The organism is Brevibacterium sp. BRM-1 (genome assembly GCF_026802075.1).
GTDB classification, from domain to species: Bacteria; Actinomycetota; Actinomycetes; order Actinomycetales; family Brevibacteriaceae; genus Brevibacterium; species Brevibacterium rongguiense.
Genome location: NZ_CP113788.1, coordinates 857,882 through 973,224, shown reverse-complemented (window position 1 = coordinate 973,224; position 115,343 = coordinate 857,882). Strand labels below are relative to the sequence as shown.

The 115,343-nt window shown below is 72.7% G+C and carries 91 protein-coding genes and 2 pseudogenes (2 of these 93 running past the window's edge); 54 read left to right on the top strand and 39 right to left on the bottom strand.

Annotated features, from left to right (window positions below):
• The 11 genes from ftsW to BRM1_RS04220 all read left to right on the top strand — a co-directional run.
• Nucleotides 1–104, top strand: the final stretch of a protein-coding gene (gene ftsW, locus BRM1_RS04270) for a putative lipid II flippase FtsW (protein ID WP_160953760.1). 1,189 nt of this gene lie to the left of the window's left edge; the window shows 104 of its 1,293 coding nt (coding positions 1,190–1,293); its start codon lies beyond the left edge, outside the window; the stop codon is at nt 102–104.
• A gap of 3 nt (nt 105–107) precedes the next feature.
• Nucleotides 108–1,295 carry an undecaprenyldiphospho-muramoylpentapeptide beta-N-acetylglucosaminyltransferase gene (gene murG / locus BRM1_RS04265; RefSeq protein ID WP_160953759.1) on the top strand — a complete coding sequence of 396 codons (1,188 nt, stop codon included), beginning with the start codon at nt 108–110 and terminating at the stop codon, nt 1,293–1,295.
• A 62-nt stretch (nt 1,296–1,357) separates the two neighbouring features.
• On the top strand, nt 1,358–2,692 hold the full coding sequence (gene murC / locus BRM1_RS04260; protein WP_160953765.1) for a UDP-N-acetylmuramate--L-alanine ligase: 1,335 nt from the start codon (nt 1,358–1,360) through the stop codon (nt 2,690–2,692).
• The gene (locus BRM1_RS04255) at nt 2,689–3,417 is read left to right on the top strand and encodes a cell division protein FtsQ/DivIB (protein WP_268528615.1); all 729 of its coding nucleotides are present in this window, start codon (nt 2,689–2,691) and stop codon (nt 3,415–3,417) included. The genes murC and BRM1_RS04255 overlap by 4 nt, the downstream gene beginning before the upstream one ends.
• Nucleotides 3,418–3,573: 156 nt before the next feature.
• Nucleotides 3,574–4,758, top strand: a complete 1,185-nt coding sequence (gene ftsZ, locus BRM1_RS04250) for a cell division protein FtsZ (protein ID WP_160953757.1) — start codon at nt 3,574–3,576, stop codon at nt 4,756–4,758.
• Nucleotides 4,759–4,765: 7 nt separating this feature from the next.
• A complete protein-coding gene (pgeF, locus tag BRM1_RS04245; protein ID WP_268528613.1) occupies nt 4,766–5,503 on the top strand; it encodes a peptidoglycan editing factor PgeF in 738 nt (245 codons plus the stop codon).
• Between the two features lie 121 nt (nt 5,504–5,624).
• Entirely contained in the window at nt 5,625–6,128 is a 504-nt protein-coding gene (locus BRM1_RS04240) for a cell division protein SepF (RefSeq protein ID WP_268528611.1), read from the top strand.
• A 94-nt stretch (nt 6,129–6,222) separates the two neighbouring features.
• Entirely contained in the window at nt 6,223–6,522 is a 300-nt protein-coding gene (locus BRM1_RS04235; protein ID WP_160953754.1) for a YggT family protein, read from the top strand.
• Nucleotides 6,523–6,640: 118 nt separating this feature from the next.
• Nucleotides 6,641–7,561 (top strand): DivIVA domain-containing protein, encoded by a 921-nt coding sequence (locus tag BRM1_RS04230; protein ID WP_268528608.1) that lies wholly within the window; start codon nt 6,641–6,643, stop codon nt 7,559–7,561.
• A gap of 148 nt (nt 7,562–7,709) precedes the next feature.
• Nucleotides 7,710–8,258, top strand: coding sequence for a signal peptidase II (locus tag BRM1_RS04225; protein ID WP_160953752.1), 549 nt, complete (start codon nt 7,710–7,712; stop codon nt 8,256–8,258).
• Complete coding sequence (locus BRM1_RS04220; protein WP_268528604.1) at nt 8,255–9,184, top strand: RluA family pseudouridine synthase; 930 nt, start codon at nt 8,255–8,257, stop codon at nt 9,182–9,184. The genes BRM1_RS04225 and BRM1_RS04220 overlap by 4 nt, the downstream gene beginning before the upstream one ends.
• A gap of 52 nt (nt 9,185–9,236) precedes the next feature.
• Here the strand turns inward: BRM1_RS04220 and BRM1_RS04215 are convergent, their stop codons facing one another.
• Nucleotides 9,237–9,938 (bottom strand): hypothetical protein, encoded by a 702-nt coding sequence (locus tag BRM1_RS04215; RefSeq protein WP_268528601.1) that lies wholly within the window; start codon nt 9,936–9,938, stop codon nt 9,237–9,239.
• Between the two features lie 215 nt (nt 9,939–10,153).
• Between BRM1_RS04215 and dnaE the strand changes: the two genes are divergently transcribed.
• From dnaE to nrdR, 3 genes are all read left to right on the top strand, one after another.
• The gene (gene dnaE / locus BRM1_RS04210) at nt 10,154–13,681 is read left to right on the top strand and encodes a DNA polymerase III subunit alpha (protein ID WP_268529698.1); all 3,528 of its coding nucleotides are present in this window, start codon (nt 10,154–10,156) and stop codon (nt 13,679–13,681) included.
• A 76-nt stretch (nt 13,682–13,757) separates the two neighbouring features.
• Nucleotides 13,758–15,077 (top strand): histidinol dehydrogenase, encoded by a 1,320-nt coding sequence (gene hisD, locus BRM1_RS04205; protein ID WP_442864342.1) that lies wholly within the window; start codon nt 13,758–13,760, stop codon nt 15,075–15,077.
• Between the two features lies 1 nt (nt 15,078).
• Nucleotides 15,079–15,582 (top strand): transcriptional regulator NrdR, encoded by a 504-nt coding sequence (gene nrdR / locus BRM1_RS04200; protein WP_160954159.1) that lies wholly within the window; start codon nt 15,079–15,081, stop codon nt 15,580–15,582.
• 509 nt (nt 15,583–16,091) lie between these two features.
• Here nrdR and BRM1_RS04195 read toward each other — a convergent pair.
• Together BRM1_RS04195 and BRM1_RS04190 are read right to left on the bottom strand one after the other, a co-directional pair.
• The gene (locus tag BRM1_RS04195) at nt 16,092–18,311 is read right to left on the bottom strand and encodes a HelD family protein (RefSeq protein ID WP_268528598.1); all 2,220 of its coding nucleotides are present in this window, start codon (nt 18,309–18,311) and stop codon (nt 16,092–16,094) included.
• A 218-nt stretch (nt 18,312–18,529) separates the two neighbouring features.
• Nucleotides 18,530–19,327: a spermidine synthase gene (locus tag BRM1_RS04190; protein ID WP_268528595.1), complete on the bottom strand. Its 798-nt coding sequence runs from the start codon at nt 19,325–19,327 to the stop codon at nt 18,530–18,532.
• A gap of 239 nt (nt 19,328–19,566) precedes the next feature.
• Between BRM1_RS04190 and BRM1_RS04185 the strand changes: the two genes are divergently transcribed.
• A complete protein-coding gene (locus BRM1_RS04185; protein ID WP_268528593.1) occupies nt 19,567–20,697 on the top strand; it encodes a DUF4192 family protein in 1,131 nt (376 codons plus the stop codon).
• 218 nt (nt 20,698–20,915) lie between these two features.
• The gene (locus tag BRM1_RS04180; protein WP_268528590.1) at nt 20,916–22,679 is read left to right on the top strand and encodes an RNA polymerase sigma factor; all 1,764 of its coding nucleotides are present in this window, start codon (nt 20,916–20,918) and stop codon (nt 22,677–22,679) included.
• A gap of 312 nt (nt 22,680–22,991) precedes the next feature.
• Here the strand turns inward: BRM1_RS04180 and BRM1_RS04175 are convergent.
• From BRM1_RS04175 to BRM1_RS04150, 6 genes and pseudogenes are all read right to left on the bottom strand, one after another.
• Nucleotides 22,992–23,708, bottom strand: a pseudogene (locus BRM1_RS04175) (class C sortase); the annotation flags it as partial.
• 136 nt (nt 23,709–23,844) lie between these two features.
• Nucleotides 23,845–24,588, bottom strand: a complete 744-nt coding sequence (locus tag BRM1_RS04170) for a SpaH/EbpB family LPXTG-anchored major pilin (RefSeq protein WP_268528588.1) — start codon at nt 24,586–24,588, stop codon at nt 23,845–23,847.
• A gap of 61 nt (nt 24,589–24,649) precedes the next feature.
• Nucleotides 24,650–25,237 (bottom strand): annotated as a pseudogene (locus tag BRM1_RS04165) (SpaH/EbpB family LPXTG-anchored major pilin); the annotation flags it as partial.
• A gap of 130 nt (nt 25,238–25,367) precedes the next feature.
• A complete protein-coding gene (locus BRM1_RS04160; protein WP_268528585.1) occupies nt 25,368–27,647 on the bottom strand; it encodes a SpaA isopeptide-forming pilin-related protein in 2,280 nt (759 codons plus the stop codon).
• A gap of 326 nt (nt 27,648–27,973) precedes the next feature.
• Nucleotides 27,974–28,723: a VOC family protein gene (locus tag BRM1_RS04155; RefSeq protein ID WP_160954187.1), complete on the bottom strand. Its 750-nt coding sequence runs from the start codon at nt 28,721–28,723 to the stop codon at nt 27,974–27,976.
• A gap of 287 nt (nt 28,724–29,010) precedes the next feature.
• Complete coding sequence (locus BRM1_RS04150) at nt 29,011–29,889, bottom strand: N-acetylmuramoyl-L-alanine amidase (protein WP_268528582.1); 879 nt, start codon at nt 29,887–29,889, stop codon at nt 29,011–29,013.
• Nucleotides 29,890–30,251: 362 nt separating this feature from the next.
• On the opposite strand from BRM1_RS04150, the gene BRM1_RS04145 reads away from it, so the two are divergent.
• A complete protein-coding gene (locus BRM1_RS04145; RefSeq protein ID WP_268528579.1) occupies nt 30,252–32,372 on the top strand; it encodes a DNA gyrase/topoisomerase IV subunit B in 2,121 nt (706 codons plus the stop codon).
• Between the two features lie 70 nt (nt 32,373–32,442).
• Here the strand turns inward: BRM1_RS04145 and BRM1_RS04140 are convergent, their stop codons facing one another.
• Nucleotides 32,443–33,255, bottom strand: a complete 813-nt coding sequence (locus BRM1_RS04140; RefSeq protein ID WP_160954190.1) for a M56 family metallopeptidase — start codon at nt 33,253–33,255, stop codon at nt 32,443–32,445.
• A gap of 21 nt (nt 33,256–33,276) precedes the next feature.
• Entirely contained in the window at nt 33,277–33,633 is a 357-nt protein-coding gene (locus BRM1_RS04135; RefSeq protein ID WP_160954191.1) for a BlaI/MecI/CopY family transcriptional regulator, read from the bottom strand.
• A gap of 274 nt (nt 33,634–33,907) precedes the next feature.
• Between BRM1_RS04135 and BRM1_RS04130 the strand changes: the two genes are divergently transcribed.
• From BRM1_RS04130 to cydC, 3 genes are read left to right on the top strand one after another with little or no spacing between them, the layout of a single operon-like run.
• Nucleotides 33,908–35,479 carry a cytochrome ubiquinol oxidase subunit I gene (locus BRM1_RS04130; RefSeq protein WP_160954192.1) on the top strand — a complete coding sequence of 524 codons (1,572 nt, stop codon included), beginning with the start codon at nt 33,908–33,910 and terminating at the stop codon, nt 35,477–35,479.
• A 10-nt stretch (nt 35,480–35,489) separates the two neighbouring features.
• The gene (gene cydB / locus BRM1_RS04125; protein ID WP_268528571.1) at nt 35,490–36,533 is read left to right on the top strand and encodes a cytochrome d ubiquinol oxidase subunit II; all 1,044 of its coding nucleotides are present in this window, start codon (nt 35,490–35,492) and stop codon (nt 36,531–36,533) included.
• Nucleotides 36,530–40,105, top strand: coding sequence for a thiol reductant ABC exporter subunit CydC (cydC, locus tag BRM1_RS04120; RefSeq protein ID WP_268528568.1), 3,576 nt, complete (start codon nt 36,530–36,532; stop codon nt 40,103–40,105). Before cydB ends, cydC begins: the two co-directional genes overlap by 4 nt.
• Nucleotides 40,106–40,183: 78 nt before the next feature.
• Here cydC and sepH read toward each other — a convergent pair whose 3' ends face one another.
• Nucleotides 40,184–41,521, bottom strand: coding sequence for a septation protein SepH (gene sepH / locus BRM1_RS04115; protein ID WP_268528565.1), 1,338 nt, complete (start codon nt 41,519–41,521; stop codon nt 40,184–40,186).
• Nucleotides 41,522–41,704: 183 nt separating this feature from the next.
• Here sepH and BRM1_RS04110 point away from each other — a divergent pair, with 183 nt between their 5' ends.
• Nucleotides 41,705–42,826 (top strand): ferrochelatase, encoded by a 1,122-nt coding sequence (locus BRM1_RS04110; RefSeq protein WP_268528562.1) that lies wholly within the window; start codon nt 41,705–41,707, stop codon nt 42,824–42,826.
• Between the two features lie 37 nt (nt 42,827–42,863).
• Here BRM1_RS04110 and BRM1_RS04105 read toward each other — a convergent pair whose 3' ends face one another.
• Entirely contained in the window at nt 42,864–43,103 is a 240-nt protein-coding gene (locus BRM1_RS04105) for a hypothetical protein (protein ID WP_268528559.1), read from the bottom strand.
• 235 nt (nt 43,104–43,338) lie between these two features.
• On the opposite strand from BRM1_RS04105, the gene BRM1_RS04100 reads away from it, so the two are divergent.
• Entirely contained in the window at nt 43,339–43,638 is a 300-nt protein-coding gene (locus BRM1_RS04100; protein ID WP_160954169.1) for a DUF4193 domain-containing protein, read from the top strand.
• Nucleotides 43,639–43,778: 140 nt separating this feature from the next.
• Here BRM1_RS04100 and BRM1_RS04095 read toward each other — a convergent pair whose 3' ends face one another.
• Nucleotides 43,779–44,237 carry a DUF3093 domain-containing protein gene (locus tag BRM1_RS04095; RefSeq protein WP_268528555.1) on the bottom strand — a complete coding sequence of 153 codons (459 nt, stop codon included), beginning with the start codon at nt 44,235–44,237 and terminating at the stop codon, nt 43,779–43,781.
• Between the two features lie 70 nt (nt 44,238–44,307).
• On the opposite strand from BRM1_RS04095, the gene dut reads away from it, so the two are divergent.
• The 3 genes from dut to BRM1_RS04080 all read left to right on the top strand — a co-directional run bounded on the left by dut (nt 44,308) and on the right by BRM1_RS04080 (nt 46,074).
• Nucleotides 44,308–44,766: a dUTP diphosphatase gene (gene dut, locus BRM1_RS04090; RefSeq protein ID WP_268528552.1), complete on the top strand. Its 459-nt coding sequence runs from the start codon at nt 44,308–44,310 to the stop codon at nt 44,764–44,766.
• Between the two features lie 81 nt (nt 44,767–44,847).
• On the top strand, nt 44,848–45,702 hold the full coding sequence (locus BRM1_RS04085; protein ID WP_268528549.1) for a DUF3710 domain-containing protein: 855 nt from the start codon (nt 44,848–44,850) through the stop codon (nt 45,700–45,702).
• Nucleotides 45,703–46,074, top strand: a complete 372-nt coding sequence (locus BRM1_RS04080) for an OB-fold nucleic acid binding domain-containing protein (protein ID WP_160954165.1) — start codon at nt 45,703–45,705, stop codon at nt 46,072–46,074.
• A 67-nt stretch (nt 46,075–46,141) separates the two neighbouring features.
• On the opposite strand, the gene BRM1_RS04075 is transcribed toward BRM1_RS04080, so the two are convergent.
• Nucleotides 46,142–46,948 (bottom strand): potassium channel family protein, encoded by an 807-nt coding sequence (locus BRM1_RS04075; RefSeq protein ID WP_268528546.1) that lies wholly within the window; start codon nt 46,946–46,948, stop codon nt 46,142–46,144.
• The gene (locus BRM1_RS04070; protein ID WP_160954163.1) at nt 46,945–47,613 is read right to left on the bottom strand and encodes a potassium channel family protein; all 669 of its coding nucleotides are present in this window, start codon (nt 47,611–47,613) and stop codon (nt 46,945–46,947) included. The genes BRM1_RS04075 and BRM1_RS04070 overlap by 4 nt, the downstream gene beginning before the upstream one ends.
• Before the next feature lie 41 nt (nt 47,614–47,654).
• On the opposite strand from BRM1_RS04070, the gene BRM1_RS04065 reads away from it, so the two are divergent.
• The 3 genes from BRM1_RS04065 (at nt 47,655) to acnA (ending at nt 54,046) form a co-directional block, all read left to right on the top strand.
• Nucleotides 47,655–49,670, top strand: a complete 2,016-nt coding sequence (locus BRM1_RS04065; protein ID WP_326958020.1) for an APC family permease — start codon at nt 47,655–47,657, stop codon at nt 49,668–49,670.
• Nucleotides 49,667–51,079 carry a class I SAM-dependent RNA methyltransferase gene (locus tag BRM1_RS04060; RefSeq protein WP_268528542.1) on the top strand — a complete coding sequence of 471 codons (1,413 nt, stop codon included), beginning with the start codon at nt 49,667–49,669 and terminating at the stop codon, nt 51,077–51,079. Before BRM1_RS04065 ends, BRM1_RS04060 begins: the two co-directional genes overlap by 4 nt.
• Nucleotides 51,080–51,364: 285 nt before the next feature.
• On the top strand, nt 51,365–54,046 hold the full coding sequence (acnA, locus tag BRM1_RS04055) for an aconitate hydratase AcnA (RefSeq protein ID WP_268528540.1): 2,682 nt from the start codon (nt 51,365–51,367) through the stop codon (nt 54,044–54,046).
• Between the two features lie 155 nt (nt 54,047–54,201).
• On the opposite strand, the gene BRM1_RS04050 is transcribed toward acnA, so the two are convergent.
• Together BRM1_RS04050 and BRM1_RS04045 are read right to left on the bottom strand one after the other, a co-directional pair.
• On the bottom strand, nt 54,202–55,074 hold the full coding sequence (locus tag BRM1_RS04050) for a GNAT family N-acetyltransferase (protein ID WP_160954146.1): 873 nt from the start codon (nt 55,072–55,074) through the stop codon (nt 54,202–54,204).
• Between the two features lie 107 nt (nt 55,075–55,181).
• Complete coding sequence (locus BRM1_RS04045) at nt 55,182–56,723, bottom strand: DUF5129 domain-containing protein (protein WP_268528538.1); 1,542 nt, start codon at nt 56,721–56,723, stop codon at nt 55,182–55,184.
• 251 nt (nt 56,724–56,974) lie between these two features.
• Between BRM1_RS04045 and dxs the strand changes: the two genes are divergently transcribed.
• Nucleotides 56,975–58,942 carry a 1-deoxy-D-xylulose-5-phosphate synthase gene (gene dxs / locus BRM1_RS04040; RefSeq protein ID WP_268528535.1) on the top strand — a complete coding sequence of 656 codons (1,968 nt, stop codon included), beginning with the start codon at nt 56,975–56,977 and terminating at the stop codon, nt 58,940–58,942.
• A 73-nt stretch (nt 58,943–59,015) separates the two neighbouring features.
• On the opposite strand, the gene BRM1_RS04035 is transcribed toward dxs, so the two are convergent.
• Together BRM1_RS04035 and BRM1_RS04030 are read right to left on the bottom strand one after the other, a co-directional pair.
• A complete protein-coding gene (locus BRM1_RS04035; protein WP_160954149.1) occupies nt 59,016–60,209 on the bottom strand; it encodes an HRDC domain-containing protein in 1,194 nt (397 codons plus the stop codon).
• Nucleotides 60,206–60,868 carry a DUF3000 domain-containing protein gene (locus BRM1_RS04030; RefSeq protein ID WP_268528532.1) on the bottom strand — a complete coding sequence of 221 codons (663 nt, stop codon included), beginning with the start codon at nt 60,866–60,868 and terminating at the stop codon, nt 60,206–60,208. Before BRM1_RS04030 ends, BRM1_RS04035 begins: the two co-directional genes overlap by 4 nt.
• A gap of 125 nt (nt 60,869–60,993) precedes the next feature.
• On the opposite strand from BRM1_RS04030, the gene BRM1_RS04025 reads away from it, so the two are divergent.
• The 4 genes from BRM1_RS04025 to hemQ all read left to right on the top strand — a co-directional run bounded on the left by BRM1_RS04025 (nt 60,994) and on the right by hemQ (nt 65,055).
• Nucleotides 60,994–61,491, top strand: coding sequence for a flavin reductase family protein (locus tag BRM1_RS04025; protein WP_268528529.1), 498 nt, complete (start codon nt 60,994–60,996; stop codon nt 61,489–61,491).
• 124 nt (nt 61,492–61,615) lie between these two features.
• Nucleotides 61,616–62,704, top strand: coding sequence for a uroporphyrinogen decarboxylase (hemE, locus tag BRM1_RS04020; RefSeq protein ID WP_235936532.1), 1,089 nt, complete (start codon nt 61,616–61,618; stop codon nt 62,702–62,704).
• 1 nt (nt 62,705) lies between these two features.
• Nucleotides 62,706–64,337: a protoporphyrinogen oxidase gene (gene hemG, locus BRM1_RS04015; RefSeq protein WP_268528525.1), complete on the top strand. Its 1,632-nt coding sequence runs from the start codon at nt 62,706–62,708 to the stop codon at nt 64,335–64,337.
• Nucleotides 64,338–64,344: 7 nt separating this feature from the next.
• A complete protein-coding gene (gene hemQ, locus BRM1_RS04010; RefSeq protein WP_268528521.1) occupies nt 64,345–65,055 on the top strand; it encodes a hydrogen peroxide-dependent heme synthase in 711 nt (236 codons plus the stop codon).
• On the opposite strand, the gene BRM1_RS04005 is transcribed toward hemQ, so the two are convergent.
• From BRM1_RS04005 to msrB, 4 genes are read right to left on the bottom strand one after another with little or no spacing between them, the layout of a single operon-like run.
• Complete coding sequence (locus BRM1_RS04005) at nt 65,036–65,929, bottom strand: DUF817 domain-containing protein (RefSeq protein WP_442864341.1); 894 nt, start codon at nt 65,927–65,929, stop codon at nt 65,036–65,038. The two genes, hemQ and BRM1_RS04005, sit on opposite strands and share 20 nt — an antisense overlap.
• Nucleotides 65,926–66,870, bottom strand: coding sequence for a TIGR01777 family oxidoreductase (locus tag BRM1_RS04000; RefSeq protein ID WP_268528519.1), 945 nt, complete (start codon nt 66,868–66,870; stop codon nt 65,926–65,928). The genes BRM1_RS04005 and BRM1_RS04000 overlap by 4 nt, the downstream gene beginning before the upstream one ends.
• Nucleotides 66,867–67,433, bottom strand: a complete 567-nt coding sequence (locus tag BRM1_RS03995; RefSeq protein ID WP_268528516.1) for a GNAT family N-acetyltransferase — start codon at nt 67,431–67,433, stop codon at nt 66,867–66,869. The genes BRM1_RS04000 and BRM1_RS03995 overlap by 4 nt, the downstream gene beginning before the upstream one ends.
• Before the next feature lie 38 nt (nt 67,434–67,471).
• Entirely contained in the window at nt 67,472–67,903 is a 432-nt protein-coding gene (msrB, locus tag BRM1_RS03990) for a peptide-methionine (R)-S-oxide reductase MsrB (RefSeq protein WP_268528513.1), read from the bottom strand.
• 200 nt (nt 67,904–68,103) lie between these two features.
• Here msrB and BRM1_RS03985 point away from each other — a divergent pair, with 200 nt between their 5' ends.
• Nucleotides 68,104–69,342, top strand: a complete 1,239-nt coding sequence (locus tag BRM1_RS03985; protein ID WP_268528511.1) for an alpha/beta hydrolase — start codon at nt 68,104–68,106, stop codon at nt 69,340–69,342.
• Nucleotides 69,343–69,453: 111 nt separating this feature from the next.
• On the opposite strand, the gene BRM1_RS03980 is transcribed toward BRM1_RS03985, so the two are convergent.
• Together BRM1_RS03980 and BRM1_RS03975 are read right to left on the bottom strand one after the other, a co-directional pair.
• Nucleotides 69,454–70,290 (bottom strand): dihydrofolate reductase family protein, encoded by an 837-nt coding sequence (locus BRM1_RS03980; protein ID WP_268528508.1) that lies wholly within the window; start codon nt 70,288–70,290, stop codon nt 69,454–69,456.
• Entirely contained in the window at nt 70,287–71,159 is an 873-nt protein-coding gene (locus BRM1_RS03975; protein WP_268528505.1) for a L,D-transpeptidase family protein, read from the bottom strand. Before BRM1_RS03975 ends, BRM1_RS03980 begins: the two co-directional genes overlap by 4 nt.
• A 72-nt stretch (nt 71,160–71,231) precedes the next feature.
• Between BRM1_RS03975 and BRM1_RS03970 the strand changes: the two genes are divergently transcribed.
• From BRM1_RS03970 to BRM1_RS03955, 4 genes are all read left to right on the top strand, one after another.
• Complete coding sequence (locus BRM1_RS03970) at nt 71,232–72,809, top strand: hypothetical protein (protein ID WP_268528497.1); 1,578 nt, start codon at nt 71,232–71,234, stop codon at nt 72,807–72,809.
• Nucleotides 72,810–73,263: 454 nt separating this feature from the next.
• The gene (gene leuA / locus BRM1_RS03965) at nt 73,264–75,027 is read left to right on the top strand and encodes a 2-isopropylmalate synthase (RefSeq protein WP_160953372.1); all 1,764 of its coding nucleotides are present in this window, start codon (nt 73,264–73,266) and stop codon (nt 75,025–75,027) included.
• Between the two features lie 195 nt (nt 75,028–75,222).
• Nucleotides 75,223–75,951, top strand: a complete 729-nt coding sequence (gene recO / locus BRM1_RS03960; protein WP_268528494.1) for a DNA repair protein RecO — start codon at nt 75,223–75,225, stop codon at nt 75,949–75,951.
• Nucleotides 75,952–76,034: 83 nt separating this feature from the next.
• The gene (locus tag BRM1_RS03955) at nt 76,035–76,823 is read left to right on the top strand and encodes an isoprenyl transferase (RefSeq protein WP_268528491.1); all 789 of its coding nucleotides are present in this window, start codon (nt 76,035–76,037) and stop codon (nt 76,821–76,823) included.
• Between the two features lie 87 nt (nt 76,824–76,910).
• Here BRM1_RS03955 and BRM1_RS03950 read toward each other — a convergent pair whose 3' ends face one another.
• Together BRM1_RS03950 and BRM1_RS03945 are read right to left on the bottom strand one after the other, a co-directional pair.
• Complete coding sequence (locus tag BRM1_RS03950) at nt 76,911–78,839, bottom strand: 2Fe-2S iron-sulfur cluster-binding protein (RefSeq protein ID WP_268528488.1); 1,929 nt, start codon at nt 78,837–78,839, stop codon at nt 76,911–76,913.
• A 73-nt stretch (nt 78,840–78,912) separates the two neighbouring features.
• Nucleotides 78,913–80,850, bottom strand: a complete 1,938-nt coding sequence (locus BRM1_RS03945; RefSeq protein WP_268528486.1) for a DEAD/DEAH box helicase — start codon at nt 80,848–80,850, stop codon at nt 78,913–78,915.
• Nucleotides 80,851–81,400: 550 nt separating this feature from the next.
• Here BRM1_RS03945 and BRM1_RS03940 point away from each other — a divergent pair.
• The 4 genes from BRM1_RS03940 (at nt 81,401) to BRM1_RS03925 (ending at nt 86,443) form a co-directional block, all read left to right on the top strand.
• Nucleotides 81,401–82,777, top strand: a complete 1,377-nt coding sequence (locus BRM1_RS03940) for a glycine--tRNA ligase (protein ID WP_268528480.1) — start codon at nt 81,401–81,403, stop codon at nt 82,775–82,777.
• Nucleotides 82,778–83,326: 549 nt separating this feature from the next.
• Entirely contained in the window at nt 83,327–84,922 is a 1,596-nt protein-coding gene (locus tag BRM1_RS03935) for an ATP-binding cassette domain-containing protein (RefSeq protein ID WP_268528477.1), read from the top strand.
• A gap of 100 nt (nt 84,923–85,022) precedes the next feature.
• Complete coding sequence (locus BRM1_RS03930) at nt 85,023–86,183, top strand: hypothetical protein (RefSeq protein WP_268528473.1); 1,161 nt, start codon at nt 85,023–85,025, stop codon at nt 86,181–86,183.
• Complete coding sequence (locus BRM1_RS03925; RefSeq protein WP_160953379.1) at nt 86,180–86,443, top strand: hypothetical protein; 264 nt, start codon at nt 86,180–86,182, stop codon at nt 86,441–86,443. Before BRM1_RS03930 ends, BRM1_RS03925 begins: the two co-directional genes overlap by 4 nt.
• A 72-nt stretch (nt 86,444–86,515) precedes the next feature.
• Here BRM1_RS03925 and BRM1_RS03920 read toward each other — a convergent pair whose 3' ends face one another.
• Nucleotides 86,516–88,183, bottom strand: coding sequence for a thiamine pyrophosphate-dependent enzyme (locus tag BRM1_RS03920; RefSeq protein ID WP_268528469.1), 1,668 nt, complete (start codon nt 88,181–88,183; stop codon nt 86,516–86,518).
• 214 nt (nt 88,184–88,397) lie between these two features.
• On the opposite strand from BRM1_RS03920, the gene BRM1_RS03915 reads away from it, so the two are divergent.
• The 4 genes from BRM1_RS03915 (at nt 88,398) to BRM1_RS03900 (ending at nt 91,694) form a co-directional block, all read left to right on the top strand.
• Nucleotides 88,398–89,162, top strand: a complete 765-nt coding sequence (locus tag BRM1_RS03915; RefSeq protein ID WP_268528466.1) for an amino acid ABC transporter ATP-binding protein — start codon at nt 88,398–88,400, stop codon at nt 89,160–89,162.
• An 81-nt stretch (nt 89,163–89,243) separates the two neighbouring features.
• A complete protein-coding gene (locus BRM1_RS03910; RefSeq protein WP_160953382.1) occupies nt 89,244–90,140 on the top strand; it encodes a glutamate ABC transporter substrate-binding protein in 897 nt (298 codons plus the stop codon).
• A gap of 85 nt (nt 90,141–90,225) precedes the next feature.
• Complete coding sequence (locus BRM1_RS03905; RefSeq protein WP_202410945.1) at nt 90,226–90,867, top strand: amino acid ABC transporter permease; 642 nt, start codon at nt 90,226–90,228, stop codon at nt 90,865–90,867.
• Nucleotides 90,864–91,694: an amino acid ABC transporter permease gene (locus tag BRM1_RS03900; RefSeq protein WP_268528455.1), complete on the top strand. Its 831-nt coding sequence runs from the start codon at nt 90,864–90,866 to the stop codon at nt 91,692–91,694. Before BRM1_RS03905 ends, BRM1_RS03900 begins: the two co-directional genes overlap by 4 nt.
• Nucleotides 91,695–91,731: 37 nt before the next feature.
• Here BRM1_RS03900 and BRM1_RS03895 read toward each other — a convergent pair whose 3' ends face one another.
• The 3 genes from BRM1_RS03895 to BRM1_RS03885 form a co-directional block, all read right to left on the bottom strand.
• A complete protein-coding gene (locus BRM1_RS03895) occupies nt 91,732–93,138 on the bottom strand; it encodes an L-lactate permease (protein WP_160953384.1) in 1,407 nt (468 codons plus the stop codon).
• 172 nt (nt 93,139–93,310) lie between these two features.
• Entirely contained in the window at nt 93,311–94,243 is a 933-nt protein-coding gene (locus BRM1_RS03890) for a hydroxyethylthiazole kinase (RefSeq protein WP_160953385.1), read from the bottom strand.
• Entirely contained in the window at nt 94,243–95,736 is a 1,494-nt protein-coding gene (locus BRM1_RS03885; protein WP_268528440.1) for an MFS transporter, read from the bottom strand. Before BRM1_RS03885 ends, BRM1_RS03890 begins: the two co-directional genes overlap by 1 nt.
• 139 nt (nt 95,737–95,875) lie before the next feature.
• Here BRM1_RS03885 and dusB point away from each other — a divergent pair, with 139 nt between their 5' ends.
• From dusB to dnaG, 3 genes are read left to right on the top strand one after another with little or no spacing between them, the layout of a single operon-like run.
• Complete coding sequence (gene dusB / locus BRM1_RS03880; RefSeq protein WP_442864340.1) at nt 95,876–97,108, top strand: tRNA dihydrouridine synthase DusB; 1,233 nt, start codon at nt 95,876–95,878, stop codon at nt 97,106–97,108.
• Nucleotides 97,092–98,531, top strand: coding sequence for a deoxyguanosinetriphosphate triphosphohydrolase (locus BRM1_RS03875; protein ID WP_268528438.1), 1,440 nt, complete (start codon nt 97,092–97,094; stop codon nt 98,529–98,531). Before dusB ends, BRM1_RS03875 begins: the two co-directional genes overlap by 17 nt.
• 13 nt (nt 98,532–98,544) lie before the next feature.
• Nucleotides 98,545–100,581, top strand: a complete 2,037-nt coding sequence (gene dnaG, locus BRM1_RS03870) for a DNA primase (RefSeq protein WP_268528435.1) — start codon at nt 98,545–98,547, stop codon at nt 100,579–100,581.
• A 64-nt stretch (nt 100,582–100,645) separates the two neighbouring features.
• Here the strand turns inward: dnaG and BRM1_RS03865 are convergent, their stop codons facing one another.
• Together BRM1_RS03865 and BRM1_RS03860 are read right to left on the bottom strand one after the other, a co-directional pair.
• Nucleotides 100,646–101,281 (bottom strand): response regulator, encoded by a 636-nt coding sequence (locus tag BRM1_RS03865; RefSeq protein WP_268528431.1) that lies wholly within the window; start codon nt 101,279–101,281, stop codon nt 100,646–100,648.
• Nucleotides 101,278–102,522 (bottom strand): sensor histidine kinase, encoded by a 1,245-nt coding sequence (locus tag BRM1_RS03860; RefSeq protein ID WP_268528428.1) that lies wholly within the window; start codon nt 102,520–102,522, stop codon nt 101,278–101,280. The genes BRM1_RS03865 and BRM1_RS03860 overlap by 4 nt, the downstream gene beginning before the upstream one ends.
• 194 nt (nt 102,523–102,716) lie before the next feature.
• On the opposite strand from BRM1_RS03860, the gene BRM1_RS03855 reads away from it, so the two are divergent.
• The 4 genes from BRM1_RS03855 to BRM1_RS03840 are packed head-to-tail and all read left to right on the top strand — an operon-like array spanning nt 102,717 to nt 106,897.
• Nucleotides 102,717–103,367, top strand: coding sequence for a TetR/AcrR family transcriptional regulator (locus BRM1_RS03855; protein ID WP_160954294.1), 651 nt, complete (start codon nt 102,717–102,719; stop codon nt 103,365–103,367).
• Nucleotides 103,364–105,316: an MDR family MFS transporter gene (locus BRM1_RS03850; RefSeq protein WP_268528422.1), complete on the top strand. Its 1,953-nt coding sequence runs from the start codon at nt 103,364–103,366 to the stop codon at nt 105,314–105,316. The genes BRM1_RS03855 and BRM1_RS03850 overlap by 4 nt, the downstream gene beginning before the upstream one ends.
• Nucleotides 105,246–106,229 (top strand): D-2-hydroxyacid dehydrogenase, encoded by a 984-nt coding sequence (locus BRM1_RS03845; RefSeq protein WP_268528419.1) that lies wholly within the window; start codon nt 105,246–105,248, stop codon nt 106,227–106,229. The genes BRM1_RS03850 and BRM1_RS03845 overlap by 71 nt, the downstream gene beginning before the upstream one ends.
• Entirely contained in the window at nt 106,226–106,897 is a 672-nt protein-coding gene (locus BRM1_RS03840) for a hypothetical protein (protein WP_268528417.1), read from the top strand. Before BRM1_RS03845 ends, BRM1_RS03840 begins: the two co-directional genes overlap by 4 nt.
• A gap of 103 nt (nt 106,898–107,000) precedes the next feature.
• On the opposite strand, the gene BRM1_RS03835 is transcribed toward BRM1_RS03840, so the two are convergent.
• From BRM1_RS03835 to BRM1_RS03815, 5 genes are all read right to left on the bottom strand, one after another.
• Nucleotides 107,001–108,431, bottom strand: a complete 1,431-nt coding sequence (locus BRM1_RS03835) for a glyceraldehyde-3-phosphate dehydrogenase (protein WP_268528414.1) — start codon at nt 108,429–108,431, stop codon at nt 107,001–107,003.
• 61 nt (nt 108,432–108,492) lie between these two features.
• A complete protein-coding gene (locus BRM1_RS03830) occupies nt 108,493–109,137 on the bottom strand; it encodes a DNA-3-methyladenine glycosylase (RefSeq protein WP_160953927.1) in 645 nt (214 codons plus the stop codon).
• The gene (locus BRM1_RS03825; protein ID WP_268528409.1) at nt 109,134–110,213 is read right to left on the bottom strand and encodes a YhjD/YihY/BrkB family envelope integrity protein; all 1,080 of its coding nucleotides are present in this window, start codon (nt 110,211–110,213) and stop codon (nt 109,134–109,136) included. Before BRM1_RS03825 ends, BRM1_RS03830 begins: the two co-directional genes overlap by 4 nt.
• Before the next feature lie 52 nt (nt 110,214–110,265).
• Nucleotides 110,266–111,264, bottom strand: coding sequence for a polyphosphate kinase 2 (gene ppk2 / locus BRM1_RS03820; protein WP_160953929.1), 999 nt, complete (start codon nt 111,262–111,264; stop codon nt 110,266–110,268).
• Between the two features lie 63 nt (nt 111,265–111,327).
• On the bottom strand, nt 111,328–113,202 hold the full coding sequence (locus BRM1_RS03815) for an AMP-dependent synthetase/ligase (RefSeq protein ID WP_268528403.1): 1,875 nt from the start codon (nt 113,200–113,202) through the stop codon (nt 111,328–111,330).
• A 226-nt stretch (nt 113,203–113,428) separates the two neighbouring features.
• On the opposite strand from BRM1_RS03815, the gene leuS reads away from it, so the two are divergent.
• On the top strand, nt 113,429–115,343 hold the 5' portion of the coding sequence (leuS, locus tag BRM1_RS03810) for a leucine--tRNA ligase (RefSeq protein ID WP_160953931.1). It continues 968 nt past the right edge of the window; the window shows 1,915 of its 2,883 coding nt (coding positions 1–1,915); it begins with the start codon at nt 113,429–113,431; the stop codon falls past the right edge of the window.

Below are 115,343 nucleotides of genomic sequence, written 5' to 3'. Positions count from 1 at the left end.
CCTTCGCCCGCGCCGAGCCCGGTGCCGCCGAGGCGCTGCGCCGGCGCGGCGCGAGCGTGCGCGCCTCGCTGTCGATCTTCGCCCGCCAACCGAGAGGGAACTGAACCGTGCTCACAGTGCTGCTGGCAGGAGGGGGCACGACGGGTCACATCTCGCCGCTGCTCGCCATCGCCGACGACCTGGCCTTCCAGGACCCCGAGGCCCGGCTCATCGTGCTCGGCACCGAGGACGGCCTCGAGTCGAGGCTCGTCCCCGCGGCGGGCTACGAGCTCGTCACCATCGACAAGGTGCCGGCACCGCGCCGCGTCGACGCGGCGGCGCTCGCGTTCCCGCGCCGGCTCATGGGCACGGTCACCGCCGTGCGCCGCCTGCTCAAGGAGCGGGCCGTCGACGTGGTCGTCGGCGTCGGCGGCTACGTCGCCTCGCCGGCCTACCTCGCGGCGCGCAGCCTGGGCATCCCCATCGTCATCCACGAGGCGAACGCGCGCCCCGGCCTGGCCAACCGCCTGGGCGCCCGCCTGAGCCGCCCCGAGCTCATCGGCTACACGTTCGCCAACACCCCGCTGCCCGGCACCCAGGTGGGCATGCCGATGCGCGCCGAGGTGGCCCACCGCGACCGCCGCGACCCCCGGGTGCGCGCCGCCGCCGCGAAGTCGCTGGGCCTCGACCCGGCCAAAACCACGCTCGTCGTCACAGGCGGCTCGCTCGGCGCGGCCGCGCTCAACCGGGCGCTGGCCGCCTCCGTGCCGGCGCTCGCGGACGCCGGGGTCCAGGTCCTCCACATCACGGGCGCGGGCAAGGCCGAGGAGGTCGTCGCGGCCGCGGCCGCGAGCCCCGACTACCACGTGGTCGAGTACGTCGACGGCATGGAGGACGCCTACACGGCAGCGGACCTCATCGTCTGCCGCGCCGGCGCCGGAACCGTTGCGGAGGTCACGACCATGCAGGTGCCCGCCGTCTACGTGCCGCTGCCGATCGGCAACGGCGAGCAGCGCCTCAACGCCGCCGATGCGGTGGCAGCCGGGGCCGCCCTGCTCGTCGACGACGCCGACTTCACCCCGGACTACGCCGCGCAGACCGTGCTGCCGCTGCTGCGCGATCCCGCGCGCCTGGCGGCGATGGCGCAGGCCGCCGCGGACATGGGGTTCCCGCGCAGCGCTGACCGGGCGATGGCCGCGCGCGTCTTCGCGGCGGCGGGCGCTGCGCACCCGGGGCGGGCGTATCCCGAGCGCATGCAGACCAAGGAGGAGCTCGCCGGTGCGGCCGGCGCGGACGGAAGCGGGGCGGACAGGTGAACGAGATCGTGCCGAGCGAGCGGCTGGGCCGCGTGCACTTCATCGGGATCGGCGGGGCGGGCATGTCGGGCATCGCCCGGGTCATGCTCATGCGCGGCATGGACGTCTCCGGCTCCGATGCGAAGGACTCGTCCGTCGTCACCGCGCTGCGGGCGCTCGGCGCCCAGGTGCGCATCGGCCACGACGCGCAGGCCGTCGCCGGCGCGGACACCGTCGTGGTCTCCTCGGCGATCCGCGAGACGAACCCGGAGCTCGCCGCGGCGCGGGCCGCGGGGCTGCGGATCCTCCACCGCTCGCAGGCGCTCGCGGCGCTCATGGTGGGCCGCCGCACCGTCGCGATCGCAGGCACCCACGGCAAGACGACGACGACGTCGATGACGACCGTGGCGCTGCAGGCGGCCGGGGCCGACCCCTCGTTCGTCATCGGCGGGGTGCTGACCGCAACCGGGACGAACGCCCACGACGGCACCGGCGACGTGTTCGTGGCGGAGGCCGACGAATCGGACGGCTCGTTCCTCCTCTACGAGCCCGCGATCGGCGTCATCACGAACGCCGAGGCCGACCACCTCGACCACTACGGCAGCTGGGGGGCCGTGCGCTCGGCCTTCGTCGAGTTCTGCGCGCACGTAGGCGAGCAGGGCGGCACCGTCATCGCCTGCTGTGACGACCCCGGTGCCGCCGGCATCGCCGACGCGGCCGCCGCGGCCGGCGTGCGGGTGCTGCGCTACGGCCTGTCGGAGGGTGCCGACGTGCGCATCGTCGGCCTCGCCCACGCGTCTGCGGGCTCGAGCTTCTCCGTCGAGGCCGGCGGGCGGACACTGGGGCCCATCGCGCTCCAGCAGCCCGGTGACTACAACGTGCGCAACGCCGCCGCTGCGCTGGCGGTCTGCCTCGAGCTGGACGCCGACCCCGCGCGCGCGATCTCCGGGCTCGAATCGTTCGGCGGCACCCGCCGCCGCTTCGACCTGCGCGGGATCGCCGGGGGAGTGCGCGTCTTCGACGACTACGCCCACCACCCCACCGAGCTCTCCGCCGTGCTCACCGCCGCGCGCGCGATCGTCGAGGACGGCAAGCAAGTCCACGTGGTCTTCCAGCCCCACCTGTTCAGCCGGACGAAGAACTTCCGGGCCGAATTCGGCGCCGCGCTGGGCATCGCCGACGACGTCGTCGTGCTCGATGTCTACCCCGCCCGCGAGGACCCGCTGCCGGGCGTCACCGGGCAGATCGTGGCCGACGAGGTCCCGCTGCCAGCTGACCGGGTGGCGTTCGTGCCCGCCTTCGCCGAGGCGGTGCCCTACCTCGCGCCGCGCCTGGCCCCCGGGGACATCGTCATCACCGCGGGCGCGGGGGACGTCACGATCCTGGGTCCGGAGCTCCTCGCCGCCCTCGCGTCGTGAGCCATGCGAGCAGCCTGAGCGACCGCGTCGCCGCGCGCCGGCGCCGGCGCCGCGGCCGCGCGCTCTGGGCGCTGCTGGTCATCGCGGTGGTTCTGGCCGCCGCCGCGGTCGCATGGTTCTCGCCCGCGCTCGCGCTGCAGAGCGTGAGCGTCGCCGGCGGCGGCCTCACCGATGCCGGGGCCGTGCGCGAGCGCGTGCTCGAGCGCTACCGCGGCACCCCGCTGCCGCAGATCCGGCTCGCCCCCCTGGGCCGCGAGCTCACGGCGGAGAACCCCAAGGCCAGCCGGATCGACGTGCGCTGGTCGGGCCCGCGGTCCCTGCGCGTGTCGATCGTCGACCGCGCCCCCGTCCTCGCCGTCGAAGTCGAGGGCGGCTGGCAGCGCTACGACGCCGACGGCCGGGCCATCGACACGGCGGCCAAGCGCCCGGAGGGGCTGCCGCAGCTGATTACCCGGGGCGCGCCGAGCGCCGCGACGGTCCGGGCGGCCGTGGACATGCTCGGCCAGCTGCCCGAGGACGCGCGGGCGGCGACGAAGCGCGCGCAGGCGGCCTCCGAGCGCGACCTGCGCATCGTCTACGATGCCGACGGCCGCGACGTCGAGATCCGCTTCGGCGATGCCGCGGACATCGCGAAGAAGTTCGAGGTCGCGCGGGTGCTGCTCGGCCGCAGGCCGGGCTTCATCGACGTCTCCGTGCCCGACGCCCCCACCACCGGCAGGCGCTGAGCGGGCCCGCCGTGCGGCGCAGCCGCGCGCGCCAGGGCCACTTGGGGGCCAATCGCGGGGACACACCGGGAAGATGGTTGCACAGCGTGCCCGCGCCCCATACCGTCGTGGCAAGGCTGTACTGCCGGACAACGATGCGTCGAAAGAGGAAGCGACTTGGCTGAATACCCCCAATCCGGAGCCGACATCAAGGTCGCCGGAACCGGCGGTGGCGGCGTCAACGCCGTCCAGCGCATGATCGAGGTCGGTCTGCGCGGCGTCGAGTTCATCGCGATCAACACCGACGCACAGGCGCTCCTCCTCTCCGAGGCGGACACGAAGCTCGAGATCGGCCGCGATCTCACCCGCGGGCTCGGCGCAGGAGCCGATCCCGAGATCGGGCGCAAGGCGGCCGAGGACTCCGAGGAGGCCATCAAGGAGGCGCTGTCCGGCGCCGACATGGTCTTCGTCACCGCCGGCGAGGGCGGCGGCACCGGCACCGGTGCGGCCCCCGTTGTGGCGCGCATCGCGCGCTCGGCCGGTGCGCTCACGATCGGCGTCGTGACCCGCCCGTTCACCTTCGAGGGCCGGCGCCGCTCGGCTCAGGCGGAAGCGGGCATCGCCGCACTGCGCGAAGAGGTCGACACCCTCATCGTCATCCCGAACGACCGCCTGCTGTCGATCTCCGACCGCAACGTCTCCGTGCTCGAGGCCTTCCAGTCCGCCGATGAGGTGCTGCGCTCCGGCGTGCAGGGCATCACGGACCTCATCTCCACCCCGGGCATGATCAACCTCGACTTCGCGGACGTGAAGTCGGTCATGCAGGACGCCGGCACCGCGCTCATGGGCATCGGCTCCGCCGTGGGCGAGGACCGCGCCGTGCAGGCCGCCGAGTCCGCGATCGCCTCGCCGCTGCTCGAGGCCAGCATCGAGGGCGCCCACGGCGTGCTGCTGAGCATCCAGGGCGGCCCGGACCTGGGCCTGTTCGAGGTCAACGAGGCCGCGCGCCTCGTCCAGGAGGCCGCGCACCCGGAGGCGAACATCATCTTCGGCACGGTCATCGACGAGAACCTCGGCGACGAGTGCCGCATCACCGTCATCGCGGCGGGCTTCGACGCCCCGCTGCCCGGCGAGCGCCTCGATTCGCCGGGCCGCCACGCCAAGCGCGACGACGAGCAGAGCGAGCAGGCAGCACCCGCCTCCGCCCCGCTGCGCGATGAGGAGCCCAAGGACGACCAGCCGCAGCGCGCCTCGGCGCCCGCGCAGGCGCCGATCCCGCAGACCCTGCCGGACGAGCGCCGCGAGACCGGCGGGCGCTCCTACGATGCCGACAACCTCGACATCCCGGACTTCCTCAAGTAAGACCGCCGTGCTGCACAGCCGCTTCGTCGCATCCGGTTCGCGTGGGTCCGCCCACATCGCGTTCACGGATCGGCGGGGCGGCTACAGTGCTTCCGGGCACTCCTCGCTCAACCTCGCCCGGCACGTGGGCGACGCGCCCGAGGCGGTCGCCGCCAACCGCGCCGCGCTGGCCTCCGTGCTGGGCCTGCAGGCCGAGCGGCTGAGCTTCACCGAGCAGGTCCACGGCACCGCAGTCCACCGCGCCGCGGCCGCCGCCGGGCCGGGCGTCCGCGCGGACGCCCAGGTCTCCACCGTCCCCGGGCTGGCGCTCGTCGTCATGGTCGCCGACTGCACGCCCGTGGTGCTCGCCGATCCTGATGCCGGCGTCGTCGCGGTCGCCCACGCCGGGCGCCGGGGCATGGCCGATGGCGTGGTGCCTGCGGTCCTCGCCGCGCTGGAGTCCGCCGGCGCGAGCGCGCCGGTGGCCTACATCGGCCCCTCGATCTGCTCGCGGTGCTACGAGGTGCCGGCCGCGCTGCGGGCCGAGGTCGCCGCCGCCGAGCCCGTCGCCGCGGCGGTCTCCCACTCGGGCACCCCGGCCCTCGACGTGGCCGCGGGCGTGGCCGAGCAGCTGGCCCGCGGGGGAGCGGCGATCGCGCACTGGGCACCCGAGTGCACGTTCGAGGACACCCAGCTCTTCTCCTACCGCCGCGATGGCCGAACCGGCCGCTTCGCCGGCATCGCCTGGCTCGACGCGGCGCGCTGAGGCCCGCGCCCGGCGGCCCAACTCCCGCCGCGACACGCCGCAGGACGTCGCCCGCGCGCGCTGGCGCCTGCGATAGCTTGGGTTGCGGGAACAGCCCTGCAGAGCAGCGAAGGATCACAGCATGTCCACACTCAAGAAGATCGGCAACTACTTCGGCTTCGGCGACGAGGAGGAGTACTACGACGAGCCCGCCCCGCGCCGCCGGGAGGTGCGCGAGGAGTACGAGGTCGAGGACTACGGGGTCGAAGATGACTACGCCGAGCCCGAGCCCGTCCGCGAGGCCGCGCCGGTGACCCCCATCCGCCAGTCCATGCGCCCGGTCGAAGCGGCCGCCCCGTCCGCCATGCAGCGCATCCAGACGATCCACCCGCGCAGCTACAACGACGCGAAGTCGATCGGCACCGCATTCCGCGACGGCATCCCCGTCATCATGAACCTCTCGGCCATGGACGAGGCCAACTCCAAGCGCCTCGTCGACTTCTCCGCCGGCCTGATCTTCGGCCTGCGCGGCTCGATCGAGAAGGTGACGAACAGCGTGTTCCTCCTGACCCCGGAGAACATCGAGGTCGCCTCCGAGGCCGAGCCCACCGCGGACCAGCACGCAAGCTTCTTCAACCAGAGCTGAGCGCAGGCCGCGCACCGGCCGCTCTGCAGAACCCCCAAGCTCGGCGGGCTACTCTTGTGAGTAGCCCGCCGTCTTCGTCGAAAGGCCCGCTCCGTTGAGCCTCATCTTCCTGATCCTGTTCTGGCTGCTCAGCCTCTACACCTACGTGCTCATCGCGCGCGTCATCGTGGACCTCATCCAGGTGTTCGCCCGCGACTGGCGCCCCACGGGCTTCCTGCTCGTGCTGTGCGAGGTGATCTACACGCTCACTGATCCGCCCGTCAAGCTCATGCGCCGCATCATCCCGCCGCTGCGGCTGGGCGGCATCGCGCTGGACCTGGGCTTCATCCTCGTGTTCATCGGCGTGCAGGTGCTCGCCAACCTCTGCCGCTACGCGGCGCTCATGCTCGCCTGAGGGCTCCCTGCCGCAGCGGCACCGGCGGCGGCGCGACAAACCGGCTGGTGGTGGGGTATGGTGACCTTGATCATCGCCCTGCGATCGACAGTATCTGCATCCGACAGAAGGTGGCCTCATGGCGCTCACGCCTGAAGACGTAGTGAACAAGCGGTTCCAGCACGTCAAGTTCCGCGACGGTTACGACCAGGACGAGGTCGACGACTTCCTCGATGAGGTCGTAGTCGAGCTCCGTCGCCTGTACCAGGAGAACGACGAGCTCCGCCAGAAGCTCTCCGCGGCCGAGCAGCGCGTCAGCGAGCTCTCCCAGAAGCTCTCCGCGGCCGAGCAGCGCGTCAGCGAGCTCTCCCGCGGCGAGGGCGCCCAGGGTGCCCAGTCGGGGTCCTTCGGCTCCGCCGCGTTCGACGACCCGCAGGCCACGCAGGCGATGCCCGCCGCCGTTCCCGGTGCGGAAGCACAGCAGGGCCAGCAGACGCAGGCTCCCGCCGCCGAGTCGCAGTCCTCGCCCCTCGTGGCCTCGCAGGCCCCGGCCGCCGAGGAGTCGGCGCCGGTCGCGTTCGAGCAGGAAGAGGTCGTCTCGGTCGAGGAGACCAGCGCTCCCGCCGCGCCCGAGCAGCAGGCCCCGAGCGCCGGCTCCGCCTCGCCGTTCGGCGGCGGCGCCGCCGCCGGCTTCGCCGCGGGCGCCGAGGGCGACCGCGATGCGCACGGCCTCATCTCGCTGGCCCAGCGCCTCCACGACGAGTACGTCGCCGAGGGCGAGCGCACTCGCGACAAGCTCATCTCCGAGGCCCGCGCCAAGGCGGCCGACATCGTCAACGACGCCGAGAAGAAGCGCGATGCGACGCTTTCCCAGCTCGAGTCGCAGAAGAGCGCGCTCGAGCGCGAGATCGAACGCCTGCAGAACTTCGAGCGCCAGTACCGCACGCGCCTCAAGAGCTACCTCACGGATCAGCTGCGCGACCTGGAGAACTCCGGTTCGCTGGCTCCCGAGACGCTCGGCAACGGCGGCGCCGGCACGAACGCCAAGCACTCGCTCTGAGCACCACCGCACCGCTGCGCGGCGGCCGCGGCCCCTTCCGGGGCCGCGGCCGTTCGCGCGTCCGGGGCCCGCACGGCGTGGTCGCGCTGTGCCGCGCCTACACTGGGGGAGCCCCATCCCCGCTTCGCCGCTGCCCGAGGAGGCCCCTGTGAGCCCGGCCCGCACCACCCGCTCCCGCGCGGTCCTCGTCCTCGCGGCCATCGCCGTCGTCGTCGTCGTGGCGGACCAGGCGTCGAAGGCCTGCGCCATCGCGCTGCTGGAGGGCCGCCCCCGGATCGCGGTCCTCGGCGACCTCGCGGGCTTCGCCTTCCTGCGCAACCCGGGTGCGGCCTTCGGCCTGGGAGCCGGCAGCACGTGGGTCTTCGGGCTCATCGCGCTGGCCGTCCTCGCCGTCATCCTCGTCGCCAGCCGCCGGCTGGCCTCGCCCGCGTGGGCGGTGGGCCTCGGGCTGCTGCTCGGCGGGCTGCTCGGCAACCTCGCCGACCGCGTGTTCCGCCGGCCCGGGTTCTTCCGCGGCGCGGTGGTCGACTTCATCGACCTGCACTTCTTCGTGTGCAACGTCGCGGACATCGCCATCACGGCGGCGGCCTGCACGATCGTGCTCGCCACCGTGCGCGGCGTGGGCCTCGACGGCCGCACGGAGGCCGAGCGCGCCGCTGCCGGCAGGGGCGCCGAGCGTCAGGAGGCGGCGCTGTGAGCGAGCGGTCGTTCTTCGTCCCCGAGGGGCTCGAGGGGGAGCGGGTGGACACCGCGCTGTCGCGGATGCTCGGGCTCTCGCGTTCGCAGGCGGCCCAGATCGCGGTGGACGGCGGGGTCGTCGTCGACGGCGCCGCGGCCGGCAAGTCCGACCGCGTGCGCGCCGGCGTGCGGATCGACGTGGCCATGCCCGAGCCCAAGGCACCCCTGTCCATCGTGGCCGAGCCCGTGCCCGGGATGCGCGTGATCTACGACGACGAGGCGTTCGTCGTCGTGGACAAGCCGGTGGGCGTGGCCGCCCACGCGGCGGCCGGCTGGAAGGGCCCCACCGTGATCGGCGGCCTCGCGGCGGCCGGCTACGGCATCGCCACCTCGGGTGCTGCCGAGCGCCAGGGGATCGTCCAGCGCCTCGATGTCGGCACCTCGGGCGTCATGGTCGTGGCGAAGGGCGAGCACGCCTATTCGGTCCTCAAGCGCGCCTTCAAGGACCGGACCGTCTCGAAGACCTACCACGCGCTCGTGCAGGGCCTGCCCGACCCGGTGGTCGGCACGATCGAGGCGCCGATCGGCCGCAACCCCAAGCGCGATGGGCTCTACGCCGTGCGCCGGGACGGCAAGCACGCGGTGACGCACTACGAGGTGCTCGAGGCCCACCGCGGCGCCAGCCTCCTCGAGGTGCACCTGGAGACCGGGCGGACCCACCAGATCCGCGTCCACATGTCCGCGACGAAGCACCCCTGCGTGGGCGACCTGTCCTACGGTGCGGACCCCACGCTCGCGCGGCGCCTGGGGCTGGAGCGGCAGTGGCTGCACGCCGTGAAGCTGGGCTTCGAGCACCCGGAGACGGGCGAGTGGGTCGAGTTCGAAAGCGACTACCCGGACGATCTCGCCACCGCGCTCGAGGGCATCCGCGCCGGGGAGGCGTAGGCCCGGGGCGCGGGGTGCCGCGCCCGCACGTGCGCGCGCGGCGATCCCACCGCTAGGCCGGTGCCTGAAGCTCCTCGTCGAGGTTCTGGTCCGCAGCCCGGTCCTGTTCGTGCAGCCAGATCGCGTGATCGAGGAATGTCAGATTCTCGGCCGGCGCATCCTGCTCCTGGACGGCAGTCAGCAGTGCCTTGCTCTGCTCACGGCTCACGCCCGGAAGGTCCTCGGCAGCCAGGGCCTCGTTGACGAAGCGATTGATCATGACGTCGGACTTCACGCCCGGGCGTCCCAGGAGCATGCCGAGGTAGTCGAAGGTCACCCAGCCCAGTCCGTTGACGGACGTGTAGGCCCGCTGAACTTCGTTCGGGTCGGCCTTTCGGAAGTCGTCGGCCGCATTGACGGCGGGCGAGAGACTCCTGAGATTCTCGGCTGCCTCGAGAACGGCGACGCTCTTGTACTTGCGTCCTCGGCCGACCTTCGTGTCGCCCATGATCTCGCGAATCCGCTCTTCCCCGATTGTGGTGAGCGCACCCAGATCGTTGCGCGCCTCAGGATGATCCGTACGGAAAGTGCGCAGACGGCCGGCCACGCCGCGTTTTGGATCCTTCGCGTTATAGGTCGCCTGAATCGAATAGACAGCCTCCACCAGGGCGGTGCCGAGTTCCTCGGGCCATCCGCCCGGCCAGGCGGAGAAATATTCATTCGGAATGGCGCGCAGGGCGGTGCGAATCGCGTCGATCTGTTGCTGCTCAGTCACGGGTGCTCCTTCAGAAGGGTGGGGGCAGGGCACCGCTTCGGGGTGCCTTCCGCTATCCTGCCACGGGCCCGCACGCCGTGACGGGGACCGCGGCGGTGTGGTGCGCCCGAGTCCGTGACCGGCGGTAGCCTGGGGTGAGCATTTTCTAGCAGTTTGGGGGCACATCCGTGGCAACGGGCGAATTCGCGCATCTCCACGTCCACACCGAGTACTCGATGCTCGACGGCGCCGCCCGGCTGGGCGACCTCATGGCCGCCGTCAAGGCCTCCGGGATGTCGTCCATCGCCACGACGGACCACGGATACCTGTTCGGGGCCTACGACTTCTGGAAGCAGGCCACGGACGCCGGGATCAAGCCCATCATCGGTGTCGAGGCCTACGTCACCCCCGGCACAGCGCGCGGTGACAAGACCCGCGTGAAGTGGCGCACGGACGAATCGCAGCGCGGCGACGACGTCTCCGGCGGCGGGGCGTACACGCACATGACGCTGCTGAGCCGGAACAACACCGGCATGCAGAACCTCTTCCGTGCCTCGTCGATTGCCTCGCTCGACTCCGTCTACGGCAAGTGGCCCCGCATCGACCGCGAGCTGCTCTCGCAGTACTCCGAGGGCATCATCGCCACGACCGGCTGCCCCTCGGGTGAGGTGCAGACCCGTCTGCGCCTGGGGCAGTACGAGGAGGCCAAGCGCGCCGCGGGGGAGTACAAGGAGCTCTTCGGGGCGGAGAACTACTTCTGCGAGATCATGGACCACGGGCTGTCCATCGAGAAGCGGGTGAGCCGGGACCTGCTGCGCCTGGCCAAGGAGCTCAGCCTCCCGCTCGTGGCGACGAACGACCTGCACTACACCCACGAATCCGATGCGAAGGCGCACGAGGCGCTGCTGGCCATCCAGTCGGGCTCCAAGCTCATCGAGCCCACCTACGATCAGGGCGGCTCGCGCTTCGCGTTCTCCGGCACCGGGTACTACCTGAAGTCGCCTGCGGAGATGCGCGCGCTGTTCAAGGAGATGCCGGAGGCGTGCGACAACACGCTCAGGATCGCGGAGATGTGCGAGGTCTCCTTCGACACCTCGGCCAACTACATGCCGAAGTTCCCCTGCCCGCCCGGCGAGGACGAGACCTCCTGGCTCATCAAGGAGGTCGACAAGGGGCTGCACTATCGCTACCCGGCCGGCATCCCGGACGAGGTGCGCAAGCAGGCCGACTACGAGCTCGACATCATCATCTCGATGGGCTTCCCCGGCTACTTCCTCGTCGTCGCCGACTTCATCAACTGGTCGAAGGACAACGGCATCCGCGTGGGGCCGGGCCGCGGCTCCGGCGCGGGCTCGATGGTCGCCTACGCCATGCGCATTACGGACCTCGACCCGCTCGAGCACGGCCTCATCTTCGAGCGCTTCCTCAACCCGGACCGCATCTCCATGCCCGACTTCGACGTCGACTTCGACGATCGCCGCCGCTCGGAGGTCATCGAGTACGTCACCCGGAAGTACGGCTCCGAGTACGTGTCCATGATCGTCACGTACAACACCATCAAGACCAAGCAGGCGCTCAAGGACTCCGCCCGCGTGCTCGGCAAGCCCTTCTCCATGGGGGAGAGGCTGACGAAGGCGCTGCCGCCGTCCGAGCAGGCCAAGGACATCCCGCTGAAGAACATCGAGCAGCCCGGCGCCAAGCGCTACAACGAGGCAGGCGAATTCCGCGAGCTGCTCGCCACGGATCCCGAGGCCCGCGAGGTCTTCGACACCGCGCTCGGCCTCGAAGGCCTCAAGCGCCAGTGGGGCGTCCACGCCGCGGGCGTCATCATGTCCTCGGCGCCCATCATCGACGTCATCCCGATCATGCGCCGCTTCCAGGACGGCCAGGTCATCACGCAGTTCGACTACCCCACTGCGGAGGGCCTGGGTCTCATCAAGATGGACTTCTTGGGCCTGCGCAACCTCACGATCATCTCCGACGCGGTGGAAAACGTGAAGCGCAACCAGGACGTCGATCTCGACCTCGAGCACCTCGAGCTCACGGACGAGGCGTCCTATGAGCTGCTGCGCAACGGCGAGACGCTGGGCGTGTTCCAGTTCGACAGCCCGGGCTACCGGCAGCTGTGCAAGATGATGAAGCCCACCCACTTCAACGACATCTCGGCCCTCGGCGCGCTCTACCGGCCCGGGCCCATGGGCGCCGACTCCCATACGAAGTACGCGCTGCGCAAGAACGGCGAACAGCCGATCACCCCCATCCACCCCGAGCTGGCCGAGCCGCTCGAGGAGATCCTGGCGGAGTCCTACGGGCTCATCATCTACCAGGAGCAGGTCATGGCGATCGCGCAGAAGGTGGCGGGCTACTCACTCGGCCAGGCCGACCTGCTGCGCCGGGCCATGGGCAAGAAGAAGAAGGAGATCCTCGACAAGGAGTTCGTCCCGTTCTCCGCCGGGATGAAGGAGCGCGGCTACTCGGATGCCGCGATCGAGGCGCTGTGGCTCGTCCTCGTGCCCTTCTCCGAGTACGCGTTCAACAAGGCGCACTCGGCCGCCTACGGCCTCGTCTCCTACTGGACCGCCTACCTCAAGTCCCACTACCCGGCCGAGTACATGGCCGCCCTGCTCACCTCGGTGGGCGACAACAAGGACCGCCTGGCCGTCTACCTCAACGAGTGCCGCCGGATGGGCATCACGGTGCTGCCCCCGGACGTCAACGAGTCCGAGCTCAACTTCACCCCCGTCGGCAGCGACATCCGCTTCGGCATGGGCGCGGTGCGCAACGTGGGCCACAACGTCGTCGACGGCATCGCCGCCGCCCGCGCGGACAAGGGGGCGTTCGCCTCGTTCTCCGACTTCCTCGACAAGGTCCCGAGCCAGGTGTGCAACAAGCGCACGATCGAATCGCTCATCAAATCCGGCGCCTTCGACTCACTCGGCCACACCCGCCGCTCGCTCGTCGAGATCCACGAGGAGGCGGTGGACGCGGTGATCGGCGTCAAGCGCCAGGAGGCGGCCGGCCAGTTCGACCTCTTCGCCGAGCTCGGCGGGGAGGACGACTCGGCGTCGAGCTTCGCCGTTCCCGTGCCCGACCGTCCCGAGTGGGACAAGAAGGAGAAGCTCGCCTTCGAGCGCGAGATGATCGGCCTCTACGTCTCCGACCACCCGCTCAACGGGCTCGAGAGCGTGCTGGCCAAGGAAGCAGAAATACCGATCGTGGCGCTCGTCGACCCGGAGTCCCCCCGGCCCGACGGGTCACAGGTGACGATCTGCGGGATGATCACCCAGGTCACCCGAAAGGTGTCGAAAACCAAGGGGCGGCCGTACGCGTCGGTGGTCGTCGAGGACCTCGAGGCCAGCGTCGAGGTGATGTTCTTCGGCGACGTGTACGACCCCGTCGCCTCCCTGCTGGCCACCGACGTCGTTGTGACGATCACCGGGCGGGTGCGCCTCTCCGATGACCGGCCCACCTCCGTCACGGCACAGGCGATGACGCTGCCGGACGTCTCCGATCCCACCGACCGCCCCCTCAACATCACGATGCCCATCGAGAAGTGCACCCCCCAGCTCGTCGATGAGCTGCGCCAGGTCCTCAAGGCGAACTCGGGCCAGACGGAGGTCCGGCTGAGCCTCACCCAGCCCGGCCGGCGCGTCCTCATGCGCCTCGACCAGACCGTGCGGGTCACGCCGGGCCCCAGCCTGTTCGGCGATCTCAAGGCACTCCTGGGCTCGCGCTGCCTGGGCGAGGCGGGCGCCCCGCGCTGACGCGCCCGCGCGGCGCGGGACTGGGCACCAGCCGACGCCCGGCCCGCGGCTGCGGGCCGGGCAATAGAATGAGCGGATGAGCAATTCGATGATCCGCGAGATCGATCTGCGCGGGGCCGAGCTGGGCCGCCGCGCGCTGCGCGCCAGACTGCCGCGCGCCGCCTCCGTGCGCACCGACGCCGAAGCCGCGGTCGCGCCGCTGCTCGACGACATCGCCGCGCGCGGCCGCCGGGCGGTCCTCGACGCCGGGGAGCGCTTCGACGGCGTGCGGCCGGACGCACTGCGCGTGCCGGCCGAGGCCGCGCGCGCAGCCCTCACAGCCCTCGACCCGGCCGTGCGCGCCGCCCTCGAGGAGACGATCGCGCGTGCCCGCGCGGTCGCCGCCGCGGACCGCCGCGAATCGGTCGTCACCGAATTCGCCCAGGGCGGGTCCGTGACGACGCGCTGGCTCCCGGTCGAGCGCGTGGGCCTCTACGTCCCCGGCGGCCTCGCCGTCTATCCCTCCACCGTCGTCATGAACGCGGTCCCCGCCCAGGAGGCGGGCGTGGGGTCGATCGCGCTGGCCTCGCCGCCGCGCGCCGACGGCCTGCCCCACCCCACGGTGCTCGCCACCGCGGAGCTCCTCGGCATCGACGAGGTCTGGGCGATCGGCGGCGCCCAGGCGATCGGCGCCTTCGCCTACGGCTTCTCCGACGGTGAGGAGCTCGACCCGGTGGACCTCATCACGGGCCCCGGCAACGCCTTCGTCGCCGCCGCGAAGTCGATTGTGCGCACCCAGGTGGGCATCGACGCGGTCGCCGGACCCACGGAGATCATCGTGCTCGCCGATGACACGGCCGATCCCGAGTACGTGGCCGCCGATCTCATCAGCCAGGCCGAGCACGACCCGAACGCGGCGGCGGTTCTCGTCACCGCCTCGGCGGACCTGGCCGAGCGCGTGCGCGAGGCGCTCGCGCGGCAGGTGCCGCAGCAGCGCCACGTCGAACGCATCGCTGCCGCCCTGAGCGGGGCGCAGTCCGCCCTCATCCTCGTCGACGATCTGGACGCGGGCATCGCCGTGCTCAACGCCTACGCGGGCGAGCACGTGGAACTCCAGGTCGAGCGCCCCGAGGCCGTCGTCGACCGGATCGTCAACGGCGGCTCCGTGTTCGTGGGCCCCCACTCGCCGGTGGCCCTGGGGGACTACTGCTCGGGCTCGAACCACGTGCTGCCCACGATGGGCACAGCCGCGTTCGCGTCCGCCCTGGGCGTGCAGTCGTTCCTGCGCGGCAGCCAGGTGATCGCCTACTCGCAAGAGGCCCTGGCGGCCGTCGCCGATCACATCGTCGCGCTGGCCGAGGCCGAGGACCTGCCCGCCCACGGCGGCGCGGTCGCCCTGCGCGGAGAGGAGCGCTGAGATGCACTGCCCCTTCTGCCGCCACGCCGACTCCCGCGTCGTGGACTCCCGCACCGCGGAGGACGGCTCCTCCATCCGCCGGCGGCGCCAGTGCCCCAACTGCATGCGCCGCTTCACGACGATCGAGGCGACGAGCCTGTCGGTCATCAAGCGCTCGGGGGTCACCGAGGAATTCTCCCGCCAGAAGGTCATCAGCGGGGTGCGCAAGGCGTGCCAGGGCCGGCCGGTGGGGGAGGACGACCTCGCGAAGCTCGCCCAGCGGGTCGAGGAGCTCATCCGAGCCCGCGGCATCGCCGAGGTCGACGCCGACGAAGTGGGCCTCGCGATCCTCGAGCCGCTGCGCGAGCTCGACCAGGTCGCCTACCTGCGATTCGCCAGCGTCTACCAGGGCTTCGACTCGCTCGAGGACTTCGAGGCCGCGATCGGCTCGCTGCGCGCCGAGCGCGATGCCGCCATCGCCGCCGCCGAGGGCGCCGACGGCGGGGCCGGCTCCGAACAGTCCTGAGCCAGCGGTGGGCGGAGCCTGCGGCGGGTTCTGCCTCGCGCTGCTCCGCCCGGTCGGGTGCCGACGCCGCCTTCCCCCGCCTCGGCCGCGCACCGCAGGAGCGGAGGCGGTCGCGCGAGGCTGCGATCGTGCCAGGTGAGCGGGGTGCGAAAAATTTCCGGAAGCGAAGCTCTGAAACCTGGAAGTTCTGTGTATGATGAGTGAGCGCACTCAGGTGCGCCCGCCGCCGGCGGCATCGGAGGGGAAGCCGACGCCGCCGGCGGCCTCTTTTGTCCGGTGCCCTGTGCCGGCCGCCGCTCGTGATGCTGGCGGCAGCACCGAGGCGCTGGCGCGCTCTGGCCCGCCTTCTGGCGGCCCGTCCCGCATGCTCGCAGGGCACGCCGCTGCCGACGTGCCGCGGCGCCCCTGGCCGACCCATGGCCCACCGCTGTCCCGCCGCGGCGGCCGCGCGCGGCCCCCGGCACATTCGCCGGCGCCTTGCTCCACCCGGCCGGCGGACGCCCGCCGGCTCAGCCGGCGAGGAACGGGGTGAGCACGGAGGGCTGCGAGCCCATGATCCGCAGGCGGGCCGTGGAGCGCGTGAGCGCCACGTAGAGCTCGCCGATCCCCTGGCGATCGCCGGCCGGGGCCATGCGGGCCGGCTCCACGATGATGACCGAGTCGAACTCGAGGCCCTTGGCGCCGTAGGGGCTGAGCACCGCGACCGTGTGGTCGATGCCCGCCGGGCCCACGCCGAAGTCCACGTCCCCGGCCGCCGCGAGCGCCTCGGCGGCCTCGCGCACCTGCGCGTCGGCGGCGATGACCGCCACCCGGCCCCCGCCGAGGAGCGCGAGCTCATCGCGCACGGCGGCCGGCAGCGCAGCGGGCACCTCGGCGGGGCGCGCGAAGTCCTCGACAAGCGGCTCCCAGGTGCCCGCCCGGACGGGATCGGGCGTCTGCAGGCTCGGGAAGTAGGCGCCCAGCAGGTCGTTGGCCAGCCGCATGATCGTGCCCGGCGTGCGGTAGGAGACGGTGAGCTGCTCGAGGGCGAAGCGCTCGCCCACGTGCGGGGCCAGCACGGACTCCCACGTGCGCTCGACGTCGACATCGGAGGCCTGGGCGAGGTCGCCCACGAGCGTCGCGGACTTGCTGGGCACGCGGCGGAAGAGCAGGCGCAGCTGCATGGGGGAGAGCTCCTGGGCCTCATCGACGACGAGGTGGCCGTAGGTCCACTCGCGGTCGTCCGCGGCGCGCTCGGCCACGCTTGCCCCGTCGCCGGTCTCCGCATAGCGGCGGGCCAGTGCCTCGGCGGAGACCATCGCATCGGTGCCCGTCATCTCGAGCACCGCCTCGGCGTATTCGCGCTCCGCGCCGCTCGTGCCGGCGGCGGGGCGCGCACCCGTGCCGATCAGCTCCGCGATCTCGTCGATGAGCGGGACATCGTCGACGGTGAGCTCGGCCCCGGGCGCGCGGCGCAGCCGGGCCATGTCCTCGAACGAGAGGATGCCATCGGCGGCGGCGACGAGCCGGCGGGGCTTGGTGTAGAGGGCCTCGAGCACCCCGATGGGACTCAGCGGCAGCCACAGCGAATTCACCGCGCGGCGCACATCTGCCGACATCCGCAGGTCATCGAGCAGCTCCGGCAGGGTGTCCTCGGTCAGCTCCGTGCCCGAGGCGCGGCCCAGCTCCTCGGCGAGGCTGCGCAGGAGCGCGGAGGCGAAGGTCTCGCGGGCCCGGTTGTGGGGGCTGCCGGTGCGCCGTGCGCGGTCGCGGGCGGCCTTCGCCATGGCCCGGGTGAGCACGATCCGGTACTTGCCGACGCCCAGCTCCTCATCGGCCTGGGGCAGGCGCTGGTAGTTCTTCACCGCGCGTGCGATGACCCGGGCCATGCGCAGATCGCCCTTGACGGCGGCGGTGCGCGGCCCATCGCGCAGGGCCGCCTCGATGCCCGGCACCAGCTGGCCCGGGGTGAGCAGCACCGCGCCGGTCTCGCCGAGCGAGGGGAGCACCTGCTCGATGTACTTGAGGAAGACCGTCGACGGGCCCACGAGGAGCACGCCCGACTTCTCGATGCGCCTGCGGTGCTGGTAGAGGAGGTAGGCGGCGCGGTGCAGCGCGACGGCGGTCTTGCCCGTGCCGGGCCCGCCCTGGACGACGACCACACCGGCGAGGTCCTTGCGGATGATCCTGTCCTGCTCCGACTGGATCGTTGCCACGATGTCGCCCATCCGTCCGGTGCGGTGCTCCTCCAGAGCGGCGATGAGGGCGCCCTCGCCGTGAAGGGAGCCGCGCTCGGCCGCGTCGAGGGCGGAGAGGTCGAGGACATCGTCTTCGACGGAGATGACGGTGCGGCGGCGCGTGGCGATGTGGCGGCGCCGGACGATGCCGTCGGGGTCGGCGGCGGTCGCGCGGTAGAACGGCTCGCTGGCCGGTGCGCGCCAGTCCATGAGGAGCTGGGTGCGGTCCGCGGCAGACAGCCCGATGCGCCCAATGTAGGTAGCCTCGCCGGAGCGCGAGTCGATGCGCCCGAAACACAGGCCCTCCTCCGCACCGCGCAGCCGCATGAGCTGGTCCTCGTAGAGGGACGCGAACGCATCGCGCTCGGAGCGGTTCTGGTGGTTGCCGCCCACCTCCATCGCCCGCACGGCCGCGAGCTTGTCGGCGACCTCGGCGCGGACCTCGTCGAGGCGTGCGTACACGGTGTCCACGCTGCGCTGCTCGTGTGCGATCTCGGTCTCTTCGCTCACCATCCACCTTTCAGTCGGCAATCAATTATGCCGCCTCGGCGCGCTCGCGGCGTTCAGCCGTGCGCGGAAACACCGAAATTCGCGTGCGCGCCACCGGCCTGCAACCCACGGGGGGCCTGCAGCCCGCCGGGGGCGTGCAGCTCGCCGGCGGTCTGCAGCTCCTCGGCGGCGGACGCCGCCGTCATCCCCTGCCCGCCTGCCCGGCGCTGGTCGCGCGGGCGTCAGTCGGCGATGCCCAGGTAGCGGTCGAGCTGGGCGCCGGAGAGCACGGTCGCGACGGCGGGCCCGCGCCGCAGTGCCTTCGCGCTGCCGAGGGTGTCGATGGGCCCAGCGCTCGCGACCGCGACGACGTTGCCCCACCGGCGTCCGCGCACCTGGCCGGGGTCTGCGACGAGCGCGACGTGGGCGAAGACCGCCCGCAGTCGCGCGATCTCCGCGCGCAGGGCGCTGTGCGGCGGGCGATCGGCCACGTTGGCAAGCAGCAGGCCGGAGGGGCGCAGCGCGGCAGCGCTGGCGGTGAAGAACGCCTCGTCCGCCAGGGTCTCCGGGGTGGCATCGCCGGCGAAGGCGTCGCGGACCACGAGGTCGAGGGAGGCGGGCCGGAACGTCGTGATCTCATGGGCGCCGTCTCCGGGACGCAGGCGCAGGGCGGGCGCGCGCGGCAGCTCGAACCATTCGCGCACGAGCTCGAGCAGGCGCGCGTCGATGTCGATCGCGGTCTGCCGGGAGCCCGGCCGCCGAGCATCGAGCCAGCGCGGCAGCGCACACGCCGCCGCGCCGATGTGGGCCGCGCGCAGCGCCTGCCCGGCGGGGAAGGTGGCGTCGATGACCCGGCCCATCCAGTCGAGGTATTCGAAGTCCAGGCGCTGCGGGTCCGAGGCCGTGATGGGCGAGCTCGGCACGGCATTCACGTAGAGGATCCACGAGTCGGGCTCACCGGGCACCGGTTCGAGGCGCGCGGTGCCGGTGTCGATCTCGGCCTCGATCGACTCCTCGCGCCCCCCGCGTCTGCGTCCCATGGGGGGCAAGCCTAGCGGCGCGCCCAGGAGGCCGCCGGTCTGGAGGGCTCAGGCGCGGGATCCGGCGCGGTGGGCTCAGATTAGGCGGCATCCGGCTGGGGGCGCAGGCTCGAAGGCCATAGGCGCCGAAGGTCACAGGCCGCGGGTGGGGGCCGGGGTGCCCTGGGGACTGCCGGTCGCGCTCCACAGTGCGAGGATGGGGGAGAGCGCGCCGGCGCGTCCGGGTGTTGCCTGGGCGCATGGAGACCTTCTCGATCACCAGCCAGACCGACCTCATCGGCATCGTCCCGCACGTGCTGGGCTATCCGCCCGCCGATTCGCTCGTGGTGCTCACCACCGCGCGAGCCGCGGATGGGGCACGGCTGCTGGGCGTGTGCATGCGCCTCGACTTCGACCTGGTGACGGCCGCTGCCGTCGACCGTGCCACCGCCTCCGCGCTTGCCGGCTCGCTGTGCGAGGCCGATACCGTCGAATGCGCCTATCCGATCCTCTACAGCGATGCACTCGCCGAGGCACTCGGCCACGGATCCGGCCCGGCCGAGCCCGGTGCGGCAGAGATCCTGCGCACCGGGGTGGAGCGCGTGTGCGATGCCCTCCAGGCGGCCGGGCTCGAAGTCAGTGCGCCCGTCTGGGTGGGCCGTGGGCTGCGGGCGGGCCTGTGCGACGGCGGTGCGGCCGAGGCGCTGCCCGGGCTCTCCGCCGCGGTGGCTTCGCACATGGCTGAGCAGGGCTCGCGCGTCAGCGAGGACTTCGGGCATGCGGCGGCCCTGCCGGAACCGCCCGCGCAGCTGCTGGCCGAGGTCGCGGTGCTGCGCGCGGCCAGCCCGGACGCCCTCGCGCTGCTCGCCGCGGTGCTCTCCGATGCCGTTGCCGTCTACGACGTGGCGCGCTCCGCGCCGGGCAGCGCTCGGCCGGTGCCCAGCGCGGCGGCGGTGCTGGCCTTCGAGGAGCTCACGGACGATCTGTGGGTGCGCGACCTGCTGCAGATGGTCCTCGGCTTCGAGCACCCGCAGTTGGGACCCGAGCGCCTGCGGTCCATGACCGCGGAGGAGTTCACCGTGGAGATCGTCGAGGCAGAGGACCGGATCGCGCTGGCCGCCCAGATGGCCGGTCTGTCGGAGGTGCGCCCGGACATGCAGCTGGCCGAGGCGGGGGTGGACTACCTGCGCGCCGTCGCCGGGGCGGTCGCGCTCAGCGCGCTGCCCGCGGTCCTCGCAATGCTCGCCTGGGCGGAATGGGCGCGCGCCCGGCACTCGTTCGCCGCTCACTATGCGCAGGCCGCGCTCGCGCTCGACCCGGACTACTCGCTCGCCCAGCTCATGCTGCGCGCCTCCGAGGCGGGCATGCCGCCCGCGTGGATGCGCGGCTGAGGTTGCTGTGACGCAGGCCACTCCATGGGGTCTTGCGCAAGGCGGATCGGCGCAGTAGTGATTTCGCACTGGGGGAATAGCGTGCCACAATCGGACGTTGACCCGGTTGTGCCGGATGGAGGCGAGTGCGCTCGCCCTCCTCCGCGCTTGACTTGGGTCTTATTGATGCCCGCGCATCGATGCCCCGCACTGCCCACTGCTGCGAAAGAGGTGTACTCGTGCCCACGAGTGAGAAGGAAACCGCCGCCGGCGCCACGCGCACGACGGCTGCGAAGAAGTCCGCCTCCGCATCCGGCAAGGCCGGGGCAGCCGCGAAGACGGCGACGAAGTCCGCTGCGGCGAAGGCGGCGACTGCCGCCGGTGCGAAGTCGGACTCCCCGAAGAGCGCGGCGGCCGCCACCACCGCGGCGAAGAAGCCCGCTGCGGCGAAGGCCGGCACGAAGAGCACCGCCGCCAAGGCCACGGGCGCGAAGACCGCCACCACGAAGAGCACCGCTGCGAAGAGCACGGCCGCCAAGGCCGGCGCAACGAAGAGCACTGCGACGAAGAGCGCTGCAGCGAAGAGCACCACTGCCAAGAGTGCTGCCGCCAAGAGCGCGCCGGCCGAGGCGAAGGCGGCACCGAAGACCACCGCGAAGTCGACAGCGGCGAAGAAGGCGGCCGGCACCTCGGGTGCGGCGAAGACCGCCGCGGCCAAGCCCGCGGCCGCGAAGAAGACCACCGCCAAGAAGACGGCCCCGGCCGGCGCCGGCGAGACCGCGGAGCAGGCGGAAGAGGCGGCCGCCGCCTCGGGTGCGCGCACCACCGGTGCGAAGGCGGCCGGCACGAAGGCGGCCGCCGGGAAGCCCGCGGCGAAGAAGGCCCCGGCCAAGGGCCGGGCCAAGAAGTCCGATGACGTCGAGGTCGACGCGTCTGCCGAAGAGGTCGAGGAAGAGGTCGAGACCCTCGAGGACACGGAGACCAAGAACTCCCAGGAGGAGCGCAAGGACGAGGCCGTCAAGGAGGCCGGCGGCTTCGTCGTCTCCGATGCCGACGACGACGACCAGCCGGCCCAGCAGGTCGCAACGGCCGGCGCGACGGCCGATCCGGTCAAGGACTACCTCAAGCAGATCGGCAAGGTGGCGCTGCTCAACGCCGCCGAGGAGGTCGACCTCGCCAAGCGCATCGAGGCCGGCATGTACGCCGAGCACCTGCTGGCGGAGGGCGCGGTCAAGGACACCCGCGACGCCCGGGACTACAAGTGGATCATCCACGACGGCCGGATCGCCAAGAACCACCTGCTCGAGGCCAACCTCCGACTGGTCGTCTCCCTGGCCAAGCGCTACACCGGCCGCGGCATGCTCTTCCTCGACCTCATCCAGGAGGGCAACCTGGGCCTCATCCGCGCGGTCGAGAAGTTCGACTACACGAAGGGCTTCAAGTTCTCGACCTATGCGACCTGGTGGATCCGCCAGGCGATCACTCGCGCGATGGCGGACCAGGCGCGCACCATCCGCATCCCGGTCCACATGGTCGAGGTCATCAACAAGCTCGCCCGCGTGCAGCGCCAGATGCTCCAGGACCTGGGCCGCGAGCCCGCTCCCGAGGAGCTGGCCAAGGAGCTCGACATGACGCCCGAGCGCGTCATCGAGGTGCAGAAGTACGGCCGGGAGCCGATCTCGCTGCACACGCCGCTGGGCGAGGACGGCGATTCGGAGTTCGGCGACCTCATCGAGGACTCCGAGGCGGTGGTGCCCGCGGACTCCGTCAGCTTCACCCTGCTCCAGGAGCAGCTGCACTCGGTGCTCGACACGCTCTCCGAGCGCGAGGCGGGCGTTGTGTCGATGCGCTTCGGGCTCAACGACGGCCAGCCCAAGACGCTCGATGAGATCGGCAAGGTCTACGGCGTCACGCGCGAGCGGATCCGTCAGATCGAGTCGAAGACGATGGCGAAGCTGCGCCACCCGTCGCGCTCCCAGGTGCTGCGCGACTACCTCGACTGAGTCACTACCGCGCGGCAGTGCAGCGCACTGCGGCGGCCGAAGGGCCCGGACGGATACCGTCCGGGCCTTTTGCGCATCAGTGGCGGCCCTGTTGCTCCGCTTCGCCCCGCGCCCGGCCCGCGGCGTGTGCGCGGGCCTCCGCCCACTCAGCCAGACATAGGCGAGCGCTGCGAGCAGGCAGGCCCCCAGGAGTACGGCCCACCACGGGAGCCCGGGGATGTTCGGGTCCGCGGTGCCGGACTGCGCATCGCCGGCAGGGGTGGGGAACACCCGCTCGGCGGTCACGAGAATGCGCTGCGAGTTGATGCCCAGGGGCGTGCACGTGACGAGCGTGACGAGGTCGCGACCCTCTTCGGGACGCAGGCGCTGGGTTTCGCTGGGATCGACGACCTCGGTGCGGATGACGCGATAGGACAGGACCTCGCCGAATGTGGTGAGCGTGAAGCGATCGCCTTTGCCCACCTGGTCGAGGTGGGTGAACATCGTCGCCTCGGCCAGGCCTCGATGGCCGGTGATGACGGATCGGGTGCCCTCGCCGCCCACCGGCAGCGAGGTGCCCTCGAGGTGCCCCAGGCCCTTGAGCAGCGTGGGATCCGACGTGCCGTGGTAGATGGGGAGGTCCAGCCCGATGCTCGGAATCTTCAGTCGGGACATGACGCCCGTGCCCGGGTCCTTGAGCTGGTCCGCGTAGGACGGCGCGCCGGCACCGGGGCGGCCCTGTGAGGCGGGGAGCCGCTCGTTGGCATTGAGGACCGCGCCGCTGACCAGCAGGCTGTTGTAGCGCCGTGCCTGTGCCAGGATGTGGGCGTCCTCGGCCCGATCGGGGTCGGAGGCAGTGGCGTCGCGGATTGCCTGCGACTGATCGAGCTGAGCGAACCACGCTGCGATGGAGGGGTATGCCCACACACATGCGCCGACGAGGGCGATGGCGGCGATGAGCGCGGGCAGCTTGGGAAAGACCCAGCGCCGTGTGCTCGGCGCAGTGCCGTCCCCGGCGGGCCGCGCAGGTGTGTCAAGGGGGGTGCTCATGGTGTCCTTCGAATCGCACTCCGCAGGGGAGCGCTGGCGGCCGGGGCGGTCGACTGCATACAGTCGACCGCCCCGGCCTGCAGCGGATCGTGCCGGGCGGGGCCGCACTCATCGGGAGTGCAACCCGCGTGGGAGATCAGCCCCGACGGCGCCTGCGGCTGCTGGTCACGACGCCGGCGCCCACCGCGATGAGCACGAGCCCGATTCCGCAGATGGTGAGCATGAGCTGCCCGTTGGCGCCGGTGAGCGGCAGATTCGGGTGATTCTGCTGGACGTTCTCGACCTTGATGACGACCGGCGAGGTCGTGCCGTTCGCCTTCACGGTCACCTTGCGCACCTGCTCGTCGAGCACGTAGCCGGCGGGAGCCTTCGTCTCTTTGATCCAGTAGTCCTTCTGCGCGACGTCGTTGTTGCCGACCCACAGGGAGATGTTCGCCCGGCCATCATCGCCGGTGGTCACGGTGCCCACCTTCGTGCTGGCACCGGCATCGGAGAAGATGTCGAACGTGGCGCCCGCGAGGGCCTTCGCCTCATCGCCCTGCGCGTACTTGAGGATCTGCAGCGGACCCCAGTTGGTGCTCGGCACGTTCGTGTCGTTCTTCGAGTCGTTGACGAACACCGTCGCCTTGTTCTTGATGACACCATCGCCGCCCAGCGAATTCACCTTGGTGACGAGCGTGATGCTGATATCGGTGCCCGCCTGGAGCTTGGCGCGGCCGGCAGCGGTGAATGTGATCGACACGAGTCCATTGGACTCTGCGACGGTGTAGTCCGTTCCCTGGGCGAAGCCGGCGTTGTCGACCTTCGCGGAGACGTAGGACAGGCGCGAGTCCAGCTGGTCGGTGACGACGAACTTGTCGAAGGACTTGGCGCTGGGCACGGGGGGCCTTGATGTGCCAGGTGACCTCGGAGCCCAGCACGGGAGTGGCCGGAGCGTCGACGGTCTTCTCCGGCGTCGTGTCGTTGACCTGGTTCTTGGGGTAGACGTGGACGTCGTAGAGCCAGTTGCCGTTCGACTGCGGCAGGGGGAGGGTGACGAGGAACGGCTCGGACTTCGTCACGACGTTGTTCGAACCGGTATTGGTCTCCGTGACGAGGTAGAGGCCCAGCGGCAGCCCGGACGTCGTCGCGGTGCCGTCGGCGCCGGTGGTGACGGGCGAACCGGAGCCCAGCGTGTAGCCGTTGCCGCCGGTCACGTCGGAGGACTGGACGCCCTTGATGATGTCCCAGCCCTCGGGGGTGGTCAGGTCGATCGCCTTGCCGCTCTTCTGCGAGACGGGCGCGATCGTGAACTCGACACCGGACAGGGGCTTGCCCAGATTGGACGTGTCGCCGATCTGGGTGCCGTCACCGGCAGAGCCCTCATTGCCCGCGAACTTGTGGATGGTCAGCGAACCGGTCTTCGACGGATCGATGTTGCCGACGCCGCCGGCTGCGTGGGCAGCGCCGCTCGACCAGCCGAGGCTGACGAGTGCGACGGCGACCGCGACGGCCAGCCACCGCCACAGGGTGGGGAGTGCGTTGCTCATGGTGTGCTCTTTCTTGTTCGGCGGGCCAGTGTGAGCGGGCCGCGCTGTTCTTCATTGAACGGGAAGGTCGGAGTGAACGTGCGGGGCTCGAGGACCGCGGCGCCGGCCGCGGTCTGAGTAGCAGTTGGGGTCAGGAGCGTCGCCTCCGCACGCGGAGCACGAGGCCGGCCGCTGCCGCGGCGCCCACGAGAGAGGCACCGAGTACGAAGTACGGCAGGGAGCCGTTGCCACCCGTCAGGGGGAGTGCGACGGTGGGCGCTTGGTTGTTCGTGTATCGCCCCAGGTCGATCGCTAGTGCGTCAGCACGGATCGTGAACGGGTGCGGAGTCGAGTTGAGTTGATAGCCGGCCGGGGCCTTGGACTCCGTGAGCGTGTAATCACCCCATGTGAGGTCGACGACCCGGAATGCCCCGGCAGCCGGATCCTTGTCGGAGCCCGTGCAGGCGGTGGCCGCAGCCTCGATGCAGTCCTCGACCTTCACCGTGGCCGAACCGGGGCCCTTGAGCGACCAGACCGAGCCCTTGAGCGCATTGCCCGCAACGTCGATCTTCTTCCACGTGACGCTGCCGGGCTTGTCGACGTTCTTGAGGGTGCAGCTGGCGGACTGGCCGGTCGTGAGCGTGATCGTCTTCGCGTCCGCGTTGTATGTACCGCCCGTGCAGGTGATGGATTCCAGGTCGTAGCCGTTAAACTGGTCTTCGCTGAGCGCATAGGTCCCGGTGGCCACGTAGCGCTTCAGCCCCGAATCGAACGCGAGGCGGTCGGCCGTTCCGGCCTTGGCGAACAGGTGACCGTTCCAGCTCTCGGCTGCCCGCGTGCCCCCGTGCGTATTAGCGACCTGCTTGGTGAGCGTGAGCGTCTGGCAGGCGACCGTATTGGTCACCTGGTAGCTGTTCTTGCCCTCCTGGAGGGTCACACTGCGCCCGGACGCCGGCAGACTGGGGGAGCCGCTGATACCCGTTCCGGCTACCGTTGAGTCGGTGAGGGTGCAGCCCGGCAGTTTCGAGTCGCTGATCGAGGTGGTCTCGCTGAGCTTGACGGTGTCACCCGCGGTGTAGCCACCGCGCTCCTCGCCCCAGCTAGGTGGGCCCGTCTTGTTGCCGGTGGGCGCCACACCCAGCGTGGCGCTCAAGCCGTCGGGCTGCTTGCCGTGGGCATAGGGCGTGCCGTCGACCATCCATGTCTTGTCCGCCTGGAGTGAAGAGGCCTTGGGCGTGTTCGTCAGGGTGCACACGATGGACTGCCCGGACTGCGGAACCGTGAACGAGCCGCCGGTTGTTGACCCGGTGACGGCGGGCGACATCGGCTTGCCGTCGATCAGGCACTCGTACTTCGAGGCATACCGCGAGAGCTCGGTGGAGCCTGCGGCCGTTTCATTGAAGCTCATGGTTGCACCGCGCGTCGCGGGGAACGGCCCGATCTGCTTGTCCTGGAGACCCGTCGCGGTGCCTGCGGTCGTTGTGTTCGCCACTTCCGTCGTGCTGGAGGGTGTGCGCCCGCTGAAGAGCCCGAGTCGGAACTGGTCACTTGTACTCGCTCGAGCCGCGACGTCCTTCTGTACCGTGATGGTCGGCGGTGAGGCGCAAGAGGCAAGGTCCCACGAGCTGGAGAGTTTGTTCGTCACGGTGGTTCTGTCTGTCCAGTTCGGCATCTCGAAGCGCTGGAGTTCACTGGTCTGACCGAGGTAACCGCGGCCATCGGAGTCAAACGCGACTCCGTTCATGCTCGTCGCTGTTGCGACGTCGTTGGTGACGGAAGCCGCGAGCTCTCCGCCATCCGCCGCTGCGAGCGTTAAGGCCTTGACCGCGTAGATTTCCGAGGAGCTGCCGACGCCGCGCACGACGAACATGTTGCCCTGGGTATCGAAGGCGAGGTCACCGTTCTGGGAGGCATTGGAACCGGTCGCCTTCGTTGCTACAAACCCGAGGTACGAAAATCTTTTCGTTTGCGGCTGGTATTCGTATAGCTGGAACTTCTTGCCGTTATTCGTAAATCCCCCGAAGAGGAAACTGCCGGTTTTGAGGTTGACCGCTCCGGCAACGAGATTGGCGTCGAGGCCCTGCAGGGAGGCATCGTATGAGTCACCTGTGTTTGTCCACCTCTCGCTGCCCGGGTCGTAGGTATAGATAAGCGCTTTCGTGAGGGCTGACCCGCGGCCGTTTGTGCTGCGTTCGTAGGCGTACACGGAGGATCCGCCCTCCCCAATACCCAAGCCATTGAACTGTGAAACACCACTTGCAGCCGTGCCTATCGTGCTGACCGCCGGGTTAGCGCCAGGCGAGAACTTCTGCAGCTGCCCTTTGTCTCCGAGGGCGTAAATGGAGTTGTTTGTGCAGTCGAGGCGACCGGCTGCTATCGCAGGCGTCATCGTGAGAAGCGGCGTCACGCCGAGCAGTGTGAGCAGGAGCACGGCGGTAGCGGCGAGTAGCCTGCGCAGCCGCGTGGACTGAGGTCTCGCGGAGGTGGCGTGCAGGAGCGGGCGGCGCACCGGGCCGCGGTGGGGTGACGTCATTGTCGTCCCTTGGTCGAGAGCGGAAGCTTCACTCCGCGGGAGGAAGGCCGCAGATCGTATCTACCGAGAAACGTACACCGGTTCATACCCGGTTTCGGATGAATCAGTGTGAAAATTTCCGCAAACGTCGACGGCCCCGAATCGGAGAAGCCGATTCGGGGCCGTCAGTGCAGGTCGGGCTGGGTTCGAGCTTCGACACGACCGGGCGCGTGACGAGGCGGAGTTCAGCGCTGGGCGGGCGCGAGCACCGTGAACGCCGCGTTGTGGGTGTCGATGAACCGGCCCACGCGTCCCCGCGGGGACGCGGCGGGCTCGGCGAGGAGGGCACCGCCGAGCGCTTCGACGCGCGCGGCCGTGGCATCGACGTCGGCAACCTGGATGTAGGACTCCCAGTGACCGGGGATCTCGCTGGCGCTGATGTCGGCCATCCCGCCCAGCAGCTCGCCGCCCGCGGAGAACGTCTCATACCCGGGGCCCGCGGCGGGATCGGCGGCGAAGTCCCAGCCGAACACCGTCGAGTAGAAGGCGGAGGCCGCCGGGTCCTTCGTGTGCAGCTCGTACCAGCACGTGGCGCCGTCGACGCCTACCGCGCCGAAGCCGCGGTCATCGTCATAGGCGAGCGCGCCGAACGCCGTCCCGGCGGCATCGGCGACGAGCGCCACGGAGGCGTGCTCGTCGAAGTCGGGGATCGCCATCATTGCTGTGCCGCCGGCCTCCTCGACGTCCTCGAGGAACGCCGTGAGCTCGGCGACCTTGAAGTACAGCGACCAGAAGCCCGGCTGCCCGGCGGGCGCCTGCTCCGGCTGCGGGCTGATCCCGGCCACCGGCGCACCGCCGACGAGGGCCCGCACCCCGAAGCCCATCGGGCCGGGGGATGCGAACTCCCACCCGAACAGCCCGCCGTAGAACTCCTGCGCTGCGGTGAGGTCGGGTGAGCTGAGCTCGGCCCAGCACGGCTTCGTATTCGCGTTCACGGTGTCTCCTCGGCTCGGATGAGCGCGCACCGCGCTCGACCCCATTCTCGCAGGTCCGTTCCGCACCGGGTGCGGCGCGTACCGGCTCCGGGGGACCATGCCGGGCCAGTCGAACGCCCGGCGCGGCGGCGTCGCGCGTTGTACAGCCGACAGCCCCACGGCTGACAGCCCCGCGGCCGTGAGCCCGGCAGCCGTCAGCCCGGCAGCCGGCCACTCCGCGGCCGAACGCCCCGCCACCGACCGCCCCGCAGCCGATCATCCTGCGGCCGGCCGCCGTGCGAGGCCGCTCAGCCGCCCGCGTGCACGTAGTCGCCGATCCCGGCGACGATCGCCGTGGCGTAGCGCTTCTGGCCCGCCTTCGTGCGCATGAGCGCGGCCTCGGAGGGGTTGTTCATCTCCGCGCACTCGACGAGTGCGGTCGGCACGGAGGAGTTCATGAGGCCGGCGAGGTCCGTGCGTTCGTTGAGCCCGTCCGAGCCATAGCCCGCGCGGTTGACGGGGAAGCCCTGGTCCTTGAGCTGCGCGACGAGGTCCTTGCCCAGCCGCTTGGACGCGGCCACCTCGGGCCCCTTGGGCGCGATGATGACCCCGAAGCCCTTGGCCGAGCGGCTCTCCGTGCCGTTGGCGTGGATGCTCACGAGCAGGTCCGCGCCCTTCTCCTTCGCGAACGTCCCGCGCTCGTCCACGCACGGGCCCACGCCCTTGTCCGAGGTACGCGACATGACCACGGTGGCGCCGGCGGCCTCGAGCTGCTTCTTCGCCGCCTTGCCCACGGCCCACGTGAAGGCGTGCTCCTCATAGCCGTCCTGGGTGGCGGTGCCGGTCGTGTTGCACGCCTTCGTGCCGCCATTGCCGTCCGGGACCTGCTTGTTGATCGCGGAGAGGTGCGAGGCATTGCCCCCGTTGTGCCCGGGGTCCAGGGCGATTGTCGTGCCCTCGAGTGCACCCTCCGCGATGCCCGCCGAGGCATCCTTCGCCTCGGTGGGCCGCGCCGACGCCGAGGCGCCCGCCGTGCTGGCCGCGCCCGCGGAGGCGGCGCTGGGCTCGGGGCGCAGGGTGCTACTGCGCGGTGAGGGGGGACCGTCGCCCGCGGACTGGGCGCCGCAGCCCACGAGGATGAGCGGGCAGGCAAGGAGCGCCAGGGAGCGCAGGAGAGGGTGGGCCATGGCCCCAGTATGTCCCATCCTCCGCAATCCGGCGGGTCGTGCCCGGCTGCGCGCACCGGCGGGCCGTGCCCGATGCCGGTGTCGCGCCCCGCGCCCCGCCCGCGCGCTCCGGCCCGGCTCCGAGTGTGCCCCGCTCGCACGCGCTGGCCCGGGGCGGTCCCCGGGGCAATCCGTGCCCCACCGACCGCACCTCATCGAATCGAACACGGGTACGTCAGCATCCCCGACCGGGTGAGGACAGGACTCCGTCGGGCGCCGGAAATCGCGGGCCGTCCCGGCGCGGCAGCGCGCGCCGCGGCGGCGCTGTTCTAAAATCGACGGGGTCGGCCGGCGAGTGCCCGGCGGGCAGCGAAGGGAGCCACGTGGCGGCGAAGAAGGCAGGCGGCGAGGACTACGGCGCGCACCAGCTGCAGGTGCTCGAGGGCCTCGAGGCGGTGCGCAAGCGCCCCGGCATGTACATCGGATCGACCGACTCCCGCGGCCTCATGCACTGCCTGTGGGAGATCATCGACAACTCCGTCGACGAGGCGCTGGCCGGCCACGGCACGGACATCGCCGTGACGCTCCACGCCGACGGCTCCGTGGCCGTCGCCGATGACGGCCGCGGCATCCCGGTCGACATCGAGCCTAAGACCGGGCTGATCGGCGTCGAGGTCGTCATGACGAAGCTGCACGCCGGCGGCAAGTTCGGCGGCGGGTCCTACCAGGCCGTGGGCGGCCTGCACGGGGTGGGCGCCTCCGTCGTCAACGCGCTGTCCGCCCGGCTCGACGTCGAGGTCACCCGCGCCGGGAAGGTCCACCGCATGTCCTTCCAGCGCGGCAAGCCCGGCCGCTTCGACGACGACGGCGGCGAGCCCTCGCCCGACAGCCCGTTCACCCCCTTCACCACGGCCAGCGAGCTCGACATCGTGGGCAAGGCCAAGCGCGGGGTGACCGGCACCCGAGTGCGCTACTGGGCCGATTCGCAGATCTTCATCAAGGACGCCCGGTTCGACGACGCCTCGCTCGTCGACCGCGCCCGCCAGACCGCATTCCTCGTGCCCGGCCTGGGGATCTCCGTGCGCGACCTGCGCGGCCTGGCCCGTGATGAGACGGGTGCCCCGATCGCGGAGAAGCTCGACGAATTCCGGTTCGACGGGGGGATCTCCGCCTTCGTCGAGCACCTGGCCATGGACGCCGGACTCACCGACGTGTGGCGCCTGGCCGGCGAGGGCACGTTCACGGAGACGGTCCCGATCCTCGACGACCACGGCCACATGGTCTCCACGGAGGTCGCGCGCGACGTCGCCGTCGACATCGCCGTGCGGTGGGGGACCGGCTACGACACGCGGGTGAAGAGCTTCGTCAATATCATTGCCACGCCCAAGGGCGGCACCCACCTCACCGGCTTCGAGCAGGCCCTGCTCAAGACGCTGCGCAAGCAGGTGGAGGCCAATGCGCGCAAGCTCAAGGCGGGCAAGGACAAGCTCGAGAAGGACGATGTGCTCGCCGGGCTGACGGCCGTCGTCACGGTCAAGCTCGCCGAGCCCCAGTTCGAGGGCCAGACGAAGGAGGTGCTCGGCACCCCCGCCGTGCGCCAGATCGTCGCGAAGACGGTCGAGCGCGAGCTCACCGCGCTCCTCGAATCGCAGAAGCGCCCGGTGAAGGCGCAGGCCGCCACGCTGCTGGAGAAGGTCGTCTCGGAGATGAAGTCGCGCATCTCCGCGCGCACCCACAAGGAGAACCAGCGCCGCAAGACCGCGCTCGAGTCCTCCTCGCTGCCGGCCAAGCTCTACGACTGCCGCAAGGGCGATGTCGAGCACTCGGAGCTGTTCATCGTCGAGGGCGACTCCGCCATGGGCACCGCGAAGGCCGCCCGGGATGCCGACTTCCAGGCGCTCTTCCCCATCCGCGGCAAGATCCTCAACGTCCAGAAGGCATCGGTTGCGGACATGCTGGCCAACGCCGAGTGTGCGGCGCTCACCCAGGTGATCGGGGCCGGCTCCGGGCGCAGCTTCGACCTCGACGCCGCCCGCTATGGCAAGATCATCATCATGACGGACGCGGACGTGGACGGTGCGCACATCCGCACGCTCCTCCTCACGCTGTTCTTCCGCTACATGCGCCCGCTCGTCGAGGCCGGGCGCGTCTTCTCCGCCGTCCCGCCGCTGCACCGTGTGGAGATCATCAACCGCGGCAAGCCCAACGAGGTCGTCTACACCTACTCGGAGGCCGAGCTCCACCAGCTCGTCCGCAGGCTCGAGAAGGGCAAGCGGGGATACAAGACCCCGCAGCGCTACAAGGGCCTCGGGGAGATGGACGCGGACCAGCTCGCGGAGACGACGATGGACCCCGAGCACCGGCTCCTGCGCCGGGCCGCGATGGCCGACCTCGAGGCCGCGGACCGCACGTTCAACCTGCTCATGGGCTCCGATGTCGCGCCGCGCAAGGAGTTCCTCATCTCCGGCGCCGCCGTCCTCGACGCGGAGCGCATCGACGCTTAAACCGCACCGCGCCCGAGGCGCCGGCCGGCACCCACGCCGCGCCCGCGCCTCGGGCACGGCGTGGGTGCCGTCAGCCCAGCCGGCTCAGCCGGACCCGCGTGAGCGCCTCGTTCGACTCGCCCGGGTGGATGCCCGCGCTCGTGGCGATAGCGGAGGCCAGCGCCTCGGGGCCTGCCTCGCGGACCGCCGCATCGTCGGCCATGAACTCGATGAGCGCGGACACGGCGGAGAGCGCGCGCGCCGTTGCGGGCAGGAAGGGCAGCGCCCGGTGCCAGGCGGCGAACGGGATGACGAAGAGCTGGTGGTGGTAGCGCAGGTGGGCGGACTCGTGGGCGATGACGGCGCGGCGCTCGGGCTCGCTCAGCGCCGCGATGAGCCCCGTGGAGAGCACGGTGGTGCCCGGCGCCCCGGTGCCGCGGGCGGCGGCGCCCGGCACGCAGTAGGCTAGCGGCACCTCGGAGGGCAGGAGCCGCGTCCCGGGATCGGCCTGGGAGGGGCTCGTCAGCAGCTCCACGAGCGCCACATGGCGCCGGCGGGCGCGCTGGGCGCGCACGTACTGGGCGACGAGGCACCACAGCAGTCGCGCGAGCATGACGAGCGCGGCCACGAGCAGCGCCCACTGCCACCACGCCAGGGGTCCTGCGCCGCTGCGCTGCGGATCGCCGGCGGCCAGCCTGAGGGCGTGCAGGCTGGGCACGAGGGCCAGCAGGGTGATCGCCCCGACGAGTGACAGGCCGCCGGCCAGCCCAAGGCCCTGCCAGAGGGCCATGAGCACGGTGGGGGAGCGGGCGAGCGTCGCCCGCGCCATCGCCTCGGGAATGGGCCAGGCGAGCACGAGGGCCACGAGGGCAAGGCAGAGGCCCAGGATGAAGAGGGTGAGCACGGCGCGGACCTGCCGCCTGCCTCAGGAGGCGCGCTGGGCGCCGAGGAGGCTGGAGAGGAACGCGGTGTCGGATTCCGAGACGGTGCCGACGAAGCGCGCGAGCACGGCCTGGCGGTCGGACGCCTGGTCGAGGACCTCGGTCATCATGTCGACCATGTGGTCCTCGCGGGTGGAGGTGGGCACGTAGCGGTGGGGCCGGGTGGACCGGTCGCGGCTGACGAACCCCTTCTTCTCCAGGCGGGTGAGGACGGTGTGGACGGTGGTGAGGGCGAGATCGCGCGCGGCGAGGCCGTCGCGCAGATCCGCGGCGGTCATGCCGTCGCCGCTGGTCCACAGCGCGTTCATCACGCTGCGCTCGAGTTCACCCAGAGTTCCCACGCTGTCCGTATCCCTTCGCGGCCGCCCACGGCGGGCGGCTCCACTGCCATCATACTTCTACACCGCGTAGATTATCGCAACACAAGCATGTGCGAATCCGGGGAGTCTGGGCCCCCGGGGCGCCCGATCCCGACATGTGGGACGGCTAGGACGCTGGCGTGGACGGGTGCCGCCTGGGAGGGCCTCCCGTGCTCGCTGGGAGTATTCTACGAAGTGTAGAAATGAGGTCCCGCGGAGCCGACCGGCGCCGGCGGGCACAAGCGAGGAGGAACTCGTGGATCCCGTACTCGTCGGGCGGTGGCAGTTCGGCATCACCACCGTCTACCACTTCTGGATGGTCCCGCTCACGCTCGGCCTGGGCCTGCTCGTGGCCATCCTGCAGACCGTGTACAACCGCACCGGCAACGACGTGTGGCTGCGCGCCACGAAGTTCTGGGGCAAGCTCTACCTCATCAACTTCATCATGGGCGTGGCCACCGGCATCGTCCAGGAGTTCCAGTTCGGCATGGCGTGGTCGGAGTACTCCCGCTACGTCGGCGACGTCTTCGGCGCCCCCCTCGCCATGGAGGCGCTCATCGCCTTCTTCCTCGAGTCCGTCTTCCTGGGCCTGTGGATCTTCGGCTGGGGCCGGCTCAACCGCAAGCTGCACCTGGGCGTGCTCTGGGCCGCCGTCATCGGCTCCTGGATCTCCGCCTTCTTCATCATCGCCGCGAACTCCTGGATGCAGCACCCCGTGGGCGTCGAGGTGATCGACGGCCGGCCCAAGCTCGTCGACATCTGGGCGGTGCTCGGCAACAACACCGCGATCGCCGCGTACTTCCACACGCTCTCCGGCGCCGTCGCCGTGGGCGCCGCGTTCATGCTCGGCATCGCCTGGTACCACCTGTGGCGCCGCAGGAAGGACGGGATCGACACCGTCGACGACCTCGGCCGCGTGGTCGTGGGCGAGGCCCCGGAGATCCCCGGCCGCGACCGGACCGACCACACGGTGTGGCTGCGCTCCCTGCGCATCGGCGCCTGGGCGGCCATCTTCGCCTTCGCCGCCGTTGCGCTGACCGGCGACATCCAGGCCAAGCTCATGTACGTCCAGCAGCCCATGAAGATGGCCTCAGCGGAGGCGGCCTGCCACACCGGCAACCAGTTCTCCGTGCTCACCGTGGGCGACCTCAGCTCGAACAACTGCAAGGACGTCCACCCGGTCATCGAGATCCCCGGGCTCCTGTCGTTCCTGGCCAAGGGCAACTTCACCGAGGACGTCCCCGGCGTCCAGCCGCTCGTCCCGCAGTACCAGGAGAAGTACGGTCAGACCTACCCGGACGACGAGGCGGCGGGCATCCACGCCGGCCAGCAGATCAACTACCAGCCGCTCATGATCGTCACCTACTGGGGCTTCCGCCTCATGATCGGCTTCGGCGTGCTCTCCGCCGCCGCGGCGGCCTACGCGCTGTGGGCCACCCGCAAGGGCACGGTCCCGCGCAGCGCGTTCCTGTCCAAGCTCGCCCTGTGGGGCATCACCGCGCCCTTCATCGCGAACTCCGCCGGCTGGGTCTTCACGGAGATGGGCCGCCAGCCCTTCGTCGTGGCGCCCAACCCGGACGCCTCCGGCATCGACGGCGTCTACCTCTACACGGCCGCAGCGAGCTCGCCGTCCGTGTCCGCCGGGGAGATGCTCTTCTCGCTCATCACCCTGACCCTCCTCTACGGAGTGCTCATGGTCTTCGAGCTGCTCCTGCTCATCCGCTTCGTGCGCGGCGGCGTGGCCTCGGCCATGCCGGAGCTCGACCACCAGAACTACAAGCCCACGGTGTCGTCGGACCACGACGACGTCCTGTCCTTCGCCTACTGAGGAGCCCGCGATGTCCGACGCACTTCCGACCATCTGGTTCATCCTCATCGCCGTCCTGTGGCTCGGCTACCTCTTCCTCGAGGGATTCGACCTGGGCGTGGGCACCCTGCTCAAGGGGTTCGCCAAGAACGAGCAGGAGCGCCGCCTGCTCATCAACACGATCGGCCCCGTCTGGGACGGCAACGAGGTGTGGCTGCTCACCGCGGGCGGCGCCACCTTCGCGGCGTTCCCCCTGTGGTACGCCTCGCTGTTCTCCGCGCTCTACCTCCCGCTCACGCTCGCGCTCGTCGCGCTGATCCTGCGCGCCATCGCGATCGAGTACCGCGGCAAGGGTCACACGGACCGCTGGCGCGCCGGCTGGACCTGGTGCATGTCCGCGGGCTCCGCCGTCGCCGCCTTCTGCGTGGGCGCGATGCTCGCGCTCACGACGACCGGGATGCCGCTCAACGAGCGCGGCGACAATGTGGGCGGCCCGTTCGCCTGGGTCAACGCCTACGCGATCATCGGCGGGCTGGGCGTGCTGGGCTTCTGCATCCTCCACGGGCTGCTCTTCCTCACGCTCAAGACCGACGGCGACGTGCGCCACCGCGCGGCGCGCATCGCCGGCAGCTGGGGGCCGCTGCTTCTGCTGCCGCTCGTGGCCTGGGCCGTCATCATCGTGGTCCGCTCGGGCCACTGGTGGGGCTGGGTGCTCCTGCTCATCGCGGCCGGCGCCGCGGCGTACTCGTGGATCGCGATCCGCGGGGGCCGGGAGAAGGCCGCGTTCCTCGCCGAGTCCGGGTTCCTCGTGGCCGGCGTGGCGGCGATCTTCTCGAGCGTCTACCCCGTCGTCATGCCCTCCACCCTCGACCCGCAGTTCTCGCTGACGGTCGGCGGCGCATCCTCGTCGGCCTATACGCTGACGGTCATGCTCATCGTCGCCATCGTCTTCGTGCCGCTCGTCATCCTCTACCAGTCCTGGAGCTACCGCGTGTTCGCCCAGCGGCTGAGCGTCGAGCACATCCCCGCCGCGCACGTCATCCCGAAGGCCGTGCGCTCCGCCGCGCACTCATGAGCCGGCGGCAGGGCCCCGCGGGACCGGCGCTGGCCGATCCCGCGGGGCGCCGCGCGCTGCTCGCCCTCACCGCCACCGCGCTGGTCCGGGCGGTGGGCCTCGTGCTCATCGCCGAGGCGGTGGCCCGCGGCATCGTCGCGCTGCCCCACGGTGAGCCGATCGGCACCGCCCTGGCCTGCGGCATCGTGGGCGCGCTCCTGCGCGGCGCGGCGGCGTGGGCCCAGCGCAGCATCGGAGCGCGGGCGGCGGTCGCCGTCAAGACCGCGCTGCGCGCCGCGCTCGTGGACCGGGCGATCGCGGGCTCCGGGCGCGACCTGCCGCTGTCCGACGGGGCCCTGACCGTCGCGGCCACCCGCAGCCTCGACGACCTCGACGACTACTACACCGCAGTGCTGCCCGCCCTGACGTCCGCGGCGGCGATTCCGCTGGTGCTGGGCGTGCGGATCGCCTTCGCGGACCTCACGAGCGCCGTCATCCTCCTCATCACCCTGCCGCTCGTGCCGCTGTTCATGGTGCTCATCGGCAAGTACACCTCGGGGCGCGTGGCCGAGGCCGTCCACAGCCTCGACCAGCTCTCCACGAACCTCGTCGAGCTCGCCCGGGGCCTGCCGGTGCTCATCGGCCTGGGCCGGGTCCGCGCCCAGACCCGCGCGCTGGCGGCCATGAGCGAGTCCTACCGCCGTACGACGCTGCAGACCCTGCGCGTCGCGTTCCTCAGCGCGCTGGCACTCGAGCTCATCGCCACGATCTCCGTGGCCCTCGTGGCGGTCTTCATCGGCGTGCGGCTCGTGGCCGGCACGATGGACCTCGAGGCGGGCCTGCTGGCCCTCGTCCTGGCGCCCGAGGTCTTCCTGCCGCTGCGCCAGCTGGGGGCTGCCTTCCACTCCTCGGAGAACGGGATGGCCGCCCGCGAGCGCGCCCAGGAGATCATCGCCTCGGAGCCGGCGGCGCCCGCGGGCGAGCACCCGGCCCCCGGCGCGGCCGAGCCCCTGGTGCTGGAGAGCCTGAGCGTGTCCTACGCCGGGCGCGCCGAGCCCGCACTGGCCCCGTGCAGCGCGCGCATCGGCGCGGGACTCACCGTCGTCGCCGGGCCTTCGGGGGCGGGCAAGTCGACGCTCCTGGGCGTCCTCGCCGGCCTCGTGCGCACCGACGCCGAGACCACGGTGAGCGGCAGCGCCACCGGAGTCCCCGCCGCCCTCGCGCTGGCCGCGCAGGCCCCGCGGACGTTCGCCACCACCCTGCGCGCGGAGCTGAGCGCCTACGCCGGCCGCCCGCTCGCGGCCGAGGAGGCCGCCGGGCTCCTGACCCGGGCGAGCCTCGCGCTGGAGCCCGAGTTCCCGTGCGCGGCGCTCAGCCCCGGTGAGCTGCGGCGCCTGGCGCTGGCCCGCGCGCTGGCCGGCGTCGAGGCGGGCGCCGGCCTGCTGCTGGCCGATGAGCCCACCGCCCACCTCGATGCCGCGGCCGCGGCCCGCGTGCGCGCCGAGCTGGCCGCCGTGGCCCGCACGGTGCCCGTCATCGCCGCCACCCACGATCCGGCGCTGCTCGCCGCCGCGCAGGCCCGCATCGACGTGGGCGCGCCCGGCTCCCGGCCGCACGCCTCGCCGGCACGCGCGAACACCGCGGGCGCCGCCTCGGCCCCCAGCGCCGTCGCCCCGGCCGGCAGCGCGCCAGCCGCGTCCATCGCCCCGTCACCCGCCGGGGTGCCGACGGCCCCGGCCGCTGCGGACCCGGTCGGGTCGGACCGCCCGGCGGCCCATCCGGCAGGAGCGGACGGCCCGGAGTCCGCTGCCGGGAACCGGCCCCCGCTGCGCACCCTGCTCGGGCGCCTGGCGCGTGCCGTGGACATCCGGGCGCCCAAGTTCTGGCTGGCCGTGCTCATGGGCGTCTGCTCGGCCGCGGCGGCGAGCGCCCTCATCGCCGTCTCCGGCTGGCTCATCGTGCGCGCCGCCGCCCACCCGCCGATCATGTACCTGCTCGTCGCGATCGTGGGCGTGCGCTTCTTCGGCATCTCGCGGTCCGTCTTCGCCTACGCCAAGCAGCTCTGCCTCCACGACGCCGTGCTGGGCGCGCTCACCCGGCTGCGCGCCGCCGTGTGGACGGCGTTCGCGCGCACGGGGACCGCCAACCGCACGCTCCTGCGCGGCGAGCTCGCCCTGCGCCGCCTCATCTCCGACGTCGACGACATCCGGGATCTGGCGCCCCGCGTGGTGCTCGGGCCCATCGTCGCCGTCATCCTCGCCGCCGCGGCGATCGGCGTCGAGTGGTCCGTCCATCCGGCCGCGGGCCTCCTCACCGCGCTGGGCTGCGCCGGCGCGCTGCTCGCCGCGCCGGCACTCGCCCTGGCCGCCGATGCGCACGCGAGCACCGCCCGCCTGAGCGCCCGCGGCAGGGTGCTCGACGGGCTCGCCCGCCTGCTGTGGGCGCGCGAGGACCTCATCGCCGCGGGCCGCGCCCCGGCGGCCGCGGCGCAGGTCGCCCGCGACGATGTCCGCACAGCGGGCTGGGAGGCGCGCGCCCTGCGCGCCACCGGCGCCGGCGAGGCCCTCGTCACGGTGTGCGGCGTGCTCACCGGCGTGCTCATGCTGCCGGTGCTCGCCGGGGCCGTGGCGGCCGGGGAGGTCTCCGGCGAGATGCTCGCGGTGGCCGTGCTGCTGCCGCTCTCGCTCATCGATCCGTTCGCCGATGCCCTGACCTCCCTCCAGCAGTGGCCTGCGCTGGCCTCCGTGCTCGCGCGCACCCCGGAGCTCGACCGCGAACCGTTCGCCGCAGGCGCTCGGGCACTCGAGGCCGAGGCCGGGGATGGCGGTGCGGCCAGGGGAGCTGCCGACGGCGGCGGGGCGGTCGGCGGCGGGTCACTCGCTCACGGCGCCGCACGCCTGCGGGAGGGCCAGCCGCGCGAGCTCGTGCTGCGCGATGTGGCCGCCCGCTGGCCGGGCACCGACCGCGATGTGTTCACCGGGCTGAGCGCCGCCGCGCAGCGCGGTTCCTGGACGGTCGTCACCGGCCCCTCCGGGGCAGGCAAGACGACTTTGGTGAGCATCGTGCTGCGCTTCCTCGATCCGCGCGCGGGCAGCTACGCGCTCGACGGCGGGGATGCCCTGGCGCTGTCGCCCGAGGACCTCGCGGGCCACATCGCCTGGTGCCCGCAGGAGGCGCACGTCTTCGATTCGAGCCTGCGGGCCAACCTGCTCCTCGCCCGGCCGCGCGACCTGGCGCCCGACGACGCGGAGCTCACTGCGGTGCTCGAACGGGTGGGGCTGGGCGGCCTGGCCGCGGACATGGGACTCGACGCGCGCATCGGCGCCGGGGGCGGCCGGCTCTCGGGCGGCCAGCGCCAGCGGCTGGCCGTGGCGCGCACCCTGCTCGCCGGCGCCAGCGCGATCGTGCTCGACGAGCCCACCGCGCACCTCGACGAGGCCCTGGCAGCGGCGCTCATGGCGGACCTGCGGGCCGGCCTGGCCGACACCGCCGTGATCCTCGTGACCCACGACGAATCGCTTGCGCTGGCGGGGGACCGCCGCGTGGCGGTGGGCGCCCGGCCCGCAGCCGTTCCGGTCGCTCAGCCGCGCTGAGCGGCCGGGCGGCCTGACTGCGGACGGCCAGGCGGGACCGGAACGTGCCTGCCCCGGGGCCACCGGGACGGATGGGCGTCAGTCGCGCTTCGAGCCGAACATGATCTCATCCCAGCTGGGCAGCGACGTGCGCCCGCCGCGGCGCTTGGACTGCTGCTCACCCGGATCCTTGGCATCCGAGGCGCGCAGCGGCTCGGACGGGCCCCCTCCCGCCTCGTTCTCCGGGGCGCCGTCGGTCACACCCGGCTCGTCGAGCAGCGAGGGCTGATCCGGGGTCGCGGCGTCATCGAAGAGCACGCCCGGGGCGATCGGCTCGGTGTCATAGGAGGTGCGCTGCCCGGCGGGAGAGTGCGCTGCCTGGGCACCCTGCTCCTGCGTCCCCGGATCGTGCGCCGCGGACTCCTGCGCATCGGGGTGCAGCGGCGCATCGGCGAGTGCCTCAGATTCGGCTCCCCATGCCTGCGCCTCGTCATCGGCGCTGCGCGGCAGCGGGAAGACGCCGTCGTCCTTCGCGTCCTGCGGACGCGAGAGAGCGGTGTGGGCGCCATCGGGATGCGTGGGCGGCTCCTCCGCGACGGAGTGCAGCCCCGGGGGCTGCTCGCGCGGGGCCTGGGTGTCGTCCGGGCGCCCGCGGCGTCGGCGCAGCCCCTCGAGGATCCGGCCGGTCTCCGCGGCCTGGTCGCGGTGAGCGGCACCGCCCGCGGGGGCGCCGGGAGCCTCGCCGGGCGCGGGCGCGGCGGTGCGCTGCGCCCCGCGCGCCGCGCGCTGCTCGCTGCGGCGGTTCTCCGCCTCGATGTTGAACACGCGCTCGGTGCCGGAGCCGAAGTTCGGGATGGGCCCGGAGTCGGTGGGGCCGGCATCGGAGAGCCAGCGCGCCTCGTCGTCGAGCGGGCGCACCGAATTGTGGCGGTACTCCCACGCGGCGGTGCGCCGGCTGCTGGCCGCGGTGAAGGACAGTTCGACGTGCCACGCGCCGCCCTGGGACTTCCAGGCGTCCCACTTCATCGAGTCGAGGTCGACCTCGCGCAGCGCCAGCCGCTCGGCGGCGAGCTGGGCGAGGGGCCGGGGGGCGTCGTCCAGGTCGTTCTGGGGGTAGACCAGGCAGCGGCCCGCGCGCCCGGCGGTGTGGCGGCGCTCGGCGAGCACGGGGTGCTCGTAGGTGCGCACGTGCTCGAGGTCGGCGCCGGTGGTCTCCGCGATCTCCTCGGCGGTCATGCCGGAGCGGACCATCGCCTGGATGTCGCGGGGGCGCAGCGGCTCGCCGGGGGCGGGGCCGCCGGCGCGGCGGGCCCGGTCGCGCCGGACCGCGGCGAACAGCTCGTCGTCGATGGGCAGGGTGAACTGCTCACCGCTGCCGTCGGCGAGGACCAGCGTCGCCCCGTCGTCGACGGCGCCCTGCAGGCTCAGCTCGGTCATCTGCGCTCCTTCGTGGTCGGACTTCGCTCCCGATCGTGTCACGCGCGGCCCGCGGCCGCGGGCATTGGCGGCGCGAGTCGCGCGATCCGGCGGCCGAAATCGCCCCATTCCGCCCCTCGGGACCGGCGATCTTGCCCTGAGTCCCGGCGCTGTGCTGCGCCGGGGCGCCGCTAGGCTGGCCCCATGAGCTCAGTCCAGCCCTTCGACGCAGTCATCCTCATGTCCTTCGGCGGTCCCGAGGCGCCGGAGGAGGTGCTGCCGTTCCTGCAGAACGTCACGCGCGGGCGCGGCATCCCCGATGAGCGCCTCGTGGAAGTGGGGGAGCACTACTACGGGTTCGGCGGCAAGTCGCCCATCAACGATCAGAACCGCGCCCTGCTCGCGGAGCTGCGCGCCGAATTCGACCGGCGGGGAATCGACGTGCCGGTGCTGTGGGGCAACCGCAACTGGGAGCCCTATCTCACCGACGTCGTGCGCGCCGAGCACGAGCGCAGCGGCGCCCGCCAGTTCCTCGCGATCGACACCTCGGCGTACTCGAGCTACTCCTCGTGCCGCCAGTACCGCGAGGACTTCGCCAAGACGATTGACGTGCTGGCCGCCGAGGGCATCGAGGTGGGCTTCGACAAGATCCGCCAGTACTTCAACCACCCCGGCTTCGCGGCCGCGGAGCTCGACTGCGTGCGCACGGCCGCGCGGGCGTTCGCGGCCAAGACCGGCGGCCTCGACCCGGAAAGGCACCGCCTCCTCTACGTCACGCACTCGATCCCCGATGTCATGGAGGACGCCTCCGAGGCGCAGACCGCGGGCTACCGGGCCCAGCACGAGGCGCTCAAGGACTGGGTGAACGAGCAGCTGGCCGACGAGGTCCCGCTGCGCTCCGAGCTCGTCTACTGCTCGCGCTCGGGACCGCCGTCCATGCCGTGGCTCGAACCCGATGTCAACGACCGGATGGCCGAGCTCAAGGAGGATGGCGTCGAGGGCGTCATCGCGGTGCCCCTGGGCTTCGTGTCGGACCACATGGAGGTCAAGTACGACCTCGACACGGAGGCGGCCGAGACGGCGGCGGAGCTGGGGTTCGCCTATGAGCGGGCGGCCACCGTGGGCCTCAAGCCGCAGTTCGTCGCCGGACTCGTCGACCTCGTCGAGGAGCGGGCCGCGCAGCGCCGCGGCGAGCCGGTGGCCCCCCCGGCCGTCACCCGCCTGCCGGCACTGGCCGATGGCAGCGGGGCGTGCAGCTTCGAGTGCTGCCGCGGGGTGCGCGAGCGGCCCACCGTGCCCAACTGGCTGCCGGCCCCCGGCGCCTGAGGCGGCGCGGGCGGGGCCGCGCCTGGTCCGGGCGGCCTCAGCTGCTCGGACCGCGCTGGGCCTCGGGGACGATCGGGATGGCGCCGGTCTCCGCGGCGAGGATGCGCTGCATCTCCGCGGTGTCGACCTCGTTGTCGCCGGCGATCTCGACGAGGCCCTGCAACTCGTCGACCAGCGATTCCACGAGGTAGTCCTCGTCCGCGGCGCGCGCGGCGCGCAGGCGCTCCTGCAGATCGGCGATGCGGCGGTCGAGCTCGGCTTCGAATTCGCTGGTCATGACATCACCATCCTGTTCGTCGGGTATCCGCACCCTACTGTTTCATGGAACACATCGAAACAGCTATCTCATCATGTGAATCGCGTTTCTGAGACTGATTCGGCGGGTGCGGAAACTGCTCGGCAAAAGCCCTTGCCACATGCGGTGCTGTAGTGGACAATGCGAGGGAAGTTGTGCGGTGGGGCCCTTTCACCGCAAGTGCACCACCAGAGAATGCGGAGTGTGATCCGGGCAGATGGCAACAGACTACGACGTCCCGCGCAAGCAGGACGAGGAACTCAGCAGCGACTCGATCGAGGAGCTCAAGGCTCAGCGCAACCAGCAGCAGGCGAGCCAGGTCGACGAGGACGAGGCGCAGGTGGCCGAGGGCTTCGAGCTGCCCGGTGCGGACCTGTCGAACGAAGAGCTCTCCGTGCGCGTGCTGCCCAAGCAGAATGACGAGTTCACCTGCATGGAGTGCTTCCTCGTGCGCCATCGCTCGCAGCTGGCCGAGGACAACGGCGGGGTGCTCATCTGCACCGACTGCGCGGGCTGAGCGCCCGGGCGCAGCGGCGCAGCGACCACCGATAACGGCGAATCCCCTTCCGCGGAAGGGGGTTCGATTGCGCTCGGGGAGGATGGAGCCGGGCACTGCCGGCCGGGAATGCGCCGCCCGGCGCCGCCGGCCGGCTGGCCTCAGCCGCGCAGCGCGGCCGCCAGCTCTTCGGGGCGGCGCGTGGAGACGATCCAGTACGGGGTCGGATCGGCAGGGTCGGCGATGTCGATGCGCACGGCGGGCCCGATCCACGGACGGGTCATGAGGAACGCGCGGGCATCGAGCCGGAAGCCGCGCGCCTCGAACGCCTGCTGCTTGTCCAGGGGCGTGACCTCGCCCAAAAGCGCCCGCTCGATGTGGGCGACCCCGGCGTAGAGCTCGCGATCGGTGACGACGACCGATTTGATGGTGGCGCGCAGCGCGAGCACGAGCAGTGCGAACGTGATGAGCGGGACGATGAGCCCGCCCCAGTGCCAGACCGGATAGACCATGACCGCGGTCATGGCCGCGAGCACCGCGGCGACGAACCACCAGGCGGGGGTGGGGCCCAGCCGTTCGGAGTAGCGGACGGTCGATCCCGTGTGAGTCTGCGGTGCCATGGCCCCATTGTCCCACGGGCGCCCCGCACGCGCTGGCAACCGCGGGCGGGGAAGACTAGAGTCCGGACACGTGACGACCAACAGCGTGAGCGTCGAGCTCAAGCGCCTCGATCCGGACCTGCCGCTGCCCGCCTACGGCCGTGCCGGCGATGCGGGCGCGGACCTGTGCTCCGGCGAGGACTTCGTCCTCCAGCCGTTCGAGCGGCGCACCGTGCCCACGGGGGTCGCGATCGCCCTGCCCGCGGGCTATGCCGGCTTCGTCCACCCCCGCTCCGGCCTGGCGAGCAGGCACGGGGTGACGCTCGTCAACGCGCCGGGCACGATCGACGCCGGCTACCGCGGCGAGATCCGCGTGCCCCTCATCAACCTCGACCCGCACGAGCCGGCCGCGATCTCGCGGGGCGACCGGATCGCCCAGCTCGTCGTCCAGCCGGTGGCCCACGCGCACTTCGAAGTCGTCGGCGACCTGGAGGCCAGCGAGCGCGGAGCGCGCGGGTTCGGCTCCACCGGCGGGTTCGGGCGCGCCTGAGCGCAGCCGCCCCCCGGCCGCGGCCCAGCGCCGCGCAGCACCCACGAAGACCACAGGCAAGCAGACACAGGAGGCACCACGATGGGCATCTTCAGCCGCCGCAAGCGCCGCGCACAGCCCGAGGCAGTCGAGGAGAACCCGGCCGTCGAGGACTCCGCAGCCGAGGAGGGCTCCGCGGCACCCGACGACTCCGCAGCCGAGGACGCGCCGGAGCAGGGCGCCGCAGCACCGGGCGGCGGTGCGCAGTCCGCACGGGCCGCCCAGGCAGCCGCCGATGCGGATGACGACGACGAGTTCGCCAAGGAGGCGCCCCTCGACCGCCTGGAGGCGGGGCCCTGGGACGCCCAGGAGGATGCGGACCCGGAGCTCAACCGCCTGGAGCTGGGCGCGCTGAGCGTGCCCGTCATCGACGGCATGCAGATCCAGCTCGAGGCGGAGGAAGACTCGGGGCAGATCATGGCGGTCTCCCTCATCCACGCCGGCGGCAGCCTGCAGCTGCAGGCCTTCGCGGCCCCGAAGAGCGAGGGCCTGTGGCGCGAGGTGCGCGAGCAGATCGCGCAGAACATCGCCGCGGCCGGGGGCGAGGCGCGCGAGCTCTACACCGCTGTGGGCACCGAGCTCATCGCGAAGATCCCGGCGGTCGACGAGGAGGGCAACGAGGGGTTCCGCCCCGCGCGCTTCCTGGGCGTCGACGGTCCGCGCTGGTTCCTGCGCGGCGTGCTCGGCGGGGCCGGCGCGGTCGACGACGAGGTGCGCGCCGCCCTCGTCGAGGTCTTCCGGGGCATCATCGTCGAGCGCGGCACGGAGGCCATGCCCCCGCGCGAGGTCCTGCCGATCACCCCGCCGAACGTGGGCGAGGAGCCCGAGGCCGACGCGCAGGACGACGACGGCTTCGATCCGTTCGAGCGCGGCCCCGAGATCACCGAGGTTCGCTGAGTGGCCTCCCTCCGGGCGCTGCTCGAGCGCTTCGGGTCCACCGAGGAGGCCGCCGAGCGCGACGACCGGCGCCGCTCCAGCCTGCCGGACTGCTGCGCGATCGGCGCCGCGGCCGCTCGCGAGCCGGTGCGCCTGGCCGGCGTCATCGCCTCGGTCACCCGCTCGGTGGCCGAGGAGGCGCCGCGCTGCGATGTGGTCGTCAGCGACGGCACGGGCTCGGTCGAGGCGCGCTTCCTGGGCCGGCGCGACATCCCCGGCATCGCCCCCGGCCGCGTCATCGTCGTGACGGGCCGCTGCTGCGACCGCGGCGGCCGGCTGCGCCTGCTCAACCCCGCCTACGAGCTCGTCGAGCGCTCCGCGGAACGGCTGTAGGCACGCGGCGGGGCGGCAGGCGCGCCCCGCGGGCGCTGCCCGGCGCGGACCTGTGCGGACGCCGGCGCTAGGCGCGCTCGGCGTCGCCCCCGGCCTCCTCGAGGTCGGCGGGCACCTCGGCCGCGCCGTCTGCGCCTTCTCCGCCGTTGCCTTCGCTGGAGTCGTCTGCGCCGTCGTCGTCGGCCCGCCGGTCGGCCTCGGGTGCGGCCTCCGACTCCTCGGCCCCCAGCAGCGTGCGCAGCCGCGCCTCGCCCTCCGGCGCGGCGAGGAAGAAGAGCTCGTCGGCGCCCACGATGAGGTCGTCGGCTGTGGGGGCGAAGGCCCGGCCGCTGCGCACGATCGCCACGAGCACGGAGTCCGCGGGCCAGGTGATGTCGCCCACGCGCCGGTCCTCCACGGAGGCCGTGTGGTGGACGGTGAACTCCATGAGCGTCGCCCGCCCGCGCTCCAGGCTGAGCAGGTGGACGAGCCCGCCCACCTCGACGGCCTCCTCGACGAGCGCGGTCATGAGGCGCGGGGTGGAGACCGCGACGTCGACGCCCCAGTTCGCGTCGAAGAGCCACTCGTTGCGCGGGTTGTTCACCCGGGCGACCGTGCGCGGCACGCCGAACTCCGTCTTCGCCAGCAGGCTGAGCACGAGGTTGGTCTTGTCGTCCCCGGTGGCGGCCACGACGACATCGGCGCGGGCGAGGTCCGCGTCCTCGAGGCCGCCCAGTTCGCACGCGTCGCCGAGCAGCCACGCGGCACCCGGCACGCGGTCGCGGCGGATGGCGTCCTTGCTGCGGTCGATGAGCAGCGCTTCGTGGCCCTTGCCCAGCAGCTCGCGGGCCACGGAGCGGCCCACGGAGCCGGCGCCGGCGATGACGACCTTCATTCGGCGTCCTCCTCGATGGGCTGGTCGAGCGCGCGCACGATCTCCTCGAGGTCGGGCTGGGCGCACATGAGGTGCACGAGGTCGCCCTCCTGGACGAGCATGCCGGGCTTGGGCAGCAGGCCCTCGCCCGCGCGGGTGACGAAGCAGACCCGCGCCTCGACGGCGGATTCGATCTGGGCCACCGGCCGGGCGATCCAGTCCGGGTTCAGGTGCACCTCGGCGAGCACCATCCGACCGGAGGAGTCGCGGAACTCCGTGGCCGCGCCCTGGGGGATGAGGCGGCGCAGCATCTGGTCGGCAGTCCAGCGCACGGTGGCGACGGTGGGGATGCCCAGGCGCTCGAAGATCTGCGCGCGGCGCGGATCGTAGATGCGCGCGGCGACGTTGGCCACGCCGAACGTCTCGCGCGCCACGCGGGCGGCGAGGATGTTCGAGTTGTCCCCGCTCGAGACGGCGGCGAACGCGTAGGCGTCGCCGGTGCGGGCCCGGGTCAGGGTGTCGCGGTCGAAGCCCAGCCCCGTGATCGTCGAGCCGGAGAAGTCCTTGCCCAGCCGGACGAACGCGTCCGGGTTCTGGTCGACGACGGACACCGAGTGCCCGTAGGAGTCCAGCGAGCGCGCCAGCGAGGCGCCCACGCGACCGCAGCCCATGACGACGAAGTGCATGCGGGGGCCATCCCTTCCCGGGTGATCTACGATGGGCTGTCGTGGGTTTCTCTGATGCCGTCAAAAGACTACTCGTCGGGCGCCCGTTCCGCAGTGACCGGTTCCGACGCGAAGTCCTGCCCAAGCGCATCGCGATGCCCGTCTTCGCCTCCGACATGCTCTCCTCCGTGGCCTACGCCCCGGACGAGATCCTCCTCGCCCTCTCGCTCAGCGGCGCGGTGGCCCTCACCGCCTCCCCGTGGATCGGCCTGGCAGTGGGCGCCGTCATCCTCGTGCTCGTCCTGTGCTACCGCCTCAACCTGCGCGCCTACCCGGGCGGGGGCGGTGACTACGAGGTCGCCTCGCGCAACCTCGGCACGCGGGCGGGGCGGGCGGTCGCCGCGGCCCTGCTCGTCGACTACGTCCTCACGCTCGCCGTCTCGCTCACCGTCTTCGCAAGCTATGTGGGCACCGCGGTGCCGGCCCTCAAGCCGTTCCGGGTCGAGGTGGCGATCCTCGGCATCCTCGTCGTCACGGTCGTGGGCCTGCGCGGCTGGCGCGGGATCCGGCGGGTGCTCGCCATCCCCACCTACCTCTTCCTCGCCGCCGTCATCGCCACGATCATCGTGGGCATCGTGCGCGTGGCCAGCGGGGACGTGCCCACTGCCGCGACGAGCGGACTGAGCGTCATCGCCCCGGACGGCGAGCCCGGGCCCCTGCACGGCGCGGCCGCCGCCTTCATCGTGCTACGCGCCTTCTCCTCCGGCTCGGTGGCGGTTGCGGGCATCGAGACCGTCGCGACCGCCGTGCCGAACTTCGCCAAGCCGCGCGGGCGCAACGCCGCGAACACGCTGCTGCTCACGGGCCTGCTGTCGGCCGGCATGCTCATCGGGCTGACCTGGCTGACCGCCCGCCTGGGGGTGAAGTTCGTCGCGGACCCCGCGCACTCGCTCGCCGGCCCGGGCGGCACCGCGGTGGCCCACGCGGATCAGGACCCGGTCATCGGCCAGATCGCCGGGGCCGTCTTCTCCGGTGCGCCCGCGCTGGCGCTCATCGTCGTCATCGTCACCGCGCTCGTGCTCCTCGGGGCCGCCAACACCGCCGTCGAGGGGTTCCCGGGGCTGGCCTCCCGCCTGGCGCGCGACGGATTCGTGCCCCGCCAGCTCGCCACCCGCGGGGACCGCCTGACGTTCTCCAACGGCATCCTCCTGCTCTCCGCGGCCGCCGTCGTCCTCGTCCTCGGCTTCCAGGCGCGCGCCACGGATCTCATCGAGCTCTACCTCGTGGGCGTCTTCCTGTCCTTCGCACTCGGCCAGCTGGGCATGGTCAGGCACTGGTCGCGGCGGATCCGGCGGATCGTCTCCGGGCCCGCCCGGCGGCGCATGATGGCCGCGCGCGCGGTCAACGCGCTGGGCCTGGGCCTCGTGGGCGCCGTGCTGCTCGTGGTGCTCGTGTCGAAGTTCACCCACGGCGCGTGGATCGCGGTGGCCGCGATGGTCGTGCTCTACGCCCTCATGGGCCTCGTGCGGCGCCACTACGCCCGCGTGGACGCCGAACTGCGCGCCAGCCCCGACGACACGACCGCGCGCACCCTGCCGGCGAACACGCACGCCGTCGTCGTCGTCACGGCCATCCACAAGCCCACGCTGCGCGCGCTGGCCTACGCCCGCGCCACGCGCCCCACCTACGTGAATGCGATCTGCGTGGCCGTCGACGAGGAGGCGGCCGAGCGCCTGCAGCGGCGTTGGGACGAGATGGCGCTGCCGGTGCCGCTCACGGTGCTCGGCTCGCCCTACCGCGAGCTCGTGCGCCCGGTCATGAACTACATCGCGCGGATCCGGCGCCGCTCGCCGCGCGACCTCGTCATCGTCTACATCCCGCAGTACATCGTGGGCCGCTGGTGGGAGAACATCCTGCACAACCAGACGGTGCTGCGCCTGAAGTCCCGGCTGCTCTTCGTGCCCAACGTCGTCGTGGCCAGCGTGCCGTGGCGCCTGCGCTCGTTCGACCGCAACCGCGAGGCGCTCGTCGCCCGCAGCGGCGACATCGACGAGGACGTCCTGGGGACCATGCGGTGAGCGGGCCCGCGGATGCGCCCGCGCCCGGCGGGCTGAGCGTGGGGGCCGAGCTCGTGCTCAGGCCCGAGGCGAGTGCGGCCGGGGGCCAGGCGCTCGCGCGCACACCGGACGGCGTCGTCTTCGTCTCCGGCGCTATTCCGGGCGAGGAGGTGCGCGCGCGGGTGCACGAGGTCCGCCGCGGGTTCGCCAGGGCCGCCGTGCTCGAGGTGCTCGAGGCCTCCCCGCACCGCGTGCCCGACCGGCGGCTGGCGCTCGGCGCCGCCGGCGCCGGCGGCATGGAGTTCGCCCACGTGGAGCTGGCCCACTCGCGCGCGCTCAAGGCCGCGGCGCTGGGCGACCAGCTGCGCCGGATCGGCGGCATCGACGTGCCGGTCGACCTCATTCCGGCCCCCGGGGAGGCCGCGGCCGAGGCGGCGGCGCCCGCCGGCGCGCCCGCGGCGCAGCGGGCCGGGCTGGGGTGGCGCACGCGCGTCCAGCTGGCCGTGGATCCCGCAGGCACACCCGGGGCCCATGCCGCGGGCTCGCACGACGTGGTCCCGGTCGCCACCCTGCCCCTGGCCGTGCCGGAGCTCGAGGCGCTGGGCCTCCACCGGCTCTCCCTGCCCGGCGCCGAGCGCGTCGAGATGGCCGTGGGCAGCGGGCCGGAGCCGACCGGGGCGGTCATCGTCAGCGGTGCGCCCTCCGCTCCCGCGCTCACGGCGGTGCGCACGGCCCTGGGGCGCGCGCAGGGGGAGTGGAGCCTGTTCGCGCGCGCCGGCGGGCAGCGCAATCGCGGCGGCCGCGGTCGCGGCCGCGCGCGGGGCCGGGGCTCGGGCGCCGCCGCGGACCCGCAGCTCCTGGCCGGCGACGGCCGGGTGGCCGAGCAGGTGACCGGGGCGCAGGGTGCGCCCCTGCGCTTTCGGCTGCGCGGCGACGGCTTCTGGCAGGTCCACCGCGACGCCGCCCAGGTGCTCGCCGATGCGGTCGCAGCGGCCGCCGGCGGGGCCGGGTCCGTGCTCGACCTGTACTGCGGCGCCGGCCTGTTCTCCGTGCGGCTGGCGGCGCAGCCCGGCGTGCGCGTCCACGGCATCGAGGGCTCTGCGGCCGCGATCGCCGCCGCCCGCGACAGCGCCGCGGCCAACGGCACGGCCGCGACGTTCGCCGCGGCCCGCATCGAATCGCTCGAGCGGCTGCCGGAGGCGCAGGCCGTCGTCGTCGACCCGCCGCGCGCGGGGCTGGGCGCGCGGGTGGTCGAGGCCATCCTCGCCTCGCCGGCCGAGCGCCTGGTCTACGTCTCCTGCGACGGGGCGACGTTCGCCCGCGATGCCCGGGGACTGGCGGCGGGCGGGTTCGCTCTGGCATCATTCGCCGCCCACGACCTCTTCCCGCTCACCGCCCATCAGGAGACGGTGGCCGTCTTCGCCCGCTGAGCCCCTCGGGGCCCCTGCAAGACCGGCCGTCCGGCGCCGGTGCGGACGCCCGGCCGGCCCGCGCCTCGGCGGCGGAAACGGCAGTCTTCCCAGCGTGCGCGCGGTGTTGCGTAATTGCCCGCGCGCGCCCTCGCACCGGGACCCGCCCAGGGCGCGCGTTCGTTGGATTCGCGCGGGGCGATGCGGTAAGATTTACCTTGACGTCAAGATACTTTAGGGCACACAAACGTTGTTTAAATCGGCGCAGGCGCTGGGTATCGCGAGCAGACGAACAGGAGATTCACGATGAGCAACGTCGACACGTTCGGGTCGAAGAGCACCCTCGAAGTCGGCGGCAAGTCCTACGAGATCTACCGCCTCGACGCGGTCAAGGGCTCGGAGAAGCTGCCGTACAGCCTCAAGGTGCTGCTGGAGAACCTCCTGCGCACCGAAGACGGCGCCAACATCACCGAGGAGCACATCCGCGCCCTCGCCGAGTGGGACCCGAACGCCGATCCGAGCGTCGAGATCCAGTTCACCCCCGCCCGCGTGGTCATGCAGGACTTCACCGGCGTGCCCTGCATCGTCGACCTCGCCACGATGCGCGAGGCCGTCGACGGCTTCGGCGGCGACCCGGCGAAGATCAACCCGCTGGCCCCGGCCGAGCTCGTCATCGACCACTCCGTGCAGATCGACTCGTTCGGCTCCGAGGACTCAATCCAGCGCAACATGGACATCGAGTACGAGCGCAACGGCGAGCGCTACCAGTTCCTGCGCTGGGGCCAGACCGCCTTCGACGACTTCAAGGTCGTCCCGCCCGGAATGGGCATCGTCCACCAGGTCAACATCGAGTACCTGGCGCGCGTCGTCATGGCCCGCGAGGTGGGCGGCGTGACCCGCGCCTACCCGGACACCCTCGTCGGCACCGACTCGCACACGACGATGGTCAACGGCCTGGGTGTCCTGGGCTGGGGCGTGGGCGGCATCGAGGCCGAGGCCGCGATGCTCGGCCAGCCGGTCTCCATGCTCATCCCGCGCGTCGTGGGCTTCAAGCTCACCGGCGAGATCCCCTCGGGCGTCACCGCCACCGACGTCGTGCTCACGATCACCGACATGCTCCGCCAGCACGGCGTGGTGGGCAAGTTCGTCGAGTTCTACGGCAAGGGCGTCTCCGCCGTGCCGCTGGCCAATCGCGCGACGATCGGCAACATGAGCCCCGAGTTCGGCTCGACCGCGGCGATGTTCCCCGTCGACGAGGTCACGATGGGCTACCTGCGCCTGACCGGCCGCTCCCAGGAGCAGCTCGACCTCGTCGAGGCCTATGCCAAGGAGCAGGGCCTGTGGCACAACCCGGACGAGGAGGTCGCCTACTCGGAGTACCTCGAGCTCGACCTCTCCACCGTCGTGCCCTCGATCTCCGGGCCCAAGCGCCCCCAGGACCGCATCGAGCTCTCCGACGCCAAGTCGCAGTTCGCCAAGGACATCCACAACTACGCCAAGACCGGCGAGGAGGAGAAGTCCGCCGAGGTCTCGATGCCCGACGGCCGCGAGTTCGAGCTCAAGAACGGCGCCGTGGCGATCGCCTCGATCACCTCGTGCACGAACACCTCGAACCCCTCGGTCATGATGGCCGCGGGCCTGCTGGCCCGCAACGCCCGCAAGCGCGGCCTGACCTCCAAGCCGTGGGTGAAGACCTCCGTGGCCCCCGGCTCCAGGGTCGTCACGGACTACTACACGAAGGCCGGCGTCGTCCCGGACCTCGAGGCGCTGAACTTCTACATCGTGGGCTACGGCTGCACGACGTGCATCGGCAACTCCGGCCCGCTCGAGCCGGAGATCTCGCAGACCATCCAGGACGAGGACCTCTCGGTCACCGCCGTGCTGTCGGGCAACCGCAACTTCGAGGGCCGTATCAGCCCCGACGTGAAGATGAACTACCTGGCCTCCCCGCCGCTCGTCATCGCCTACGCGCTGGCCGGCACGATGGACTTCGACTTCGACCACCAGCCCCTGGGCAAGGACGAGGACGGCGTCGAGGTCTACCTCAAGGACATCTGGCCCTCCCCGGAGGAGGTCGAGTCCGTCATCGACGAGTCGATCTCGACGGACATGTACCACGAGGAGTACGGCACGATCTTCGACGGCGACGAGCGCTGGCAGCAGCTCGACACCCCCGAGGGCAAGGTCTTCGAGTGGGATGAGAAGTCGACCTACGTGCGCAAGCCCCCGTACTTCGAGGGCATGGACCGCGAGCCGCAGCCGGTCAGCGACATCTCCGGCGCCCGCGTGCTCGCGAAGCTCGGCGACTCGGTCACGACCGACCACATCTCGCCGGCCGGCTCGTTCAAGGCCGATACGCCCGCGGGCAAGTACCTCATCGAGAACGGCGTCGAGCGCAAGGACTTCAACTCCTACGGCTCGCGCCGCGGCAACCACGAGGTCATGATCCGTGGCACGTTCGCCAACATCCGCCTGCAGAACCAGCTGCTCGACGGCGTGCAGGGCGGCTTCACCCGCGACTTCACGCAGGACGGCGGCCCGCAGACCACCATCTACGATGCGTCGGTCAATTACCAGGAGGCGGGCATCCCGCTCGTCGTCCTGGGCGGCAAGGAGTACGGCTCCGGGTCCTCGCGCGACTGGGCGGCCAAGGGCACGAAGCTCCTGGGCGTCTCCGCGGTCATCGCGCAGAGCTTCGAGCGCATCCACCGTTCGAACCTCATCGGCATGGGCGTCCTGCCCCTGCAGTTCCCGGCCGGCGAATCCGCCGACAGCCTGGGCATCGACGGCACGGAGACGTTCGACATCGCCGGCGTCGAGGAGCTCAACGAGGGCCGTACCCCCGCCGCACTCACCGTGACCGCCACGAAGGAGGACGGCACGAAGACCGAGTTCGAGGCCGTCGTGCGCATCGACACCCCGGGTGAGGCCGACTACTACCGCAACGGCGGCATCCTGCAGTACGTGCTGCGCTCGCTCATCGACTGAGCTGGCCCGTCCGGCAGTGCCGGACCGCATGCGCGCAGGGCGCCGAGGAGTCAGACTCCCCGGCGCCCTTCGCGCGTGCGGGTATGGCTGTGCCCCCGCGGGATCAGGCCGCCGGCTCGCGCTCCGGCGCTTGGCCTCAACCGCTTCCGCGGGTCTCAGGCGCTGCCGGGTGCGGCCTCGGTGCCGGGTGCGCCCGCGGTGCCGCCGGCCGCGGTGTCGTTCGCTGCGGGCGGGGGCTCGCCGGCGAAGAAGGCGGCGAGTTCTGCGCTGCCGCGCACCTGCACGGTCCACTCCGGGCGGCGGAAGTCCGTGGCGGCCAGGCGCAGCTCGACTTGGGTCTCCGGGGCGGTGCCGTGGGCGTCGACCACCCGCGTGGTGCCCACCCGCTCGTAGCCCTGGGTGGCGGAGACGGCGAGCGAGGCCGCGTTCCAGTCATAGGCGCCGGATTCGGCAAAGGCGGCGCCGAAGTGGTCGAAGGCCCACAGCAGCATGGCCGCGCGCATCTCGCTGCCGTAGCCGTTGCCCTGCTCATCGGCGCGCAGCCAGCTGGCCGAGGTCACCGTGGCCAGCACGGGCCAGTCGCGGGCGCCCACGTCCTGCATGCCGATGAGACGGCCCTCGCCGCCGTCGGAGTCGCGCAGGAACACCGCGAGGAACAGGTACCAGTCGTTGGGGCCCACGGCCGCCCGCTTCGACCACAGCCACGGCAGGGAGCTGCGCGCGAGCTCCGCCGGCGGCTGCTCGTTCCAGGCGTGGGCGAACGGGTTGCGCGCGGTGCGGACGACACCGGAGGCGGCGGCCGCGACGTAGGCGGGGAAGTCGGCCTCGCGGACGAGGCGCAGCACGAGCCGCGGGGAGACGATCCGCAGTCCGAACGGCGGCCACAGGCGCCCCAGGGCGTCCACGCCGCCCGGGGCATCGACCTCGTCCGCGCCGTCTGGTCCCGCCGGCCGGGCGGGATCGGGCGCATCGCGGCGAGGCTCATCGTGGGCAGTGGCTTCACGGGCGGCGGCAGGCGGTTCGCTCATGGCCGCATGCTACCGCCGCGCTGGCCCGGCCCCGGGGCTCAGGCACCCGGCCATCCCCGCGCCCGGCTGCCCAGTCGCCCGGCCGCTCAGCGGCCCGGCCCGGCCGCTCAGAAGCTCGAGGAGCTCCCGGCGCCGCTGAAGCCGCCGGCCGAACCGCCGTAGCCGGTCGTGTAGCCGCCCCCGCTCACCCCGGCGGAGCCGGGGGACTGGGCGCTCTGGTAGTTCTGCATGCCGATGCTCCAGCCAGCGGCGTAGGCGGTGGGGACGAACACGGAGCCGCGATCGACGAACCCCGTGAGCGAGGAGCTGCGCTCGGCCTCCCGGCGCCGGCGCTGCTCGATGCCCTCCCGGATGCACTTGGCCTGGCGGGCATCGGCCGGCAGGGTCTCCTCGAGGATCCGGTTCATCCGCTGGCTCAGCTGCGCGCGCAGCTGGCCGATGCGCACGAGGCCCGCATCCACCTCGGCGGCCGAGCCGGTGATGCCGCGGGTCTCGATCTCCTCGAGCTCGGCGAGCGCCTCCTGGGCGAACTCCGCGAGGTCCATCCGGGCCGCATCCGAGGCGCGGAACCGGATCGCGGAGTCCGTGAGCGCCGAGCGCAGGAACGTGCGGGTCTCGTCGACCTCCTCGCTCCACACCGCCTGCCAGCCCTCGTCGCGGCCGTACAGGCGCGCGGAGCGCTCGACCATCCGCGCCTCAGTACGCAGCTGCGCCGTGTCCGCCTCGAGGGTGCGGATGCGCCGGCGCAGGCGGGGGTTGAGCCCGCCGAGCGCCACGATGGGGGTGGAGGCGATCGCATCGCGCAGCCCGAGCAGGCTCTCGTAGCGGCGCAGCAGGTCCGCGGCGGCGGCGCGCACGTGGGCGCCGAAGCCCGCATCGGGGATGAACTCGGTGCTGCGCGCGCGCTCGTCGATGTCGCGGGTGCCGTCGTCGAAGGCGACGGCCGCCTGCCCGAACCGCCGGCGCAGCCCGGTGAGCAGGTAGGCGCTGAACGCGAGCAGGCACGCGAGGATCACAGCGACGCTCACGGCCAGGGCGGGGCTGGCCCACAGCGGCCGGGCCAGGAGGCCCGTGCCCGCGCGGGCGGTGTCGACGATGCCCTGCGTCCAGTTGCGCTCGCGGAAGGCGTCCTTGCCCGCATCCTGGATGTCGCGCTGCGCGCCGTTCGAGACCTTGAGGTCCTCGCCCATGTAGACGCCGATGTCGCCGTGCGGCTCGGAGCCCGCGGAGCCGTCGGCGGTGACGGAGAGCGCGATGAGGAAGACGCCATCGGCCCACACCCGGCCGTCCGCGCTGAGCAGGTCCGCGTCGGGGTGCGCGCGCGCCCAGGACAGCGTCTTCTCGTTGAGGTTCTGGCCGGCCGCGCCGCGGTCGGCGATGACGACGATGCGCGTGGGCCGGTAGGCGCGCAGCCCGGACGCGGCCTCCCGAATCCCCGTGGGGTCGAGGAGGCCGCTGGAGTCCTCGACCTCGACACCCGTCACCGGGGCATCGGGGCGGCCGGCGACGAGGACGGCCGCCGCGGCGGCGAAGACCGCGAGGATGAGGGCCGCGGCTAGCAGCTGGGCGGCGCGCACACGGCGGGCGAAGGTCACCGCCGCGCCCGAGGCGCTGGTCGCCTGGGCGGGGGAGGCGGAAGCTGTCGACATCCCTCCATGGTGCCGCATCCGGCCACCGGAGGCGGCACAGGCTCCGGGCGTCTTCGCCGCTCGCGGAGCCGCCGCGCGGGCACTCTGGTGGCCCCCCGGTCGCCTCCCAGGCACCCCGCTGGCACCCCACCGGCGCCCCGCCGGTGGGGCGCCGCGGGCGAACACCGGGCGAACGGCGGCTAAACTTGGACCCCGACCGACATGCAGCGCGCCGGACCCAGCGAGCCGGCGCCGGCAGGCAGGAGGCACGGGTGACGTTCCTGGAGCACATCTCCGGACCGGAGGATGTCAAGGCGCTCAGCGGCGCCGAATGCGAGGTGCTGGCCAAGGAGATCCGCGACTTCCTCATCACGAGCGTCGCCGGGACCGGCGGCCACCTGGGGCCGAACCTGGGCGTCGTCGAGCTCACCACCGCGCTCCACCGCGCCTTCGACTCCCCGCGCGACACGATCCTCTTCGACGTCGGCCACCAGTCCTACGTGCACAAGCTGCTGACCGGCCGCGCCGCCCGGTTCGACACGCTGCGCCAGCGCGGCGGCCTGTCCGGCTACCCCTCGCGCGCGGAGAGCGAGCACGACGTCGTGGAGAACTCGCACGCCTCGGCGGCCCTGTCCTGGGCAGACGGCATCGCGAAGGCCCACCAGCTGCGCGGCGAGGCCGAGCGCAGCGTCGTCACCGTCGTGGGCGACGGCGCGCTCACCGGCGGCATGGCCTGGGAGGCGCTCAACACGATCGCCGCGGACCGTTCGACGCCCCCGCGCCGCCTCGTCATCGTCGTCAACGACAACGGCCGCTCCTACGCGCCCACGGTGGGCGGATTCGCCGAGCACCTGGACTTCCTGCGCACCCGCCCGGGCTACGAGAAGCTCCTGAGCTGGGGCCGCGACCGGCTCCAGCAGTCCGGCTCGCCGGGCCGCGCCGCCTACACCGCCATGCACGGCGTCAAGCGCGGGCTCAAGGACATGGTCGTCGGCGCCGCCGGCGGATCCGGGTCCTCGGCGCCGGCCACGGGCATGTTCGACGAGCTCGGCATCAAGTACGTCGGGCCGGTCGACGGGCACGACCTCGTCGCGCTCGAGCGCGCGCTCACGTGGGCCCGTGAGTACGCGCAGGGCCCCGTGATCGTCCACGCCATCACCCAGAAGGGCCACGGGTACGCTCCCGCGCTCGAGGACGACGCCGACCAGTTCCACGCGGTGGGCGTCATCGACCCGCGCACCGGCAAGGCCCAGCCCGCGGCGGGGGCCTCGTGGACGTCCGTGTTCTCCGAGGCGATCGTCGCGGCCGCGCGCGAGCGCGAGGACCTCGTCGCGATCACCGCGGCCATGCTCATCCCGGTGGGCCTCGCGGCGATGGCCGCGGAGTTCCCGGAGCGGGTCTTCGACGTCGGCATCGCCGAGCAGCACGCCGTCGCCTCGGCCGCCGGCCTGTCCTACGGCGGGCTGCACCCGGTGGTCTGCCTCTACGCGACGTTCCTCAACCGGGCCTTCGACCAGGTCCTCATGGACGTCGCGCTGCACCGGCAGGGCGTGACGTTCGTCCTCGACCGCGCCGGCGTCACCGGACCGGACGGGGCCAGCCACCACGGCGTGTGGGACATGGCGATGCTGCGCATCGTGCCGGGCCTGCGCCTGGCCGCCCCGCGCGATGCCCAGCGCCTGAGCGAGGAGTTCGACGAGGCCATCGCCGTCGACGACGGCCCGACCGTCGTCCGCTTCTCCCGCGGCACCGTGGGCGCCGAGGTGCCCGCGCTCGAGCGCACGCCGGACGGGGCGGACATCCTCGCCCGGCCCGCCGAGAAGCTGGCCGACGACGTCCTCATCGTGTCCGTGGGCGCGCTGGCCGAGCGCGCCCTCGAGGTGCGCGCGGAGCTCGCCCGCCGTTCGATCGGCGCGACGGTGCTCGACCCGCGCTGGGTGCTGCCGGTGCCGGGCTCCGTGCTGCGGATGGGCTCCGAGCACGCGCTCGTGGCCGTCATCGAGGACGGGGTGCGCACGGGCGGCATCGGCTCCCAGATCCGCCAGGACCTACGCGACGACGACACCCGCACCGGGGTCGTCGAGCTGGGCGTGCCCGGCGAGTTCCTGCCCCACGGCACCCGCGGGGAGGTGCTCGGCTACGCCGGGCTCGATGTCGCGGACATGGTGGAGTCGATCGTGCGCATGCTCCCCGCGGAGGTGCAGCGGCGCGCCGCGCGCGCCTCGACGCGGGCCGTCTGAGGCCCCACCGCCCGAACTCGGCTCGGGAGCGCCGCGCCCGCCGCTACGCGCCCGCCGCTGCTCGCCGCGGCCGCTACGCGCCCGCCGCGGCGAGCGCTGCGGCCGTGTGCTCGACCTGCCACGGGCGGGCGCCCTGAGCCGTGAGGAACGCGGCCACCGCCTCGGCGTCGCCCACCTCCGGCTGCGCCGCGAGGGCCTTGACGTAGCGCGGGGTCAGCAGCACGTCGTGGGCCATGCCGAGCTCGGCCGCGACCTGCGCGACGGCGGCCTTCATCCGCCCCAGGCGGTCCTTGACGACCTCCCGGTCGACGCGGCCCCCGGGCTGCCGGTCATCGGGCGCGCGGCGCGGGGGCATCTGCTCATCGGGCAGCTTGTCCGCGGCGGCGAGGGCGTGGAAGAGCAGCCGCGCATCGGCCGGGGTGGGCCGCCTGTGCCCGCGCATGCGCTGCAGATCCGCCGCCGAGCGCAGGTTCGCCTGGGCGTAGGCGATGAGCATGCGGTCGGCGACGATGCGGCTGGGCGCCACGTCGCGCTCCTCGGCGAGGTCGTCGCGCACGGCCCACATGGCGCGCACGCGGCCCAGCGCGCGCCGCGACTTCAGGGCGCCCAGCCCGTGGGTGCGCCGCCACGGCTCCGCGTGCTCGGCGGGGCGGAAGCCGCGCAGGTGCTCGAACTCCTGGCGGGCGAATTCGGACTTGCCCTCGTCGGCCAGGCGCTGGGCCAGCGCCGCGCGCAGCTCGTCGAGCAGCTCGACGTCGAGCGCCGCGTAGGCCAGCCAGTCGGCCGGCAGCGGGCGGGCCGACCAGTCGACGTTCGAGTGCTCCTTGGCCAGCCGCACGCCCAGGAACTCGCCCACGAGGGAGGCGAGGCCGAAGTGGGCGGTGCCGAGCAGGCGGGCGGCGAGCTCGGTGTCGAAGAGGCGGTCGGGGCGCATGCCCACCTCGGCGAGGCACGGCAGGTCCTGCGTCGCCGCGTGCAGGATCCACTCCGTGCCGCGCAGCGCCGCGTCGATGGGGCTCAGGTCGCCCAGCGCCTCGGGGTCGAGCAGGACGATGCCGGCCCCGGCGCGCTTGAGCTGGATGAGGAAGGCACGGCCCCCGTAGCGGATGCCCGAGGCGCGCTCGGCATCGACGCCCACCGCACCGGTGCCGGCGGCCAGGGCGGCCGCGGCGGCGGCCATGCCCTCGGCGGTGTCGATGACGGGGGGCACGCCGCCCGCGGGGCGCTCGAGCAGCGGCAGGGACTCGTCGACGCGGTTCGAGCTCACCGGCGGCGCCCCGGCAGGGGAGTCACGCCGGCGGGCAGCGGCGGCAGGCCGGCCGCCGTGGACAGCAGCGCCACCCAGGCCTCGAGGTGGTCGCCGATCCGCTCGGGCGCCGCGAGCACCGGCGTCCACGAGGCGCGCATCTCCAGGTCGATGGTCGAGGGGCGCTCGGCCAGCGTGCCGAAGCTCTCCGAGAGCACGCGGGTGGTCGTCCCGCCCATGCTGAGCGCCTCGCACTCGGCGTCCTCGAGAGCCTCCGTGAGCCATGACCAGGCTACGGAGCCGAGCATCGCCTCGTGGCCGAGGTCGCGCTCGAGTTCGGCGCGGATATAGCTGACGATGCGGAAGGCCCCGCCCCACTCCGCGGGGGCGGCGGGGTCGTAGAGGACCACGATGCGCCCGGTGGCGAGCTCGTCCGGCTCGTCCTCGCCCGCATCCACCGGCCCCGTGGGCGCGGCCACCGGGGCGGGGTGCGCCCCGGCCGGCGGGGCAGCGGGGCCGGCGAAGACCTCGGCGCCCAGGGCCAGCGCCCACGGCGCCAGCCTGCCGGGCGCGGGGATCTCCGCAATCGTCACGTGGGGGGTGCTCACGGCTTCGCGGAGCACGGCGGCGGCCCGGTCGAAGTCCGCCGGGATCCGCTTGAGCTCTGAGGGCGCAGTCACGCGCTCCACGATAGGACCCCGCGGCCGCCCAGCCCAGGAACCACGCCGGGAGCGTAGAGTTCTGCGCGGGCGGCCGCCCGCGCCGGCGCCCCCTCCCAGCTCCCGGCCCAGAAGAAGGTCTCACCGTGGCGGTCGATCCCCGCGCCTACAAGCACGCATTCGCCAACCATCCGGCCGGCGTGGCCGTCATCACCGCGCAGACGCCCGAGGGCCCCTTCGGCCTCACGGCCTCGAGCGTGGCCAGCGTCTCCCTCGACCCGGCGGCGCTCGTGTTCTCCGTGACGAGCTCGCGCGGCTCGGCCTCGAAGGTGCTGGGCGCGCAGCGCTTCGCGGTCAACCTCCTCAACGCCTCCCAGGTGGGCATCGCGCGCTCCTTCGCCGTGCCCGGCGCGCCCCGCTTCACGCCGGAGCAGGGCTGGCTCGAGCTGCCCGGCGGCCAGCTCGTGCTGCCCACGGCCCACGCCGCCCTCCTGTGCCACAGTCTCGAGCAGGTGCCCGTGGGCGATTCGACGGTCGTCGTCGCGGCGATCGACGACATCGTCGTCGACACCCCCGGCAGGCCCCTCGTCTACGTCAACCGCGTGTTCCACGGCCTCACGGCGGACACCCCGCTGCCCGAATGAGCGGCGGACACCCCGCTGCTCGAATGAGCGGCGTCCGGCCCACCGCAGGGGCGGTGCTGAGACGCCCGCGCTCAGCTCCCGGCCCGGTTCGCCCCCAGCCCGGCGGTCTGAGACGATGACTGCCATGCCCGCGCAGACCCCAGCCAGCCCAGCCCCGGCGCCCACCGTCCTCGAGGCTGCGGCCCTGTCCCAGCCGGTCGAGCACACCCCGGTCTGGTTCATGCGCCAGGCCGGCCGTTCCCTGCCGGAGTACCGCGCCGTGCGCGAGGGCACGACCATGCTGGGCGCCTGCCGCACCCCGGAGCTCGTCGCGGAGATCACGCTGCAGCCGGTGCGCCGCCACGGGGTGGACGCCGCCATCTTCTTCTCCGACATCGTCGTGCCCCTCCAGGCGGCCGGCATCGACGTGGAGATCCAGCCGGGCGTGGGCCCGGTCATCGCCAGCCCCGTGCGCACCGCCGCGGACGTGGCCGCGCTGCCGGCCCTCGAGCCCGAGGCGCTGGCCGACATCGCCGAGTCCGTGCGCCTGAGCGTCCAGGGCCTCGAGGCCCACCCGGGCGTGCCGCTCATCGGGTTCGCGGGAGCGCCGTTCACCCTGGCCAGCTACCTCATCGAGGGCGGGCCCAGCAAGAACCACGAGAAGACGAAGGCGATGATGCTCGGTGCCCCGCAGCTCTTCGACGCGCTGCTGGCCAAGCTCGCCGCCATCTCCGCGACCTTCCTCGACGTGCAGCTGGCCAGCGGGGCGCGGGCGTTCCAGCTCTTCGACTCGTGGGCCGGCTACCTGGGACCGGCCGACTACGAGCGCGCCGTGCTGCCGCACTCGGCGGCCGTCTTCGCCGCGCTGGCCCACCACCGCGTCCCCAGCTTCCACTTCGGCGTGCAGACCGGCGAGCTGCTGCGGCCCATGAGCCGCGCCGGCTCGACCGCGCTGGGCGTCGACTTCCGCGTCGAGCTCGCCGCCGCGTCGGCCCGGGCGCAGCCCGGCCAGGCGCTGCAGGGCAACCTGGACCCCGCCATGCTGTTCGCCGACTGGGAGGCGCTGCGCCCCCGCGTCGAGGCCACCGTGCGCCAGGGCCTCGCCCACGACGGCGGCTACGTCTTCAACCTGGGCCACGGCGTGCTGCCGGGCACCGACCCGCGGGTGCCGGGACTCATCGTCGAGGAGGTCCACCGCGTGTCCCGCGAGGTCCTCGCCGAGCGCGGAGCCTGACATGCCCGCCCCGCAGACCTCGCGTACGCTGCCCGTGCCGTCGGCCCGGCCCCGCCGCATCGCGGTGGTGGGCGGGGGCATCTCCGGGCTGAGCGCCGCGTGGGCTGCCCACCGGGCCGACCCGGGCGCGGAGATCGTCGTGCTGGAGGCCGGCGCCCAGCTGGGCGGCTGCCTGCGCCACACCGACCTGGGCGGCTGGGCCGGTGCAGGCGCCGATGCCGGGGCCGAGGCGAGCCTCGCCGTGCGCCCCGAGGTCCGCGGGCTCGCCGCCGAGCTGGGCCTCGAGCCCGTCTTCCCGGATCCCGCCCAGGCCTCGCAGCTCTACCTGGACGGCGCCATGCACCCGATGCCGCAGGGCACCCTCATGGGCGTGCCCGGCGACCCGGAGGCGCTGCGCGGGCTGCTGCCGGCCGCGGACGTTGAGCGGGTGGGCGCCGAGGTGCTCACGGCCCCCGTGGCGGGGGACACGGCCGTGGGCGAGTTCCTCGCCGCCCGGTTGGGCGACGCCGTCGTGGACCGCGTCATCGACCCCCTCGTGGGCGGGGTCTACGCCGGCCGCTGCCGCGAGCTCTCGCTCGCGGCCACCGTGCCCGCGCTGCTGCCGGCTGCCCGGGAGGGCACCTCGGTGCTCGAGGCGGTGCGCGCGGTGCGCGCCGAGCGCAGCGCCGCCCGCGGTGCGAACGTGCCCGGCACGCAGGCGGCCCACGCGGCCCCGGTGTTCCTCAGCTTCCGCGGCGGCATCTCCGCGCTCGTGCCCGCCCTCGAGGCCGCGCTGCGCGCGGCGGGGGTGCGCGTGCGCACCGGCACCCGCGTCGAGGCGCTGGCCCCGCGCCCGGAGCGCCGCGGCCGCGCGGGCCGCCCAGGCGGCTGGGAGCTGGCGCTGCGCGCCGAGGGCGCCCGCCGGGGCTCGCTGGCCTTCGGCGGGGCACACGAGGCGCTGCGCGTCGACGACGTCGTCCTCGCCGTGCCCGCCCACGCCGCGGCCCCGCTGCTCTCCGGCGCCGCCGAGTCCGCGGAGCCCACAGCGGCGGCCGGCGAGCCGAGCACGGCCGCCGGTGTGCACGCCGCGGCCCTCGCAGCCGCCGCGCACCGTCTCGCCGCTGTGCCCTACGCCGATTCCGCGCTCGTCACCGCCGTCCTGCGCACCCGCGGCGAGCTCAGGGGCTCGGGCTTCCTCGTCCCGCCGGTCGAGGAGACGTTCATCAAGGCCTCGACCTACGCCTCGAACAAGTGGCCGTGGCTGGCCGCCGAGCTGCCCGCCGGCCATGCGGTCGTGCGCATGAGCATCGGCCGCCACGGCGACGCGCACTGGCAGCGGCTGCCCGATGCGGAGCTCGCCGAGCGCGCGCTCGCCGACTGGATGGCCATCACGGGCCGCGCCGACACCGTCGTCCACACCGAGGTGCAGCGCTGGACGGCCGCGCTGCCCCAGTACGCCCCGGGCCACCTCGAGGCGGCAGCGGACCTCGATGCCGTGCTCGGCTCCGTCCCCGGGCTCGCCCTGGCCGGCTCCGCCCTGGACGGCGTGGGCATCCCCGCCTGCATCGCGCGGGCCCGCACGGCGGTCGGGCGCCTCCTGCGCCCCGCACGGTCCACCTCCCCGCACGTCGAACACCACCAACCGAAGGAGTGACACGCACATGAGCGGCTACTCGCAGCCCAGCGCCGAGCAGATCGAGAAGTACAACAAGGAGATCCGCTACATCGGCTACTCCGTCTTCGCCGCCGGCGGGGACATCGACGACGCCGACCGCGCCGCGCTCGCCGCGGAGGTCGTCGACGGCCTGGCCCGCCTCGAGAGCGAGGGCCTTGTGGTCCGCGGCACCTACGACGTCTCCGCCCTGCGCGCGGACGCGGACATCATGTTCTGGTGGCACGCGCCCAGCGTCGAGGTCATCCAGCGGGCCTACTCGGTGGTGCGCCGCTCGCTGCTGGGCTCCATCCTCGAGCCGGTCTGGTCGGTCGTCGGCATGCACCGCCCCGCGGAGTTCAACAAGTCCCACCTGCCCGCCCTGCTCACCGACGCCGAGGCCGGGGACTACCTGTGCGTCTACCCGTTCGTGCGCTCCTACGACTGGTACCTCCTCGATCCCGAGGAGCGCTCAGCCATGCTGCGCGAGCACGGCCAGGCGGCCGCGGGCTACAAGGACATCAAGGCGAACACGATCTCCTCGTTCGCCCTGGGCGACTACGAGTTCCTCCTCGCATTCGAGGCCGAGCGGCTCGACCGCATCGTCGATCTCATGCGCGACCTGCGCAACACCCGCGCCCGGCTGCACGTGCGCGAGGAGATCCCCTTCTACACGGGCCCGCGCCGCAGCCTGGCCGACATCATCGCCGGCTGGCGCTGAGCCCGGGCGCGTCCTCCGGGGCCTGCGGGCGGCTGACGAGGGTGACGAGGAAGACGCTGAGCTGCATGAGCAGGAACCAGCTGCCGAGCTTCGCGATCGACACCGGATGCCAGCCGCCCGCCTGGTCCGGGTAGGCCCACGCGCCGGCGGCCGTGCCGATGTTCTCCGCGAGCCAGATGAAGACGGCGACGAGCGCGAACGCGACGACGACCGGCATCCGGCCGGTGGTGCGCCGCACCCGGAACGTCATGGTGCAGCGGCCGTAGGCGAGCACGACGGCGGCCACGAGGCACCAGCGGGCGTCCCAGATCCAGTGGTGGGCGAAGAAGTTGGCATAGGCCGCGGCCGCGAGCGCCCCCGCCAGCCACAGCGGCGGGAAGCGGGTGAAGCGCAGGTCGAACAGGCGCATCACCCGCATGAGGTAGGAGCCCACCGCGGCGTACATGAACCCGGTGAACAGGGGGACCGCGCCGATGTGGAGGACCCCGCCGGCCGCGTACTCCCAGGAGCCCGCGTGGGTCTTGAACACCTCCATGGCGGTGCCGGCGACGTGGAAGACGACGATGACGAGCGCCTCGCGGGCGGTCTCGAGGCGCAGGACGAGCATGCCCGCCTGGATGGCCAGCGCCGCGAGGGTGAGGGCGTCGTTGCGTGCCAGGCGTGCCCCAGCCGGGTACCACAGGGCGGCGGCCACAATGCAGGCGAGCATGAGCGCGCCGAACAGGCACGCCCACGCCTGCTTGAGGACGAAGACGCAGAACTCGGTCCAGGGCCCCGAGCGCTGCCCGCGGGCCTCGAGCCGGCGGCGGACGGCGGTGTCGATCCGGTGCTCGGTCGCCGGGCTGTTGGGCCCGTGCGGGGCGGGCGCGCTCACCCGAGCTGGACCGGCAGGAGCCCCCGCCGGGTGCGGGCGGCGAGATCGTCCAGCGCCGCGGGCAGGCGCGGGAAGCGCCACGCGAAGCCGGAGGCGGCCAGCACCTCGGGTTCGACCCAGCGCGACTTGAGGACGAGCTCGGCCTCCGTGCGGATGATCCGCGCCCCGGCGCGCAGCGCCCACGCCGGCAGGGGCACACCGCCGCCGCGGCCGAGGGGCGTGCCGAATGCGCGGCGCACCTGCGCCATGAGCTCCGCGTTGCTCACCGGGTGCTCGGTTGCGACGTTCACGGCCCCGCTGACCCGGTCATCGGCGATGAGGTGGAGCACCGCGCGGGTGAAGTCGTCGACGTGGATCCACGAGAAGACCTGCGCGCCGTCGCCCTCGCGGCCGCCGAAGCCCATGCGCGCGAGGTTGACGATGGGCGCCAGCGCCCCGCCGTCGGGGCCCAGCACGATCGAGGTGCGCAGCGCGATCCGGCGGACGTCCACGGCCGCGTCGAAGAGCTCGCGCTCCCAGGCGCGGGCCACCGCCACGGAGAAGCCGGAGCCCAGCTGGCCGGCGGCTTCCGTCTGCGGCCGGTCGCGGGCATCACGGTAGATCGTGCCCGTGGAGCTGTTGCGCCAGACCGGGGGCGGGGCGTCGCAGGCGGCGATGGCGCGTCCCAGGGCGGCCGTCGTCTCCGTGCGCGAGGAGAAGATCTCGTCGGCCGTGCGCTTCGTGTAGCGGCAGCTCACGGAGCGCCCGGCGAGGTTGAGCACGGCGTCCGAGGCCTCGAGGACCGCGCGGAGGCCCGCCGGGTCGTCCCAGCGGGCGTCCGCACCGGGTGCGCGGCCGATGGTGCGCACCGTCCAGCCCTGGGCGGCGGCGAACCGGGCGACGTGGCCGCCGATGAAACCGCTCGCACCCGCCAGGACGAGGCGCCCCGCGGGGGCCGTCACACCGCCGGGCCCGCCGGGCGGCGCATGGGCAGGTGCGGGATGCCGTCCTCGAGGAACTCGTCGCCGGAGACGGCGAAGCCGAACTTCTCGTAGAAGCCGCGCAGGTGCGCCTGCCCGTTGAGGGTGAGCATCGTCTCCGGGCCGAACTGCTCGACCAGCGCGCCCACGAGCGCGGAGCCGATCCCGCCGGCGCGCACCTCGGGGTCGGCGACGACGCGGCCGATGCTGCGGCCCTCGGGGTGCCCGGCGGGGCCGTCGATGAGGCCGCGGGGCAGCAGCCGGGCGTAGCCGGCGGGCTTGAGCGACAGGCCCGTCTGCTCGCCGTGCGAGTCGCGGAAGGGCACGGGCCCGGTGCGCCCGAGGACGCTGGTCGGCAGGATCGCGTGGAGCGTCTCCGGGTAGAGGTCCACGCCGTCGAGGTCGAGGAAGAGGCATTCCTGCTCGACGACGAAGACCTCCGAGCGCAGCTGCAGGAGGCCGTAGAGGTCCTCCGGGCTCAGCTGGGCGAACGGCGCGATCGTGACATCGGAGGCGGCGAAGCGTCGCGGGCTCTCACTGCTCATGCCACCAGCATAGGCCCGCCCCGGCGGGCCCATGCGGCTCAGCCCTCGTCGAGCGTGAGGCTGATCGAGTTGATGCAGTAGCGGTCGTCGGTGGGCGTGTCATAGCCCTCGCCGTGGAAGACGTGGCCCAGGTGCGAGTCGCAGTTAGCGCAGCGCACCTCGACGCGCTCCATGCTCAGCGAGGAGTCCGTGATGTAGCGCACGGTGTCCTTGGCCAGGGGCGCGTAGAACGACGGCCAGCCGCAGTGCGAGCCGAACTTCTCCTGCGAGGTGAACAGCTTCGCCCCGCATGCCCGGCAGCGATAGGTGCCGGTGGTCGTCGTGTCCGTGTACTCGCCGACGAACGGCCGCTCGGTGCCGCCCTCGCGCAGGACCGCGTACTCCTCGGGGGTGAGGATGTCGCGCCACTGCGCCTCGGTGCGGGTGCCGGTCGGCTCGGCTGGGCCGGCGGGAGTGTGCGGCTGGGTCATGGTGCCTCCTGTGCTGAGGGTGCTGGACGGGTGTGCGGGGCCGGCCCGCGGCGCGCGGCCGGTGAGCGGTGGCGGAGGTTGGATGCGCGGGCGGCCATACGGGGCAAACACGGGGCGGGCCCGGGTTGTTCCACACGGCCCGCCCAGGCGCCGCGGGTAGGATTGGTGCAGGCCGCAACGGTGAACGGGAGGTAGGGCAGATGGCCAAGGGCAGTGGGGGCTCGCGCAGGGGCCTGCGGTGGGCACTGGCGGGAATCGGCATCGGCGCCGGTCTCGGCGCGCTCGTCTCGGCAGCCTCCTCCGGGCTCGCCGTCTACTTCGCCCGGCGCATCGTCATCCCGGGCAACGCCCAGGACGACGTCGAGATCCTCCACGTCGACGGCTTCGACGAGGACCTGCGGATCCACCTCGCGGCCACCCCGGACACGCTCGTCAACGGCACGTACGGGCTCTACTTCGCCGGCGGCACCGGCCACGCCACGATCGGCGACATCATCGAATACGACCCGGCGTCCAACACCGTCTCGCGCGAGGTGCTCGCGGTCAACGCGGGCGATCTGCGCGCCGCCCGGCGCGGCCGCTGGACGGGCACCGCCTACCCGCACCCGGATGCCACGGGCCTGCCGCACCGGGAGATCGAGCTGACCTCCGACGCCGGGCGGCTGCCCGCCTGGGTGCTGCCCACCACCTCGGCGACCCCGCGCAGCACGTGGGCGATCCTCATCCACGGCCGCGGCGGCTCGCGCGCCGAGGGCCTGCGGGCGGCCCCCGTGCTCGATGCCCTCGAGATGCCGGCGCTCGCCATCTCCTACCGCAACGACGCCGAGGTGCGGGCGGCCAAGGGTGCGCGCTACGGGCTCGGCGACACCGAATGGCTCGACGTCGATGCCGCGATCGACTACGCGCTCGCCCACGGTGCGCGCGACGTCGTGGTCTTCGGCTGGTCGATGGGCGGGGCGATCGCGTTCCAGGCCGCCTCGCGGGGGCGCAATCGCGCCGCGATCTCCGCCCTCGTCCTCGACGGTCCCGTGGTGGACTGGTACGACGTGCTCGACCACCAGGCCAAGCAGAACTTCCTGCCCACGCCGATCGCCCGGCTGACGCTCGACATGATCACCCGGCCCTGGGCGCGCCCGGTCACGGGGCTCGAGACCCCGCTCGACCTCGACCGGATGGACTGGGTCCAGCGCGCCGCGGAGCTGGACAAGCCGGTCCTGCTCATCCACTCCGAGGACGATGAGTTCGTCCCCACGCGCGCGGCCCATGCGCTGGCGAAGGTGCGCAGCGACCTCGTGCGGATGCCGGCCTACCGCAAGGCGCGCCACACGAAGGAGTGGAACGTCGACCGGCGCCAGTGGAACGACGATGTCGCGCAGTTCCTCGACGCGAACGTCCCCGATCGCCGCGCCGACGTCTTCCGCACCGCTGGACTCGACTGACCCGGGCGCGCGGTCACGGCACCGCCGCGGTCGCATGGTCTGCTCGGGGGGCCGCCCGGTGCCGCCGCCGCACCGCCATGGTCGCATGGTCTGCTCGGGGCATGTCCGCGCTCAGCCCTCTGGGGCCTCCGGCGGTGCGTCCACCCGGTAGCGGCAGATGAGGGCGCCTTCGCCGGTGAGCACGCTGGCCGGAACGGCTCCGACGGGGGCGCGCAGGTGCGCCGCTCCCAGCAGCCCCGCGGGCGCGTGCCCGTCGGCCGCGGCGCCGGCGAGCAGGGGCGCGATCGTCGCGCACAGCTCGTCGACGGCGCCCGCGCGGATCCAGGCGCCGAGCAGCGAGGGGCCGCCCTCGGTGAGCACTCGGACGAAGCCGCGCCGGCGCAGCTCGGCCAGCGCCTCGGCGGGGGCGAAGCCCGGGCGCAGCCGGGCAACGGCCTCGGACCCGGCCCAGGCCCGCAGGCGAGCCAGGATCTGCGGGTCATCCGCGGAGGTGAGGACGATGACGGGGGAGCTGCCGGCCGCGTCGAGCCGCTCGGTGTCGATGTCGCCCGAGGCGGTGACGAGGACGAGGGCGGGTACGGGCGCCTGCCCGCGCGCCGCGCGCTGCTCCCGGTGCGCCGGCTTGGGCGACAGGCGCGTGTAGCGCTCCGCCCGGGCCGTGCCCGCGCCGACGACCACGCAGTCGGCCAGCGAGCGCAGGACGGAGAACACGCGCTTGTCCGCGGGGGAGGAGATCGTCCCGGACCTGCCGTCGGGGCCCACGACCGCCCCGTCGAGGGAGAGGACCATATTGGCCTGCACGCGCATGCCCGGCGTGTGCCCGCTCAGGGGGCCTTCGTCGTAGAGCGCCACGAGCGCGGCCTCGCCATCGGCGGGCGAGAGCGGGCCCGCGGCCGGCAGCAGAGCGGTGAGCGGGACGGGGGCCTGGGCTCCGCCCGCAGCGCTCACTTTCCGATGTCCGCGGCCGAGCCCATGATGATGTGGGGCTTCGCAGCGGGGGTGAGCGTCTGCAGCAGGTACTTGAGGTCGTTCTTGGCCAGCGTCACGCAGCCGTGCGTGCCGGAGCCGTGGTCCACGTGGAGCCAGATCCCGCTGCCCGGCTTGGGGCCCAGCGGCTGGGTGCCGTCGCGCGGGGGCGTGCCGGGCTTGCGGTTGAAGTCGATGGCGATGACGTAGTCGAACACGCCCGTGGCCTTGGCGCCGTACTGGGCCTCGGCGCCCGAGCGCATCGAGGCATCGCGCGTATAGGGCAGCTTCGTGCCGGGGTTCTTGTCGTAGCCGCCGGCGGCCGTGAGGCTGAAGACGCCGGCCGGGCTCGTCTGATCGCCCTCGCGCCGGTTCGCCTTCCAGCCGTTCTTGCCGTTGTGCCCGGCGAACGAGCGCTCCTTCTTCCAGGTGCCGTCCTGCAGCGTGTAGAGCGTCGTGCGGGCCGTGGTGCCCTTCTGCTGCTTGGTCGTGGCGACGAGGACCTGGGTGGTGCCGGCGGGCAGCTTGGCCATGTTCTTCTTGCCCACGCCGGGAATGGCCGCGGCCTGGGCGGTGCCGGACGAGTCCTGCGAGGAGCCGCTCATGGTCGACTGGCCGCTGTCCTTCGCGGCCGCGGTCGTGGGGTCCGCATGGGGCTTCGGCGCGGCTGCTGCCGGGGTGCGCAGCGTGGGCCCGGCGAAGTCGCTGGGCGAGGTGATCGCGGGCGCATCGAGTGCGTCGTCGCCGCTGGGCGCGGCCGAGGCGGGGGAGACGGCGCTGCCGACGAGTGCGGCGGTGAGCGCGGTGGCGCCGGCGATGCCCAGGGTGCGGGGTCGGTTCCGAGACGTCATGGGACCATGGTGGCACGAAACGTTGACGATTCCGTGAACGCCACTCGCGGCGCGGCTGTCTAGAATCGCCCCATGAGCTTTCCCCCTCCGCCAGAGGAGCCCGCACCCGGCCGCCGCCCCGAGGACGACGAGGCGGCGGACTCGCTGACCTCGCAGCTGTTCATCGGCGAGCGCGAGTCCGGCGGCTCCGCGCAGGCGCCGTCGTCCGCCGCGTCCCCCGAGGGGGCAGGCGCGGCCTCCGGTGCCGGCTTCGATTCGGCGGCCGGCGGGGCCGGCGGGACCGAAGCCGCAGCGTTCGATCCCTTCGCAGCGGGACCCCGCGCGGGCGGGGCCGGTGGACAGCCGGCCGGAGCGCAGTGGTCGGGAGCGGAGCAGCCCGGAGCATCCGGCGCGGACCCGGGGGATAGCGAATCGACCCAGGTGATGAGCATGGAAGAGCTCTCGCGCCTGGCGAAGGAGACCCACGACGACCGCCTCGACGGCCCGGCCGGAGGCTCGCACGCCGCCAGCGGGCCGCGCGCGACTCGGCGCGACGACGAGGCGGCGAGGGCACAGGCCGCGCCCTCCGTGTGGCCCGGTGCTCCGGGCGGTGCCGCCGCTGACCCGCAGCCGGGGTCGCAGCCTGATTCGCAGTCGGGGTCGCAGCCGCAGCCGGGCTCCCAGCCCGCCGGCGCGTACCGGGTGGGCCCGCAGCCCGACTTCGGCCCCCCGCCCACCGGCTCGCTGCCGATCTTCGGCGCGCCGGGCGCACCGGGGGGCTACGGCTCCCAGGGCGGCTACGGTTCGCAGGATGCCTACGGTTCACAGGGCGCATACGGCTCACAGGGCTCCTCGAGTGCCTCCGGTCCCTCGAGCGTCCAGGGCTCCTCGGCCTGGCAGGGCGGCTCCGGCGCCTCGAGCGGCTATGGCACTCCGGCCGCGGCCGGCGCGCAGGGCGGTTACGGCGTACAGGGCGGCTACGGCCAGGGCTACGGGTCCCAGCCGGCAGCCGGCTACGGGTCCCAGCCCGGTGGACCCGGTGGTCCTGGCGCCCCCGGTCAGGGCGGCCCGGCGGGTCCCGGTGGGCAGGGCCCCCAGGGCCCGCAGACGAAGCGGGGCGTTCCCGGCGCCGCAATCGCCGTGGTCATCGCGGCGTTCCTCGTGCTCGCGGGGGTCGCGGCCTACATCATCGTGGACTCGATGCACACCCGCGACGAGCAGACCGCCGCGCCCGCCCCGCCGCCGGCGGCGGGCTCGAGCGAGCCCGGGCTCGACTCGGGTGAGGACGGCGGCGGTGAGACAAGCACGGCCGCGGCGCCCGCGCAGGGCACGGACCCCAAGACGTTCACGACGCCGACGAAGAACATCGCGTGCCGGATCGACTCCGAGCGCGCCTACTGCACGATCGGGGAGCACACATACTCGCCGCCGCAGCGGCCGGAGAACTGCGCGAATCCGAACTACGGCACCGTGCTCAGCGTGGACGGCAAGAACGCCGGGTTCACGTGCCAGAACCTGCCCGAGCTGTCCGGCGGCAAGGAGCTGAAGTACGGCTCGTCGATGAGCGCGCACGGGTACACGTGCGACTCGACGGAGAAGGGCGTCATCTGCAAGTCCACCTCGACGGGCAAGGGGTTCCGCATCTCCCAGAAGAACACCGGGACGCTCTGAGCCGGTCGGCACACGCTGCGCCTCGCCTCGCCTCGCCGCGCTGCCGCTGCCCGTCGCCCGCCGGCCGCCTTTGCCGCCTGGCGCGCGCCGTTGCCGTCATGCTCGCCGGGCAGGCCGCTGGCCATCCGGGTGCCCAGCCGCCGGCCAGCCGGGTGCCCAGCCGCCGGCCATCCGAGTCCCGGGCCGCCGGCCAGCCGGGCGCTCGGCCGGCGGCGTCCGGCTGGCCGGCCCGCGCCTCGGGTGCGGTCTCACCATGCGGACCCTGTGGCCGCGCCCACACCGAGCCGGGCGTAGGGTGGTGGCCATGCTCACGCATCGACTTCTGCTTCACTGCCGCGGCGAGGCCTGATCCCAGACCGGATCCTCACCGCGGAGTGATCGCTGCCGGTCGCGCCGGACGAGCCGCGCCCCAGAAGGGCCCCGCCCGGATTCACCGCAAGGAAGGCAGAAGCCCATGAATGCCCAGCAGCCCACCCCCATGCCGTTTGGCAAGTACAAGTCGTTCTTCGACCGCATCCAGCTCGACATGCGCGATCGCACGTGGCCTGACAAGCGCCTGGAGAAGGCCCCGCGCTGGCTGTCCACTGACCTGCGCGACGGCAACCAGGCGCTCATCGATCCCATGACGCCGGAGCGCAAGCGGCGCATGTTCGACCTGCTCATCAAGCTGGGCTTCAAGGAGATCGAGGTGGGCTTCCCAGCGGCCAGCCAGCAGGACTTCGACTTCGTCCGCCAGATCATCGAGCAGGACGCGATCCCGGACGATGTGCGCATCTCCGTGCTCACCCAGGCCCGCGAGGACCTCATCGAGCGCACCGCGGAGTCCCTCGTGGGCTCGAACAAGGCGACGATCCACCTCTACAACGCCGCCGCCCCCGTCTTCCGCAAGGTGGTCTTCGGCTTCGACGGCGACGGGCGCGACCAGACCCGCGACATCGCGGTGCGCGGCACGCAGGCCGTCATGAAGCACGCGGAGTCGCTGCTGGGCGATGTGGACTTCGGCTACCAGTACTCGCCGGAGATCTTCGTCGACACGGAGCCGGACTTCGCGCTCGACATGGTCAGCAGCGTCCTCGACATGTGGCAGCCGAGCGCCGGGCGGGAGACCGTCGTCAACCTGCCCGCCACCGTCGAGCGGGGCACGCCCAACACGTACGCGGACCAGATCGAGTGGTTCGGCCGCAACATGCCCTACCGCGAGCACGTCGCGCTCTCGCTCCACCCGCACAACGACCGGGGCACCGGTGTGGCAGCCGCGGAGCTCGCCATGATGGCGGGCGCGGACCGCATCGAGGGCTGCCTGTTCGGCAACGGGGAGCGCACCGGCAACCTCGACCTCGTCACCGTGGCCCTCAACCTCTACACGCAGGGCGTGGACCCGCAGCTGGACTTCTCCGACATCGACGAGGTCATCCACACGGTCGAGTACTGCAACCAGATCGACGTCCACGAGCGCCACCCCTACGGCGGCGACCTCGTCTTCACCTCGTTCTCCGGCTCGCACCAGGACGCCATCAACAAGGCGTTCGCGGACCGCGAGGCGCGGGCCAAGGAGGCCGGCGTGCCCACCGACCTCATGGAGTGGGACATGCCCTACCTGCCGGTCGACCCGAAGGACCTGGGCCGGTCCTACGAGGCGGTCATCCGCGTGAACTCGCAGTCCGGCAAGGGCGGGGTGACCTACCTGCTCAAGAGCGAGTACGGCCTCGACATGCCCCGCCGCATGCAGGTGGAGTTCTCCAAGGTCGTCCAGAAGCACACCGAGGCCGGGGGAGAGGTCTCCGCGCCCGCGCTGTGGTCCTTCTTCTCCGACGAGTACCTGCCCAGCGACGAGCCCACGGACGCCTGGGGCCGCTTCCGCATCCTCGGGATGCGCACGGAGTCCCACAGCGGCGAGGGCGATGCCGGCAAGAACACCGAGCGCCTCGAGATCGACATGCGGGTGGACGGTCAGGAGCGCACGTTCGAGGGCCGCGGCACCGGCCCGGTGAATGCGCTGGTCAACATCCTCAACGAGAACTTCGACCTCGACATCCGCCTGCAGGACTACACCGAGCACGCGATCGGCTCCGGTGCGGACACGCAGGCCGCCGCCTACGTCGAGCTCGCCGTGGGCGACCGCGTCCTGTGGGGCGTGGGCATCAACCCCAACATCACGCGGGCCTCGCTCAAGGCGATCATCTCCGCCGTCAACCGGGCCCTGCGCGACCAGGCCTGAGCCGGCCGCCCCGTGGCGGGGCCCGGCGAACCCGGTTGCCCCGCCCACTGTCTGCCACCGCGCCCGAGGCGCGGGCCCAGCGATCCTGGGCCCGCGCCTCGGGCGCGGTGCTGTGCGGTGCGCCCACAGCGAATCCGGGCCGCGGGCGGCCCGTGCCTGCACGCCCGGGCGGGGGTGCGGTGAGACAATGGCCGGGTGAAGTTCTATCGGGATGAGGGCATGGTGCTCGGCGGGCACAAGCTGGGCGAGGCCGACCGCATCATCACCGTGCTCACCCGCAGCCACGGTGTCATCCGCGCGGTGGCCAAGGGCATCCGGCGCACGAAGAGCCGCTTCGGCTCGCGGCTCGAGCCCTTCATGCTCGTCGACATCCAGTGCCACGTGGGCCGCAGCCTCGACATCGTCACCCAGGTGGAGCTGCTCGAGCCGTTCGGGCGGGGCCTCGTGGGCGACTACGACGCCTACACCGCGGCGACCGTCATGACCGAGACCGCCCTGCGCGTGAGCGAGGCGGAGCCGGACACCCGCGGGCAGTACCTGCTGCTGGTCTCCGCGATCCGCTCCCTGTGCAAGGGCGAGCACCCCCCGCGGCTGTCGCTCGACGCCTACCTGCTGCGCGCCATGTCGAGCGCGGGCTGGGCGCCCAGCCTCATCGACTGCGCCCAGTGCGGCGCCCCCGGTCCGCACCGCGCGTTCTCCTCCCCGCTCGGCGGGGCGCTGTGCCCCGCCTGCCGCCCGAACGGGGCCTTCCTGCCCGGTGAGGAGGCGCTGGTGCACATGGCCGCGCTGCTGGCCGGCGACTGGCCCACCGCGGAGGCCTCCCCCGAGCACGCGAAGGCGCAGAGCGCGCGGCTGACCTCCAGTTACGTCCAGTGGCACCTGGAGCGCAAGGTGAAGTCCCTGGCCGTCCTCGAGCGCGCCTGAGCACCGGCGCGCCGCCGGGGCGCACGTCCTGCCGTGGCTCAGCCTCCCGGCGCCCGTCCAGCCCGGACTGCGATACTGGCGCGGTGAGCCAACAGGACTATCCCGCCCCGCCGCTCCACCCCTCGGGGGCGCGGCCGCCGCGGATCCCCGCGAAGTTCGTCCCCCGCCACGTCGCCGTCGTCATGGACGGCAACGGCCGCTGGGCCAATGAGCGCGGGCTGCCGCGCACCGAGGGGCACAGGGCGGGCGAGGCCTCCCTCCTCGACGTCATCCACGGCGCCATCGAGATCGGGGTGGAGCACCTGTCCGCCTACGCGTTCTCCACGGAGAACTGGAAGCGCTCCCCGGAGGAGGTGCGCTTCCTCATGGGCTTCAACCGCGATGTCATCCGCCGCCGCCGCGACGAGCTCAGCGCCCTGGGCGTGCGCATCGTCTGGGCGGGCCGGCCCGGGCGCCTGTGGCGCTCCGTCATCCGCGAGCTCGAGGACGCGCAGGAGATGACGCGGCACAACACGGGTCTGACCCTGCAGTTCTGCGTCAACTACGGGGGCCGCTCGGAGATCGTCGACGCGGTCAACGCGCTTACCGAGGACATCGCCGCCGGCCGCCTCAAGCCGGGCCGGGTGACGGAGAAGGCGCTCGCCGCCCGCCTCTACCAGCCCCAGGTGCCCGAGGTGGACCTCTTCCTCCGCTCCTCCGGCGAGCAGCGCACCTCGAACTTCCTCCTCTGGCAGTCCGCGTATGCGGAGATGGTCTTCCAGGACGTCCTGTGGCCCGACGTCGATCGCCGCACCCTGTGGGCGGCGATCGAGGAGTACGCGCGCCGCGACCGGCGCTTCGGCGGCGCGGTCGACGCGCCCACCCAGGGGTAGGGGCGCCTCTGCCGGAGCAGCGGCGCGGCACTGCCTGACCAGGGGCAGATGCCCCGCGCCGTCAGCACTCGGCGCCGACGTGGGCGGTCAGCGCAGCTCGATGCCGATGTCGCCCTCGGGGTAGGCCGAGCACGTGAGCACCTCCCCGGGCGCGATCTGCGCAGCCGGCTCGAGCGGATAGACCACCGAGCCGTCCAGCAGCCGCAGGGCGCACTCCCCGCACGAGCCGCCGCGACACGAATACGGCGCCGGCACGCCGGCCGTTTCGAGGGCATCGAGGATGAAGCCCTCGTCCCGGGTCCACGGGACCTCCCGCGGCGCGGCCGCGCCGCCGTCTCCCCGCGCGCCCGGGTCCTCCACCGCGATGCGGGCGTCCGGCAGGTCCGGCGGCTGGCCGTCGAGGGCCAGGGGCGAGGCGAAGACCTCGGAGTGGATGCGCGAGGGATCGAGGCCGAAGTGCTCGGCGGCCTCACGGCAGGCCGCGGTGAAGGAGGCGGGGCCGCAGATGACGACGTCGTCGAGGGGCAGGTCCGCGCTCCACGCCGCGAGGACGGCCTCGATGGCTGCGGGGTCCGGGCGGCCGTGGCCTGCGGTCGACCAGCGCTGCAGCGGCGCGCCCGCCTCCGCGGCCGCCTCGACCAGCGCGGCGCAGACCCGGCCCGGCTCCGTGCCGCGCTCGACGTGGAAGAAGGCGAGCGGGCCCGCGACCTCGTCCGCCGCCATGCCCCGCGCCAGGGCCAGGGCGGGGGTGATCCCGATCCCGGCGGTGAGCACACCGGTGTGCCCGGGCAGCGTGCGCGCCGTGATGCGCCCGAACGGCCCGGAGACCAGCAGGCGGTCGCCGGGGTTCAGGTCGGCGAGCAGGTGGGAGACCGTGCCGTCGAGCCCGACGAGCAGCTCGAGCTCGTCCGGGCTGGTCTTGGGTCGCCCGGTGTCCGACGGGCCCGCCGTCACGCGGGTGAGCGTGTAGGTGCGCCACAGCGGCAGTCCGTCATGGACGAGGTGGACGCGCACGTGCATGCCCGGGGCGTACTGCTCGGCGGTGAAGCCCAGCGGATCGCGCAGCCGCAGGCGCACCGCGCTGCCGTCGAGCACCTCGGCGGCGGTGACCTCCATGGACCTGGGACCCGTGAGCGGTTTGCGCAGCGCAGCCGGGAACCCCGGCGGTGGGATAGGGGAGAGCGGGCGGTCCTCGATGACGATCTCATCGCCGGCCCGGATCTCCCCGGTTTCGAGCACCACGCCGTAGACCCCGCAGTGCAGGTGGCCCAGGTGGGCGGCCAGCAGCCGGGGGACGTTGACGTCGACGGCCGCGGAGACCGGATTGACCCGCGTGGCGGGGCACCGCTCGATGGTCGAGCGGATCCACATGCGCACGCCCCCGATTCGCAGGATGCGGCCCACGAGGTCGAACTCCTCGAAGGGCCCCAGCCCCTCGAGCAGTACGTTGCCGCGAAAGCGCAGGGGGTCCAGGGACTCGTCGCCGGCGGCGCGGCCGAGCACCGCGACGCTTGCGGGGTTGATGAGGGAGATGCCGGAGGCCTGGGAGTCGAACATGCCCTGATCGGCGACGATGAGCTCGCGCGGGTGCGCGCCCTGGGATTCGAGGCGCCCGGCGAGGAAGCGGGTGCCCGCCGTGACGCTGTCCGGCTCGTCGGTGCGAATGAGGGCCCGAGCGCCGTCCGGCGCGGTGAGCGAGATGTCGCTGGCCACGACGGACGGTTCGCCCGCGCGGCACCCCCCGGCACTTCCGTGCGTGTCGGGCCCGGCCTGCGGCGCGGCGGCCTCGCGCACGGCGCAGGCGATCTGCCACTGCTGGAGCGAGGTGTCGTTCTTCAGCACGGTGAAGTGGCCGCAGTCGTCCCACCGGCCCTGGGCGGCGGCGGCCACGCCGTTGCTCAGCGCCGCCGCGCGGTCGCCGTCGAATCCGGTGCCCACCCGCGCGGTGCAGGCATTCAGCGGCTGCGCTGGCAGCCCCTTGATGGGGAACCGGTAGAGAGCGAGGGCGCGGGGCATGGCATCAAGCCTAGCCCCGCGCCCCCGTCGGACGGCCGCGCTCAGCCCACGGCGAGCGCGGTGCCGGCCGCGCTCACTTCTTGAACGGCTTGCCGGCCTTCTTGCCGCCCTTGTGGAAGTCGCGCTTGAAGTCGCCGCCGTCGCGGTAGCCGCCCTCGCGGAAGCCCCCGTCGCGACCTCCGTCGCGCGCACCGCGGTAGCCGCTGTCGCGCTCGCCCTTGAACGAGCGGCCGCCGCCCTCGCGGCGGTCATCGCCGCGCTTCTTGAACGGGCGGCCCGGACGGCCGGAGTCCGGGCGCAGGTCGATGCGCCGGCCCTGGACCTTCGTGTGGGAGAGGCGGTCGAGCACGTCGCGGCTGAGGTCGCTGGGCAGGTCGACGAGCGTGTGGTTCGAGCGGATGTCGATGTGCCCGATCTGCGCCGAGGAAAGCCCGCCCTCGTTGGCGATCGCGCCGACGATGCCGCCGGGGTTGACGCGCTCGTTGCGCCCCACCGCCAGGCGGTAGGTCTGCATGCCCTCGCGCGAGCGCGGCGGACGGCCCCCGCGCTCACCCCGGTCGCCGCGGTCCCCACGGCCGCCCTCGCCGCGGGCGGGCTTGCCCTTGGGCTCGGGCAGGGGAGTGGCGCGCAGCGTGTCGCCGTCGAGCAGCAGGACCGCCAGGGCCGCCGCGATCTCCGAGGCGGGCACGTCGTGGGCCTGCTCGTAGGCCTCGATGACGGGGCGGACCTCCGAGAGGTCGAGCGTCGTCATCGCATCGGCGATGCGCTGGGTGAACTTCTCCGTGCGCGTGTTCGTCAGCTGCTCGACGGTGGGCAGCGTCAGCGGCTCCACCTTCTGCTTCGTGGCCCGCTCGATCGAGGCCAGCAGCCGCGACTCGCGCGGGGTCACGAAGAGGATCGCCTCGCCGGAGCGGCCCGCGCGGCCCGTGCGGCCGATCCGGTGGACGTAGGACTCCGTGTCGGTGGGGATGTCGTAGTTGACGACGAGCGAGATGCGCTCGACGTCGAGGCCGCGGGCGGCGACGTCCGTGGCGACGAGGATGTCGATCGAGCCGTCGCGCAGGGCCTCGACCGTGCGCTCGCGGGCCTGCTGCGGGATGTCGCCGTTGATGGCGGCCGCGGAGAAGCCGCGGGCGCGCAGCTTGTCGGCCAGCTCCTCGGTCTCCTGCTTGGTGCGCACGAACAGGATGATGCCGTCGTACTGCTCCACCTCGAGGATCCGGGTGAGCGCTTCGAGCTTGTGGGTGTGATTGACGGTGAGGAAGCGCTGGCGGATGTTCGCACCGGTGGCCGTCTTGCCCTTGACCCGCACCTCGGCGGGGTCGTTCAGGTACTTGCCGGTGATCCGGTGGATGGAGCTGGGCATCGTGGCGGAGAACAGGGCCACCTGGGCGGAATCGCCCACGGCGGAGAAGATCTCCTCGATGTCCTCGGCGAAGCCCATCTTGAGCATCTCGTCGGCCTCGTCGAGCACGAGGTGGCGCAGGCTGGCCAGCTTGAGCGAACCGCGCTTGAGGTGGTCGATGACGCGTCCGGGCGTGCCGACGACCACCTGGGCGCCGCGCTTGAGCCCGGCCAGCTGGGGGCCGTAGGACTGGCCGCCGTAGATGGGCAGCACGGAGAAGTCCGGCAGGTGCGCCGCGAAGCTCGTGAGCGCCTCGGCGACCTGGAGTGCGAGCTCGCGGGTGGGGGTGAGGATGAGGGCGAAGGGCCCGTTCTCCGCGCGCCCGTCGTGGGCGATGTCGGAGAGCAGCGGCAGCGCGAACGCCGCCGTCTTGCCCGTGCCCGTCTGCGCCAGGCCGATGACGTCGCGGCCCTCGAGCAGCAGCGGGATCGTCTGCTCCTGGATGGGCGAGGGCGTCTCGTAGCCCAGGTCCGTCACGGCGGCGGCGACGAGGGGGTCGAGGTGGAAGTCGGAGAACTGCGCGGGCTCGGGCTCCGCTGGCTGGGTCTGGGCCTGAGTGCTCTGGTCGGTCTCGTTGGGCTGGCTGTCGTTGGCGATGGTGTCCATCGTCGTCTCGCTTTCACGCGCCGCACACGGCGCTACGCACACGCTTGATCGCAGATGACTGAAGTGGCGATCGACCCTGAAGCGGCCAGTGTGCGAATCCCTGTGATGCACGGCAGCCGATGCCCCCGAGGTCCGCCGGCGCCGCCTGCGGGGGCAGGGGCTGGATGCGGCCGCGCCGCGCGCGGTGGAGGGGAGAAGGTTTGGGTGTTGGCTCCAGCCTATCCGACCCGGCCGCCCGGCGGGGCGCTGCGACGGGCCTCCGGCGCCGATCGTGACGGATCTGACAGACCTGGGCCAGCCTTCCCACCCCCCACTCCGCACCGGCGGCGCGGCGGGCGCGCGAACCGGCCCGCGCCTCGGATGCGGGCGGGGCGGGGCAGCGGCGCGGATGCGGGTGCGCGCATGGGATTCGGTAGGCTGGGGCGCGAAATCCTCGCGGGCGGCCGCGGGAGCGAGGCAGCACGCGGCTCGCCCCGCGCCGCCCCGCAGCACACCGACGCACAACCGCGCAGCGGCAGCCAGCCGCTGCACTCGAATAGGAGCGACACCCGTGGCATCAACCCTCGATTCCGTCATCACCCTGGCCAAGCGCCGCGGCTTCGTCTTCCAGGCCGGTGAGATCTACGGCGGCTCGCGCTCCGCCTGGGACTACGGACCGCTGGGCGTGGAGCTCAAGGAGAACATCAAGTCCCTGTGGTGGCAGAACTTCGTGCGCGGCCGCGAGGACATGGTGGGCCTCGACTCCTCGATCATCCTCCCGCGCCGGATCTGGGAGGCCTCCGGCCACGTCGAGACGTTCACCGATCCGCTCGTCGAGTGCCGCTCGTGCCACCACCGCGCGCGCCAGGACCACCTCATCGAGGCGTTCGAGGAGAAGAAGGGCCGCGCGCCGGAGAACGGCATGGCCGACATCGCCTGCCCCAACTGCGGGACGAAGGGCGAGTGGACGGAGCCGCAGCAGTTCTCCGGCCTCATGAAGACCTACCTGGGCGCCGTGGACAACGAGGAGGGGCTGCACTACCTGCGCCCCGAGACCGCGCAGGGCATCTTCGTGAACTTCAACAACGTCGTCACCGCCGGCCGGCGCAAGCCGCCGTTCGGCATCGGCCAGGTGGGCAAGGCGTTCCGCAACGAGATCACCCCCGGCAACTTCATCTTCCGCACCCGCGAGTTCGAGCAGATGGAGATCGAGTACTTCACCGCGCCGGACGAGGCGCCCGCGTACTTCGACCAGTGGGTCGAGGCGTGCTGGGACTGGTTCACCGACCTGGGCATCAAGCCGGAGAACATGCGCCGGTTCGACGTGCCGGACGGCGACCGCGCCCACTACTCGGCCGCGACGATCGACATCGAGTACCGCTTCGGCTTCCAGGGCAGCGAGTGGGGCGAGCTCATGGGCATCGCCAACCGCACGGACTTCGACCTGTCGAACCACACGGATGCCTCGGGGTCGAAGCTGCAGTACTTCGACCAGGCCAGCGGCGAGCGCTACACGCCCTACGTCATCGAGCCCTCGTTCGGCCTCACCCGCTCCATGATGGCGTTCCTCGTCGACGCCTACACGGAGGACGAGGCGCCGAACACGAAGGGCGGCACGGACACCCGGATCCTGCTCAAGCTCGATCCGCGCATCGCGCCGGTCAAGGCCGCGGTGCTGCCGCTCAGCCGCAACGAGAGGCTCTCCCCGCAGGCCCGCGAACTCGCAGCGAACCTCCGCAAGCGCTGGAACGTCGACTTCGACGATGCCGGTGCGATCGGCCGCCGGTACCGCCGCCAGGACGAGATCGGCACGCCGTACTGCATCACGTTCGACTTCGACTCGCTCGACGACCACGCGGTCACAATCCGCAGGCGCGATGACATGAGCCAGGAGCGCGTGCCGCTGGATCAGGTGGAGTCCTACCTGGCCGCGGGCCTGCGCTGCTGAGCCTGCTGAGCGCCCGGCACCGCTGAGCGCGCGGTGCCGCTGGCCGTGAGGCGCCGCTGAGCGCTTAGCGCCGCTGGGGTACGAACGAGGGGCGCGGACCGCAGGGTCCGCGCCCCTCGTTCGCGTCCGGGCTCGGCCACCGGCCGGCTGTGCCGACCGGTGCAGCGCCGTCCGCTGGGCTGAGAGGGTGGCCGGCGGGCTCCGGCAGGCTGCGCAGCGCGACAGCGGCGCCGGCCCCGCGCTGGCGACCTGGCACGGCACAAGCGATCCTGGTCGGCACAGGCCGCCTGGCTCGGTACAGGCCGCCTGGCCCAGCGCCGGTAGGCAGCGCTCGGGCAGACCGAGGAAGGCCCGCCCGGACATCCGCGATGCGCTACCCTGGGTCCGTCCGCACCCCCGACGACAGGCAGCCCGGTGAACTGAGACCTCGACTTCCGTTCGGAGCGACACCGCACGGTGTGCGCTCGCCATCCCCTCCGCCCGCAGCGGCCGCGACGCACCCGTCGCCCCTGTGCCCGGTGGGCGGAGCCGAACAGTCTCGAGGACCCCATGGCCCCATCGTCGATCTCACTCAACTCCCTCAGCTTCTCCTGGCCGGATTCGCCTCCGCTCCTCGCCGCTCAGACCGCTCGCATCCCCGTGGGCCGCATCGGCCTCATCGGGGCCAACGGGGCGGGCAAGACCACGCTCGCCCGGCTCATCGTCGGCGACCTGGCGCCCACCTCGGGCACGGTCGAGGGCCCCGCGAGCACGTGGACGCTGCGCCAGGACCTGACCTCGTCCACCGGCACGATCGCCGCCGAGCTCGGCGTCGCGGCCCAGCGCGCGGCGCTGCACCGGGTGCTGGCCGGTGGCACCGACGAGCGCGATCTCGAGCGCATCGGCGCGGACTGGGACATCGAGGAGCGCGCCCTCGCGGCATTGGCCGCGGTGGGGCTCGCACTCCCAGACGCCGGAGGCCTCGATCGGCCGGTCCGCGAGCTCTCCGGCGGCGAGGCGATGCGGGTGGGGCTCGCCGGGGCGCGGCTGCACGGCGCGGACTGGACGATCCTCGACGAGCCGACCAACAACCTCGACACCGCCGGCCGCCGCGCACTGTTCACCGCGCTCGAGCAGTGGCGCGGCGGGGTCCTCCTCGTCTCTCACGACGCGGATCTCCTGGACCGCGTGGACGCGATCGTCGAGCTGCGGGCGGGGGAGGTGCGCGTGTTCGGCGGCGCGCTGGAGGCCTATGAGACCGCGCTGGAAGCCGAGCAGTCCGCCGCTGAGGCGGCAGTGCGCCAGGCGCAGGGCGACCTTGCCCGCGAGCGGCGCCAGCGCGTCGAGACGCAGACGCGGCTGGCGCGCAGCGCCGGCCACGGCAGGCGCGCGGCGGCGGACAAGCGCGCTCCCGGCATGGCCCTGGGCAACTGGAAGCGCGCCGCACAGGTCAGCGCCGGCCGGGCGGAAGGAACCGCGGCCGCCCGCGAAGCCGCCGCCCACGACCGCGTGGAAGAGGCCCGCGGGCGAGTCCGGGCCGATACCGCGATCCGCCTGGCGCTGCCGGCCACAGCGGTGCCCGCGAGCCGTCGGGTCGCCGCCGTGGCCTCAGCGGCCGGTGAGTGGGAGTTCGTCGGCCCCGAGCACACCCGTCTGACCGGGGCAAACGGTTCGGGCAAGTCGACGCTGCTCGCAGGCCTGCGCAGCGGCGACGCACGGGAGCTCGCGGCGCGGGTCCCCGCGGGGGCGCCGTGGCGGGTTCGGTCCCACGTGCCCGTGGGGCTGCTCGACCAGGATCCGGTGCTGCCGGCCGGCGCATCCGCGCTCGCGGCGGTGCGCGCCGCGGTCCCGGCCGCCCAGCCGCACGACATCCGCGCGGCTCTCGCAGCGCTGGAACTGCGCGGCACCGCCGCCGAGGCGCCCTGCGGCGCGCTCTCCGGCGGCCAGCGGCTGCGGGTGGCGCTGGCCCGGGTGCTGCTGGCGGCGCCGGCCCCGCAGCTGCTGCTCCTCGATGAGCCGACGAACAGCCTGGACCGGGAATCGGCGGACGTGCTCGTCGGCGCCCTGGAGGATTACCGGGGCGCCCTCGCAGTCGTCACCCACGATGAGGGCTTCGCTGAGAGGCTGGGCATCACGCGCACGCTGGAGATGGACGACCTGGCATGAGCACGATGGGGTGAGCGCGGCCCGCCCCGTACCTCGGCCGCTGCCGTGTCGCTCCTTTCCGCGCGTGGGCAATCCGAGAATAGAATGGTTCGGGGGTGCCATGACGAAGATGACAGAGGCCGAACAGCAAGCGGGTGCCGAACGCGCGGTGCGCTTCGGGATCCACCGGCAGGAGCTGCGCGTGCTCCTGGCGGCGGAGCGAGCCGGACCCGGTCTGCCGCCGTACGGCACGCGCGTGACTCCGGACGACGTCGACTTCGAGAGCGCGCTGACGGCCGCTGCGGACTTCTCCTGGTTCGCCGCCGTGAGGCTGCCGGACGGGCGCACCGCCCGGTTCACGGTCTCCGCGGATGCGCCGGAAGACGAGGTGGGCTGCGAGATCGACGGCCGGGTGCAGGAGTGCATTCAGGCCCACACCCACCTCAGCCGCGGGCCGAGCGCGCCGGTCGAGGCCTGGTGGGACTGGCTGCAGCGGTCCTTCGTCGCGCTGGGGCAGCACGACGAGCCCTGGGCGGGCGACGGCATCGAGGCGCAGCTGGAGCGCGTCGAGCGCAACATCGTCTACGCGGACACGCAGACGTCCGCGGCCCGCCGCTTTGCCGATACGGGCGAGCTCGAGGTCTGGCTCACCGGGGTCTATGCGCCCAGCGGGCTGCTGCCGCGCGTCCGGCGGCTCGATGCCGACGCGTATGCCCAGTCCTACGGGCGCGCATTCACCGCCGAGGCGCGCGCCGGGGACGGCCCGTCCCTCATGTCCTTGGGCGTCTCCCGCCAGCGCGACGAGTCGGAGCCCACCACCGTCTGGTATGCCAGCTACCTCGACACGACCGCCGATCCTGCGCAGTGGTTTCCGGCCGATGCTCGCATCTGGCAGGCCGTGCGGATCTTCGCAGACGGCGGCACGGTGGAGGCATTCGACAACGACCGGTGCTTCGACTCCGGCGAGCTCGCTCCCTACGTGCGCGACGGTGTCGCGCCCATCGATGCGGACGCGTGGCTGGTCGTGGAGATCGCGGGAGTGCCGGGAGCGCAGGTCTTCCCCGCCGCCGATGTGATGCTCGTGGCCGCCAGCGAGCGCGACGCGGCGGAGATCTCCCTTGAGGTGGGGTCCATCGACGGTGTCCTGCCGCTGTTCGCGCTCCACGACGGCTTCCTGCGCCGCTGGGGGCCGATCGTCGACCCGGACGCCGTCGTCCCCGAGGCGGACCTCGACCGGCTTGAGGCCCGCGTCATGCAGCAGATCGCGGAGGCACGCGGATGAGCGCAGCGACGTCGCTCGACGGCAGTGACACCGATATCGCGCTCGACGGTGGCGGTGGGCCCGGCTGCGCGTGGACCGAGGCGGTCTGCACCGCCGCGCCCACGCACTTCCTCACCCTGCCCGTGCCCGGGGGCGAGTCGTCGACCGCGCTGCTCTGCCGGCGCCACTGGCTGGCCTCCCTGGCCTACAGGATCGAGGTGACGATGGAAGTCCATCCCGTCGCATTCGACGACCTCGTGCTCGACTACGGTGAGCTCTGACCTGCGCCGAGGCAGCGGGCTGCGCCGCGCTGCCGCCCGCCTCAGGCGGAGCGCCGCGTCGGCCTCGGAGGCTCAGTACGCCTTGACGCGCTGATCGACGATGAGGTGGATGAGCGCGAACCGGCCGTCGGCCACGGCGGCGAGCGCGTCCTGCACGGCCGCCGGGACGTCCGCGTCGTGCTCGACCCGCACGCCGAAGCCGCCGTAGGCCTCCGCGAGCTTCGCGAAGTCCGGGTTCTTCAGCTGCGTGCCGGAGATTCGCTCCGGGTACTGGGCCTCCTGGTGGGTGCGGATCGTGCCGTACTCCTGGTTGTCCATGACCACGACGAGCGGCGCAGCGCCGTACTGCGCGGCGGTGGCGAGCTCCTGGCCATTCATGAGGAATTCGCCGTCGCCGGCGATCGAGACGACCTGGCGGCCGGGGTAGAGCAGAGCGGCAGCGACAGCGGAGGGCACCGAGTAGCCCATCGAGCCGTTGCGGGCGGAAATGAGGCTCGCGTAGCCGTTCGTGGGGAAGTACCGGTGGGCCCAGTTCGTGTGCTCGCCGGCGCCGAACGTCACCATCGCGTCCTCGTCGAGGCGCTCGACGAGATTGGCCATGAGGGTGGCCATCTGCGCCTGGCCCTCGCCGGGCTCGGCGCTGGGCAGCTGGGCGAATTCCTCCTGCTTGGCTCGCAGATCGGACGTCCAGGCCTTCCACGAGTCGGCGACCGGCAGGTCCATGCGGGCCAGGTCGCGGACGAAGGACTCGGGCTTCGCGACGATCTGCTGGGTCACCGGGCCCGAGCGGCCGCGCAGCGACGGGTCGATCGTGACGATGAAGTTCTCCTTGTCCCAGTTCTGCCGGACCGTGAAGCCGTCCGTGACGACGTCGCCGGGCACGGTGCCCACGAAGACGAGGAGGTCGGATTCGCCCAGCACCTCGTGGGTGAACGTGGGCCGGCCGTAGCCCAGTGGGCCCACGTAGCTGGGGGAGCCGAACGGCACGGTGCCCTCGCAGCGCCACTCCGCGGCGGCCGGCAGGGAATGGGCTTCGAGCCAGGCCGTGAACTTCTGGGCCGTCGCGTCGTCCCAGTCGTTGCCGCCGAAGACGAACAGCGGGCGCTCGGCGCGCAGCAGCGCCGCCTTGAGCGCCTTCCAGTCCGTGACGGTCATGCCGCCGGTGGCGATGGGGATGGGCGGGTGGACGATCGTGTCGTGCGCCTCGCGCAGGATGTCCTCCGGCAGGCCGACGACCACGGGGCCGGGGCGGCCGGACTGGGCGGCGAACATCGCCTCCGCGACGATCTCCGAGGCGCGGTCCGGGTGATCGAGGACCATGACGCGCTTCGCGCCGGACTCGAACCAGGCCTTCGGATCGAACTCCTGGAACGCCTCCTTCTCCCGGTGCTCGAACGGGATGAGCCCGACGAAGAGCACCATCGCGGTCGAATCCTGCCAGGCGGTGTGCAGGCCCACGTGGGCGTTCGCGGCGCCCGGTCCGCGGGTGACCATCGCAACGCCGGGCACCTGCTTGAGCTTGCCCATCGCCTCGGCCATGTACGCGGCGCCGCCCTCGTGGCGGCACACGACCGTCTGGATGGAGGTGTCATGCAGGCCGTCGAGCACATCGAGGAAGCTCTCACCGGGAACGACGAACACGCGCTCGACGCCGTGGGCCTCGAGCGACCGGACGATCATGTGTCCGGCGGACGTCGTCTTCTGCGTGCTCTGGTCAGACGATGCGGGCTGCTGCTCCATGGAGGTACCTCGGTCTTCGGCGGCTGGGGTCGGCACAGCGGGCGCTGTCCGGACAGCTTACCGGGCAGCCGCGGCCAATGTGGTGAGCGCCACGAGGACACCGGGGCCGCGATCCGGGCCGCTGTGTAACGAACGCATTCCGATTCGCCCCGGCAGGCGCGCACAGGCGCACCGGAGTGGATCGCGTGCGACCCAACCGCCTACCGTGATTGCCATGAGTGAAGATGTGAGCGCGGACACACGCGCACCGCTCGTCGACATCCGCGGCGTCGACAAGCACTTCGGCGATTTCCAGGCGCTCAAGGGGATCGACCTCCAGATCGAGCGCGGTGAGGTCGTGGTCGTCATCGGCCCCTCGGGGTCGGGGAAGTCCACGCTGTGCCGGACGATCAACCGGCTGGAGACCATCGACGCCGGGACCATCGCGATCGACGGCAAGCCGCTGCCGCAGGAGGGCCGCCCGCTGGCGCAGCTGCGCTCGGACGTCGGCATGGTCTTCCAGTCATTCAACCTGTTCGCGCACATGACGATCCTGGAGAACGTCACCCTGGGCCCCATTCAGGTCCGCGGCCTCAAGAAGCAGGAGGCGGAGGCCGAGGCGATGGAGCTGCTCGAGCGGGTGGGCGTCGGCCACCAGGCCGGCAAGTACCCCGCCCAGCTCTCCGGCGGCCAGCAGCAGCGCGTGGCGATCGCCCGCTCCCTGGCGATGCGGCCCAAGGTCATGCTCTTCGACGAGCCCACGTCCGCCCTCGATCCCGAGATGATCAACGAGGTCCTCGACGTCATGGTCGAGCTGGGCGCGGAGGGGATGACGATGATCGTCGTGACCCACGAGATGGGCTTCGCGCGCAAGGCCGCCAACCGCGTCGTGTTCATGGCCGACGGCGAGATCGTCGAGGTCGCGGGCCCCGAGGAGTTCTTCACCCACCCGCGGTCGGAACGTGCGCGGGACTTCCTCTCGAAGATCCTCGCCCACTGATCGCCCACCCGCAGCCCACGGGCCGCGGACCAGATCCGACACCCCGGACCATGCACCACCGGCTCAACCCAAGGAGTAGACATGAGAAGCCTCAAGACGATCATCACAGGGACCGCCATCGGGCTCCTGGCACTGTCGGGATGCGGTCAGAGCGGCAGCCCCGGCGACTCGGACGGCGGCGGCGAGACGCAGGCGGAGGCGCCCGAGTACAAGGTCGATGACGGTTTCGCCCTCGACGACTCGAAGACCTGGAAGAAGGCCCACGACGCCGGCAAGCTCAAGGTGGGCGTGAAGTTCGACCAGCCGGGCCTGGGCAACAAGGAGGCGGGGGCCGATGCGCCCCAGGGGTTCGACATCGAGATCGCCAAGATGACCGCGGCCTCGATGGGCTTCAAGCCCGACCAGATCGAATGGGTCGAGACCGTCTCGGCCAACCGGGAGCCGTTCCTCCAGCAGGGCAACGTCGACATGATCGTCGCCACCTACACGATCAACGATGAGCGCAAGAAGGTCATCGACTTCGCCGGGCCCTACTACATGGCCGGCCAGGATCTGCTCGTGAAGTCCGATTCGGATATCGGCGGGCCGGACCAGCTCAGCGGCAAGAAGGTCTGCTCCGTCGACGGCTCCACGCCGGCCAAGCGGATCAAGGACGAGTACAAGGACGCCGAGCTCGTCACCTACGACACGTACTCCAAGTGCGTCACCGACCTCCAGTCCGGCAGCGTGGACGCGGTCACGACCGACGATGCGATCCTGCGCGGCTACGCCAAGCAGTACGACGGCGAATTCAAGGTCGTCGGCAAGCCCTTCTCGGAGGAGCCGTACGGCATCGGCCTGCCCAAGGGCGACTCCGCGATGAAGGACGCGGTCAACAAGTCCCTCAAGGCCCATGAGGACGACGGCACCTGGAAGAAGGCGTTCGAGTACACGCTCGGCGATGCGGAGGGCGTCGAGCCGCCCGCGATCGACAGCTGAGCAATCCGCCCCGACGGGTGCCCGGTCCCTGCGGCCGGGCACCCGCACACCCGGAAAGACGAACGTGACAACTTCAGAACTGCTCATGGTGTTCCTGCAGGGGACATGGGGCACAGTCAAGCTCTTCGGCGTGACTCTCATCGGCAGCCTCGTGCTCGGCACGGTCCTCGCGGCGATGCGAGTCTCGCCCACCCCGGTGCTGCGCGGCGCCGCGGCGGCCTACGTCAACATCGTCCGCAACACCCCGCTGACGCTCGTCATGTTCTTCTGCGTGTTCGGCCTGCCCTTCCTCGACATCCGCGCCAGCCGTGACTCGGCGCTCAACTCGTTCGTCCTCGCGTGTGTGGCGCTCATCGCCTACACGAGCTGCTTCGTCGCCGAGACGCTGCGCTCGGGCATCTCGACCATCCCGGTGGGGCAGGCCGAGGCCGCGCGGGCCATCGGGCTCAACTTCGGCCAGACACTGCGATTCGTGATCCTGCCGCAGGCATTCCGCACCGTGATCCCGCCCCTGGGCAGCGTCATCATCGCGATGCTGAAGAACACCTCGATCGCCTCGGCCTTCAACAACCGCGAGCTCATCTCGGCCATGCGCGGGGCCATCGAGCAGCGCGGTGACATCACCCTCATCGTCATCCTCGCCACCGCAGCCGCCTATCTTGTCCTGTCGCTCGTGCTCGGCAGGATCTTCGACTACCTCGAGAAGAAGTGGGTGATCGTGCGATGAGCCAGCCCACCCAGGTCCTCTTCGACGCCCCCGGCCCCAAGGGGCGCCGGAACAACGTCATCCTGTCCGTCGTCTCCGCCATCGTGCTCGCCGCCATCGCGGCGCTCATCGTCTGGAAGTTCGGCGAGGCCGGACAGCTGACGGCCAAGAAGTGGAGCCCCTTCACCTTCGCGGTCATCCAGCAGACGCTGCTCAGCGGCATGCTGGCCACCCTGCGCGTGGCCGTCGTCGCCACCGTCCTCGCCCTGGTGCTGGGGACCGTGTTCGCGCTGCTGCGCCTGGCGCCGTCGCGCTGGGTATCGGCCTCCGCCACGGTCGTGCTCGAGTTCTTCCGCGGCGTGCCCGTGCTGCTCCTCATCTTCGCGACCTTCCTCCTCTTCGGCAATCAGATCGGCAGCTTCTGGTCCGTCGTCATCGGACTGGTCCTCTACAACGGCATGGTGATCGCGGAGATCATCCGCGCGGGCATCCTCGCGGTCCCGCGCGGCCAGCGCGAGGCGGCGGAGTCGATCGGCCTGCGCGGCGCCCAGGTCATGCGGCTGGTGCTCATGCCGCAGGCGCTGCGCGCGATGATGCCCACGCTCATCGCCCAGCTCGTCGTCCTCCTCAAGGACTCCGCGCTCGGCTACCTCGTGACGTACCAGGATCTCCTCTACCAGGTGAACCTCATCGGCCGGCAGTACAACAACCTGCTCCCCACCTTCATCGTCGGCGCGGTGCTCTTCATCGCGATCAACATGTGCGTGGCGGGCCTCGCACGCTGGGTGGAACGCCGCCTGGGGCGCAAGACCGCCGCCGTGGAGGGCCCCGCCAAGGTCCTCGACTGAGCCGATTCACTGGGGCGGACAGGGGCCCCAGCGGCGCTCAGCCGAGCGCCGTGAGCACCACGAGGACACCGGCGATCGCCACAGCGGCGATCCCGGCGGCCAGGAGAGCCGCGCGGCTGATCTTCGCGCCGTCCGCCGCCTCGCCGGCCTCCGGGTCCGAGGCGAGCTGGACGGCCATGAGCACGCGCGAGGGCGTGGCGAGGGTGGCGAACGAGGCCGCGGTGTTCGACGCCGCGATCGCCCAGACGGCGGGTGTGCCCGAGGCGGCCGCCAGTGAGGTGATCGTGGGGGCGAGCATGGCGTTGGCCCCCGTGTTCGATCCCGTGAGCACGGCACCCGCCGCGGCGAGCAGCGGGGCCGGGGCGATGCCGAGCACCGCGACGGCCGCGCCGATGTCGCCGCTCATCCCCGTCGCGGACATCACCCACCCCATGAGCATGAAGCCCGCGGTCGAGGCGCCCACCGGCACCCAGCGGGCGGCGCCCGGCCGGATGGCGGCCCGCGCCTCGGGCCCCGGCAGGGTGCGCAGGGCCACCGCGCACGCCACCGCGAGCCAGATGGGCGGCCAGGCGAGCGCGCGGGTGAGCGGCGCATCGACCAGGGCCGCGAGCAGCTGGGCGGCCAGGAGGCCCGCGACGAGCGCACCGTAGGGCGCGAGCGCGCCCGGAAGCCCCGGTGCGCCCTCGATCGTGCCGCCGCGCAGCCGGAACCAGCCGAGCAGCACGAGGATGGTGAGCAGGGAGCCCAGCACGCCCGCCAGCGGGGTGCCGATGAGCGCATTGGCCCCCAGGATGCCCGCGAAGAGGGTCACCGCGCCCAGCGCGCTGGGCCCGGCGATGTGGGCCAGCCCCTCGCCGCGGCAGGTGGCGATGACGACGGCCGCGACGACGGCGATCGGGATCGCGTTGAACAGCGCAGAGCCCACGCCCACCGCATCGACATCGAGGCCCGCGAGGCTCGCCGCGACCGCCGTGCCGGGACCGAGCGCACCCCACGGCACCGCGATGAGCCCCAGGATGCCCAGCAGCGCGGCGCGCGTGGGACGGTGCCCGAGCGCCCGCAGGATGGGCACCCCCACGGTGACCCCGATGCCGAAGCCCGTGACGGACTCCGCGAACGGCACGACGCCGAACACGACGAGCGCGGTGCCGGCCAGCGGAGAGGGCACGGCCCGCCGCAGCGCCTGGGCGATGAGGGCGATGGCCCCGGCCGCCTCGAGCATGCGGGCGAGCACCATGCCGAACAGCAGGATGAGCAGGACCTCCGCCACGAGCACCGCATAGGCCCCCGCGCTCTGAAGGGCCGCTGCGGGGAACGCTTGGGCCAGCGCCGCGATGAGGACGGCGGCGGCGAGTGCGGCCGCGGAGGAGACGACGGCGCCCCGCCGCAGCGCCAGGAGCACGACCGCGACGAGCACGGGGACGGCGGCGAGCAGCGGATGCATGGGACGAGCCTAGGCGGTGCGCCGCGGCACCGGGGCCGCGTCTCAGCGGCGGAGCCGGCCCCGCGCCGGTGACTGTGCCCGCACTCGGATGCGGTGCGGACGCGGGTGCGCAGGATGCTCCTGCTCGGGTGCGCTCCACCGCGAGCGCAGGCAGCGCTCGCGGACCGCTGGCCTATGCGGGGGCGTCCGGCGCTGCGCCGCTGTCCGGGTGGGTGCTGGCGATCGAGGCGCCCGCGCCGCTGAGCGCGGCTTCGACATCCGCGGGCTCGACGGAGGCCAGTCCGTCGAGCAGCGCGGTGCGGAACGAGCCCGGCAGCCGGGTCCGCGCGGCGGCCCACTCACCGGCCAGCGACATCCACGCGGCGGCCGCGACCGCGCCGGTGAGCGGGTGCTCGGCGGCTGCGGCGCACGCCGCGCTCAGGGCCCCGAGCGCGCAGCCCGTGCCGGTCACGCGGGTGAGCAGCGGGTCCCCGCGGCGCAGCTCCACCCTGGTCCGGGTGTGCGCCTCGCCGGTGCGGGCTTCACCGGTACGCGCCAGGTCGGGCGCGGCGGGGCCCGCGATGCGGTCGACCTCGCCGGTCACGCAGACGATGCCGGGCACGGCGCGGTCCAGCGCTTCGAAGTCGTACCGGGCCGCTGCTTCGCCGGCGCGCGCATCGGGGCCGCTGCCCCCGGTGCCGGTGCCCGCGAGCACGGCGGCCTCCGCCGCGTTGCACCGGATCACGGTGGGGGAGTGCTCCGCCACCAGCGTGCGGGCCAGGCGCGTGCGCACTGGCGTGCGCGCGCCCACCGCGGCCGGGTCGAGCACCCAGGGGAGCCCGGCGGACCGAGCGGCGGCCACGGTGGGCACGATGGCGCGCGCGGCCTCCTCGCTCAGCGTGCCGAGGTTGACGAGCAGCGCAGCGGCGCCCGTGACGACGAGCGGCGCCTCCACCTGGGTCACCGTCATGACCGGCCGCGCACCGGCCGCCAGCAGGGCATCGGCCACCGTGGGCATCGACACGGCCGAGGAGGCGCAGTGCACGAGGGGCGCGTCCGCGCGGACCGCGGACAGCACCCGCCCGCACGCGGCCGGAGTGACGAACGGGGTCACGGCACCGGCCATCAGGACCCGCCCCTGCGCCCCGCCGCCGAGGCGTGGGCCGGGTCCGGCTGCACGCCCGCCTCGCCACCGGCTCCAACGGTGGGGCGGGCCATCGCCGCGTCCAGCTCGGCGGGGCGCAGCGCGGGGCCCAGTGCGCCCGCCCCGGCCACGAGCAGGCCGCCGAGCGCCAGGACGAGGCCCACCGCGGCGGTGGGCGAGCCGAGCATCACGCCCAGCGGCGGCAGCCAGAGCGGGTAGAGCGCCGGGATGACGATGGAGACGCTGTAGGCCGCGCCGTAGCCCACCGAGCGCTGGTGGGCGGGGAACCGCTCGGCGAGGTAGGCGCCCACGGGACCGTAGGCCGTCACGGTCACCGCCTGCAGCGCAGCCGCGAGCAGGCACACGGCGAGCAGGCCGCGACTGCCGGCCAGCAGCGCATAGACGGCCGGGCCGGCAGCCGCCGCGAGCAGGCCCGCCGCGACGAAGAACCGGCGGCGGCCGAGCAGGGTGGACAGCTGGCCGGTCGCGGACATGACGAGGGCCTGGGCCACGGCGGCCACGGCCATGACGAGGGGCTGCGCCTGGGCGGGCAGCGCCGCGCCCACTGTGTGCGCGCTCAGCGCCGCCGCGAGCTGGAGGACGACCATGTTCGTCAGGAGCCACAGGCCGCTCATGAGCGCGAAGACCTGCCAGAACGCACGCGCCTGGGCCCCGGCGACCAGGGCCCGCACGGAGCCCGCCGCGGGCTCCGTACCGCACCGCGCCTCGGGACCACCCTGTGCCTCGGGATTGCCGCGCGTTGCTGAACGCTCCCGCGCCACCGCGGGGGCGGGGCGGGCGTCGGCGACGCGGCGCCGGTAGTAGAGGAGGACCGCCAGGGACGCCAGCGCGCCCGCGCCGAACGCGCAGCGCCAGCCGTAGGCGGCGTAGGCGCTCGGCCCCAGAAGCGCCAGCAGGATGAGCGTCGAGACGGCCACCGTCGCCTGGGCCCACGGGGCCATCGCCATGATGAGCCCGGAGAGCAGACCGCGGCGCCGCGGCTTGGCCCACTCCATGGCCAGCGGCACGGCGGAGGTGTACTCGCCGGCGAGGAACATCCCCCCGGCGAAGCGCAGGAGCAGCACGAGTGCCATGGCCGCACCCCCGATGGCCCGGTGGTCGGGCAGCAGGGCGATCGCCGCGGTGCAGGCCGCGGTGCCGGCGATCGCCGCCTGCGTGACCCGGGTGCGGCCCGCGCGATCGGCCAGGCGGCCGAAGACCACCGCGCCCAGCGGCCGGCCCAGCAGGGTCGCTGTGATCGCCAGGGCCGCCGTGCCCGCCACGGCATCGTCGCCGACGAGGGCCGGCAGGGCGGGTGCCAGCGCCGTGAGCGGTAGGAAGATGTGGAGCTGATCGACGAAGTTGCCCACGATCCCGCCGCGCAGCGCCGCTCGGCGCAGGGCGGCCGTGTCGGCGGGCGACTCCGCGGGCCCCGGCCCCGCTGCTGGGCGGGTGGCGGGCGGGGGGACGGTCAAGCGGGGCCTCTTCCTTCGTCGGTGTGAACCGGACAGGTTCGCCGGTCGAAGGAGCGCCTTCCTCTCAGCCCGCGCCTCGGGCTCCCGGGGGATGGGGACGAGCCTACACGCGGTTTGACGGGCCTGGGACAATGTCCGGGTGACGATCCAGACCCACCCGGCCCGCCCCTCGGCGGCCCACGACGACCCTGCCCCCGGTGCCGCCGCGCCCGCAACCCCCGCAGCCCTGCGGATCGGCGGCATCGAACTGTCCTCGCCCGTGGTGCTCGCGCCCATGGCCGGCATCACGAACACCGCGTTCCGGCGCCTGTGCCGCGACTACGGCGGCGGGCTCTACGTCACGGAGATGGTGACGAGCCGCGCGCTCGTCGAGCGCAGCGAGAAGTCCATGCGCATCATCCACCACGAGCCCTATGAGACCCCGCGCTCCGTCCAGCTCTACGGCGTGGACCCGGAGACGATGGGCCAGGCGGTGCGGATGCTCGTCGAGGAGGACCGCGCGGACCACATCGACCTGAACTTCGGCTGCCCCGTGCCCAAGGTCACGCGCAAGGGCGGCGGCTCCGCGCTGCCATGGAAGACGGACCTGTTCGAGGCCATCGTCACGACCGTGGTGCGCGAGGCCTCCCGCGCGGACATCCCCGTGACCGTCAAGCTGCGCAAGGGCATCGACGCGGACCACCTGACCTACCTGGACGCCGGGCGGATCGCGCTGCGCGCCGGGGTGGCGGCCATGACGCTGCACGGGCGCACCACGGCCGACCTCTACTCCGGGCGGGCGGACTGGGACGCGATCGCCCGGCTCAAGGAGTACGTGGCCGGCCAGGAGGGCGGCGGTGTGCCAGTGCTGGGCAACGGCGACATCTTCGCCGCGGAGGACGCGCAGGACATGATGGCGCGCACCGGCTGCGACGGGGTCGTCATCGGCCGCGGCTGCCAGGGCCGCCCGTGGCTCTTCGGGGACCTGCAGTACGCGCTCGCCGGTTCCCCCGAGCGCATCCGGCCCGCCCTGGGCGAGGTCGCCGACGCCGTCTACCTGCACGCGCAGTACCTCGCCGAGTACTACGGCGACGAGTTCCTGGGCGTGCGCGACCTGCGCAAGCACATCGCCTGGTACTTCAAGGGCTACCCCGTGGGCGGGGACCTGCGCGCGCGGCTGGCGAAGGTCTCCGGCTTCGAGGAGCTCTCCGGCCTGCTGGGCGAGCTCGACCGCACCTCGCCCTACCCGGGCGCGGACGCGGAGGGCTCACGGGGGCGCACGACCCGCGCCAAGCGCCCGCACCTGCCCGACGGGTGGCTCGACTCGCGCACGTTCAGCCGTGTGGCGCACGCCGACATCGCCGAGGCGGAGCTCGATGTCTCCGGGGGCTGAGGAACCGCGCGCTGCCGGTGCCGCCGCCGCGCCCGCCGCGCCCGGTGCGATCGGTGCCGCCGGTGCGGCCGGTGCGGCCGGTGCGGCCCGCGTCCCCGGTCCCGCCGGGCAGGCGGATCCCGGCGAGCCCGAGCCCCGGCAGCCGGAGGCACCCCGCGCCCACTACAGCGCGGCCGACCGCGAGCGCTGGGTCGCCGAGGCCGCCAAGAACCCGCGGCGCAGCGCCTTCCAGCGCGACCGCGCCCGCGTGCTCCACTCCTCGGGCCTGCGCCGGCTGGGTGCCAAGACGCAGGTCGTCTCCCCGGGCTCGAGCGACGACTTCGTGCGCACCCGGCTCACCCACTCCCTCGAGGTGGCGCAGGTGGGCCGCGAGCTCGCCCGCCTCATCGGCTGCGATGCCGATGTCGTCGACACCGCCTGCCTCAGCCACGACCTGGGCCACCCGCCGTTCGGGCACAACGGGGAGACGGTGCTCGACGAGGTCGCGGCGGACATCGGCGGCTTCGAGGGCAATGCGCAGACCCTGCGGGTCCTCACCCGGCTCGAGCCCAAGGTCTTCGCCGTCGACGGCGCGCCCGCCGGCCTCAACCTCACCCGCGCCACCCTGGACGCCTGCATCAAGTACCCGTGGTCGCGCGCCCAGGCGCCCGCGCCCCAGAAGGCCGGCGCCCCCCTGCGCAAGTTCGGCGTCTACGCCGACGACGAGCCGGTCTACGGGTTCGTGCGCGCGGGCCGCGCGGTGGGGCAGCGCTGCCTCGAGGCCCAGCTCATGGACCTCTCCGATGACATCTCGTATTCCGTCCACGACGTCGAGGACGCGGTCACCTCCGGCCACCTCGACATCTTCGCCTACGGCCACGCCCACGCGCTGGCGGGCCTCATCGACATCACGCGCTCGTGGTACCTGCCGGGCGCCGACGATGCGCGGATCGCCGCGGCGCTCGACCGGCTGCGCTCCGCGCCGTTCTGGCCGCAGGCGCGCTTCGACGGCTCGCGCCGCGCGCAGGCTGGGCTCAAGCACATGACGAGCCAGCTCATCGGGCGCTTCACCGGGGCAGCGGAGGCCGCCACGCGCGATCGCTTCGGGCCCCAGCCGCTGGGCCGCTACGACGCGGACATCATCGTCCCGGGCGACACGCGCGATGAGATCGCCGTGCTCAAGGGCCTGGCGACCGTCACCGTCATGGTCGCCGAGGACCGGCTGCGCCAGCAGCGCATCCAGGCCCGCGTGCTCACCCAGCTGTGCGAGCACTTCGCCCAGGAGCCCCAGGCGATGGATGCGATGTCGCGCCGCGACCACGCGGAGGCGGCCGACGACGCGCAGCGCCTGCGCATCGTCGTCGACCACGTCGCCTCGCTCACCGACCACTCCGCCTGGGCCGCCTACCACCGCATGCAGGCGCAGACGGCGGCGCTGCTGTGAACGGGGGCCTACCGTGCCGGGGCTGATCAGGCGCGAGGACATCGACGAGGTCCGCAGCCGGACCCGCATCGACGACGTCGTGGGGGACTACGTCACGCTCAAGAGCGCGGGCGTCGACTCGAAGAAGGGCCTGTGCCCGTTCCACGACGAGCGCACCCCGTCGTTCCACGTCCGCCCCCAGGTGGGCATGTACCACTGCTTCGGCTGCGGCGAGAGCGGCGACGTCTTCTCCTTCCTCCAGAAGCTCGACGGGCTCACCTTCGTCGAAGCCGTCGAGCGCCTGGCCGAGCGGGCAGGGGTGCAGCTGACCTACGAGGACGGCCGCGGACCCGACCGCGAGGCCGCGGGCACCCGCCAGCGGCTCGTCGACATGCACCAGGTGGCCGCCGACTTCTACCGCGAGCAGCTCGCGGGCCCCGCCGCCCAGATCGCCCGGGACCACCTGGCCGCCAAGGGCTTCTCCGATGCCGATGCCGCCCGCTTCGGCGTGGGCTTCTCGCCCCAGTCGTGGGACGCGCTCACCCGCCACCTGCGCGGGCGCGGGTTCTCCACCGACGACATCCTCGCAGCCGGGCTCGTCGTCCAGGGCCGCAACGGCGTCTACGACCGCTTCCGCGGGCGCCTCATGTGGCCCATCCGGGACATCACGGGCCGCACGATCGGGTTCGGGGCCCGCCGCCTGACCGATGACGATCAGGGCCCCAAGTACCTGAATACGCCGGAGACGGCGCTGTACAAGAAGAACCAGGTCCTCTACGGCCTCGACCTGGCCAAGCGCTCGATCGCGAAGACCAAGCGGGTCGTCATCGTCGAGGGCTACACGGACGTCATGGCCGCGCAGCTCGCCGGGGTCGAGCAGGCGGTGGCCACGTGCGGCACCACGTTCGGCGCCGAGCACATCAAGATCGTCCGGCGGCTGCTCGGCGACGACTCCGCCTCCGGCGGCGAGGTCGTCTTCACCTTCGACGGCGACGAGGCCGGCCGCGCGGCGGCCCTCAAGGCCTTCAAGGAGGACCAGCGCTTCGTCGCCCAGACCTTCGTCGCCGTCGAGGCGGGCGGGATGGACCCCAATGAGCTGCGGATCGCCAAGGGCGATGCGGCGGTCCGCGCGCTCATCGACCAGCGCCGCCCCCTCTTCGAATTCGCGCTCACCTCCACGATCGAGCAGTTCGACCTCTCCACCGTCGAGGGGCAGGTGGGCGCGGTGCGCGCCGCGGCCCCCGTCATCGCGGGCATCCGCGACTCAGCGCTGCGCCCGGGCTATGAGCGCTTCGCCGCCGGCATCATCGGGGTCGAGAACCAGGAGGTCGCCCGCGCGGTGCGCCAGGCGCTGCGCCGCGGCGAGCAGACCGGGCGCGCCGGCCGCCCGGACGGCCAGCGCCCCGCACAGCCCGGGCACGCCGCGTCCCCGCCCGGGCCGGCCCAGGGCGGCTCCGGGCACCCCGGTTTCGCGCCGGGTGCCCCCGGGGCCGCTGCCGAGGCGCGCGGCGGCCGGCGCTGGCAGGGCGCCTCGGCCCCGGCCTCCGGCGACGATCCCGTGGCGGAGGTCGCGCACTACCAGGAGGAGCTGCGCGCCACGCCGGTCGACGCCACGGGGTTCAAGGTGGAGCGCGGGGCGCTGCAGGTGGCCCTCCAGCAGCCGGGATACGTCAACGCGAAGCTCTTCGACGCGCTCAACGGCAAGGTCTTCTCCGATCCCGCCCACCGCGCAGTCCACCAGGCCATGAAGGACGCCGGCGGGATCCGCACGGCGATCGAGGATCCCGCGAACTGGCCGGAGAAGGTGCGCGAGGCCGCCGACGATCGGGTGCGCGGCCTCGTCGGCGAGCTGGCCGTGCGGCCGCTGCCGGCCGCCGACGCCGCGGGGGTCGAGCGCTACGCGCGCGGGATCGTCGCGCGCCTGTTCGACAAGGACATGGTGCGCATCGCGGGCCAGCTGCACTCGCGGCTGCAGCGCACGGACCCGGGGGACGCGGCGACGAGCGCGAAGCTGCTCGAACAGCTCACGATCCTCGAGCGCCAGCGCGAGCGCCTGCGCCAGCTCATGTGAGTACGGCTCAGGTCAGCGCGGCTCACGGCTGCGCCCGGCTGGCGGGCTGAGGCCCCGGCGCGGCTCAGTCGATGAGGCCCAGCTCGCGGGCCTTCGCGACCGCCTCCGTGCGGGTGGCCGCGCCCAGCTTGTCGAAGACGTGGACGAGGTGGGTCTTGACGGTGGCCTGCGAGATGAAGAGGGACGCGGCGATCTCGCGGTTCGACTCGCCGGTGGCGGCGGCCTCGAGGATCTCGAGCTCGCGGCGCGAGAGCGCCACGGCCGGATTGCTCAGGCGCCTGGCGAGGCGCTCCGTGACGGTGGCGGACATCGCGCGCCCTCCCGCGGCGGCGCGCTCGACCGCGGCGATGAGCTCGTCCGCCGGGGCGTCCTTGAGGATGTAGCCCGCCGCGCCGGCGGAGATCGCGTCGATGACGAGCCGGTCGGTTTCGAAGGTCGTGAGGATGAGCACCGGCGGGCCGTCGGCCGTGCGGATTGCGGCGGTCGTCGCGATGCCGTCGCCGTCGGGCATCTGGATGTCCATGACGACGAGGTCGAAGCCGGCCCCGTCCGGCGCGGGGGCGGCCAGCGCCTCCTGCGCCTGCGCCCCGGAGGACGCCTCGGCGGCCACCCGCACGCGGTCCGAGGCCTCGAGCACGGCGCGCAGCCCGGCGCGGACCACGGGGTGGTCATCGACGAGGAGGACGGTGATGGGGCTCATTGGGGGCGCTCCTCGGCTGCGGTAGGCGGGGTCGGCTGCGTGCGGGCGGGCAGCGGCAGGCGCAGGGAGACGGCGGTGCCCGCCCCGGGCTCGGATTCGACGGCGAGGTCACCGCCGGCGGCATCGGCGCGCCCGCGCAGCGCGCGCAGGCCGAAGCCCGCATCGGCGGCCGGGTCGAAGCCGCGCCCGTCGTCGACGACGTCGAGACTGAGCGCATCGGGCCAGTAGGCGAGTCCCACGTGGGCGCGGCGGGCCCCGGAGTGGCGCAGCACGTTCGACAGCAGCGACTGGGCGGCGCGCAGCACGGCGGCGGCCGTGTCCTCGGGCACGCGGGCCGGCTCGCCCTCGACGCTGGCCTCGACGGAGAGGTCGAGGCCGATCGCCGCGGCCGCCTCCTGGGTGCGCCGCGCGAGCGCCGCGATCTGCTCGGGCAGGTCGGCGGCGGCGGACTCGGCCGCGAAGAACGTGCGCGCCTGGGCGAGGTTCTCCGCCGCGGTGGACTCGATGAGGGCCAGGCGGCCCGCCCCCGCACCGGCCTCCTCACCGGCCGCGCGCGCGGCGCGGGCCAGCAGGATGATCGAGGAGAAGCCCTGGGCCAGGGTGTCGTGGATGTCGGCGGCCAGGCGGTTGCGCTCGGCGAGGCGGCCGGCCTCGTGCTGGGACAGCGCGAGGTCGCTCTGGGCCGCCTCGAGCTCCGCGAGCGCGCGCTGGTGGCGCAGCGAGTCCTCGACGAGGCGCCGGTAGAAGACGCTCACGAGCACGGCCAGCGCCGCGCCGAAGACCGGGCCGATGACCACGGCGGCGTCGAAGCGGCCGGGGGAGTGGAACGCCTGCGCGAGGGCCACGCAGCCCACGAGCGCCGCGATGGCCAGGGCGGCCCAGGCGCGCGGCAGCAGGTGGATGGCGAGGAAGAACAGCGGGAAGGCCAGCCAGGAGAAGTTCGCGTCCATAAGGACGAGCCCGCACCACAGGCTGGCGCAGACGGCGAACCACGCGGCGGCCAGGGGGCGCGGGTCGAAGCGGCTGCCGTGGTGGGCGTGGCGGATCTCCGCCGAGGTGCCCGCCACGTACACCGCGGCCAGCGCCGCGGCCAGCGCGCAGATGAGGACCGCGGTGGCGGCCCCGGGCCGGGCTGCCAGGCTGCGCAGCAGGCCCAGGGCGAGCAGGGCGGCAAACGACACGTGCAGGGCCACGCGCATCCAGCGCAGCAGCTCCGCGGTCGTGCCGCCCGTCTTCTCCATGGCACCCAGCGTAGGCGAGTGCGCCCGGGCCGTGGGCCGGCTCCCGCGCGGGTCGAGCCCGGACGGCCCACCCTCGCCTTTGATCGGCCCCGCGGCGTGGGACACCCCGGTCCGCGCTGTGAGACCGCCCACGTTTGTGCACTTCGTGCAAGTTTGCATTTGGCGAAAACTTGCATGGCGTGCAAAATTGCACGGTGAGCACATCCCAGGACCACGCTGCCGACTGCGTCTCGCTGCGCGAGCGCAAGGCGCGCCAGACCCGCCAGGCGCTGCAGGACGCCGCGCTCGACCTCGTCTCCGCCGGCACGCTCGAGGGCGTGACCGTCGCCCAGATCGCCGAGCGCGCGGAGGTCTCGCCGCGCACGTTCTTCAACTACTTCTCCTCGAAGGAGGACGCGGTCGTGGGCCTGAGCGCCGAGGCGATGAACGCCGAGGCCCGCCGCGCGGTCATCGCCTCCCTGCCCGAGCGCTCCACCCCGGTCGAGGAGGTCGCCTACGCGCTGCGCGCCGTGTTCTCCAAGATCGGCGGCAAGCCCTCGAACGGCCGCCGGCTGCGCCACCTCATGGGCCAGTACCCCCAGCTCGTCAACCACCGCATGGAGATCACCCGCGACGTCGAGTCCGACCTCGTCGAGGCGATCGCCGAGCGGCTGAGCGCCCGCGGCATGGCCCTGGGCGACGAGGACAGCACCCGGATGCTCATCCTCGTCTGCAAGGCCGCGCTGCAGCACACCTACCGCACCCTGCAGTCCGACCCCTCGTCCTACGAGTCGGAGGAGGCGGCCGAGGCCGTCTTCGCCGACTCCGTGCATCTCCTTCGCTCCGTCATCGAAAGGCTGTCATGACAGACACCGCAATCGCGCAGCCCGCCGCCCGCGGCGCGGCCGGCGCCCCCGCCCGGGCACAGGGCGCCGCGGCGCCCGCCGTGCGCGGCTCGCACCCCGTGGCCGAGCAGCCGGCCATGTCCCCCGGGGCCATCGTCTTGCTGTTCATCGGCCTCATGGTCGCGATGTTCATGTTCTCGCTCAACCAGACGGTGCTCGCCACCGCCCTGCCCACGATCGTGGGCGAGCTCAACGGCGTCGACCAGATGCTGTGGGTCTCCACGGCGTTCATGCTCGCCTCGACGATCATGATGCCCATCTACGGCAAGATCGGCGACCTGTTCGGCCGCAAGCCGCTCTTCATCTTCGCGATCCTCATGTTCCTCGTCGGCTCGACGTTCGGCGTCATGGCGCACAGCATGGGCGTGCTCATCCTGGGCCGCGTGTTCCAGGGCATCGGCGGCGGCGGGATGATGATCCTCTCGCAGTCGATCATCGCCGCCGTCGTCCCGGCGCGCGAGCGCGGCAAGTACATGGGCATCATGGGCGCCACGTTCGCGGTCTCGTCCGTCGCCGGCCCCCTCATCGGCGGCTGGATCACCGAGGGCCCGGGCTGGCGCTGGAACTTTGCGCTCAACTACCCGCTGGGCGCGCTGGCGCTCATCGCCGCGCTCATCTTCCTCAAGGTCCCCAAGCACCACGACGGCCCGCGGCCCAAGGTCGACATCGCCGGCATGCTCATCATCGCCCAGTTCACCACCGCCATGGTGCTCGCCACCGCGTGGGGCGGCCACCAGTACGACTGGGACGACCCGATCATCCTCATGCTCATCGGCGTCGCGGTCATCGCCGCGGTGACGTTCGTCTTCGTCGAGCTGCACGCCCCGAATCCCATGGTGCCCATGACCCTGTTCAAGGACCGCAACTTCGTGCTGTGCACGGTGGCCGGCCTGTTCCTGGGCGTGGCGATGTTCGGCGTGCTGTCCTACATGCCCACCTACCTGCAGATGGTCCACGGCATCGAGGCCACCCTCGCCGGCTTCATGATGGTCCCCATGATGGGCGTCATGCTCATCGTCTCCACCGCCGTGGGCTTCATCGTGTCGAAGACGGGGCGCTACAAGTGGTACCCCGTCATCGGCATCGCGATCGTGGGCGTCTCGCTCGTCATGCTCTCGCGGCTCAAGGCCGACAGCTCGCCCGCCGAGGCGATGATCGGGCTGGGCGTCATGGGCCTGGGCCTGGGCCTGAGCATGCAGATCCTCGTGCTCATCGTGCAGAACTCGTTCCCCGTGTCCATGGTGGGCACGGCGACGGCGTCGAACAACTTCTTCCGCCAGATCGGCGCCACGCTGGGCATGTCGATCATCGGCTCGCTGTTCACCAACCGCCTCATGAACAACCTCCAGGAGGGCATGCAGGGGCTGGGCGCCAATGCGCAGAAGGCCGCGGGCGGCAGCTCGAGCTCGCTGACGCCCTCCCTGGTCAACCAGCTGCCCACCCCCGTCCACGACGTCATCGTGGGCGCCTACAACGACGCCCTCGTGCCGATCTTCCTGTGGGTCGCCCCGCTCACGCTCGCCGCCGTCATCATCCTCCTGTTCGTCAAGGAGAAGGAGCTGGCCACCCGCCTCGAGCCCAATGCGGGCACCGAGCGCGAGGTGCTCGGAGACGACGCCGAGGCGCCGGACGAGGACCGCGCCCAGGAGCCCCGCGCTCACGAGGAGGCCCGGGCCGAGGAGCTCCGCGCTCACGAGGCCCGCGCTCACGAGGTGACCGCGCAGCAGCCGCAGGCGCGCCTCGGGCACGGCCCAGCCGGTAGTGTGGCGCTCACGCCGCCCGTCCCGACCCACGCCGGTGCGGCGGTGCAGCCCGCCGCCTCCCAGGAAGGCCCCGCCCATGCCGGCACTGACGATCCTCAGCAGCCCCCAGCGCCAGCGCAGCGCCCTCGACGAGGTCCTAAGCACTGACGGTGCCCCGGGCGCCGATTGGCAGGTCCGCTGGGTCGAGGACCCGGCGGACCTGCCGGCGGCGCTGCGCGGGGCGGATGCCCTGCTGCTGTGGGACTTCACCTCCCACGCCCTGCAGGGCGCGCTCGGCGGTGCAGACCGGCTGCGCTGGATCCACTCCGCATCGGCCGGCGTCGACCAGCTGCCCTACTCCGAGGTCCGCGGGCTCGGCATCACGGTGACGAACGCCCGCGGCATGTTCGACCGGCCCATCGCCGAATACGTCGCCGGCTGCCTGCTCGACTTCGCCAAGGACACGCACCGCTCGGCGCGGCTGCAGGCCGCCCGCGTGTGGCGCCACCGGCTCACCGAGGACCTGGCAGGAACGCGCGCGCTCATCGTGGGCACCGGCGCGATCGGCCGCCAGATCGCCCGGACGCTTGGCGCACTGGGCGTCGAGGTCGCCGGCGCCGGCACCCGGGCCCGCGGGGGCGACCCGGACTTCGGCGACGTCGTCGACTCCGCGCAGCTGGCCGCCCACGTCGGCGCCTTCGACTGGCTCATCAACGCGACCCCGCTCACCCCGGCCACCACGGGGCTCATCGACGCCGCCGTGTTCGCCGCGATGCGCCCCACCGCCCGGCTCGTGACGATCGGCCGCGGGCCCACCGTCATCACCGCCGACCTCGTGACCGCCCTGCGGGACGGGCAGATCGCCGGGGCCGCGCTCGACGTGGTCGACCCCGAGCCGCTGCCGGAGGACCACCCCCTGTGGGCGCTGCCCACCGCGGTGCTCACGCCGCACATGAGCGGGGACACCCACGGCTGGGAGCGCCGGCTGGCGCAGCAGTTCGCCGCGAACCTCGAGCGCTTCGAGGCCGGGCGCCCCCTGGAGAACACGATCGACCTCGACAAGGGCTACGCGGCATCGTGAGCGCGGCTGAGGACCGGCCGGGCGTCCCCGTGGACGCTGCCGCGGCCGAGCAGGCGCCCCGCACGCGCCTGCTCCACGCCGCCACGACCGAGCTCATGGCCGCCCGCCTCACGACGTTCTTCACCGCAGGCCTGCTGGCCGTGGCCCTGCTGGGCGCCGCGGTGGGCGCGGGAGCGGGGGCGCTGCGCGCGCAGCCGCGCGACCTCGTGCTGCTCTTCGCCGCGACGACCATGGCGCTCGTGGGCTGCGCGGCCGGGATCTTCGCGCTCGTGAGCCTGCGTGCGCTGCGCCGCGATGCGCTCACTGACCTGCAGCACGGCCGCCCGCCGCGCGCCCGCCGCGCGCGCACGCCGGCCGCGGCCTGGACCGCCCTGGCCTGCGGAATCGCGGCTGGGGCGGTGCTCGTCGCCCTGCTGTGGGCCCAGTCGGCGCCGCTCGCCCTGGGGGTGGCCTGGGCCGGCCTGTGCGCGGGGGCGATCGGCCCCGCAGGGCTCGCCGCCCAGCGCCGGGCCGAAGCGGCGCTCGCGGCCGCCCTCGACGACCCCGGGGTGCGCGACTGGTTCGCCCAGGCCGCCCCCGGCTGGCTGCACGCGGCACTCGACGACGAGGCCGAGGCCGCGCGCTCGCGCCGGCGCCGCCAGCGCAGGCTCTTCGGCGCCTCGGACTGAGCCGACCGCGGCGCTCACGCGAACGGGCACCCGGCCCCCTGGGGGAGCCGAGTGCCCGCCGTTGCCCCGGCACCCCGTCGCAGGGGCGCTCAGGCGGTGTCGCTCAGGGGCGCGGCAGCGCCGGCGTGCCCACGCCGGCCATGTCCGCGGCGACCCGGACGACCTGGCAGGAGTAGCCGAACTCGTTGTCGTACCAGACGTAGACGACGGCCCGGTTGTCATCGACGATCGTCGCGAGGCCGTCGACGATCCCGGCGCGGCGCGAGCCGACGAAGTCGCTGGAGACGACCTCGGGCGAGGCGATGTAGTCCACTTGGTTGCGCAGCGGCGAATTCAGCGAGGTCTCGCGGAGGAAGGCGTTGAGCTCGTCGACGCTCGTCGCGGTCTCGAGGTTGAGGTTGAGGATCGCCATGGACACGTCGGGCACCGGCACGCGGATCGCGTTGCCCGACAGCTTGCCCTTGAGGTGAGGGAGCGCCTTGGCCACGGCCTTCGCCGCCCCGGTCTCCGTGAGGACCATGTTCATCCCGGCGGCGCGCCCGCGCCGCGAGCCCTTGTGGAAGTTGTCCGTGAGGTTCTGGTCGTTCGTGAACGCGTGGACGGTCTCCATGTGGCCGTTGGCGATGCCGAACTTCTCGTCGATGACCTTGAGCACGGGGGTGATCGCGTTCGTCGTGCACGAGGCGGCCGAGACGATCGCGTCCGAGCCGATCTCGTCGTCGTTGACGCCGTAGACGATGTTCTTGATGTCGCCCTTGCCGGGCGCGGTGAGGAGGACCTTCGCGGCGCCCTTGCTCTTGAGGTGCTGGCCCAGCCCCTCCGCGTCGCGCCACCGGCCGGTGTTGTCGATGATGAGCGCATCGTCGATCCCGTACTGCGTGTAGTCGACGCTGGCCGGGTCGTTGGAGTAGATGACCTGGATGAGCACGCCGTTGGCGAGGATCGTGTTGGCCTCTTCGTCCACGACGATCGTGCCGTCGAACTTGCCGTGGATCGAATCGCGGCGCAGCAGCGAGGCGCGCTTGATGATGTCGTCGTCGCTGCCGCGGCGCACGACGACGGCGCGCAGGCGCAGGCCGGTGCGCCCGGCGCGGTCGACGAGGATGCGGGCGAGGAGGCGGCCGATGCGCCCGAAGCCGTAGAGCACCACATCGCGCGGCTGCGCCTGCGAGCCGGCGCCGTCGGCGACCTCGGCGAGCGCGGTGCGCAGGTAGGCGTCGAGGTCGCCCCCGGCCGCGCGCCAGCCCGCGGCGAGGCGGCCGATGTCGATGCGCGCGGGGCCGGGATTGAGCGCCTCGATCGCCGCGACGATGTCGGCCGTCGCCTCGATGTCGAGGTCATCGCCGTCGAAGTGGCGGGCGTAGCGGTGGGCCTTGATGATGCCGTTGACGGACTTATTCAGCAGGCTGCGGCCGAAGACGGTCAGCAGCACGTCGTTGTTGCGGTAGAGCCGCCCGACGACGGGGAGGATGCGCTCGGCCGCATCCTGCTTCGCGGCCCATTGGCGCTTCGTTTCCTGGGTGAGGTCAGACACGGGCGATCCCTTCGCATTCGTCGCGGGAGCAGCGCTGCCCCCATATGATCCGCAGATTAGTCTACGTGCGGGCCTTGCCCGCCACGAAGCGGGACACCGTGGGCTCGCCGGGGATCCAGAATCGCCAGGGAAAGGCGGCGGGATCGGCCCCGGGGCCGGAGACCCCCACGCGCGGGCCCGTCGTGTGCGCGGGCCGGGGGCGCACCGGGGCGAAGTCCCATTCGCCGCCGAACAGGTCGGCCCCGTCGTCTGCGAGGTCCGCGCCGAAGCACTGGGCGACGTTGCCGGGGCCGCGGGCCAGGTCGCGGTGCGGGGCGGGGGTGGCCCGGCGCGCGGAGCGCCGCTCGGTCGCGAGCCCGGCGCCCTCGACCACCTCGCCGGCGCGCAGCAGCAGGCCGGTGGGGGCGCCGGGTGCGTCGCAGACCATGTTGAGCGAGTGGTGCAGCCCGTAGATGAAGTAGCAGTACAGGTGGCCGGGTGGGCCGAACATCGTGGCGTTGCGCGCCGTCTGGCCCCGGTAGGAGTGGGAGGCGGGGTCGACCCGCCCGTCGTAGGCCTCCACCTCCGTCAGGCGGATCGCGACGGTGCCCTCCTCGTCCGTGCGCCGCAGCACGCCGCCCAGGGCGTCGGGGGCTACCTCGAGCACGGGCCGGGCGAAGAAGGAGCGGTCGATGCGGTCCTGGCTCAGCGGGGGGTCCTGGCTCATCGGCCGAAGAGGCTCCGCTCGTGGGTGTCCTCGTAGCGCTTGAGCCCGAGCAGCGTCAGCGCGATGATGCCCGCCGCCGCGGCGAGCGCGCCGAAGGACTCCCCGGCGGCCGGGCCGACGGACTTCTCACCCTGCTCCGCCGGGGGCGCCGAGTTGGCCGAGAGCCGGCGGAAGACCGGGCGGTCGTTCGAGGTGCCCATCCAGGCGGCGACGAGCAGCACGATGCGGGTGAAGATGTTCATCGAGAGCATGATCGCGATGACCGGCCCGAACAGCGCGGCGGTGGGCGAGGAGGAGAACGCGTCGACGAGCACGGTGGCGATGTTGAGCAGGACGGTGAGGGCCAGCGCTCCCGCGAACGACCCGATCCGCTTGGTACGCGGCGGAATCGGCTCCGACGGGATGAGCGTGAAGATGAAGAGGAACACGAGCCAGGCCATGAGCAGCGTGATGGCGATCGTGCCGATGTTGAGCAGCGGGGCGAACCAGCCGGGCAGGTCGAGGGCCTGCGCGATCGTCGTCTGCAGGCCCGTGCCCACCGCGGTGGCCGCGATCGTCACGGCGATGCCCACGAGCAGGCCCACGAGGGTGACGACGTTGTTGCCGATGCGCGCGGCGAACGGCTCCTTGGGGACATCGTCCATGTCCGCCGCGAGCTGGAAGCGCACCGCGTCCTTGAAGTTGCCGATGAATCCCTGCGCGGTGTAGAGCGCGCCGACCACCGCGACGATGCCCACCCCGGCCCAGTTCTTCAGGTAGTTCTGCAGCATCTCGACGAGCTGGTCCTGGCCGGGGGCGAGCTGGCGGACCTCGCCGATGACGACGTCGACGAGCTCCGGGCGCACGACGCTGAGCACGAAGCCCAGCGTGGCGAAGGCGAACATGAGCGTGGGGATGAGGGCCAGGACGAGGAAGTAGGTGATCGCCGCGGCGAACTGGTTGCCCATCCGCTGGCCGAACCGGGCGATCGTGTGGCGCAGGTGGACGACCACGGGCTTGCGCAGCACGGTCGCGGCCCCGCCCGGTCGGCGCCGGGTGAGCAGGGCGGTCTGGTCGGTGGCGGCGGTCTCGCTCATGGTGGGGACTCTTCCTCGGCTGGGGGCGGTGGGGTGCGGGGGCGGGCGCGGCTCAGCTGCCCGCGGCCTGCGCGTGCGCGCCCGCGTCTTCTGCGGCGGCGGCCGCGGAGGCCTCGGCGCCCTGGGCGATGCTCGCGGCATCCGATTCGGGCCGCTCGCCCTCGTCGTACATCTGGGCGGGGGAGCCGACGATGAGCGGATCGGCCCCGGCTGCGACCTGCGGGTCCTTGCCCGTGTAGTCGAAGCGGGAGAGCACGTAGCGCATGGCCTCGAGCCGGGCGCGTTTCTTGTCATTGGACTTCACGACGGTCCAGGGCGCGGCGGGGGTGTCGGTGTAGAAGAACATCGCCTCCTTCGCCTCCGTGTAGGCGTCCCACTTGTCGAGGCTCGCGAGGTCGGTGGGGGAGAGCTTCCACTGCTTGACCGGGTCGGTCAGTCGCGAGGAGAAGCGGTGGAGCTGCTCCTCCCGGCCCACGGAGAACCAGAACTTGATGATCGAGATGCCGGCCCGGGTGAGCATCTCCTCGAACTGCGGGGCCGAGCGGGTGAAGTCGAGGTACTGCGCGGGGGTGCAGTAGCCCATGACGCGCTCGACGCCGGCCCGGTTGTACCAGGAGCGGTCGAAGAGCACGATCTCCCCAGCGGCCGGCAGGTGGGAGACGTAGCGCTGGAAGTACCACTGCGTCTGCTCGCGCTCCGTGGGCTTCTCCAGCGCCGCGATGCGCGCCCCGCGGGGGTTGAGGTGCTCGGTGAAGCGCTTGATCGCCCCGCCCTTGCCGGCGGCGTCGCGGCCCTCGAAGAGGATGACGACCTTCTGGCCGGTCTCCTTGACCCACGACTGGAACTTGAGCAGCTCGATCTGCAGCGCTCGCTTGGCGTCCTCGTACTCGTCCCGGCCGAGCTTCTTGGAGTACGGGTAGTCCTTCTTCCAGGCGTCCTTGCCCGCGGCATCGGGGCCCAGGTCGGCCGCCAGCTTGGCCAGGACCGCCTTGGCCGAATCGATGTCCGGGGAGTCCTGGGGGGCGGTGCCCGCAATCGTCTTCGCGCTCATGGCTCGATTCTATGCACAGGCGCGCCCGCCGGCCTCCCGCCGGCAGGCGCGCTCGGGTGGGCCTCAGTGCCGCCCGCGGCGGGGCGCGCCCTGCTCCGCGCCCGAGGCGGGGGCGGGCTGCGCCTGCTGGTTCGGGTTGGGCTGGGAGTAGATGTCCTCGATGACGTCCGCGTAGCGCTCGTCGATGACCTTGCGCTTGACGGACTGCTTGGCCGACAGCTCGCCGGCCTCCTCCGTGAGCTCGTTGGGCAGCACGCGGAACTCGTGGATGCCCTCGGCGCGCGAGACGGTGCGGTTGGCGTAGTCGACCTCGTGGGAGATCGCGGCGCGCACCCGCTCGTCGCCCGCCGCCTCTTCGGGGCTCATGGCGGGCAGGTCGTGGTTGTCGAGCCAGGTGGGCAGCATCTCCGGGTCGAGGAAGATGAGGGCGGAGACGAACTTGCGGTTGTCGCCGATGACGACGGCCTGGCTGATGAGCGCGTGGCGGCGCAGCACGTCCTCGAGCGGGGCGGGGGCGACGTTCTTGCCGCCGGAGGTGACGATGAGCTCCTTCTTCCGCCCGGTGATCGTGAGGAAGCCGTCCTCGTCGAGGGCGCCCATGTCGCCCGTGCGGAACCAGCCGTTCGCAAACGCCTCCGCCGTCGCCTCGGGGTTGTCGAGGTAGCCCTCGAACACGCACGCGCCGCGCGCGAGCACCTCGCCGTCGGGGGCCACGGCGATCGCGTTGCCCGGCAGCGGGACGCCCACGGTGCCGATCTTGGCCCGGCCCGGCACGTTGACGGCAACGGGCGCGGTGGTCTCCGTGAGGCCGTAGCCCTCGAGCACGTCGACCCCGATCCCGGCGAAGAAGTGGCCGAGGTGGGTGCCCAGCGGGCCGCCGCCGGAGATCGCGTGGGCTGCCTGGCCGCCCATGACCGCGCGCAGCTTCGAGTACACGAGCGCGTCGTAGAACGCGTGCTGGGCGCGCAGCGCCACCGGGATGCGACCGGCCGCCCGCGCCTGCGAGTAGCGCACGGCCACTGCCTCGGCGCGGCGGAAGATGTGCCCGCGACCGTCGCTCTGAGCCTTGGCCACGGCGGAGTTGTAGACCTTCTCGAACACGCGCGGCACGCCCAGGATGAACGTGGGGCGGAAGAGGCCCAGCGAGGAGGTGAGCTTGCCCATGTCCGCCTCGTGGGCGAGCACGGTGCCCGAGGTCAGCGCCGCGACCTCGATGTAGCGGGCGAACACGTGGGCGGTGGGCAGGAACAGCAGGCAGCGGGCGCCGGGCGCCATGATCTGGGGCAGCTGCATCATGCCGGCCTGGACGGTCTGGACGAAGTTCGCGTGGGTGAGCACACAGCCCTTGGGCCTCCCGGTTGTGCCCGAGGTGTAGATGATCGTCGCGGGGTCGGCCTGGGCGACCGCGGTGCGTGCCGCCTCGAGCTGGGCATCGGTGACGGAGCGGCCGTCGGCGATGAGCTCGTCGAACGTGGCGCCCTCCCACGTGAAGGTGCCGAGTTCAGTGCCCGCATCCGCCCCGGCGCGGCGCACCCGCTCGGCGTTGTCCGCGGTCGCGGTGAGCGCGTAGCGGACCTGGGCATTGGAGACCATCCAGGCGATCTGCTCATCGCTCGAGGTGTCGTAGAACGGCACGGAGACCGCGCCTGTGAACCACAGGGCGTAGTCGGCCAGGGTCCACTCGTAGCTCGTGGGGCCGAAGATGCCCACGCGCTGGCCGGGTCGCACACCGCGGGCGATGAGGCCCTTGGCCACCGCGCGGACCTGGCCGAGGAACTGCCCGGCGCTGACCTCGGCCTCGCGGCCGCGGCGGAGGATGCTGAGCAGATGGGCCTGCGGATCGACCTCGACGCGCTGGATGAGCGCGTCGGAGATCGTGGAGGTCTCGTCGACGGGGTAGTCGGCGGCCGTTGCCGCTTGGCTCATCGTCTCGGTCATAGGGACTCCCTCGGTGGCAGGCTCGGTTGCGGTTCGGCGGGCCGAGCCCGTCGGGGACCCGGCCAGCTTAGCGGCGCGGTCGCCGCTGACAGACGCGATTGATGTTACCTGAGACACAGGTATTCTGCGCGTACCATGGACCTCGCCGCTGCCTTCCCCGGCAGGCGGCCCCTCCGGCGCACCCAGCACTGCGGAGCGCCCGCACCCACCCGTCGAAAGGACGCCCATGGCCCCCTCCGAACAGCCCGCCCGCTCACACCGCTACACGGCGGAGCTCGCTGGCCGGATCGAGGGCAAGTGGCAGGACCGCTGGGAGCGCGAGGAGACCTTCGCCGCGCCCAATCCAGCAGGCGACCTCGCACAGACCCCGCGCGGGAAGCGGGCCACGGACATGGAGCCCGCCTACTTCATGGACATGTTCCCCTACCCTTCGGGCCGCGGGCTGCACGTGGGCCACCCGCTGGGCTACGTCGCCACCGACGTCCACGCCCGCTACAACCGGATGCTCGGCAAGAACGTCATGCACGCGCTGGGCTACGACGCGTTCGGCCTGCCCGCCGAGCAGTACGCCGTGCAGACCGGCCAGCACCCGCGGGTCACGACCGAGGAGAACATCGCGAACATGCGCTCGCAGCTGCGCCGGCTGGGGCTGGGCCACGACGCGCGGCGCACCTTCGCCACGACGGACCCCGAGTTCGTCAAGTGGACGCAGTGGATCTTCGTGCAGATCTTCGACTCCTGGTACGACCCCCAGGCCGCCGACGGCCGCGGCGCCGCGCGCCCCATCACCGAGCTCATCGCGCAGTTCGAGGCGGGCCGCGACACAGGCCGCGGAGCCTGGGCCGAGCTCGACGCCGCCGCGCGCGAGGACGTCCTGCAGGACTACCGGCTGGCCTACGTCTCCGAGTCCCCGGTCAACTGGTGCCCGGGCCTGGGCACCGTCCTCGCCAACGAGGAGGTCACCGCGGAGGGCCGCTCCGAGCGCGGCAACTTCCCCGTCTTCACCCGCCGCCTGCGGCAGTGGAACATGCGCATCACCGCCTACGCCGACCGCCTCGTTGACGACCTCGACGCCGTCGACTGGCCCGAATCGGTCAAGCAGATGCAGCGCAACTGGATCGGCCGCTCGACCGGCGCCCTCCTGCGCTTCTCACCCGCCGCCGGTGCGGCGTCGGACGCCGGGCCGGACGACATCGAGGTCTACACGACCCGCGCGGACACGCTGTTCGGCGGGACGTTCCTCGTCCTCTCCCCGGAGCACCCGCTCGTCGAGGCATACACCGCGCAGCGGTGGCCCGCCGGCACCCCGGAACCCTGGACCGGCGGCGCGGACACTCCCGCTGCGGCGATCGCGGCCTACCGCCGTGCCGCCGCCGCGAAGACCCCGCTCGAGCGCCAGGAGGGCAAGGACAAGACCGGCGTGTTCACCGGCACGTCCGTGGTCAACCCGGCCACGGGCGAGGCGATGCCCGTGTTCGTGGCCGACTACGTGCTCATGGGCTACGGGACCGGCGCGGTCATGGGCGTGCCGGCCGAGGACCCGCGCGACTGGGACTTCGCCCAGGCCTACGGGCTGCCCTACGTGCGCACCGTGCAGCCGGCCGAGGACCACCCCGAGGATCGGCCGTATACGGGCGAGGGCGAGAAGATCAACTCCGCGAACGCGGAGATCGACCTCAACGGCCGCCCGATCGCCGAGGCCAAGGCCGCGATCGTCGAGTGGCTGGGCGAGCGCGCGGAGGCGACCACCCAGTACCGGCTGCGCGACTGGCTGTTCTCCCGCCAGCGCTACTGGGGCGAGCCGTTCCCCATCGTCTACGACGAGGCGGGCGTGCCCCACGCGCTGCCCGCCGACCAGCTGCCCGTGGACCTGCCCGAGGTGCCCGACTTCTCGCCGCGCACCTTCGCCGCCGACGACGTCGACTCCGAGCCCGAACCGCCCCTGGGCCGCAATGCGGACTGGGTGAGCGTGGAGCTGGACCTGGGCGATGGGCCCCGCCGCTACCGCCGCGAGACGAACACCATGCCCAACTGGGCCGGCTCCTCGTGGTACCAGCTGCGCTACGCGGACCCGCACAACGACGCCGCTTCCGTCGGCCCGGAGAACGAGGCGTACTGGCTGGGCCCGCGCGGCGCCGGCG

Bases quoted from the DNA above. Each gene is read 5' to 3' on its own strand.
- hemQ (WP_268528521.1), top strand. From the start codon at position 64,345: ATGAGCGGCTACTCGCAGCCCAGCGCCGAGCAGATCGAGAAGTACAAC.
- BRM1_RS04185 (WP_268528593.1), top strand. From the start codon at position 19,567: ATGGAGACCTTCTCGATCACCAGCCAGACCGACCTCATCGGCATCGTC.
- acnA (WP_268528540.1), top strand. From the start codon at position 51,365: ATGAGCAACGTCGACACGTTCGGGTCGAAGAGCACCCTCGAAGTCGGC.
- BRM1_RS03995 (WP_268528516.1), bottom strand. From the start codon at position 67,433: ATGAGCAGTGAGAGCCCGCGACGCTTCGCCGCCTCCGATGTCACGATC.
- hemE (WP_235936532.1), top strand. From the start codon at position 61,616: ATGCCCGCGCAGACCCCAGCCAGCCCAGCCCCGGCGCCCACCGTCCTC.
- murC (WP_160953765.1), top strand. From the start codon at position 1,358: ATGTCGGGCATCGCCCGGGTCATGCTCATGCGCGGCATGGACGTCTCC.
- sepH (WP_268528565.1), bottom strand. From the start codon at position 41,521: ATGACCGAGCTGAGCCTGCAGGGCGCCGTCGACGACGGGGCGACGCTG.
- BRM1_RS04050 (WP_160954146.1), bottom strand. From the start codon at position 55,074: ATGAGCGAACCGCCTGCCGCCGCCCGTGAAGCCACTGCCCACGATGAG.
- BRM1_RS04100 (WP_160954169.1), top strand. From the start codon at position 43,339: ATGGCAACAGACTACGACGTCCCGCGCAAGCAGGACGAGGAACTCAGC.
- BRM1_RS03895 (WP_160953384.1), bottom strand. From the start codon at position 93,138: ATGCATCCGCTGCTCGCCGCCGTCCCCGTGCTCGTCGCGGTCGTGCTC.
- BRM1_RS03850 (WP_268528422.1), top strand. From the start codon at position 103,364: ATGACAGACACCGCAATCGCGCAGCCCGCCGCCCGCGGCGCGGCCGGC.
- msrB (WP_268528513.1), bottom strand. From the start codon at position 67,903: ATGACCCAGCCGCACACTCCCGCCGGCCCAGCCGAGCCGACCGGCACC.
- BRM1_RS04150 (WP_268528582.1), bottom strand. From the start codon at position 29,889: ATGGCCCACCCTCTCCTGCGCTCCCTGGCGCTCCTTGCCTGCCCGCTC.
- BRM1_RS03935 (WP_268528477.1), top strand. From the start codon at position 83,327: ATGGCCCCATCGTCGATCTCACTCAACTCCCTCAGCTTCTCCTGGCCG.
- BRM1_RS03950 (WP_268528488.1), bottom strand. From the start codon at position 78,839: ATGCCCCGCGCCCTCGCTCTCTACCGGTTCCCCATCAAGGGGCTGCCA.
- BRM1_RS04240 (WP_268528611.1), top strand. From the start codon at position 5,625: ATGTCCACACTCAAGAAGATCGGCAACTACTTCGGCTTCGGCGACGAG.
- BRM1_RS04190 (WP_268528595.1), bottom strand. From the start codon at position 19,327: ATGGGACGCAGACGCGGGGGGCGCGAGGAGTCGATCGAGGCCGAGATC.
- BRM1_RS03890 (WP_160953385.1), bottom strand. From the start codon at position 94,243: ATGGCCGGTGCCGTGACCCCGTTCGTCACTCCGGCCGCGTGCGGGCGG.
- BRM1_RS03985 (WP_268528511.1), top strand. From the start codon at position 68,104: ATGGCCAAGGGCAGTGGGGGCTCGCGCAGGGGCCTGCGGTGGGCACTG.
- nrdR (WP_160954159.1), top strand. From the start codon at position 15,079: ATGCACTGCCCCTTCTGCCGCCACGCCGACTCCCGCGTCGTGGACTCC.
- BRM1_RS03830 (WP_160953927.1), bottom strand. From the start codon at position 109,137: ATGAGCCAGGACCCCCCGCTGAGCCAGGACCGCATCGACCGCTCCTTC.
- BRM1_RS03925 (WP_160953379.1), top strand. From the start codon at position 86,180: ATGAGCGCAGCGACGTCGCTCGACGGCAGTGACACCGATATCGCGCTC.
- BRM1_RS03920 (WP_268528469.1), bottom strand. From the start codon at position 88,183: ATGGAGCAGCAGCCCGCATCGTCTGACCAGAGCACGCAGAAGACGACG.
- BRM1_RS03865 (WP_268528431.1), bottom strand. From the start codon at position 101,281: ATGAGCCCCATCACCGTCCTCCTCGTCGATGACCACCCCGTGGTCCGC.
- BRM1_RS03845 (WP_268528419.1), top strand. From the start codon at position 105,246: ATGCCGGCACTGACGATCCTCAGCAGCCCCCAGCGCCAGCGCAGCGCC.
- BRM1_RS04085 (WP_268528549.1), top strand. From the start codon at position 44,848: ATGGGCATCTTCAGCCGCCGCAAGCGCCGCGCACAGCCCGAGGCAGTC.
- BRM1_RS03875 (WP_268528438.1), top strand. From the start codon at position 97,092: ATGTCTCCGGGGGCTGAGGAACCGCGCGCTGCCGGTGCCGCCGCCGCG.
- BRM1_RS04110 (WP_268528562.1), top strand. From the start codon at position 41,705: ATGAGCTCAGTCCAGCCCTTCGACGCAGTCATCCTCATGTCCTTCGGC.
- BRM1_RS03930 (WP_268528473.1), top strand. From the start codon at position 85,023: ATGACGAAGATGACAGAGGCCGAACAGCAAGCGGGTGCCGAACGCGCG.
- BRM1_RS03905 (WP_202410945.1), top strand. From the start codon at position 90,226: ATGGTGTTCCTGCAGGGGACATGGGGCACAGTCAAGCTCTTCGGCGTG.
- BRM1_RS04045 (WP_268528538.1), bottom strand. From the start codon at position 56,723: ATGTCGACAGCTTCCGCCTCCCCCGCCCAGGCGACCAGCGCCTCGGGC.
- BRM1_RS03945 (WP_268528486.1), bottom strand. From the start codon at position 80,850: ATGGACACCATCGCCAACGACAGCCAGCCCAACGAGACCGACCAGAGC.
- hisD (WP_442864342.1), top strand. From the start codon at position 13,758: ATGAGCAATTCGATGATCCGCGAGATCGATCTGCGCGGGGCCGAGCTG.
- BRM1_RS04105 (WP_268528559.1), bottom strand. From the start codon at position 43,103: ATGACCAGCGAATTCGAAGCCGAGCTCGACCGCCGCATCGCCGATCTG.
- cydB (WP_268528571.1), top strand. From the start codon at position 35,490: ATGTCCGACGCACTTCCGACCATCTGGTTCATCCTCATCGCCGTCCTG.
- BRM1_RS03860 (WP_268528428.1), bottom strand. From the start codon at position 102,522: ATGGAGAAGACGGGCGGCACGACCGCGGAGCTGCTGCGCTGGATGCGC.
- BRM1_RS03910 (WP_160953382.1), top strand. From the start codon at position 89,244: ATGAGAAGCCTCAAGACGATCATCACAGGGACCGCCATCGGGCTCCTG.
- BRM1_RS03975 (WP_268528505.1), bottom strand. From the start codon at position 71,159: ATGACGTCTCGGAACCGACCCCGCACCCTGGGCATCGCCGGCGCCACC.
- BRM1_RS04070 (WP_160954163.1), bottom strand. From the start codon at position 47,613: ATGCACTTCGTCGTCATGGGCTGCGGTCGCGTGGGCGCCTCGCTGGCG.
- BRM1_RS04095 (WP_268528555.1), bottom strand. From the start codon at position 44,237: ATGGCACCGCAGACTCACACGGGATCGACCGTCCGCTACTCCGAACGG.
- BRM1_RS04230 (WP_268528608.1), top strand. From the start codon at position 6,641: ATGGCGCTCACGCCTGAAGACGTAGTGAACAAGCGGTTCCAGCACGTC.
- BRM1_RS03825 (WP_268528409.1), bottom strand. From the start codon at position 110,213: ATGAGCGAGACCGCCGCCACCGACCAGACCGCCCTGCTCACCCGGCGC.
- BRM1_RS04075 (WP_268528546.1), bottom strand. From the start codon at position 46,948: ATGAAGGTCGTCATCGCCGGCGCCGGCTCCGTGGGCCGCTCCGTGGCC.
- ppk2 (WP_160953929.1), bottom strand. From the start codon at position 111,264: ATGAGCGCGAAGACGATTGCGGGCACCGCCCCCCAGGACTCCCCGGAC.
- hemG (WP_268528525.1), top strand. From the start codon at position 62,706: ATGCCCGCCCCGCAGACCTCGCGTACGCTGCCCGTGCCGTCGGCCCGG.
- dnaE (WP_268529698.1), top strand. From the start codon at position 10,154: ATGCTCGACGGCGCCGCCCGGCTGGGCGACCTCATGGCCGCCGTCAAG.
- BRM1_RS03900 (WP_268528455.1), top strand. From the start codon at position 90,864: ATGAGCCAGCCCACCCAGGTCCTCTTCGACGCCCCCGGCCCCAAGGGG.
- BRM1_RS03970 (WP_268528497.1), top strand. From the start codon at position 71,232: ATGAGCTTTCCCCCTCCGCCAGAGGAGCCCGCACCCGGCCGCCGCCCC.
- BRM1_RS03915 (WP_268528466.1), top strand. From the start codon at position 88,398: ATGAGTGAAGATGTGAGCGCGGACACACGCGCACCGCTCGTCGACATC.
- BRM1_RS04195 (WP_268528598.1), bottom strand. From the start codon at position 18,311: ATGGTGAGCGAAGAGACCGAGATCGCACACGAGCAGCGCAGCGTGGAC.
- leuA (WP_160953372.1), top strand. From the start codon at position 73,264: ATGAATGCCCAGCAGCCCACCCCCATGCCGTTTGGCAAGTACAAGTCG.
- BRM1_RS03815 (WP_268528403.1), bottom strand. From the start codon at position 113,202: ATGACCGAGACGATGAGCCAAGCGGCAACGGCCGCCGACTACCCCGTC.
- cydC (WP_268528568.1), top strand. From the start codon at position 36,530: ATGAGCCGGCGGCAGGGCCCCGCGGGACCGGCGCTGGCCGATCCCGCG.